General features: G+C 31.2%; 102 protein-coding genes, 1 other RNA gene and 1 pseudogene (2 of these 104 cut by a window edge). 54 read left to right on the forward strand and 50 right to left on the reverse strand.

What is annotated here, in order from left to right; genetic code table 11:
• Positions 1–428 carry the 3' portion of a bifunctional phosphoribosyl-AMP cyclohydrolase/phosphoribosyl-ATP diphosphatase HisIE gene (gene hisIE, locus J1D01_RS11985; protein ID WP_372936416.1) on the forward strand. The gene continues 172 nt to the left of window position 1, outside the view, so the window shows 428 of its 600 coding nt (coding positions 173–600); its start codon lies beyond the left edge, outside the window; it ends in the stop codon at positions 426–428.
• A gap of 46 nt (positions 429–474) precedes the next feature.
• Here the strand turns inward: hisIE and J1D01_RS11990 are convergent, their stop codons facing one another.
• Entirely contained in the window at positions 475–894 is a 420-nt protein-coding gene (locus J1D01_RS11990) for a hypothetical protein (protein WP_421150982.1), read from the reverse strand.
• Between the two features lie 98 nt (positions 895–992).
• Here J1D01_RS11990 and J1D01_RS11995 point away from each other — a divergent pair, with 98 nt between their 5' ends.
• Positions 993–1,769 carry a tRNA pseudouridine synthase A gene (locus J1D01_RS11995; protein WP_421150983.1) on the forward strand — a complete coding sequence of 259 codons (777 nt, stop codon included), beginning with the start codon at positions 993–995 and terminating at the stop codon, positions 1,767–1,769.
• Between the two features lie 31 nt (positions 1,770–1,800).
• Here J1D01_RS11995 and J1D01_RS12000 read toward each other — a convergent pair whose 3' ends face one another.
• Positions 1,801–2,340 (reverse strand): tyrosine-protein phosphatase, encoded by a 540-nt coding sequence (locus J1D01_RS12000; protein WP_421150984.1) that lies wholly within the window; start codon positions 2,338–2,340, stop codon positions 1,801–1,803.
• Positions 2,341–2,436: 96 nt separating this feature from the next.
• Between J1D01_RS12000 and J1D01_RS12005 the strand changes: the two genes are divergently transcribed.
• Positions 2,437–3,120, forward strand: coding sequence for a DUF2461 domain-containing protein (locus tag J1D01_RS12005; protein WP_421150985.1), 684 nt, complete (start codon positions 2,437–2,439; stop codon positions 3,118–3,120).
• Here J1D01_RS12005 and J1D01_RS12010 read toward each other — a convergent pair.
• Complete coding sequence (locus tag J1D01_RS12010) at positions 3,117–3,533, reverse strand: glyoxalase (protein ID WP_372936400.1); 417 nt, start codon at positions 3,531–3,533, stop codon at positions 3,117–3,119. The two genes, J1D01_RS12005 and J1D01_RS12010, sit on opposite strands and share 4 nt — an antisense overlap.
• 142 nt (positions 3,534–3,675) lie before the next feature.
• On the opposite strand from J1D01_RS12010, the gene J1D01_RS12015 reads away from it, so the two are divergent.
• The 6 genes from J1D01_RS12015 (at position 3,676) to leuB (ending at position 9,907) form a co-directional block, all read left to right on the forward strand.
• Complete coding sequence (locus J1D01_RS12015; protein WP_421150986.1) at positions 3,676–4,563, forward strand: DUF72 domain-containing protein; 888 nt, start codon at positions 3,676–3,678, stop codon at positions 4,561–4,563.
• Between the two features lie 22 nt (positions 4,564–4,585).
• The gene (locus J1D01_RS12020) at positions 4,586–4,972 is read left to right on the forward strand and encodes an acyl-CoA thioesterase (protein WP_372936396.1); all 387 of its coding nucleotides are present in this window, start codon (positions 4,586–4,588) and stop codon (positions 4,970–4,972) included.
• 223 nt (positions 4,973–5,195) lie between these two features.
• The gene (gene leuC, locus J1D01_RS12025) at positions 5,196–6,602 is read left to right on the forward strand and encodes a 3-isopropylmalate dehydratase large subunit (RefSeq protein WP_372936394.1); all 1,407 of its coding nucleotides are present in this window, start codon (positions 5,196–5,198) and stop codon (positions 6,600–6,602) included.
• Positions 6,603–6,699: 97 nt separating this feature from the next.
• A complete protein-coding gene (gene leuD, locus J1D01_RS12030) occupies positions 6,700–7,299 on the forward strand; it encodes a 3-isopropylmalate dehydratase small subunit (RefSeq protein ID WP_421150987.1) in 600 nt (199 codons plus the stop codon).
• A gap of 31 nt (positions 7,300–7,330) precedes the next feature.
• A complete protein-coding gene (locus J1D01_RS12035; RefSeq protein ID WP_372936390.1) occupies positions 7,331–8,848 on the forward strand; it encodes an alpha-isopropylmalate synthase regulatory domain-containing protein in 1,518 nt (505 codons plus the stop codon).
• 3 nt (positions 8,849–8,851) lie between these two features.
• A complete protein-coding gene (gene leuB / locus J1D01_RS12040) occupies positions 8,852–9,907 on the forward strand; it encodes a 3-isopropylmalate dehydrogenase (RefSeq protein WP_421150988.1) in 1,056 nt (351 codons plus the stop codon).
• A gap of 90 nt (positions 9,908–9,997) precedes the next feature.
• On the opposite strand, the gene J1D01_RS12045 is transcribed toward leuB, so the two are convergent.
• From J1D01_RS12045 to J1D01_RS12055, 3 genes are read right to left on the reverse strand one after another with little or no spacing between them, the layout of a single operon-like run.
• Positions 9,998–10,744, reverse strand: a complete 747-nt coding sequence (locus tag J1D01_RS12045; RefSeq protein ID WP_421150989.1) for a hypothetical protein — start codon at positions 10,742–10,744, stop codon at positions 9,998–10,000.
• A 60-nt stretch (positions 10,745–10,804) separates the two neighbouring features.
• Positions 10,805–12,058 (reverse strand): mechanosensitive ion channel family protein, encoded by a 1,254-nt coding sequence (locus J1D01_RS12050; protein ID WP_421150990.1) that lies wholly within the window; start codon positions 12,056–12,058, stop codon positions 10,805–10,807.
• 1 nt (position 12,059) lies between these two features.
• Complete coding sequence (locus J1D01_RS12055; protein WP_421150991.1) at positions 12,060–12,350, reverse strand: DUF3817 domain-containing protein; 291 nt, start codon at positions 12,348–12,350, stop codon at positions 12,060–12,062.
• 239 nt (positions 12,351–12,589) lie between these two features.
• On the opposite strand from J1D01_RS12055, the gene J1D01_RS12060 reads away from it, so the two are divergent.
• From J1D01_RS12060 to J1D01_RS12070, 3 genes are all read left to right on the forward strand, one after another.
• On the forward strand, positions 12,590–14,698 hold the full coding sequence (locus J1D01_RS12060) for an elongation factor G (protein ID WP_372936381.1): 2,109 nt from the start codon (positions 12,590–12,592) through the stop codon (positions 14,696–14,698).
• 17 nt (positions 14,699–14,715) lie between these two features.
• Complete coding sequence (locus tag J1D01_RS12065; RefSeq protein ID WP_372936379.1) at positions 14,716–15,096, forward strand: hypothetical protein; 381 nt, start codon at positions 14,716–14,718, stop codon at positions 15,094–15,096.
• Positions 15,097–15,224: 128 nt separating this feature from the next.
• Positions 15,225–15,767 (forward strand): DUF4251 domain-containing protein, encoded by a 543-nt coding sequence (locus J1D01_RS12070; protein ID WP_421150992.1) that lies wholly within the window; start codon positions 15,225–15,227, stop codon positions 15,765–15,767.
• A 17-nt stretch (positions 15,768–15,784) separates the two neighbouring features.
• On the opposite strand, the gene J1D01_RS12075 is transcribed toward J1D01_RS12070, so the two are convergent.
• Complete coding sequence (locus J1D01_RS12075) at positions 15,785–16,405, reverse strand: YqaA family protein (RefSeq protein WP_421150993.1); 621 nt, start codon at positions 16,403–16,405, stop codon at positions 15,785–15,787.
• A 203-nt stretch (positions 16,406–16,608) separates the two neighbouring features.
• The gene (locus tag J1D01_RS12080; protein WP_421150994.1) at positions 16,609–17,247 is read right to left on the reverse strand and encodes a hypothetical protein; all 639 of its coding nucleotides are present in this window, start codon (positions 17,245–17,247) and stop codon (positions 16,609–16,611) included.
• 292 nt (positions 17,248–17,539) lie between these two features.
• Here J1D01_RS12080 and J1D01_RS12085 point away from each other — a divergent pair, with 292 nt between their 5' ends.
• The 13 genes from J1D01_RS12085 (at position 17,540) to J1D01_RS12145 (ending at position 29,924) form a co-directional block, all read left to right on the forward strand.
• On the forward strand, positions 17,540–18,397 hold the full coding sequence (locus J1D01_RS12085; RefSeq protein WP_421150995.1) for an outer membrane beta-barrel protein: 858 nt from the start codon (positions 17,540–17,542) through the stop codon (positions 18,395–18,397).
• 230 nt (positions 18,398–18,627) lie between these two features.
• Positions 18,628–19,212, forward strand: a complete 585-nt coding sequence (locus tag J1D01_RS12090) for a TetR/AcrR family transcriptional regulator (protein ID WP_421150996.1) — start codon at positions 18,628–18,630, stop codon at positions 19,210–19,212.
• A gap of 1 nt (position 19,213) precedes the next feature.
• Complete coding sequence (locus tag J1D01_RS12095; protein ID WP_421150997.1) at positions 19,214–19,879, forward strand: NAD(P)H-binding protein; 666 nt, start codon at positions 19,214–19,216, stop codon at positions 19,877–19,879.
• A gap of 24 nt (positions 19,880–19,903) precedes the next feature.
• Entirely contained in the window at positions 19,904–20,902 is a 999-nt protein-coding gene (locus J1D01_RS12100; protein WP_421150998.1) for an NADP-dependent oxidoreductase, read from the forward strand.
• 12 nt (positions 20,903–20,914) lie between these two features.
• Positions 20,915–22,075: an iron-containing alcohol dehydrogenase gene (locus J1D01_RS12105; protein WP_421150999.1), complete on the forward strand. Its 1,161-nt coding sequence runs from the start codon at positions 20,915–20,917 to the stop codon at positions 22,073–22,075.
• A 134-nt stretch (positions 22,076–22,209) separates the two neighbouring features.
• Positions 22,210–22,884, forward strand: coding sequence for a type 1 glutamine amidotransferase domain-containing protein (locus tag J1D01_RS12110; protein WP_372937937.1), 675 nt, complete (start codon positions 22,210–22,212; stop codon positions 22,882–22,884).
• 367 nt (positions 22,885–23,251) lie between these two features.
• Complete coding sequence (locus J1D01_RS12115; protein WP_421151000.1) at positions 23,252–23,866, forward strand: TetR/AcrR family transcriptional regulator; 615 nt, start codon at positions 23,252–23,254, stop codon at positions 23,864–23,866.
• 1 nt (position 23,867) lies between these two features.
• Complete coding sequence (locus tag J1D01_RS12120; RefSeq protein WP_421151001.1) at positions 23,868–25,112, forward strand: TolC family protein; 1,245 nt, start codon at positions 23,868–23,870, stop codon at positions 25,110–25,112.
• Between the two features lie 10 nt (positions 25,113–25,122).
• Positions 25,123–26,010: an HlyD family secretion protein gene (locus tag J1D01_RS12125; RefSeq protein WP_421151002.1), complete on the forward strand. Its 888-nt coding sequence runs from the start codon at positions 25,123–25,125 to the stop codon at positions 26,008–26,010.
• 10 nt (positions 26,011–26,020) lie between these two features.
• Positions 26,021–26,923 carry an ABC transporter ATP-binding protein gene (locus J1D01_RS12130; protein ID WP_421151003.1) on the forward strand — a complete coding sequence of 301 codons (903 nt, stop codon included), beginning with the start codon at positions 26,021–26,023 and terminating at the stop codon, positions 26,921–26,923.
• Positions 26,923–27,651, forward strand: a complete 729-nt coding sequence (locus J1D01_RS12135; RefSeq protein WP_421151004.1) for an ABC transporter ATP-binding protein — start codon at positions 26,923–26,925, stop codon at positions 27,649–27,651. The genes J1D01_RS12130 and J1D01_RS12135 overlap by 1 nt, the downstream gene beginning before the upstream one ends.
• A gap of 45 nt (positions 27,652–27,696) precedes the next feature.
• A complete protein-coding gene (locus J1D01_RS12140; protein WP_421151005.1) occupies positions 27,697–28,803 on the forward strand; it encodes an ABC transporter permease in 1,107 nt (368 codons plus the stop codon).
• Positions 28,803–29,924: an ABC transporter permease gene (locus J1D01_RS12145; RefSeq protein ID WP_421151006.1), complete on the forward strand. Its 1,122-nt coding sequence runs from the start codon at positions 28,803–28,805 to the stop codon at positions 29,922–29,924. The genes J1D01_RS12140 and J1D01_RS12145 overlap by 1 nt, the downstream gene beginning before the upstream one ends.
• A gap of 93 nt (positions 29,925–30,017) precedes the next feature.
• Here J1D01_RS12145 and J1D01_RS12150 read toward each other — a convergent pair whose 3' ends face one another.
• A complete protein-coding gene (locus J1D01_RS12150; protein ID WP_421151007.1) occupies positions 30,018–30,527 on the reverse strand; it encodes a hypothetical protein in 510 nt (169 codons plus the stop codon).
• Positions 30,528–30,786: 259 nt separating this feature from the next.
• On the opposite strand from J1D01_RS12150, the gene J1D01_RS12155 reads away from it, so the two are divergent.
• A complete protein-coding gene (locus J1D01_RS12155) occupies positions 30,787–31,575 on the forward strand; it encodes a patatin-like phospholipase family protein (protein WP_421151008.1) in 789 nt (262 codons plus the stop codon).
• On the opposite strand, the gene J1D01_RS12160 is transcribed toward J1D01_RS12155, so the two are convergent.
• Positions 31,572–32,195 (reverse strand): hypothetical protein, encoded by a 624-nt coding sequence (locus tag J1D01_RS12160; protein ID WP_421151009.1) that lies wholly within the window; start codon positions 32,193–32,195, stop codon positions 31,572–31,574. The two genes, J1D01_RS12155 and J1D01_RS12160, sit on opposite strands and share 4 nt — an antisense overlap.
• A gap of 239 nt (positions 32,196–32,434) precedes the next feature.
• Between J1D01_RS12160 and J1D01_RS12165 the strand changes: the two genes are divergently transcribed.
• Positions 32,435–32,956, forward strand: a complete 522-nt coding sequence (locus J1D01_RS12165) for a 5' nucleotidase, NT5C type (protein WP_372938775.1) — start codon at positions 32,435–32,437, stop codon at positions 32,954–32,956.
• Between the two features lie 2 nt (positions 32,957–32,958).
• Here J1D01_RS12165 and J1D01_RS12170 read toward each other — a convergent pair whose 3' ends face one another.
• The 15 genes from J1D01_RS12170 to nfsB all read right to left on the reverse strand — a co-directional run bounded on the left by J1D01_RS12170 (position 32,959) and on the right by nfsB (position 45,347).
• Complete coding sequence (locus J1D01_RS12170) at positions 32,959–33,222, reverse strand: YgjV family protein (protein WP_372938774.1); 264 nt, start codon at positions 33,220–33,222, stop codon at positions 32,959–32,961.
• On the reverse strand, positions 33,222–33,701 hold the full coding sequence (locus tag J1D01_RS12175) for a MarR family transcriptional regulator (protein ID WP_421151010.1): 480 nt from the start codon (positions 33,699–33,701) through the stop codon (positions 33,222–33,224). Before J1D01_RS12175 ends, J1D01_RS12170 begins: the two co-directional genes overlap by 1 nt.
• Positions 33,702–33,808: 107 nt before the next feature.
• Positions 33,809–34,015 carry a hypothetical protein gene (locus J1D01_RS12180; RefSeq protein WP_421151011.1) on the reverse strand — a complete coding sequence of 69 codons (207 nt, stop codon included), beginning with the start codon at positions 34,013–34,015 and terminating at the stop codon, positions 33,809–33,811.
• 87 nt (positions 34,016–34,102) lie between these two features.
• The gene (locus J1D01_RS12185; protein WP_421151012.1) at positions 34,103–34,990 is read right to left on the reverse strand and encodes a hypothetical protein; all 888 of its coding nucleotides are present in this window, start codon (positions 34,988–34,990) and stop codon (positions 34,103–34,105) included.
• A 99-nt stretch (positions 34,991–35,089) separates the two neighbouring features.
• Positions 35,090–35,971, reverse strand: coding sequence for a helix-turn-helix domain-containing protein (locus tag J1D01_RS12190; protein ID WP_421151057.1), 882 nt, complete (start codon positions 35,969–35,971; stop codon positions 35,090–35,092).
• Between the two features lie 3 nt (positions 35,972–35,974).
• Positions 35,975–37,075 carry an MBL fold metallo-hydrolase gene (locus J1D01_RS12195; RefSeq protein WP_421151013.1) on the reverse strand — a complete coding sequence of 367 codons (1,101 nt, stop codon included), beginning with the start codon at positions 37,073–37,075 and terminating at the stop codon, positions 35,975–35,977.
• Between the two features lie 22 nt (positions 37,076–37,097).
• Complete coding sequence (locus J1D01_RS12200) at positions 37,098–38,987, reverse strand: monovalent cation:proton antiporter-2 (CPA2) family protein (RefSeq protein ID WP_421151014.1); 1,890 nt, start codon at positions 38,985–38,987, stop codon at positions 37,098–37,100.
• Positions 38,988–38,989: 2 nt separating this feature from the next.
• On the reverse strand, positions 38,990–39,583 hold the full coding sequence (locus J1D01_RS12205; RefSeq protein WP_372938599.1) for an NAD(P)H-dependent oxidoreductase: 594 nt from the start codon (positions 39,581–39,583) through the stop codon (positions 38,990–38,992).
• A 26-nt stretch (positions 39,584–39,609) separates the two neighbouring features.
• The gene (locus J1D01_RS12210; RefSeq protein WP_421151015.1) at positions 39,610–40,407 is read right to left on the reverse strand and encodes an SDR family NAD(P)-dependent oxidoreductase; all 798 of its coding nucleotides are present in this window, start codon (positions 40,405–40,407) and stop codon (positions 39,610–39,612) included.
• A 285-nt stretch (positions 40,408–40,692) separates the two neighbouring features.
• Complete coding sequence (locus tag J1D01_RS12215; RefSeq protein WP_421151016.1) at positions 40,693–41,658, reverse strand: 2OG-Fe(II) oxygenase; 966 nt, start codon at positions 41,656–41,658, stop codon at positions 40,693–40,695.
• 112 nt (positions 41,659–41,770) lie between these two features.
• Positions 41,771–42,001 carry a helix-turn-helix domain-containing protein gene (locus tag J1D01_RS12220; protein ID WP_421151017.1) on the reverse strand — a complete coding sequence of 77 codons (231 nt, stop codon included), beginning with the start codon at positions 41,999–42,001 and terminating at the stop codon, positions 41,771–41,773.
• A 119-nt stretch (positions 42,002–42,120) separates the two neighbouring features.
• Positions 42,121–42,630, reverse strand: a complete 510-nt coding sequence (locus J1D01_RS12225; protein WP_421151018.1) for an AraC family ligand binding domain-containing protein — start codon at positions 42,628–42,630, stop codon at positions 42,121–42,123.
• Positions 42,631–42,737: 107 nt separating this feature from the next.
• A complete protein-coding gene (locus J1D01_RS12230; protein WP_421151019.1) occupies positions 42,738–43,835 on the reverse strand; it encodes an L-dopachrome tautomerase-related protein in 1,098 nt (365 codons plus the stop codon).
• A 2-nt stretch (positions 43,836–43,837) separates the two neighbouring features.
• A complete protein-coding gene (locus tag J1D01_RS12235) occupies positions 43,838–44,668 on the reverse strand; it encodes a DUF4437 domain-containing protein (protein WP_421151020.1) in 831 nt (276 codons plus the stop codon).
• A 19-nt stretch (positions 44,669–44,687) separates the two neighbouring features.
• Positions 44,688–45,347: an oxygen-insensitive NAD(P)H nitroreductase gene (gene nfsB / locus J1D01_RS12240; RefSeq protein ID WP_421151021.1), complete on the reverse strand. Its 660-nt coding sequence runs from the start codon at positions 45,345–45,347 to the stop codon at positions 44,688–44,690.
• A 239-nt stretch (positions 45,348–45,586) separates the two neighbouring features.
• Here nfsB and J1D01_RS12245 point away from each other — a divergent pair, with 239 nt between their 5' ends.
• Positions 45,587–45,919, forward strand: coding sequence for a winged helix-turn-helix transcriptional regulator (locus J1D01_RS12245; RefSeq protein WP_421151022.1), 333 nt, complete (start codon positions 45,587–45,589; stop codon positions 45,917–45,919).
• Positions 45,920–46,804: 885 nt separating this feature from the next.
• On the opposite strand, the gene J1D01_RS12250 is transcribed toward J1D01_RS12245, so the two are convergent.
• The 4 genes from J1D01_RS12250 to J1D01_RS12265 form a co-directional block, all read right to left on the reverse strand.
• Positions 46,805–47,809, reverse strand: a complete 1,005-nt coding sequence (locus J1D01_RS12250) for a glycosyltransferase family 9 protein (RefSeq protein ID WP_421151023.1) — start codon at positions 47,807–47,809, stop codon at positions 46,805–46,807.
• Positions 47,810–47,935: 126 nt separating this feature from the next.
• Entirely contained in the window at positions 47,936–49,237 is a 1,302-nt protein-coding gene (locus tag J1D01_RS12255) for an MFS transporter (RefSeq protein WP_421151024.1), read from the reverse strand.
• Complete coding sequence (locus tag J1D01_RS12260; protein ID WP_421151025.1) at positions 49,230–50,090, reverse strand: DMT family transporter; 861 nt, start codon at positions 50,088–50,090, stop codon at positions 49,230–49,232. Before J1D01_RS12260 ends, J1D01_RS12255 begins: the two co-directional genes overlap by 8 nt.
• Before the next feature lie 26 nt (positions 50,091–50,116).
• Entirely contained in the window at positions 50,117–51,670 is a 1,554-nt protein-coding gene (locus J1D01_RS12265; protein WP_421151026.1) for a DEAD/DEAH box helicase, read from the reverse strand.
• 274 nt (positions 51,671–51,944) lie between these two features.
• Here J1D01_RS12265 and J1D01_RS12270 point away from each other — a divergent pair, with 274 nt between their 5' ends.
• Both J1D01_RS12270 and mgrA read left to right on the forward strand, forming a co-directional pair.
• A complete protein-coding gene (locus tag J1D01_RS12270; RefSeq protein ID WP_421151027.1) occupies positions 51,945–54,251 on the forward strand; it encodes a prolyl oligopeptidase family serine peptidase in 2,307 nt (768 codons plus the stop codon).
• Between the two features lie 102 nt (positions 54,252–54,353).
• Positions 54,354–55,367 (forward strand): L-glyceraldehyde 3-phosphate reductase, encoded by a 1,014-nt coding sequence (gene mgrA, locus J1D01_RS12275; protein WP_421151028.1) that lies wholly within the window; start codon positions 54,354–54,356, stop codon positions 55,365–55,367.
• A gap of 1 nt (position 55,368) precedes the next feature.
• Here mgrA and J1D01_RS12280 read toward each other — a convergent pair whose 3' ends face one another.
• The 3 genes from J1D01_RS12280 to J1D01_RS12290 all read right to left on the reverse strand — a co-directional run bounded on the left by J1D01_RS12280 (position 55,369) and on the right by J1D01_RS12290 (position 59,459).
• Positions 55,369–56,055: a hypothetical protein gene (locus J1D01_RS12280; protein WP_421151029.1), complete on the reverse strand. Its 687-nt coding sequence runs from the start codon at positions 56,053–56,055 to the stop codon at positions 55,369–55,371.
• A 606-nt stretch (positions 56,056–56,661) separates the two neighbouring features.
• Positions 56,662–57,537, reverse strand: a complete 876-nt coding sequence (locus J1D01_RS12285) for a sterol desaturase family protein (RefSeq protein WP_372938024.1) — start codon at positions 57,535–57,537, stop codon at positions 56,662–56,664.
• Between the two features lie 2 nt (positions 57,538–57,539).
• Positions 57,540–59,459 carry an alpha-ketoacid dehydrogenase subunit alpha/beta gene (locus tag J1D01_RS12290; RefSeq protein WP_421151058.1) on the reverse strand — a complete coding sequence of 640 codons (1,920 nt, stop codon included), beginning with the start codon at positions 59,457–59,459 and terminating at the stop codon, positions 57,540–57,542.
• Between the two features lie 217 nt (positions 59,460–59,676).
• On the opposite strand from J1D01_RS12290, the gene J1D01_RS12295 reads away from it, so the two are divergent.
• The 6 genes from J1D01_RS12295 (at position 59,677) to J1D01_RS12320 (ending at position 64,788) form a co-directional block, all read left to right on the forward strand.
• Positions 59,677–60,627, forward strand: a complete 951-nt coding sequence (locus J1D01_RS12295) for an isopenicillin N synthase family dioxygenase (RefSeq protein ID WP_372937642.1) — start codon at positions 59,677–59,679, stop codon at positions 60,625–60,627.
• A 6-nt stretch (positions 60,628–60,633) separates the two neighbouring features.
• Complete coding sequence (locus J1D01_RS12300; RefSeq protein WP_372937641.1) at positions 60,634–60,963, forward strand: translation initiation factor; 330 nt, start codon at positions 60,634–60,636, stop codon at positions 60,961–60,963.
• Positions 60,964–60,965: 2 nt separating this feature from the next.
• On the forward strand, positions 60,966–61,907 hold the full coding sequence (locus J1D01_RS12305; protein WP_421151030.1) for a DUF1835 domain-containing protein: 942 nt from the start codon (positions 60,966–60,968) through the stop codon (positions 61,905–61,907).
• Positions 61,897–62,766, forward strand: a complete 870-nt coding sequence (locus tag J1D01_RS12310; protein WP_372937639.1) for a nucleoside phosphorylase — start codon at positions 61,897–61,899, stop codon at positions 62,764–62,766. The genes J1D01_RS12305 and J1D01_RS12310 overlap by 11 nt, the downstream gene beginning before the upstream one ends.
• 11 nt (positions 62,767–62,777) lie before the next feature.
• A complete protein-coding gene (locus J1D01_RS12315) occupies positions 62,778–63,632 on the forward strand; it encodes a substrate-binding domain-containing protein (RefSeq protein WP_372937638.1) in 855 nt (284 codons plus the stop codon).
• A gap of 106 nt (positions 63,633–63,738) precedes the next feature.
• Positions 63,739–64,788: a TlpA family protein disulfide reductase gene (locus J1D01_RS12320; protein WP_372937637.1), complete on the forward strand. Its 1,050-nt coding sequence runs from the start codon at positions 63,739–63,741 to the stop codon at positions 64,786–64,788.
• A gap of 132 nt (positions 64,789–64,920) precedes the next feature.
• Here the strand turns inward: J1D01_RS12320 and J1D01_RS12325 are convergent, their stop codons facing one another.
• Positions 64,921–66,480: an NAD(P)H-hydrate dehydratase gene (locus tag J1D01_RS12325; protein WP_421151031.1), complete on the reverse strand. Its 1,560-nt coding sequence runs from the start codon at positions 66,478–66,480 to the stop codon at positions 64,921–64,923.
• Between the two features lie 343 nt (positions 66,481–66,823).
• Between J1D01_RS12325 and thrA the strand changes: the two genes are divergently transcribed.
• The 10 genes from thrA (at position 66,824) to J1D01_RS12375 (ending at position 79,232) form a co-directional block, all read left to right on the forward strand.
• Complete coding sequence (gene thrA / locus J1D01_RS12330) at positions 66,824–69,268, forward strand: bifunctional aspartate kinase/homoserine dehydrogenase I (RefSeq protein WP_421151032.1); 2,445 nt, start codon at positions 66,824–66,826, stop codon at positions 69,266–69,268.
• 69 nt (positions 69,269–69,337) lie between these two features.
• Positions 69,338–70,261, forward strand: coding sequence for a homoserine kinase (locus J1D01_RS12335; protein ID WP_421151059.1), 924 nt, complete (start codon positions 69,338–69,340; stop codon positions 70,259–70,261).
• Positions 70,262–70,264: 3 nt separating this feature from the next.
• Complete coding sequence (thrC, locus tag J1D01_RS12340) at positions 70,265–71,557, forward strand: threonine synthase (protein ID WP_421151033.1); 1,293 nt, start codon at positions 70,265–70,267, stop codon at positions 71,555–71,557.
• 232 nt (positions 71,558–71,789) lie between these two features.
• Positions 71,790–74,078, forward strand: coding sequence for a DUF1566 domain-containing protein (locus tag J1D01_RS12345; RefSeq protein ID WP_421151034.1), 2,289 nt, complete (start codon positions 71,790–71,792; stop codon positions 74,076–74,078).
• Between the two features lie 113 nt (positions 74,079–74,191).
• On the forward strand, positions 74,192–75,274 hold the full coding sequence (gene gcvT / locus J1D01_RS12350; RefSeq protein WP_421151035.1) for a glycine cleavage system aminomethyltransferase GcvT: 1,083 nt from the start codon (positions 74,192–74,194) through the stop codon (positions 75,272–75,274).
• Positions 75,274–76,188, forward strand: a complete 915-nt coding sequence (locus tag J1D01_RS12355) for a glutaminase (RefSeq protein WP_421151036.1) — start codon at positions 75,274–75,276, stop codon at positions 76,186–76,188. Before gcvT ends, J1D01_RS12355 begins: the two co-directional genes overlap by 1 nt.
• Positions 76,189–76,218: 30 nt before the next feature.
• A complete protein-coding gene (locus J1D01_RS12360) occupies positions 76,219–77,046 on the forward strand; it encodes a sugar nucleotide-binding protein (RefSeq protein ID WP_421151037.1) in 828 nt (275 codons plus the stop codon).
• Between the two features lie 58 nt (positions 77,047–77,104).
• A complete protein-coding gene (locus tag J1D01_RS12365) occupies positions 77,105–77,395 on the forward strand; it encodes a 4a-hydroxytetrahydrobiopterin dehydratase (RefSeq protein WP_421151038.1) in 291 nt (96 codons plus the stop codon).
• Positions 77,396–77,465: 70 nt separating this feature from the next.
• On the forward strand, positions 77,466–78,212 hold the full coding sequence (locus J1D01_RS12370) for a YebC/PmpR family DNA-binding transcriptional regulator (RefSeq protein ID WP_372937473.1): 747 nt from the start codon (positions 77,466–77,468) through the stop codon (positions 78,210–78,212).
• A 21-nt stretch (positions 78,213–78,233) separates the two neighbouring features.
• Positions 78,234–79,232, forward strand: coding sequence for a Gfo/Idh/MocA family protein (locus J1D01_RS12375; protein WP_421151039.1), 999 nt, complete (start codon positions 78,234–78,236; stop codon positions 79,230–79,232).
• A 209-nt stretch (positions 79,233–79,441) separates the two neighbouring features.
• On the opposite strand, the gene J1D01_RS12380 is transcribed toward J1D01_RS12375, so the two are convergent.
• The 6 genes from J1D01_RS12380 to J1D01_RS12405 form a co-directional block, all read right to left on the reverse strand.
• Positions 79,442–79,990 (reverse strand): 1-acyl-sn-glycerol-3-phosphate acyltransferase, encoded by a 549-nt coding sequence (locus tag J1D01_RS12380; RefSeq protein WP_421151040.1) that lies wholly within the window; start codon positions 79,988–79,990, stop codon positions 79,442–79,444.
• Position 79,991: 1 nt separating this feature from the next.
• Entirely contained in the window at positions 79,992–81,074 is a 1,083-nt protein-coding gene (locus tag J1D01_RS12385; protein ID WP_372938872.1) for an iron-containing alcohol dehydrogenase family protein, read from the reverse strand.
• A 105-nt stretch (positions 81,075–81,179) separates the two neighbouring features.
• Entirely contained in the window at positions 81,180–81,884 is a 705-nt protein-coding gene (locus J1D01_RS12390; RefSeq protein WP_421151041.1) for an HAD family hydrolase, read from the reverse strand.
• On the reverse strand, positions 81,875–82,603 hold the full coding sequence (gene kdsB / locus J1D01_RS12395) for a 3-deoxy-manno-octulosonate cytidylyltransferase (RefSeq protein WP_421151042.1): 729 nt from the start codon (positions 82,601–82,603) through the stop codon (positions 81,875–81,877). The genes J1D01_RS12390 and kdsB overlap by 10 nt, the downstream gene beginning before the upstream one ends.
• A gap of 48 nt (positions 82,604–82,651) precedes the next feature.
• Positions 82,652–83,218: a DUF4126 domain-containing protein gene (locus J1D01_RS12400; RefSeq protein ID WP_372935555.1), complete on the reverse strand. Its 567-nt coding sequence runs from the start codon at positions 83,216–83,218 to the stop codon at positions 82,652–82,654.
• 2 nt (positions 83,219–83,220) lie between these two features.
• Entirely contained in the window at positions 83,221–84,645 is a 1,425-nt protein-coding gene (locus tag J1D01_RS12405; protein ID WP_372935553.1) for an ATP-dependent DNA helicase, read from the reverse strand.
• A gap of 122 nt (positions 84,646–84,767) precedes the next feature.
• Between J1D01_RS12405 and J1D01_RS12410 the strand changes: the two genes are divergently transcribed.
• The 4 genes from J1D01_RS12410 to J1D01_RS12425 all read left to right on the forward strand — a co-directional run bounded on the left by J1D01_RS12410 (position 84,768) and on the right by J1D01_RS12425 (position 87,760).
• Positions 84,768–85,505, forward strand: a complete 738-nt coding sequence (locus J1D01_RS12410; protein WP_372935551.1) for a hypothetical protein — start codon at positions 84,768–84,770, stop codon at positions 85,503–85,505.
• Positions 85,489–86,310: a DUF3822 family protein gene (locus J1D01_RS12415; protein WP_421151043.1), complete on the forward strand. Its 822-nt coding sequence runs from the start codon at positions 85,489–85,491 to the stop codon at positions 86,308–86,310. The genes J1D01_RS12410 and J1D01_RS12415 overlap by 17 nt, the downstream gene beginning before the upstream one ends.
• On the forward strand, positions 86,310–86,855 hold the full coding sequence (locus J1D01_RS12420; RefSeq protein WP_421151044.1) for an RsmD family RNA methyltransferase: 546 nt from the start codon (positions 86,310–86,312) through the stop codon (positions 86,853–86,855). Before J1D01_RS12415 ends, J1D01_RS12420 begins: the two co-directional genes overlap by 1 nt.
• Before the next feature lie 161 nt (positions 86,856–87,016).
• On the forward strand, positions 87,017–87,760 hold the full coding sequence (locus tag J1D01_RS12425) for a hypothetical protein (protein ID WP_372935545.1): 744 nt from the start codon (positions 87,017–87,019) through the stop codon (positions 87,758–87,760).
• 69 nt (positions 87,761–87,829) lie between these two features.
• Here the strand turns inward: J1D01_RS12425 and rnpB are convergent.
• Positions 87,830–88,150: RNase P RNA component class A (gene rnpB, locus J1D01_RS12430), an RNA gene on the reverse strand.
• Between the two features lie 151 nt (positions 88,151–88,301).
• On the opposite strand from rnpB, the gene J1D01_RS12435 reads away from it, so the two are divergent.
• The 4 genes and pseudogenes from J1D01_RS12435 to J1D01_RS12450 all read left to right on the forward strand — a co-directional run bounded on the left by J1D01_RS12435 (position 88,302) and on the right by J1D01_RS12450 (position 93,068).
• Positions 88,302–90,047 carry a polysaccharide lyase family 7 protein gene (locus tag J1D01_RS12435; RefSeq protein WP_421151045.1) on the forward strand — a complete coding sequence of 582 codons (1,746 nt, stop codon included), beginning with the start codon at positions 88,302–88,304 and terminating at the stop codon, positions 90,045–90,047.
• Between the two features lie 159 nt (positions 90,048–90,206).
• Positions 90,207–91,926 (forward strand): annotated as a pseudogene (gene dnaX, locus J1D01_RS12440) (DNA polymerase III subunit gamma/tau).
• Complete coding sequence (locus tag J1D01_RS12445) at positions 91,919–92,500, forward strand: hypothetical protein (RefSeq protein ID WP_421151046.1); 582 nt, start codon at positions 91,919–91,921, stop codon at positions 92,498–92,500. Before dnaX ends, J1D01_RS12445 begins: the two are co-directional and overlap by 8 nt.
• Positions 92,487–93,068: a tRNA-(ms[2]io[6]A)-hydroxylase gene (locus J1D01_RS12450; RefSeq protein ID WP_421151047.1), complete on the forward strand. Its 582-nt coding sequence runs from the start codon at positions 92,487–92,489 to the stop codon at positions 93,066–93,068. The genes J1D01_RS12445 and J1D01_RS12450 overlap by 14 nt, the downstream gene beginning before the upstream one ends.
• A 2-nt stretch (positions 93,069–93,070) precedes the next feature.
• Here J1D01_RS12450 and J1D01_RS12455 read toward each other — a convergent pair whose 3' ends face one another.
• The 10 genes from J1D01_RS12455 to J1D01_RS12500 all read right to left on the reverse strand — a co-directional run.
• Positions 93,071–93,658, reverse strand: coding sequence for a porin family protein (locus tag J1D01_RS12455; RefSeq protein WP_372935535.1), 588 nt, complete (start codon positions 93,656–93,658; stop codon positions 93,071–93,073).
• 98 nt (positions 93,659–93,756) lie between these two features.
• A complete protein-coding gene (locus J1D01_RS12460; protein WP_372935533.1) occupies positions 93,757–94,662 on the reverse strand; it encodes a Ppx/GppA phosphatase family protein in 906 nt (301 codons plus the stop codon).
• A 1-nt stretch (position 94,663) separates the two neighbouring features.
• Complete coding sequence (gene ppk1 / locus J1D01_RS12465) at positions 94,664–96,727, reverse strand: polyphosphate kinase 1 (protein ID WP_421151048.1); 2,064 nt, start codon at positions 96,725–96,727, stop codon at positions 94,664–94,666.
• A gap of 201 nt (positions 96,728–96,928) precedes the next feature.
• Complete coding sequence (locus tag J1D01_RS12470; RefSeq protein ID WP_372935529.1) at positions 96,929–97,906, reverse strand: PorP/SprF family type IX secretion system membrane protein; 978 nt, start codon at positions 97,904–97,906, stop codon at positions 96,929–96,931.
• 15 nt (positions 97,907–97,921) lie between these two features.
• Entirely contained in the window at positions 97,922–108,355 is a 10,434-nt protein-coding gene (locus J1D01_RS12475; protein WP_421151049.1) for a T9SS type B sorting domain-containing protein, read from the reverse strand.
• Between the two features lie 367 nt (positions 108,356–108,722).
• Positions 108,723–111,260, reverse strand: coding sequence for a PorP/SprF family type IX secretion system membrane protein (locus J1D01_RS12480; protein ID WP_421151050.1), 2,538 nt, complete (start codon positions 111,258–111,260; stop codon positions 108,723–108,725).
• 1 nt (position 111,261) lies between these two features.
• Entirely contained in the window at positions 111,262–112,692 is a 1,431-nt protein-coding gene (locus J1D01_RS12485; protein ID WP_421151051.1) for a gliding motility-associated C-terminal domain-containing protein, read from the reverse strand.
• A gap of 42 nt (positions 112,693–112,734) precedes the next feature.
• Entirely contained in the window at positions 112,735–114,057 is a 1,323-nt protein-coding gene (locus J1D01_RS12490; RefSeq protein ID WP_421151052.1) for a hypothetical protein, read from the reverse strand.
• A 252-nt stretch (positions 114,058–114,309) separates the two neighbouring features.
• Positions 114,310–114,756 (reverse strand): hypothetical protein, encoded by a 447-nt coding sequence (locus tag J1D01_RS12495; RefSeq protein ID WP_421151053.1) that lies wholly within the window; start codon positions 114,754–114,756, stop codon positions 114,310–114,312.
• 133 nt (positions 114,757–114,889) lie between these two features.
• Positions 114,890–115,343: the 3' portion of a SixA phosphatase family protein gene (locus J1D01_RS12500; RefSeq protein WP_421151054.1), read on the reverse strand. The gene runs 38 nt beyond the window's last position; only the last 454 of its 492 coding nucleotides appear in the window; its start codon lies off the right edge, out of view; the stop codon is at positions 114,890–114,892.

Genomic DNA, 115,343 nt, shown 5'->3' on the forward strand with positions numbered 1-115,343 from the left:
AAGGCGAAGAAAGTGGTAACTTTTTACATTTAGTTGAAATTAAGAATGATTGTGATAATGATTCGCTATTAATTCAAGTTAATCCTGCAGGACCAACCTGCCACAAAGGAACAGGTAATTGTTGGGGAGAAGAAAACACCTCTAATTTTGGATTCTTTTCAACCTTAGAAAATGTTATTGCAGAACGTGTAGCAAATAAAGACACATCAAACTCTTATGTTGCAAAATTATTTTCAAAAGGCATTAATAAAGTAGCGCAAAAAGTAGGAGAGGAAGCTGTTGAAACGGTTATAGAAGCTATGGATAACAATGATGAGTTATTCATTTATGAATCGGCAGATTTATTTTTCCATTATTTAATGCTACTCCAAGCTAAAGGTTTTACTTTAAAAGATATTGAACAAGAATTAAAAGGAAGACATAAATAATCTTCCTTTTAATTCTTAATTTAAATAAAAAAAATTAATATTTATACTAAGACAACCATCCTTTTGCTTTAGATTTTCTAGCAAACCAAACAAATAAAAATGCAAATAGAATAATCATTAAAGTCATTACCATACTTGAAACATAGTTGTTTATCAAAATATATCCCATTTGAATTATTACGGCAATTAATGAAAGAATCCATAATTTTACAGACCAAGATTTTCTTAGTAATAAACCAATAGATGCCAAAGCGCCAGAAAACACAGCTATTGCGAAAGCAGCGGTAACCCAAACAGGCATGTTAGCTGCTATTTCAAGTTGTTCCTTGCTGTACATAGCTCTGTAACTCTCGGTATTATAAGCTTGTTGTAAATAGGCGTTTACACCCATACCGTTCCAAACAAGAGCTATTACACTTATAATCCAAAACCAAAATGGAGGCTTAATTGTTGTAGAATTAGACATAATATTTAGTTATTATAGTTAGTATAAGAGAATACAATGTATAAATTTTTTGTCACAATTAGTAAAAAAACTAATTTCCGCAACGGAATAAATCCCTTATGAAAAAATATTTTTACGTAATAAACATCCAATATTTAGGGTATAGGTTTCATGGTTGGCAAAAACAGCCTAATGTAAAAACCTTACATTTAATGGTTGATAGAACCTTAAACTTTATTTTAGAAGGGAGGTATTTTAAAAGTTTAATTTCAGGCAGAACTGATGCTATGGTTTCGGCTGAAAATGCTGTATTCGAGTTGTTTCTTCAGCATGAAATTAAAGATTTAGATGCTTTTTTAGAGTTGTTTAATTACAATCTTCCGCAAGATATTCGGGCTTTGGGTATTAAGAAAGTTGATGCTAAATTCAATATTATAAATCACCCAAAAACTAAAGAATATCTTTATTTATTTACCTACGGCGAAAAGTGTCATCCGTTTTGCGCACCTATAATGACAACCATTTTAGATGATTTAAATATTGAAATCATGAAACAAGGTGCAAAATTGTTTGAAGGTGAGCATTACCTAAAAGCCTATTGCTATAAACCAACCAATAAAGGTATTTACACCCGGATTATTGAAACCTGCGAGTTGGTTGAAAACACAATTTACACAGCTAATTACTTTCCTGACAAAACCTATATTTTGCGAGTTCGTGGCAAAGGCTTTATGCGAAATCAAATACGATTAATGATGGGGACTTTATTCGATTTAGGAAAAGGAAAACTAACTTTAGATGATATTAAAGCTAGCTTGAAACCCAATAATGCTATAAAAATGGATTATATAGCACCAGCATCGGGGCTCATTTTAAATAAAGTTGATTTTGAGTAATTTTTTAAAGTTAAAAAGCTTTAAAGTGTAATCAAATACCTAGTTCATTTTGAATTTTAGCAACATTTAAATCATTTAAAATATCAATTAAATTAGGATACCAATTTTCGTGGTAGCCAAACTCTGGTTTTCTAAATTCTGCAATAGCAGTAGCTTTAGGCCAATTTTCAAAAACAATTCTGTAAGCAGCAATTATAATTCCTGTTCTATCAGATCCGTGCCAACAATGAATTAGCAGAGGTTTTTCAGCTTTATTAATAATTTTAAGCACATCAAAAACTTGATTTTCAGTCATTTCTTTAGACTTTAGTTTTACATGTCCTAATTGTAATTTAGTATGTTGTGCTTTTTTGTCGTCACTCCATTTACGTCTAAAATTTAATATGGTTTTTATTCCAAGAGCTTCTATTTCTGTAAATCCTTTTCGGCTAGGTTGCTCAGAACGGTAAATATCATCAGATACTTTATAAAAGCGTTTAAAGTTTTTCGATTCTTGTTTTGTGGCTTCAATAATTTGTGCATTTAAATTAAAACAAAAAATCATCGTTAAAAATATATAAAATCTCTTCATTACATGCATTTAAAATATCTATAACAGTAAACACAATAAAGTCTCAATTTATTCGAGACTTTTTGTATTTTACAAAAGCATAAATTTAATAAAAAGATGAGCGTAACCCTTCCAAAATCAGTATTTACTTTTTTAACCAAACTAGAGGAAAATAATAATAGAGATTGGTTTAATGCCAATAAACCAGAATTTAAAACTATTGAAGGTGAAGTAAAATTATTTTACAACGCTCTTTTAGAAAATTTAAATGTTCATGATGATATAGATAAACTGAAAATTTTTAGAATTTATAGAGATGTGCGCTTTTCAAAAAATAAATTACCATACAAAACCCACTTTGGCGGTTCTTTTCATAGAACAAAACCAAGATTAAGAGGCGGTTATTATTTGCACATTCAACCTAATAATCAGAGTTTTATTGCTACCGGATTTTGGGAACCCGCAAAAGAAGATTTGTTACGAATTAGAAAAGAATTTGAAATGGACGATTCTGAAATTAGAGACATTTTAGCTGACAAAAAATTTAATAGTGTTTGGGGAAACACCTTTGTTGGAGACGAAGTAAAAATAGCCCCAAAAGGCTTTAGTAAAGAACACAAAGCCATAGATTTAATTAAGAAAAAACAATATATTTTCACTAAAAAATATACTGATAAAGAAGTTTTAGATTCAAACTTTCTAAATGAAGTCAACACTTCTTTTATAGCCATTCGCCCATTTTTTGATTATATGAGTGATGTGCTTACTACAGATTTAAACGGCGTATCACTTATAGATTAAACAGCTTCTAACAACTCTGGTTTTTCAAATAATTGAATGTTACTAAGTAGCCGTTCTTTTACAATATTCATCATGCGTTTATTTAAGGCAGAAGAGTTTTGTATGTAAAGCAAATATTCTTCAACTGTAAAAAGTCCTATTACCATACCTTTCATAGAATTACGAAGTTTCATGTCTTTTTGAATAGCATTTTCAATATAAAGTATGCGTTTTTCTAAAGATAAATCATAAAAAACAGCTTTGTGTTTCGTAATGTAATTTTTAAAAACTTCAATAAGTAAATCGTTTTGAAATTTAATAATTGGTCTTAAAACTAAATTCTGAAAACGTTCATCTTTACTCATGTTATCGTTAATAGTAGCTTTAGAAATTTCTGGTCGAACATTCTTAAGGTTAAATTGTCTGGAGTCCATATTGTAAGATTTTCACTAAAAATAATTATTACAAAAGCTTATTTGAACATTGTAATTTATTATTATCAACTAGGTTATTAACATTTGGGTTTTTATACCTTTACCCCAGTAAAGAAAAATTCACTATTAATTTTAATAAATAATGAAGTTTGGAAGTGTAAATAACCCTCAAGATATAGACTTTACGTTACCGCCAGATCACCCAGCAACTATACAGGTTTTAAATAAGGTTAAAAGCAATAATAGCAGCCTTGAAGTTTATGTAGGGTGCGCCAAGTGGAATAAAGCAGATTTAAAAGGCTTTTACCCAAGAGGTACTAAAGATGAATTAGGGTATTATTCTAAACAATTTAATTCTATTGAATTAAACGCTACTTTTTACAGAATTTTTCCAGCAGAACAATTTGCTAAATGGTATGATAAAACACCTGAAAATTTCAAATTTTTTCCAAAATTAAACCAAGAAATTAGTCATTGGAAACGTTTAAATGACACCAAAGAAGTGGTTGAACATTATTTATATAATGCTTCCAATTTAAAAGAAAAACTAGGAACTGTTTTTTTACAAATGCATAACAATTTTGCGCCTAAAGATTTTGATAGGGTAGTAACTTTTGTTGAAAATTGGCCAAAAGAAGTTCCCTTAGCAATAGAGTTTAGGCATACCAATTGGTATAATGATGAAACCGTTTCTAAAGAATTATATGAGCTTTTAGAAACTAATAATATTTCTAATATTATTGTAGATACAGCAGGCAGAAGAGATTTAATGCATATGCGCTTAACTAATCCAACCGCTTTTGTACGTTATGTTGGTGCTAATCATGATTCAGATTACACCCGTTTAGATGATTGGGTAAAGCGCTTAAAAATATGGAAAAGACAAGGTGTTAAAGAAATAAACTTTTTTATTCATCAAAACATTGAAAAAGAATCCCCGCTTTTGTCAGCTTATTTTATAAAAAAACTAAATGCTGTTTTAGGTTGTTCACTTAAAATACCAAATGAAGATAAACAAGAACTATTTTAAATTATAAAACAAACACATATATATGAAATTTCACACTAGAAAATGGGTAAAACCAGAAGATTTAAATGCTAACGGAACCTTGTTTGGAGGACGATTATTAGAATGGATAGATGAAGAAGCTGCATTATACACTATCATTCAACTTGAAAACCAAAAAGTAGTAACTAAATACATGAGTGAAATAGATTTTAAGGCTTCTGCAAAACAAGGAGATATTGTTGAAATTGGAATAAAAGTGGTTAAATTTGGAAAAGCCTCACTAGTACTAAGTAGTGAAGTTAGAAACAAAATGACACACGAAACTATTATCACTATTTCAAATATAGTAATGGTTAATTTAGGTCCTGACGGTAAAGCTAAACCACACGGAAAAACTAAAGTAGAGTATGTTGCTGATAGGCTGTATTAATTTCCTTAAATAAAAGCCTTCAAAATTCATAACCATATTTACAGTTCTATTAAAAAATTATTGATTATTTCTAATTCCATTAGCAATTTTATAAAAATATATTACTGTAAGACTTAAATTTTGTTATATACAGAATAAACACAGAGTTTTTTCTAAATTTGTCATCCTTTTGGCATATTTATACTTAGCCGAAGTACATTTTAAAAATTTAATAAAAAATTATATGAGCAAGACATTATTTGACAAGGTATGGGATTCTCATGTGGTCAGAAAAATAGAAGACGGACCAGATGTGTTTTTTATAGATCGTCATTTTATTCATGAAGTTACAAGCCCTGTCGCATTTGTAGGTTTAAAAAGCAGAGGAATTGGTGTTATGTATCCTGAAAAAACATTTGCAACAGCAGATCATAATACACCAACATGGAATCAACATTTACCAGTTGCAGATCCTTTATCTGCTAACCAGCTAGAAGCATTAGCTAATAATGCTGCTAAGTATGGTATTTCTCACTGGGGATTAGGGCACAGAAACAATGGTATTGTACATATTGTGGGGCCAGAAAATGGTATTACACTACCTGGTTCTACTATTGTTTGTGGTGATTCACATACATCAACTCATGGTGCTTTTGGTGCTATTGCCTTTGGTATTGGTACTTCAGAAGTAGAGATGGTACTATCTACCCAATGCATCATGCAGCCAAAACCAAAGAAAATGCGTATTAACGTAAATGGTAAATTAGGCTTTGGAGTAACTCCTAAAGATGTAGCATTATACATTATTTCAAAACAAACCACATCAGGAGCAACAGGATATTTTGTAGAGTACGCAGGAGATGTTTTTGAAGATATGACAATGGAAGGTCGTATGACCGTTTGTAACCTTTCTATCGAGATGGGTGCTCGTGGTGGTATGATTGCCCCAGATGAAAAAACATTTGAATACATAAAAGGAAGAAAACATACACCCAAAGGAGCAGATTGGGATAAAGCCATGGAATATTGGCAAACCTTATATACTGAAGAAGGTGCTGAGTTTGATGCTGAATTTACTTATGATGCTGCCGACATAGAACCAATGATTACTTATGGTACTAACCCAGGAATGGGAATGGGTGTTACACAATCTATCCCAAATGCAGAAGATGTTGAGGGTGGTATAGAAACCTATAAAAAATCTCTTGGTTATATGAAATTTAACGAAGGAGATGATATGATTGGGAAAAAAGTAGATTATGTTTTCTTAGGATCTTGTACTAATGGACGTATTGAAGATTTTAGAGCCTTTTGTTCAATTATTGAAGGTCGTAAAAAAGCAGAAAACATTACTGCATGGTTAGTTCCTGGTTCTCATAAAGTTGTAGACCAAATTAAAGAAGAAGGTCTAGATAAAATTTTAGAAGAAGCCGGATTTGTACTTAGAGAACCTGGTTGTTCTGCTTGTTTAGCAATGAATGATGATAAAGTACCTGCTGGTAAATTAGCCGTTTCTACATCTAACCGTAATTTTGAAGGTCGTCAAGGTCCTGGTTCAAGAACCTTATTAGCTTCACCATTAGTAGCAGCAGCAACTGCTGTAGAAGGTGTAGTAACAGACCCAAGAACATTAATTAAAGAAACTGCCTAATTAGGTAATTAACTTTTGGCTTTAGCCATTAGTAATAAAAAATAACAGTATTAAAATTTGCCTGCAGCTATAAGCTAAAGGCTAAAAGTATAAAAACATGGCTTACGATAAATTTGAAGTTTTAACAAGTACAGCTTATCCATTACCAATTGAAAATGTAGATACAGATCAAATTATTCCTGCTCGTTTCTTAAAAGCTACAGAGCGTAAAGGTTTTGGTGATAATTTTTTCCGTGATTGGAGATATGATTCTGAAGGAAATCCTATTGCAGATTTTCCTTTAAATGATGCAAAATATACAGGTTCTAAAATATTAGTAGGAGGTAAGAACTTTGGTTCTGGGTCTTCTAGAGAGCATGCTGCTTGGTCTGTGTATGATTTTGGATTACGTTGTGTAATCTCTTCATTCTTTGCAGATATTTTTAGAAATAATTGTTTAAATATTGGTGTATTACCAGTACAAGTATCACCAGAATTTGCTCAAAAATTGTTTGATGCTATTGAAGCAGACCCAAAAACAGAAATAAAAGTAGATTTACCAAACCAAACGGTTACACTATTAGCTACAGGAGAATCTGAATCTTTTGATATAAATGGTTATAAAAAGAGTAATATGCTTAATGGTTTTGATGATATAGATTATTTGCAAAACATGAAAGAAGAAATTGCATCGTTTGGAGAAACCAGACCTTTTTAAATCTAAATTCAATAATTTCATTCATTTTTAAATGAAGAAAATAGAAATAATGGACACGACATTACGCGATGGTGAACAAACCTCGAGTGTGTCGTTTTCTGCTTCTGAGAAACTTACTATTGCAAAACTTTTATTAGAAGAATTAAAAGTAGACCGCATAGAAATAGCTTCTGCCAGAGTTTCTGAAGGTGAGTTTCAAGCAGTAAAAGCTATAACTGCTTGGGCCAGAGAACATGGTTATTTAAACACTGTTGAAGTGCTATCATTTGTTGATAATGGCACCTCAATTGATTGGATGGTAAAAGCAGGAGCAAGGGTTCAAAATCTACTCACAAAAGGTTCATTAAATCATTTAACTCATCAACTTAAAAAAACTCCTAATCAACATTTTAAAGAAATAAAATCTTCTATATCGCTAGCTTCAGAGCAAGGTATTGCAACCAATGTGTATTTAGAAGATTGGAGTAATGGTATGCGTAATTCTAAAGACTACGTTTTTGAGTTTTTAGAGTTTATATCAACGCAACCCGTTAAGCGCATTATGTTGCCAGATACGTTGGGAGTATTAACCCCAAAGGAATCTTATGATTTCATTTCTGAAATAAAAGAAAAGTACCCTAATTTACATTTTGATTTTCATGCGCATAATGATTATGACCTAGGAGTCTCTAATGTTATAGAAGCTTTAAAAGCTGGTGCAGATGGTCTTCATTTAACAGTTAATGGTATGGGAGAACGCGCAGGAAATGCTCCTATGGCAAGTACTATAGCTGTTATTAATGACTTTATGCCAGAGATTAAAATTGGTGTTAATGAAAAAGTACTATATACAGTTAGTAAGTTAGTAGAAACTTTTTCTGGTATTATGATTCCTGCAAATAAACCGGTTGTTGGTGCTAATGTATTTACGCAAACCGCAGGTATTCATGCCGATGGTGACAATAAGAAGAATCTGTATTTTAGCGAATTACTTCCAGAACGTTTTGGCAGAACCAGAAAATATGCCTTAGGTAAAGCGTCTGGTAAAGCCAATATTCAAAAAAACTTGCAAGAACTAGGGCTTCAATTAAATGAAGAAGACCTTAAAAAGGTTACCCAACGTATTATTGAACTTGGCGATAAAAAACAAGTTGTTACCAGAGAAGATTTGCCATATATAATCTCTGATGTCTTAAACAGTGGGACTTACGAAGAAAAGATTAAAATTAATTCTTACGTATTAACACACTCAAAAGGTTTAAAACCTTCAACCACGGTTGCGCTTACAATTGATGGTGAATCTTTTGAAGAAAATGCACAAGGAGATGGACAATTTGATGCTTTTATGAATGCAGTAAGGTCTATCTTTAAAAAGAAAAAATTAGTGCTTCCAGATTTAATAGATTATGCAGTTAGAATCCCTCCAGGAAGCAGATCTGATGCGTTGTGTGAAACCATTATTACTTGGAAAAATAAAGAAACAGAATTTAAAACACGTGGTTTAGATTCCGATCAAACAGTATCGGCAATTAAAGCTACAGAAAAAATGTTAAATATAATTAATAACTAAATTATGAAATTAAATATTGCGCTTTTAGCTGGAGACGGAATAGGGCCAGAAGTTATAGATCAAGCGGTAAAAGTAAGTGATGCTATTGCAAAAAAATACGGACATGAAATTATCTGGAAACCAGCATTAACTGGAGCTGCTGCTATTGATGCTGTAGGAGACCCATATCCAGATGAAACTCATGAAATTTGTGCATCATCTGATGCGGTTTTATTTGGTGCTATTGGGCATCCAAAATTTGATAACGATCCATCGGCTCCTGTACGCCCAGAACAAGGTTTATTAAAAATGCGTAAAAAATTAGGCTTGTTTGCTAATGTGCGCCCAACCTTTGTGTTTCCTTCATTATTAGATAAATCGCCTTTAAAAAAGGAACGTATTGAAGGGACAGATTTAGTGTTTTTCCGTGAATTAACCTCAGGGGTTTACTTTGGTAAAAAAGGAAGAAAAGATGATGGTAATACGGCCTATGATACTAATATGTACACTAAAGAAGAGGTTACTCGCTTAGCAAAAAAGGGTTTTGAAGCTGCAATGCAACGTTCTAAAAAATTATGTTGTGTAGATAAAGCCAACGTTATGGAAACATCGCGTTTATGGAGAGAAACTGTTCAAGGTATGGAAAAAGATTACCCAGAAGTAGAAGTATCTTATGAGTTTGTTGATGCTGTTGCAATGCGTTTAGTACAATGGCCAAAAGATTATGATGTATTAATTACAGAAAACCTGTTTGGTGATGTGTTAACAGATGAAGCCTCAGTAATTTCAGGTTCTATGGGATTAATGCCATCGGCTTCTTTAGGAACTAGTATTTCTTTATTTGAGCCAATTCATGGTTCATATCCGCAAGCTACGGGTAAAAACATAGCAAACCCAATGGCTACAGTATTATCTGCTGCCATGATGTTTGAAAACTTTGGGTTAACCGAAGAAGGAAAAGCTATTAGAGATGCTGTAAATAAAGCTTTAGCAGAAGGTATAGTAACCGAAGATTTAGCTGATGGAGGTAAAGCTTATGGAACTACAGAAGTAGGAGATTGGTTAGCCGAAAACATATAAAAAAAACTAACAAATATTAAAAAAAAGACCTATCAATATTGATGGGTCTTTTTTTTGCACAAACATACACAAATATTAAACTTAAAGTTTTTATTTAACTCTGTAAGCTTTAATTAAGTTGTTAATTTTAATATCTAAATTAGTTTTAACATCATGGTAACTTGCTACGTTTATAGGGTATTTATTCAAAAAATCTGGATACACCATATACATAACTTCAGTGTTTAAATTTTGAATAACTTTAAAAACGTCTTTTAAAAGAAAATCATCGGTAGTTAATTGTTGTTCTTTCGCAATGTCTACAGGAACTAAATCACCTTGCATATAACCTTTAACAGCTTTTGTTACGTAATAGCTTCCTACATATTTAAAGTTGCCTAAAATAATTGTTTCTGGCTTAAATAAATTACGCCTTATTTTTAGCTTATTTTCGTTTTTAGTAATAACCTTACTAGGTATACGTTCGTATTTCTTTGTAGATTTTAAAATGCGTTTAGCTGTAGCTAACCTGCTTTTTACATCAGCTATGTTAATAACTTTATTTATTTCGGCTGATGACTGTCCTGATTTTTTTAGTTGAGCAATTTTTAAACTGTCATTTTGTGCTTTTTTGTAAAAGGCTAATGTTTTCTTGTAGTAGTCTGTTAAACGCTTTTTAGCAGGAATTGTAATGGTATAAGTATCTTTATCATTTAAAACTTCGTAAGCGTAAGGAGAACTTCCTTCTTTTTCTGCAATTAGAGCATTAAATTCCTTATAAAATACGAAATTTATATTTTGAGCTTTGGTATAAAAAAAGCCTAAAAGTAAGATGATGACAAAATTAAAATACTTCATATAATTCACTTAGAGTAAATTAAGTGATTTTTTCTTTAATCTTCAAAATAAATTACAGAATTATCCTATTTTTTTTGAAAAAGAAGCGCTACTTGGAAGTTCGAAAATTTCTAAATCGAAATAAGGAACAGCAGCCATAACATGGTCAAAAATATCGGCCATTATGTATTCATAATTAACCCATCGTTTATCACTGCTAAACGCATAAATTTCAATTGGTAAACCTTGTGTGGTTGGCGCTAATTGGCGTACCATAATAGTCATATCTTTATTAATAGCAGAATGGTTTTCAATGTATTCTTGTACATACTTTCTAAAAACACCAATATTGGTTAAATTTCGTCCGTTTAATAACAAGCTTTTATCAATATTATTTTCTGTATTAAAAGTTTCAATATCTTTTTGACGTTTACTCAAATATGGTTCTATAGATTGAATGCTTTTAAGCTTTTCAACATCATCAGAAGAAAGGTATTTAACACTTTCCATTTTAATATTTATGGCACGTTTAATACGTCTGCCGCCAGAATTGGTCATTCCACGCCAGTTTTTGAAAGACTCTGATATTAGAGCATATGTAGGAATTGTGGTAATGGTTTTATCCCAGTTTTGAACTTTTACAGTGGCTAAAGTAATTTCTATTACATCTCCATCGGCTCCGAACTTTTCAAAGGTTACCCAATCGCCAATGCGCACCATATCATTTATAGACACTTGTATGCTAGCAACAAAACCTAAGATGGTGTCCTTAAATATTAATATAATTACAGCAGAGGCAGCTCCTAAACCAGTTAAAAACTTTAAAAATGGTATGCCTGTTATAAGGGCTATTGCAGACATAACGCCTGCTACCCATGCAAAAATCATAAATACTTGTATATAACTAGCAATAGGTTTATCTTTTAAACTGGGTAAGGTTTGTAAATAATCTTTAATGGTATGTAATAAGCTTCTAACAATCCAAAGAGTTAAAACAATAGCAAACACTTGCAGTGCTTTTTCTACTATGTTTTCAAAGTTTGGAAAATCATAAAATACAATAGGTACAAACTCTAAAGCTAGCAATAACGGTATAATATGAGCCACATTTCTTGGTACTTTATTTGTAACCAATAAATCATCAAAATTAGATTTTGAAGCTTTTGCAAATTGGGTAAACATTTGCAATAAAATCTTTCTAATTAAAAAATCAATTAAAAACACAAGAATTATTGCTGCCAAAAATAAGATAGCCATGTTTAAATACTTAGCTGTATTTTCGGCTATGTTATTGGCTAAAAAATAATCGTAAAATAAATGTTTTACAGAATTCATATTAGTTACTTATTTTCAAATATTTCTTTTCAATAAAAAAAGTTCCAAACGGAATAATAGCTGCTAAAAGCACACCTCGAAGCTGTTTATTGTCCCAATTTAATTCTGGTTTTAACATAACAGCTAAAACAACGTATAAAATAAATAAAATTCCGTGTGGCATTCCTAATAATTTAACGTACTGTGGGTCATGTGCTAAGTACTTTATTGGTGTAGCAATAAATAATAATAAGATATATGATATCCCCTCTAAAAAAGCCACAATTCTGAAAATATTACTCAATGAAAACATGTTTTGAAATTTTTAGCAAAAATAAGGTAGTCTAAGCAATTTATAAGCGTAGTAGCTAAATTTTGTAATAACTTTAAGAGGTTAGTTTAATTTCATTCTAATAACATCTAAGTAGCTGATAATAATCATGTTTTTTTTAAAATATTGAAGTTAGCTTTATATCATCTAAAAAAACCTGTAAGAGATTCTTAAACAGAAATATAGGGGTAATTACCATTTTAAACTAAACCATAAGATATATGAAAGTATTTGATGATAAGCACATTAAAAATGTAGTTTTTGTGGGTGCGCACAATAGTGGTAAAACTACTTTGGCAGAAACTATGCTTTTTGAAGCAGGTTTAATTAATAGACGTGGTACCATTGAAGATCAAAATACCGTATCTGATTATCATGACATTGAACACGAGCGGCAGGCATCGGTGTTTGCAACGCCCATGCATACAGAGTGGCGTAATTATAAAATTAATATTATTGATACTCCTGGGTTAGATGATTTTATAGGTGAAATTATTTCATCTATTAGAATGGGAGACACGATAGCTACCGTTATTAACGGAAGAAATGGCGTAGAGGTTGGCACTGAAATTATCTGGAATTATATAGATAAATACAACAAGCCAACCTTATTTATTATAAACCAAATAGATCACCCAGACTGTAATTTTGATGATGTCTTTACCAGCATTAAAACGTTGGTTGGTAATAATGCGGTTCAAATTCAATATCCCATAAAAATTGATGGTGCATTATGCATTATAGATGTATTAAAAATGAAATGCTACAAATTTGGATTAGAAGGAGGGAAGCCCGAAAAAATTCCTATTCCAGATGGCGAAAAAGAAAAAGTTAACCATTTACACAATGAACTTGTTGAAAAGGCAGCCGAAAATGATGAAGAACTTATGGAGCTTTATTTTGATAAAGGCACGCTTAACGAAGATGAAATGCGTCAAGGTATAAAAGCAGGCATGCTTAACCACGATTTGTTCCCTGTTTTTTGTGTATCGGCATTACAAGATATGGGTAGTGGCAGGCTTATGGGATTTATAGATAATGTAGCCCCAGCAGCAGCCGATTTAAAACCCCAACAAAGTATAGAAGGAGAGGAGGTTGTTCCTAAAAAAGAAGCGCCTACATCTCTGTTTGTTTTTAAAACATTACACCAACCTAATTTAGGACAAATTACATTCTTTAAAGTAAAATCTGGCGAGGTAAACATTAATGATAAATTTACTAATTCTAGAACCAACGAAACCGAAATTATTAACCAACTTTTTATAATGGATGGTAAAAAAAGAGAGCCTGTTAATAAACTTACAGTTGGTGATATTGGTGCTACACTAAAACTTAAAGACACAGAAACAAACGATACTTTATACAGCGGAAATAAGCCTATTACCATTAAACCAATACAATATCCAGAACCTCGAATTAATAAATCGGTATCTGCAGAAAATAAAGCAGATGAAGAAAAATTGAGTGAAGCATTAAAACGTATTCATGAGCAAGACCCAACGGTGGTAATAACGTATTCTAAAGAATCTAAAGAACAATTATTAGGCTGCCAAGGCGAATTACACTTAGCTATTATAGATTGGACATTAAAAAACAATTACAATATTAAAGCCAATTACAGCAAACCAAAAATTAAGTATAGAGAAACCATACAGCGCTCTTCTACTGCAAATTACAGACACAAAAAACAATCTGGTGGCTCTGGGCAATTTGCACAAGTACACCTTAAAATAGAACCTTGGTATGAAGGTATGCCAGAACCCGAAGGTTTTAATATTAGAGGTAAAGAAGAAGTAAATTTACCTTGGGGAGGCAAACTAGTATTTTACAATTGTATTGTAGGTGGGGTTATTGATGCGCGCTACATTCCATCTGTTATGAAAGGGGTTTTAGAGGTCATGGAAGAAGGTCCGCTAACAGGCTCCTTTATTAGAGATGTACGCGTTATGGTTTACGATGGCAAAATGCATTCGGTAGACTCTAACGATATTTCCTTTAAAATAGCTGGAGCACACGCTTTTAAAGAAGCGTTTTTAAATGCAAATCCTAAGTTATTAGAGCCAACAAACGAGCTCACCGTAAAAGTTCCCGAAGATATGGTAGGAAACGTAATGACCGATTTACAAAGTAGGCGCTCCATTATTCAAGGCTTTGATAACCTAGATAATTACCAAATACTTAAATGTACCATTCCTGCTGCAGAATTGTTTGGATATTCAACAGATTTACGCTCTTTAACCCAAGGAAAAGCAACATTTAGTTCTAAATTTTCATCGTACCAACCGGTACCTAATAACATTCAAAAACAACTTGTAAAAGAAGAAGTATAATTTAACGCATAGAAATCATGATAACGAAAGCAAATTATTTAAGCGACCTAAAATTTAATTTAGAAACTTGGAAAAGAGAATTACGTTTTCATTTTAATGAAATGGACACGTTTCAAGAAAAATTAGAGGAAATAGCAAAACGAGAATTTGGTAAAAAAGCTACCGTTCCTTTAGAAAATTTCCAAAATAGAATTATGATTGAAAAAGATGCCATTTCTAAATTAAAACACCGCATAAGAAATAAAATGGCTAATATTAATAAGGCTGATTATAATGAAAATATTGATGGTAAACTTCAAAACGAACAACATACCTTAAAGGATGATATGCGCACATACATTAGAATGCATTACGATTTAAAAGAAGAGATGATGGACTTCTTTAGAGAATGGCTATAAAAACACCACGTTACCCACTAAACTATCAGAAAAGGCTGAAATATTAATTTGTTTCGGCTTTTTCATGTTTTTAACACTTTTAAAGCATTATTTTAATTAATTTTAAAGAACTCACTAAATGAAATAATATGGGAACTAGAATTTTTATAATGCTATTATTTGTAGTTTCAATAATAAGTTGCAAATCTGGAAAAATGCCTACGGCCGAAGAGCTAGAAAAGTTAAATACCATAGCAGAAATGGATACATTAACTATTGAATTTGATTCTGCCTATCCATTAAGTGCTTCAATAATCAATAATAGTAGTGTTTTGCTACCACAAGATAGTAGAGGAGGTACCATTAATTTAATAGGCAACTACAATCATTTTAAAATATTAGGAGATAGTTTATCTATTAGTTTGCCTTATTTTGGTGAAAGACAAATGGGAGGCGGCTATAATTTAGATGATGCCGGTATAAAGTTTGAAGGTAAACCTCTGGTTACTAAACATTCATATAACTCAAAAAAACATAAACAAGAGTACTATTTTGAAGTAAAAAAGGGCTCAGAAACATTTCAGATGAATCTTAGTATTTTTTCAAATTTGAATACAGATTTAAGGGTTACAAGCACCCATAGAACAGCTATTTCATACAGAGGTAACGTGCTACTAAATAAAAAAGAATAAGTTTTTAAGTTGTTTATTTACAGAACGTTAAAAATAACTAAACCATAAATAACAAAGCGTAACAACCGTAAAGAGCCAAACATAACAACACCTTTAAATTTAAAATCTATTATACCTGCTGCAATACAAGAAATTGAAAAGGGTAGTGGCAACAAAGCACCAGCAACAATTAATAAACCGCCCCATTTTTTAGAGTTTTTTAGTTGTTTTTGCATTTTATATTGCAAATAATTATGCACTCTAGGAATTCTGGTAATAGATTTTCCAATAAAATAAGACAATAATCCACCAAAATAAGATAAAAAAGCTAAAGACATTAAGTATAGCCACGGACGACTTAGTTTAGATGCCCAAGCAATAAAGAGTTCTGGAGGTATTAAACCCATAAAAGTTTCTGAAACAAAAAAGAAAATTAAAACTCCATAAACTGGTAAAGTTTCAGTAAGCTTAACTAAAGCTTCATTAATATTAAAAAATGAATTTAATATATAAATACCTGCAACAATTAAAATTAAATATGGTAAAGCCTTTAAAATACTTTTACCAACAAAACTATAGAAACCAGTATAGCTGTAATACTGATGTAGTAAGCGTAAACGCGATTTTGAAGATTTTGTTCTTTCTTTAGATGGCTTCATAACAGATTTTAAGGCGAATGCAAATATACCGCCAAATTTTAGTAATAAAAAACCATGTGCTGTTATTTAAAACTAATTTAACAAGTTAGAGGCAATAGAAGTGTTAATTAAAAATTCTATTTTACATAATATAAATTATAGTACATTTATAGCAAATTAACGGATGCTTGCATTTTACATAATTGCAGATGTAATTTCACATTTTAGACTTTGGTTATTAAACCGAAAACAACATCTGTATTATCATCGTTTTTTATATAAGCCTTGTATAAATATGTTTTATCATTTAGAATTTCAATAATCTCAACTTCTATTAGATTTCCTTCTTTATGTTTATCTTTTTTTAAAGACATTTTCATTGTCTCCAATTCATACTTGTGCTCATCTGTCCACTTTATTTTATATTTCTGTGTTCCGCCTAAACCACCTTTTTCTATTTGGCGTTTTTTGCGTCGTTTCATTATAGTTTTACTATATGCAAGATTTTCATATTTAAATTTCCCTCGATGAAAAGCTTTACACTTAACACGTTCTTCTTCTGGCAATTCATATGTTTGATACTTTGAATTCACAAAATAGTATACAGATTGCCAACATTCACCTGTCATTTTCATCGGGTAAATTAATTTACCATTTTTAAAATGTTCTAAACAACCTTGTTGCCAACCATGATTCTTATAAGTACTTTTTTCTTGGTTGATACTTATGTCATAGCGTTTACCATTATCATCTACACAATAATCTATTATTACAATTTCTACTCTATCAACGTCATCAACAAAGGTTTGAGAGTAAGAACAAAAACAATTAATTATGAATCCAAAAAATAGTAGGTTTTTCATATAGTTTAGTTTATAGCTAAAGTACTTTATAAATTTAAAACTTTGGAAACAATTAACGGTTCATTAAGCTATATTTTAGGAAACAATGTAACTAAAGAAAATCTCTCAAAACACAGAAATACCAATAAAAATAAAAACTAAACCCCTAAAATATAATCGCCTCCAATCACCTACTGTTTTAACCAAAATAATTAAGTTAAACTAAACACAAAAAATATTAAATAAAGTACCTTTGTAATTATTGTTATTTGAAGTTTAAATCTTCATTTATTATTAATCGAAATCTTAAAACATGAAGCATTCAATTATTATAGTTTTAGCGTTATTTCTAAGCACAACGTTATATGCGCAATTTCAAATTTCTGCAAGTGGTGGTTATGCTATAGGAAGCGCAGGTATGAAATTAGGGGAAACTCAAACCGCTAGCGGAACAAAAAATTCTTACGGTAGTTATGGTGAAGGTTTAAACGCTCAATTACGAGGTACTTATTTTTTTAATAATAAAATGGGTGTAGATTTGAGTGTTGGTTACTTACATGGTTCAGATCAAACGGTATCTAAAGTCAATTTAACAGGCTATGAAGTTGATGCTATTGCACGAGCTCGTGCTTTTGGAGCCGCAGCATCTCTTGTGTATAAATTTAACCCTAATGTCTATGGTCGTATAGGTGCTTTAGTAAAATTAGGTGGTAAAACCGAAGCTGTTGTATATCAAAAAGCTACGTTTTCGCAAGCTGAAGCAGATGCTATTGGTGTACCATTAGGCTCGTATTCTGAAACTAATTATGTTGAAGATTATCACGGACAATTCCCTTTAGGCTTTATTGCTGCTATTGGTTATGAATATCCGTTAAATGATAATTTTAGTCTTTTTGCAGAGGCTGAATATTACGGTATAAGTTTAAAAAGAAAAGATTCTGAAATTACAGAATTTAATACCAATGTGGTTTTACCAGATGGTACAGTTGCCGTTCAAGGTCTTTATTCTTTAGATAATTTACCAGAAGGCACCAATAGAAATACAACTTATGTAGATGAGCTACCTAGTGACAATACTGATACATCAAAAGAATTAGCGGTAAAAGTACCCTATTCATCTTTCGGAATTAATTTTGGAGTGATTTACAAATTTAAAAAAGCAAGAAGCTAGAAATGAGCACCTAGTTCTTATTAGCATAATTCTAAACTCATAAAAGCTCCTATTGTATTGATAGGAGTTTTTTATTGCAATTCGTTCTTGATTTTAGCAAACCCTTTATAGCATAAATTCTGATATCAACAGCGTACTAATGAATCTCTTAAATAATATTCTATTAAACCTTTGTTAAAAAAAAGAATGAACATTCATTTTTATATAACTTTGTATCAATAATTAATACCATGGCAAAACTTCAAAAAAGTATAGATAAACGTAACAGATTAATTAAAGCAACAATACAATTGGTTAATAACAATGGGTTTCATGCTACACCAATGAGTAAAATTGCTAAAATGGCCAACGTATCGCCTGCTACAATCTATTTGTATTTTAAAAACAAACAAGATTTAGTAAATCAAACATACATAGAAGTAAAAGCTAAATACACAGCATATGCTTTTGAAACTTATAAAAACGATATGCCTATTGAAGCTGGTTTTAAACTCATTTGGTATCGTATAGCAGATTTTAAACTTAAAGAATGTGAAAATGCTATGTTTTTGGCGCAATGTGACAATACCCCTATGATTGATGAAGCCAGTAGAAAAGAAGGTATTAAACATTTACAACCTCTACTAGACCTTTGGGCTCGTGGCAAAAAGGAAGGCATTATAAAACCATTGTCTGATTATTTATTATATGCCTATGCTATTAATCCATTATCTTTTTTAATGATTACCCAAAAACGCGGTGATTTTCAGTTAGATGAAACTCATTTAGAAGAAGCGTATCAATCTGCTTGGGGCAGTATAAAAGTATGTAAGTAAAATGAAAAAAACAGCTATAATACTAGGCGCTACAGGATTAACTGGCGGTGATTTACTTAAAAAATTAATTGAAGACAACCGGTATAGTAATATTAAATTGTTTTCACGCTCAAAAATAGAAGGTTTACCTGCTAAAGTTTCGCAATATATTGGAGATTTATTAGACTTAGAACAATTTAAGTCTCAGTTTACAGCTAATGAAGTTTACTGTTGCATAGGTACAACAAAAGCCAAAACACCAAATAAAGATACCTATAAACAAATAGATTACGGTATTCCTGTGGCAGCTGCAAAACTATCTAAAGTAAATAATATCAATACATTTTTAGTGGTTTCGGCTTTAGGTGCCAATGCAAATAGTACCGTGTTTTACAATAAAACCAAAGGTGAAATGGAACGCGATGTTCTAAAACAAAATATAAAAAACACCTTCATTTTTAGACCCTCATTAATTGGCGGACACCGTAAAGAACATCGTACACTAGAAAAAATAGGATTAGCCGTTTTTAAAGTAGTGCAACCTTTATTTATTGGAGGTCTTAAAAAATATAAAATTATCGCATCAGAAGATATTGCTCAAGCCATGATAAACGTAGCTAACAGTACTAGTGTAGCAGATGTTATTATCAATTCTAGCGCCATAAAAAAAATATCTAAAAACACTTAAATATAAACTTGAATAAAAGAAATTATGATAAAAACCATTTTATTAAATAATAGACCTATAGGAAAGCCAACAGTTTCAAATTTTGAATTTGTTACTGAAGACAAAGAACTTACAATCTCTAAAGGCGAAATACTATTAGAAACGGCTTACGTATCGGTAGATCCTTATTTAAGAGGACGCATGAGTGATGCTAAATCTTACGTCCCCCCTTTTGAGTTAAATCAACCTGTTCAATCTGGCGTGGTTGCAAAAGTAATAGCTTCAAAAAACGAAAAATTTAAAATCGGCGATTATGTTTCAGGCATGTTAAATTGGTCTACGCAACAAGTATCTAATGGTGAAGGTTTAAACAAAGTTGATGGCCATAAAGCTCCTTTAAGTACATACTTAGGTGTTTTAGGAATGACCGGACTAACCGCTTACTTGGGTTTAACGCAAATAGGAAAACCTAAAGCTGGTGAAACCATTGTAGTTTCTGGTGCTGCAGGTGCTGTTGGTAGTGTTGTTGGGCAAATTGCCAAAATATTAGGCTTACACGTTATTGGTATTGCTGGTACTGATGAAAAAGTCGAGATTCTTAAAAGTAAATTCGGTTTTGACGAAGGTATCAATTACAATACCACTAAAGATATGAAAGCTGCTATTGCAGAAGCTGCGCCAAATGGGGTAGACCTGTATTTTGATAATGTTGGCGGACCAATATCAGATGCTGTATTGTTTAATATCAATCGTTTTGCACGCATTATAATCTGTGGTGTTATTTCTGTTTATAATGAAACTGAAATACCAAAAAGTGTGAGTGTACAACCATTTTTAGTAAAAAATAGTGCCTTAATGCAAGGCTTTATTGTTTCTAATTACGCCGATAAATTCCCAGAAGCTATTCAACAATTAGCAGGTTGGTTAGCCGAAGACAAATTAACTTATACCGAAACCATTGTTGATGGTTTCGATAATATTCCCCAAGCTTTTATTGATTTATTTGAAGGTAAAAATAAAGGGAAAATGATAGTGAAAATTTAATTAAAAAAGAAAATGAACAATTTTGAATTTAAAAATCCTACCAAAATTATTTTTGGAAAGGATACCATAAAAAAAGTAAAAGACGAAATTCCAACAGACGCTAAAGTACTATTGCTTTATGGAGGCGGAAGTATTAAGAAAAATGGCATTTACAACCAAGTAAAAACTGCTTTAGCAGATGTTGATGTCACTGAGTTTGGAGGCATTCCTGCAAATCCAGAATACGCAACATTATTAGAAGCGCTTAAAGTTATTAAAGATAAAAATATAACTTATTTATTAGCTGTTGGTGGAGGCTCTGTAATTGATGGTACTAAGTTTTTATCTGCGGCAGCAGTATACAATGGCGATACGCCTTGGGATATTTTAGCTAAAAATATTAGAACTGAAAAAGGCATGCCTTTTGGAACTGTTTTAACCTTACCAGCTACAGGATCTGAAATGAATTCTGGTGCCGTAATTTCTAGAGCAGAAACGAAAGAAAAATTGGCTATGGGTGGCCCTGGTTTATTCCCTGAGTTTTCAATCTTAGACCCTCAAGTAATAAGTTCTATTCCGCAGCGTCAGCTAGCAAATGGTTTAACAGATGCTTTTACCCATGTTTTAGAGCAATACATGACCTACCCTATTGGTGCATTATTACAAGATCGTTTTGCAGAAAGCATTTTACAAACTTTAATTGAAGTAGCGCCAACAGTTTTAAAAGATCCAACCAACTACAATGCAGCATCTAACTTTATGTGGAGTTGTACTATGGCTTTAAACGGATTAATTCAAAAAGGCGTACCAACAGATTGGGCTATTCATGCAATGGGACATGAATTAACGGCTCTATTTGGTATAGATCATGCGCGTACTTTGGCAGTAATTGCACCAAGTCACTACAAATATAATTTTGAAGCAAAAAAAGAAAAACTAGCGCAATATGCAGAACGCGTTTGGAATGTTACTGAAGGAAGTACCGACGATAAAGCCTATGCTGCAATAGAAAAAACTGAAGCATTTTTCCAAGAATTAGGAATAAATACTAAACTATCGGATTATACTAAAAATTATGAAGGTACTGCCGAAAAAATAGCAAAACGATTTACAGACCGTGGATGGACAGGATTAGGTGAACATAAATCTTTATCGCCAGAAAAAGTAGAAAGTATTGTAAAAATGGCATACTAGTTTTAGTAAAGTTTATTAAAACAATGGTTAATACATAATCTGTTATTGTAATGTGTTAACCATAAAATCAAAAAAATTAAATAGCTTCTAAAGAAGATTTAAGAAGCTAAACAACATTTAAAAAATAAATTGAAATGAACGTATTATTTGTATTAACATCTCATGATAAATTAGGAGATACAGGAAAAAAAACAGGCTTTTGGGTAGAAGAGTTTGCAAGTCCTTATTACACTTTATTAGATAAAGGAGCAACAATTACTTTGGCAACACCAAAAGGCGGTGCAGCACCAATTGATCCTAGTAGTGAAGTTCCTGATGCATCTTCAGAAGCTACCAAACGTTTTAATAATGATGCTGAAACTAAAGCACTTATTGCAAACACAAAGAAGTTAGCCGATATAAATCCAGATGATTTTGATGCAGTGTTTTATCCAGGTGGTCATGGACCATTATGGGATTTAGCAAACGATAAAAACTCAATAGATTTAATTGAAACGTTTAATGTTCAAAACAAACCTATAGCTTTTGTTTGTCATGCACCAGCGGCTTTAAAAGATGTTAAAAAAGAAGATGGGACACGCTTAGTAAAAGGTAAAAAAGTAACTGGATTTTCAAATCATGAAGAAACTCAAGTTGGTTTAACTGAAGTAGTACCTATTTTGGTTGAAAATATGTTGATTGAAAATGGTGGCTTCTACTCAAACGCTGATGCTTGGCAACCTTATGCACTTGAAGATGGTAATTTAATTACAGGCCAAAACCCTGCTTCATCACAGTTAGTAGCCGAAAAATTATTAAATAAGCTATAGGATAAATCATTTAAAGGATAAAAAAAGAAACTGTCTGAAAAGCCGTTTGTTTTCTGTTTGCCAGGTTGAGCTTGTCGAAATCAATATTGTTATCTCAATATGTTAATAATTTCAATATGTTCATTTTGACAAAATATTAGACTTTTCAGACAGTCTCTTTTTATTTTACACCATATACACTTATATATAACAAACCAATTAGATTAATTTTCGCAATATATCACACTTACCTTTTTGTTTTAAATTTTATAAAGTACACTTCACTCCATTTTGAGTAGTTATTATTGATAAAAAATGACCTCTCATTTCTTTTATTAAAATTTTAATATTAAATTTGTTAACCAAATGGTTAAACTGTTTAGTTAATATGACGAAAATAAAAGATAAAAACACTGAAGAACAAATACTTACGGCGGCAAAAGAAGTGTTTCAAACCAAAGGAATGGATGGGGCACGTATGCAAGAAATAGCAGATAAAGCGGGTATTAACAAAGCCATGCTTCATTATTACTATAGAAGTAAGCAGATGCTATTTGAAGCCGTATTTAAAAATGCCTTTTCCTTATTAGCGCCTCAATTAAATGCTATTTTAAATGATGACTCTACTATTGAAGACAAGATTAGAAACTTTACTTCAAATTATATCTCGTTCATTATTAAACATCCTTATTTGCCAAATTTCATCATTCAAGAGCTAAATAGAAATCAAGATTTTGTACTAAAACTAAAAGGCAATAAAGGTTTTCCAAACCTAGAAAAGTTTAAAAAACAAGTAGATGAAGAGGTTAGTAAAGGGATTATAAAACCTATAAGTGGTGAGCAATTATTCATTAATATTTTAGCGCTTAATGTTTTTCCGTTTGTAGGCAAACCTTTAGTAATGGCATTAGCCAATGTAAGCAATGAAACTTACCAACAGCTTATGGAAGACCGAAAAACGCAAGTAGCCAATTTTATTATCAATTCAATAAAGCACATATAAAATGAAATTCTTATTATTCATTTTTATTAGCATAGTAACCTGTTCTAGTTATGCCCAAACAGCTATCACACTAGAGGAATGTTACAACTTGGTAACTAAAAACTACCCTTTAGCTAAACAAACGCAACTATTAGAAAATCAGTATCAATTAGATGCAGAAGCCATTGCAGCTACAAAACTACCACAGTTAAATCTTGATGCGCAAGCAACCTATCAATCAGATGTTATTGAAATTCCAATTTCATCTGTAGACCCTTTAAACAAAGACCAATATCGAGCTACATTATCGGCAAATCAACTAATTTATAATGGTGGATTAACAAATGCTTCATTACACCTAAAATCTGCTCAACTTAAAACAAAACAAAAACAGATTGAGGTGAGTTTGTACCAATTAAAACAACAAATAAACCAACTGTATTTCTCTATTTTATTAGCTCAGGAGTCAGAATTGTTACTAAAAGCCAAACAATCGCAATTAGAAGCAAAACTAAAAGAAGTGGTTTCTGGTATTAAATATGGCGTTATTCTACCAGCTTCTGATAATGTTTTAAAAGCTGAATTATTAAAAATAAGTCAACAATTTATTGAATTAAAAAGTAATAAAAAAGCTCTCATTGAAACGCTTTCAAGCTTAATAAATAAACCGTTACCCTCTTCCACCCTATTTCAAAATCCTAGCATTGAAACACAATTGCAAGATGATTTAAACAGACCTGAATTAGAATTATTTCAGCTTAAAAAAGAAGAGATTGCACAATCTGAAACATTAATTTCTAAACAAAATGCGCCACAGCTATCAGGTTTTGCAACTGGTGGATATGGTAATCCAGGGTTGAATATGTTAGATAATTCCTTTCAAACATTTTATACCGTTGGGGTTAAATTAAATTGGAATGTCTTTGATTGGAACTCAAAGAAAAAGCAGCGTCAATCTTTAGCCATTAATAAAGAAATTGTAGATACCGAAACAGAAACTTTTAAGCTTAATACCAAGATAGAACTTAACAAACAACAAGAGGAGATAGAAAAAATACAAGCAATTATAACGTCAGACAAAGCCATAATTAATCTTAGAAAAGAAGTGTTACAAACCGCCGATTCGCAACTTAAAAATGGCGTAATTACGTCTTCAGATTACATAACAGAACTCACCAATTTATACGAAGATGAAAATACGTTGGTTAGACATAAAATAGAATTACAACTCGCTAAAGCAAATTATAATATTATTAAAGGCCAATAACTATTTAGAAATGAAAAATCACATATATATACTAGAAATGGCGCTATTAGCTATTACTCTGTTTTCTTGCGGAAATGGTAACGATAAAGCAGATGGATATGGCAATTTTGAAGCCACAGAAATTACAATTTCAGCCGAAAATAACGGAAAACTAATGCAGTTTAATATTAATGAAGGTGATATACTTAAAAAGAACCAGTTTATAGGTTACATTGACACTATTCCATTGGCTTTACAATGCGAACAACTACAAGTATCTAAAGCTGTAATTAGCTCAAAATCTAAAGGTGTATTGTCTCAGATTTCTGTATTAAAATCAAAATTAAAAACAGCTAATACCAATAAATCTAGAGTAGAAAATTTAATAAAAGATAATGCTGGAACGCAAAAGCAATTAGATGATGTTGAGGGTGAAATAGATGTAATTAAAAACCAGATTAGAAGCGTAGAAATTCAAAATGCCCCTGTGGTTAATGAATTGAAATCTATAGACGTTAAACTCAAACAGATTGATGACCAAATTCAAAAGAGTAAAATTATTAATCCTATAAACGGAACAGTTTTAACCAAATATGCCGAACCAAATGAAATTACTGCTTTTGGAAAACCACTTTATAAAATAGCCAATTTAAACATCATGCAACTACGTGTGTATATTAGTGAAACCCAATTAACTAATATAAAAATAGGTCAAGAAGTTACCGTAAAAGTTGATGATGTAGACACTATGAAATCTTATGATGGTATAATTAGTTGGATAGCTTCAGAAGCAGAATTTACACCAAAAATTATTCAAACTAAAGAAGAACGCGTTGCTTTAGTTTATGCTGTAAAAATAGATGTTAAAAACGATGGTAGCCTAAAAATTGGTATGCCGGCAGAATTGTGGCTAAACTAAATACACCTTAATGAGTATTTCTGTAAAACATATTAGTAAATCTTACAAAAGTGTAAATGCCTTACAAGACATCTCTTTTGAAGTTAAAAAAGGTGAACTCTTTGGGCTTATTGGTCCTGATGGCGCAGGAAAAACTACGCTGTTTAGAATATTAACTACACTATTATTTTCAGATAGAGGTACAGCAACTGTTGCTGGTTATAATGTGGTTTCAGAATACAAAAAAATAAGAAGCAGTGTTGGTTATATGCCTGGTAAATTTTCACTCTATCAAGATTTGACGGTTGAAGAAAACTTAAACTTTTTTGCCACCATTTTTGGAACCACTATTGAAGAAAATTACAATTTAATAAAAGACATTTATGTTCAAATAGAACCTTTTAAAGACCGTAGAGCAGGAAAGTTATCAGGTGGTATGAAACAAAAACTCGCCTTAAGTTGTGCTTTAATTCATAAACCTAAAGTACTTTTTTTAGACGAGCCTACCACTGGAGTTGATCCCGTATCTCGTAAAGAATTTTGGGACATGCTTAAACGTTTACAACAAAAAGAAATTACTATTTTGGTTTCAACACCTTATATGGATGAAGCGGCATTATGTGATAAAATAGCACTCATTCAAGACGGGAAAATTTTGGAAATAGATACACCAGAAGCCATTGTTAAGTACCATCAAAAACCTATTTATAATGTTAGTGCTAATAATATGTATCAACTCATCAATAGTTTAAATGAATATAAACACAAACATAGTGTGTACCCTTTTGGTGAGTTTGTTCATTATACAGATAGTAGAACTGATTTTAATCCAAAAGAATTACAACTGTATTTAGAAAGCAAAAACTTATCTAACATACATATAAAAAAAACCAAAGCCACTATTGAAGATACCTTTATGGAATTAGCAAAATAATGAACAGCAACAACGTTATACAAGTAAAAAAATTAACCAAAATGTTTGGTGACTTTACAGCAGTAAATGCCATAACCTTTGAGGTTAAAAAAGGTGAAATTTTTGGTTTTTTAGGAGCTAATGGAGCAGGAAAAACCACTGCCATGAAAATGCTAATAGGTATTTCTAATCCAACTTCTGGTAAAGCTAATGTAGCTGGATTTGATGTGTATTCTAATGCAGAAGACATCAAGAAGAATATTGGCTACATGAGTCAGAAATTTGCTTTATATGACGATTTAACGGTGAGAGAAAATATTGTTTTTTTTGGAGGTATTTATGGATTGTCTAGAAAGTTAATTAAGGAAAAATCAGATGTTTTAATTGAAGAATTAAGTTTACAAAGTGTTTCTAATAAATTGGTTGGAGCTTTACCTTTAGGATGGAAACAGAAACTATCCTTTTCGGTGTCCTTAATTCATAATCCTAAAATTGTGTTTTTAGACGAACCTACTGGAGGCGTAGATCCAATAACCAGACGTCAGTTTTGGGAATTAATATATAAAGCTGCTAACCAAGGAACAACCGTTTTTGTAACCACACATTACATGGATGAGGCCGAGTATTGTGACCGTGTTTCTATCATGGTAAACGGAAAAATTGAAGCCCTAGATACACCAAAAAAATTGAAAGCAAAGTTTAATGTAGATAATATGAACGATGTGTTTTTAAAACTAGCTCGTGGATGAAAAAATCTGCACAAATCTGCTCTAGATCTGCGGAAATAAAAAGAAATGAAAAGATTCATAGGTTTTATAAAAAAAGAGTACTACCATATTTTTAGAGATAGACGTTCGTTGTTTATTCTCTTTGGTATGCCTATTGCCCAAATTTTACTCTTTGGCTTCGCTATTACTAATGAAATCAACAATGTGGATATTGCTATTTTAGACCATTCTAAAGACGCAACTACAACAGAAATCATCAATAAAATTTCAGCATCAAAGTATTTTTGTGTTAAGCAAATCATTGAAAAAGAAGCTGATATTGAAAAGGTATTTCAAAAAGGTCATATAAAGGCTGTTTTAAATTTTGAAAAAGATTTTAGTAAAAACCTCATTAAAGAATACAACGCAACGGTTCAAATTATAACCGATGCTACAGATCCAAATACTGCAAACACCATAAGCAATTACATTAATGCTATTTTACAAAACTATCAAAAGAATTTAAATAAAGATGTTACAATAGTTTACCAAATCACTCCAGAAACACGTATGGTTTATAATCCAGAATTAAAAAGTGTGTATATGTTTGTACCTGGGGTAATGACTATTATTTTGATGTTGGTTTCTGCAATGATGACCTCAATTTCTATTACAAGAGAAAAAGAATTAGGTACTATGGAAATTCTATTGGTATCGCCTTTAAAACCTATTCAAGTAATTATAGGCAAAGTGTTTCCTTATATTTTTCTGTCAATTATCAATGCAATAGTAATTGTAATATTGGGTATTTTTATTTTTAAAATGCCGGTTCAAGGGAGTTTGTTTTTATTAGCACTAGAGAGTATTTTGTTTATTATTACAGCATTAGCATTAGGAATTTTAATCTCAACAGTTTCTGCAACTCAACAAACAGCTATGATGATTTCGTTAATGGGGCTCATGCTTCCGGTGATATTATTGTCTGGATTTATTTTTCCTATTTCCAGTATGCCTATACCACTACAAATTATAAGCAACATCATTCCTGCAAAATGGTTTATCATCATTATTAAAGGCATTATGTTAAAAGGTGTTGGCATGCAATTTATATGGAAAGAAACCTTGATTTTATTGTGTATGACTGTGTTTTTTATTGCTTTAAGTGTGAAGAAATATAAAATTAGACTGGAATAATGAAAACCATTTTATACATCATACAAAAAGAATTTAAGCAAATCTTTAGAAATAAAGGAATGCTGCCTATTATTTTTGTTATGCCGTTATTGCAACTTATAATTTTATCTAATGCAGCCACTTTTGAAGTAAAAAATATCAAATTTGGTTATATTGATAACGACCATACATCAACATCAAGAGCATTGGTAGAAAAATTTAATGCCTCAACATATTTTAATGTTTTAAACAATTTTTCTTCGGAAGCCATAGCAAGTTCAGCTATGTTAAATGGAGAAGTTGATGTAGTATTAGAAATACCTTTATATTTTGAACGCAATCTACAAAAAGACAAATACAATAGTTTAGGCGCAACCATTAATGCCATAGACGGTGCAACAGCTGGTGTAATAAACGTTTATGTTTCACAAATTATTCAACAGTTTAATCAACATTTAAAAGTAGACTTATTTCAAATTTCAGATAAACAAGTACAGGCTTCAAATATAAACACCATTCCACTATTTTGGTATAATAAAACACTAAACTATAAAACCTATATGGTTCCTGGAATATTGGTTTTATTAGTAACCATGATTACCTTGTTTTTATCAGGAATGAATATTGTTAGAGAAAAAGAAATTGGCACCTTAGAGCAAATTAATGTAACTCCAATTAAAAAAAGCCAGTTTATCATTGGTAAACTCTTTCCGTTTTGGGTAATTGGTATGGGCTTGTTAACTATAGGCTTAACCATAGCTAAACTCATTTTTAATGTGCCAATGCTTGGTAGTTTACCATTAATGTATGTTTACACTTCTATCTATATTCTGGTAGTATTAGGTATTGGTTTGTTTATCTCAAATTTTACTGAAACCCAACAGCAGGCCATGTTTATTTCTTGGTTTTTTACCGTAATATTTATTTTAATGAGCGGTTTATTTACACCTATTGAAAGCATGCCTAAGTGGGCTCAAATAATTACCGAATTCAATCCAATAAAATACTTTGTAGAAGTGATGCGCATGGTAATGCTAAAAGGCTCTGGACTTATGGATATTTTTCCTCAATTACTAAAAACATTGTTATATGCTTTAATAATGAATGGTTTAGCTGTTTGGAGTTATAAAAAAACAACGTGATTTTATAATTTTTTAAGAGTTATTTGCTACTCTCCTACTCCTATAACAGTAATATTTGAAATAATTATAGAGATATAACTATAGTGATAAAAATTAGTATGGAGGCCTTATTGGTTTAAAGCTATTTTTGTTTAAAATCATTCTGGTATTAATTTGTCGCATCCAGTTTTGAAATCCTAAAAGCCAATTTTTAATTTGTTTTGCTTTATCTAAATTTTCTTTAGATGAAAAAAAGCAACCATCTTGTTTTTCAATCCAAACCGAAACTAAAACCCCTGTTAAGCTACTATTTGGTGCAAATCTAGTGTGTAAGTTAACATTTTGATTGTTTAAGATAGGAAATTTAATATTTTTAACTGTAGTGTCTATAACACCTTTGTAAACTGAATTAAGATATGTTAAACCATTTAAATTGGTAATGTAATTTTGCCATTCTGCCATCACAAAATCCTGATTATAACCAATAATATTTATAGTAAAACTACTAAGGTTTTTGGTATTTGGAATAGGTCCTTCTAATACCTCATAAAAATTTTGTCCAAATCCATTTACTAAACTAAAAAACAATAACATTTTAAAAACAATCAATTTTTTAATCTTCATAATCTTGTACATTTATCAGTTCAAAAAATATTTTTAATTTGAATAGTTTAATAGTTTCTTTCAAAAAAAATACCAAGTCAAACTTTTAACTAATTATGAATAAAAAAAAATAGGTAGCTGTGTCATCATGACATTGATAACTAATATTTTAATGTCATATTAACATTTAACAAGTTGAATGTTACGATTGTATTAAAATTAAAAAAACATTGAAATAAAAACAACTTCTTATTTTTTTTTTGAATAATTTTATAAACCTATGAATTTAAGTTCAATATTATCTGGAAAAAAAGTTGGTTTAGTATTATCTGGTGGCGGTGTAAAAGGTGTTGCACACGTTGGTATTATTAAAGCATTATTAGAGCGAGATATACACCCAGATATTGTTTCGGGTGCAAGTGCTGGCGCTATTGTTGGCGCACTTTATGCTAATGGCACTAGCCCATCAGATATGGTTTCTTTTTTTAAAGATACCCCTTTATTTAAATACAGTCATTTTACTATATATAAACCAGGGCTTTTTGATACAGATAAATACTTTACATCTTTTAAAAAATATTTTCCTGTAAATGAATTTGAAGGCTTAAAAAAGCAATTATATGTAGTTGCTACCAACTTACAAACCGGACAGTCTCATTTTTTTCATAAAGGAGAATTATTAAAAAAAGTATTGGCCTCGGCTGCTCTACCTCCTGTTTTTAGTCCGGTTAATATTGATGGAGAACTTTATGCAGATGGGGGTATTATGAATAATTTTCCTATTGAACCATTAATTGATACATCTAATTTTATAATTGGCGCATATACAACAGCTTTTAAAGAAGTTGAAAAAGGAATGCTTAAGAATTCATTGCAATTATCTCAAAGAGCAAACTTATTAATGCTGCATGCTAATGTTAAAAGTAAATTACACATTCCAAATCTTCTTTTTATGCCAGATAACCTAGATTCTATTGGAGTTTTAGATAAAAGTGGTATTGAAAAATCTTATAATATTGGATATGATTACGCTTCAAAATTACTTGATAATGCGTTTAAGAATTGTTAGTAAGACTCTATTTCTTTACCAAGAACAATATCTCTGGTAGCAACCCATAAACCTTCTTTTTTATCAAGTTTCAGTATTCTTTGTGGGTCTACTTCTTCTACTTTTGTTCTACATTTATCTGTTAATAAAGGGTCGTCATCAAAAAGGAAGGTTTCAATTTTATATTCTGGCTTATTAGGTTCTTTAACTATAGGGTAAATTTGCTTTAACTCTTTACCATAAATATAACTACCAGGAACAAACGTATAAAGCGTGTATTTACCATTTTCATCGGTTCTTACCCAACCTCTATGGTACACGTAACGCTTTTTGTTTTCTCTTTTTAATTCAAAATTTCCATTTTCATCAGTTTGATGCACAAATAGTAATACATTTTTTGCTGGTGTAACACCATCGCTTTCATAAATAGTTCCAGTAATTTTAAGTTTGTTTTTCTTTGAAGCAAAATCTGGAATTGTATCAACACTATTTAAGTTTTTTTCATCAAAATCGTAAATAGGACTACGTTTTTTATAATCTTGAGGAATATCTGATAAAACATCAGAAGTTTCTTGAGCAACTACTGTAAAACAGCTTGCTATAAAAACAAAACAGCTTAGGGATTTTATTAAAAATTTCATAGATTAAAAAATTAATTAATCTAAAATTAGAATATTAAATAGTTCTTCAATAAAAAATCTTGTGAAGTTTAAAAATTTACGATGAATAGTTAGACGGTAATTATGAAAATCAAAATTCATCGATAAATTGACATCTTTACTAATTATTAAAGCATTAAAATAAAATTATAAAACCGTTAAATATGCATAATAGCTTTTGTGAAAAAGAAAAAATAACGTAATTAGTTTAAAAATTTTTTATGATAATATTTGTTGATATGGACGATGTACTTGCCGATACTTATGGCAAGCACATAGAATTATATAATAAAGAACACCAACAAGAACTTTCGCTAGCTCATATAGAGTCTGGTGAGGTTTGGCAAAACGTACCAGAAATACATCAAGAAAGCATCTTACAACACGCACATAAAAAAGGCTTTTTTAGAGATTTAAAGCCTATTAAAGATGCAGTTCAGGTTATGGAAGCGCTATACAATAAACATGAGGTTTATATTGCAACTGCAGCCACACAATTCCCTGATTCTTTAAAAGAAAAAAGTGATTGGTTAGACCAATATATGCCTTTTATTACTTGGGAACATCGTATTATGTGTGGTCATAAATTCATCTTAAGAGGTGATTTATTAATTGATGATCGCGCCTACAATCTTGAAAAGTTTGAAGGTGATACTCTGCTCTTTAATTCACCACATAATGTTGGTGAAACAAGATACACCAGAGTTTTTAGTTGGTTAGAAATTGCTGAACGCTTGTTGTAAATTTAACAAGACGAACATTTAGAATTTGGCCCAAAGTTTTTTGGGTCTTTATTTTGTTTTAACTTTCGTAAATGATGAATATGAATCACACAAAAAATAGCACCAGAAATAATTAAGGGACCAGAATGTAAAAACACACCATAAATAACATAAAAGAAACTTGAAATTAAATGCCAAAGTCTAAAACCAGACATGTCCTTTTTTGTTACAGCAAAAAATCCTGCTGCAATTGCAAGGTATCCTAAAGTTTCAGCAAGAATATTCATCACTTTTCTAATTTTAATAATACACGTTGTTTATAATCTAATTGGTTTACTTTTTCTTCAATTTTGGTTAATTCGTCTAGCAAATTAGGGCTATCGGCTAAAAGATCTTCTACCACTTCTGTACCTGCTGCCCAATAGGCTTCAAACGTTTTTATATGTTTATGGGCTTTATTGGTTAACGATAGCACTTGCTTTCGTTTATCATCTTTATCTGCATACGAATGGATATAACCACGTTTTTTCATCTTCTTAACAATCTTAATTACTGCTGGATGCGAAAATTGTAAAGTATCTGCCATTTCAGTTATGGTTAATTCGTTGTGCTCTTGTAATAGCCTAAATATTAAATTCCAGTTTGGATCTATATCTAAACCTTCAGATTTATATAAGTCTTTAGTACTGTATAATAAGGTATCACTTAAGCGTTTTAACCTACTTGTAATGCCTTCATACTCTAATGCTATTAAAAAATCCTTCATAATTACGTAACTAGTTACGCAAATATAACAAAAACAATGTAACTAGTTACATTGTTTTGTGTGATTTTAACAAATTAGACTGATATAAAATCAATCTAATATAAAAGCTATTCAAGCGTTTTAGAGCTTTTAAATGCTTTCAACTCTTTTTCCAAGGCTTCTGCTTTGGCTTTAAATTTTTCCATTGCTTTTTTCATCTGCCCTATTTTTTTAAAGGCCTCTTCATCTTGTACTGCTGTAAAAGATTCTACACCATCTTTTGCTTTATATTTTGCTTTAGCGCCACAGGTTGGGCATGTTCTTACATCTGACATGTTTCTTATTTTTTTAAGTTAAAATACAATGAAAAGACTACCTAAAACGATAGCCTTTTCTACTATTAATCAATAAAAACTTCTTATTTAATTATTAGGAAAATTAAACTTGCCATTGGTGTTTTTTCTATCGGCTTCAAGTAGAATAGTTTCTATAACGTCCCAATGTTCAACAATTTTACCATCTTCTACTCTAAACAAATCATAGTAAGATGTTGGTTTGCCTGCAAAACGACCTTCGCTAATAGTTAACACAAAATTTCCTTGACCTAATACTTTGTGAACCGTATCAAATTCCATATGAATACCTTGTTTAGCCATAGTTTCTAACGCTTGACCTAAAACTGATAAACCATCGGCAATATTTGGATTGTGTTGTATGTAATTGTCTCCATTAAAGTAACCTTGAAGCTTTTCCATTTTACCATTTATTAAAACGTCATTTACAAAGTTTGATACCAAAGTTTTGTTGGCTTCGGTTTTATCTAAATCGGTAATGGTTGTTGTACCATCTATTTGCGTATGACCACTTGGGTTTGCTGGTTGTTTTTCAATTAAATTATCCCAGTGTTCTACAATCAAACCATTTTCAAACCTAAAAACATCAAAGCCTATTTTTGGTCCAAAAAAATCATAATCTGTTTGTGTAAATACGTAATTGCCATCTTCAAAAGCTCGAACGGTATTTACTTTAAATCCACCTTCTGGTGCATTTTGTAATACAGTGCCAAATCCTGCTAAACCATCGGCTACAGCTAAATTATGCTGAATGTATTTTTCTGGATTAATGTAGCTTACTGGTGTTTTATCTCCAGTTTCCATACTTTTTAAAAGTGCTACAACTTTGTCTTTGTTTGATACTTTAACTTGTGTTTCCATAGTGTTTTCTTCTTGTTGTGTGTTATGATTTTGTTTCTCTGATTTACAAGACACTATTGCTAATACGAGCATTAGTGCGGTTCCTAAATGTTTCATTTTGGTTGCTATTTAAATTACATCACAAAACTATTACGGAACAATGCTTGTATTAAGATGAATTTCAGAATAAAAATGGTAAATATCGAACCACGAAAGCTAGATGTATTCTTTTTTGAATGAATTTGGGGTAAATCCAGTATGCTTTTTAAAATACTTTACAAAGTTAGTTGGCTCTTCAAAACCTAAATTATAAGCCAATTCGGTACTTTTTATATCTGAATTAACAAGTAAGCGTTTGGCTTCTAAAACCAAAAACTGATCTATAAATTGTTTGGCTGTAACACCAACAGTAGATTTACAAATGGTATTAAGATGTTTGTAAGTGATGTTTAGTTTATCAGCATAAAAATCTGCATTTCTACTCGATTTGTAATGCGCTTCTAATAATGATTTGAATTGCAAAAACGTTTCAAGTTTATCAGTTTGTTTTAGATGAAAGGTTTGGTATTGCTTTAAGCGTTCTAACTTCGAAAATATGATAGAATGCAACGATTTGTATGTATTTTCTTGATTGTAATCTTCCTTAGAATTGGTGTATTCTTCATAAAATAAATCGAAGTAACTTAAGACATTTGAATCTTCTGGTACTTGAATTATTGGCGAAAATAAATGTGCATTAAACAGTCTTTCAATTTCATTTTTGGGTAGAGTATTAATTTGTTTTTGAAGATACAAATCTGTAAACAACAAGATATATCCTTTCAACCCTTTGGTAAATTGAAACGCATTAATTTGTCCTTTTGAAATATGAATAATGGTATTTTTTTTTACTGGATGCCAAACAAAATCTACCAGTTGCTTAGTTTCACCTTCGGTATAATAGACAATCATATTAAAGGCAACTTGATGTGCTTTTTCAGGATGATGGTCTTTAGCAAGATCTTTTCGAGCCACTAAATCTTCAATAGTAAGAATTTCTATACCAGAATTGTTTGGCTTTTTGGCATTAAACTCAATATTTGGAATATCTTTTTGCATCAATTATTTCCACCAAATTTTAGCGGTATAAGTGCTATCTTTAGCATATATTTCTTCACCAATTTTTGGTGTTACCACAGTTAAGTTTTTTGTTTTTGCTGTTGCTGTAAAACGCTCTATGGGATCTGTCCAAGTATGCATTGCAAGTTTAAATGCGCCCCAATGTATAGGCATTACTTTTTTTGCTTTTACATCAATTCCGGCTTTTACGGTTTCTTCAGGAAACATATGAATTTCCGGCCACATTTCGTTGTACTGACCACATTCTATCATTGCAAAATCAAAAGGACCGTATTTCTCACCTATTTTTTTAAAATGATTGGCATAGCCACTATCACCACTAAAGAAAATATTATCATTTTTAGATTGAATTACCCACGACGACCATAGTGTTTTTGCTCTATCAGTTAACCCTCGACCAGAAAAGTGTTGCGCTGGTGTGCAGACAAATTTTAAATCGTTAAACGTGGTTTCTTGCCACCAGTCAAGTTCTGTAATTTTATTTTTATCAACTTTCCATTCAAGCAAATGTGCACCAACACCAAGTGGCATATAAAAATGACCTACTTTATTTTTTAATGCCTTTATCGATTCGTAATCTAAATGATCGTAATGATCGTGTGAAATTAGTACTGCATCAATTTTTGGTAATTGTTCTATGGTAATTGGTAATTCTTTATTAAAACGTTTACCACCTAACATTGGATGTGGCGCAGGAACATTGCCTAACATTGGGTCTATTAAAATGGTTTTTCCTTCGGTTTGTAGTAAAAATGTAGAATGGCCAAACCAAACTAAGCGCGTATCACCTTTGTAATTTACAATGTTTAACGAATCGATTTTTGCTAAAGGTAAATCATGATCTGGCTTTGTATTTGGTTGACTTTTAAAAAATCCCATTAAGGCTTTGCTCATATCTTTAAAGCTCATGTCTAGCTTAATATCGTTAGTGTTTTTAAATGTTCCATCTTTATAGTTCTGAGACTTTTTATATTCTGCCAAAGCTTCACCTGAAGCTTTTCCACCAAATTGCGGATTGAATTGTATGAATAATACTGCTATCAACGCGATTGCAGCTATAATTATTACGATGCTTAACACCATTCGTTTTAAAATTTTTAAAAGTTTACGCTTCACTTGATTTTCCTAATTGTTTTCTAATATGCTCACTATCCCAATGATTATCGTAGGCAACAATGCCACGTTTAAAATCATTTTCTAGTAATTTTTCTTGCTGTTCTATTTCTTTTCTTGCCATAAACACATAGTCTTCGTCGCGTTTAGGTTCAGCAGCCAATCGTCTTAAACTGGCTTCATCATACTTTATAAAATTCTGTACTTGACGATTCAATGTGTATTTTCTAAAGCCTAATTTATGCAGTGCATCACTCGCTAAAGCTAAAGACGTATCTAAAGTTTCACGGTAAATATTAGTTACATCAAGATTCAATAACTCATAAGCATCGTAACGGTTTTTAGTACGAACCAACATCTCAACGTGCGGATATTTTTCTTTTACAATTTTACTAATGGCTTTGGCTACAGAAACTTTGTTTGTGGCACAAATCAACAAATTAGCGTCTGCAATACCTGCAGATTCTAACAAATCTTCTCTAGTAGCATCACCATAATATACTTCAAATCCCATTTTGCGAAGAAAGTCCACACGGTTAGAATCAAAATCTAAAATGGTGGCCTCAACACCATGAGAACGCAAAAATCGGCCAACTGTACTTCCAAAATGTCCGAAACCTACCAAGATAACTTTTTGCGATTTTGCAATATGGTCCATTGGTCGTTTTATGGATTCTTTAGTACCAACTTTCGGAAGAATTAATCGCTCGTTTACCACAGCTAAAATTGGTGTTAAAGACATGGAAACTGCGGTAACTACCAACATCATATCCATTTGTTCTTGCTCCAAAATATTAAGCTGAAAGGCGAACGACAGCAAAACAAAAGCGAATTCACCAACCTGAGCTAAACTAAAAGTTAACAATACATTTTGATCGAGTTTTAATTTGAAAATACGCCCAGTAATGAATAGTACCAATGCCTTTATAGCAATAATAGCTATTAAAATACCACCAATTGTTAACGGACTATTGGCGATAACTACAAAATTAATAGAGGCACCAACCGCCATAAAAAAGAGTCCGAGTAGTAGGTTTTTAAAAGGTTCTAGCGTACTTTCTAACTCGTGTTTAAATTCACTTGTTGATAATACCACACCACCCAAAAAGGCACCTAATGCTGGACTTAAACCCACAAATTCCATTAAGTATGAAATTCCGAATACAATTAAAAACGCAGCTGCAATCAATAATTCTCTAACACCTGTTTTTGCTACTTTTCTAAGCATTGGCACCACAACAAATCGTCCCGCTAATACTATTAGAACCACCGAAAGTATAATTGCCAAAGTTTGTAAACCTATAGGTAAACTTTCTATTAAAGTTTCTGTTGAATGTGTATCTGTACTACTTGCTTGTTCATCAGAATTACTTAATAATGGTAATGCACCAATCATAAATATCACAATGATATCCTGAAACAATAAGATTGAAAAAGAACTTGAACCAAACGTCGTGTTCATTAAGCCTTTTTCTTTAATGGTTTGCAACGCAATTGCTGTAGATGATAGCGCTACAGCCATACCTATGGCTAATGCTACTTGCCATTGATATCCTAAAAATGCGAATAAAATATACGTTAAACCAATGGTTAATGCGACTTGAATTCCTCCCATACCAAGTATGAATTTTCGCATGTTCCAGAAATTTTTGGGTTCAATTTCCAATCCGATTAAAAACAGCATGACTACCACGCCAAATTCTGCAAAATGCAAAATATCTTCCCCTTCTTCCCCTATAAATCCTAATACATAAGGCCCAATAAGTACACCAGCCAACAAATAACCAATTACCGAACTTAAGCCCAATCGTTTTGCTATTGAAACACAAATAATGGCACCAGCAAGAAAAACAATGGCATCAAATAATAAACTTCCAGACATAATTAAGCGTTTAAAATTTCTAAATCATTAAGAAAAAAGCAATTCGATAATTGCGTTGCGTTAAAATCGCCTTGAAGCAAATCAATTAACTGTTCGTATTGGTTGGTGTAATTCAGTAAATCTTCATCTGATAAATGATGTGTTCCCATGACGGCAAAAGGTGGTAAAAAGTTCATGCCGCATAATTTTGCAGTTTGTTCAAAAGGTCTTAAAAATTCATTTATTGTATACGTATTATAACCCTCAGTACAATATACTTCTCGCGATCCACCAGTAGTTATTACGTTAAAAACAGTTTTATTATGCAGCACTTTTCCGTTTGGTCCATACGCCCAATTAAACTCTAAAACTAAATCCTTCCATTGCTTTAAAATAGCGGGACTACTGTACCAATACAACGGATGATGCCAAATAACAATGTCGTGCTGAAGCAGTAACTCTTGTTCACGTTGCACATTGATATGAAAGTTAGGATACTGCTCGTACAAATCGTGAAACGTTACGTGAGCCTTATCTTTTAAGCGTTCTATTAAAGCAGCATTTACTCTAGATTTTTCAAATTTTGGATGTGCAAAAAGAATGAGTACTTTTTTCATTGGCTATTTTGGTTGGTTTTTAAACTTTAACTGCTTATAATGGTTTCTGTTAAAGTTAGTAATAATTTAATTTTATTCTCGTCGTAAGCATCTGGATGTGCATTGTTGTAACTTCCTCTATCGTTGTCAAAATATGTGCCTGTTTGGTTTTTATGACGTTCTGACACTGCCAAGTCATAAAGAATATCCACACCCTTCTCTGCAGGCGACCAATGTTGACCATAGGCTTCGTTAGCCATTTTTGTGTTTAATAACGAACCAGGATTTACAGCTATCGTTACTATATTTGAATGCTTGTTAGCAAAGTTGAACGACCACATAGTTAACGCCAATTTACTCTGTGCATAGCTTTCGCTATCATTTACAGTAGCTCCTCCAGTTAAAACCCCTTTTTGAACCGTAGATTGTGCTGCAGAACTTAAATTGATAATTCTGGTTTCTGAACCTTTTTCTAAAATAGGAATAATATTCTCTGTTAAAACAAAAGGCGCCAAATAATTCACTGCCATTCTAATATCTAAACCGTCTTTAGTCTTGCTTGATGTGGTTTTGTAAATACCTGCGTTATTTATGAGAATATCTAGTTTTTTAACGTCATTTATAATTTGTTTTGCCATTTTTTTTACAGCATTGATATCTGAAAAATCAGCTACAAAACCTTTGATGTTTTTATTGTTTGAAGTGTCTTTTAGTTCTTCAATGACTGTATTTAATTTGGCTTCACTTCTACCGTGTATATATATTTCGTGACCTTCTTTGGCTAATTTTAAAGCAGTAAGTTTTCCAATGCCGTCGGTACTGCCTGTTATTAATATGGTTTTCATTTTTTTCATTTTTTTCATTTTTTTATATCGATTCGAGTACTTTCAAAAACTTTTAAGACCTTTCGACTGCGCTCAAGGTGACATTTCGTTTATTTTTAATCTCTTAGTATTTTAAGAATTGTCAATTCGAGTGAATTTCACGATTGAAATGAATGAAATTTGTACTTCGACTGCGCTCAACAGAACTATCGAGAATATCATTCAAAAAGTTCTCGATACAATCCCGATAAAAATCGGGATTACTCGAACTGACGTTCCTAATTCATTTGTAATGTATTCTAATTTTTAAAAAGGTGCAATGGTATCTTTTGGTCCATCAGGTAAACTCCAGCGTTGTCTTGCTGTAACGCTTTCTAGTGCAACATCTTTAATACTACTGCTACTACTGATGTTTCCGTAACTACTTGTGCTTCCACGTGGTATTTGCATACGGTCACCATACAACCAAACTACCAAATTACTACGTTGCCCACTTTCAATTGGATGTGTGGCGTGTGGCACATTACCTCTGTGGATAATGGCTTTACCAGGTTCAAACTTGGTTTGTACCGTTTTACCTGAAGCTTTATCATAGAAATCGACTATAGAACCTGTGAATTCTTCTTCAGGTAAATTAATATTAATGTTCAACGTTGCTGACGAAGCATCGGTATGTGCGTGTAAATCTTTGTCCTTATCTGGATTGTACTGTATTGAAAACCCGAAAGTTTGATTATCATAACCGTAAGTTCCTAATAAAAGTCGAGAAATCGGACGCATATAATGGTCCATAATAGCATTATAAAATGCTTGAAAACTTGGTGCAGCTAAATGCCCTTCAGAACGCGAATCTAACATCATTCCGTAACGATTTAATTGTATGCCGTATGGTGCTCGTTTAGGTATTTGTGAATTAACTACATCCTCTAAATACTTACGAAAATCGGCTAAACGTTCTAAATCAAAAAACTGTGTTTCGTAAACACCTGGAATTATTTCTTTCCATAAATCAGCTACAGCAGTTTCTTTTTCTGGGTTTTCCCAAGCGTCGCTAATAGCTTTTCGTAATTTTGGATCTAATAATGATTCGTCTGGAAGTAATAAATTGTCTTTGTTTTCTAATTCCCATTCTGCCCAAGCTGCCTCTAATAATTTGCGGTTATCATTCCAAAATTTTGAAACAGATGAATCGCGTCTTAATGATAATTCTCTTGATGGCACTTCTAAAGCAAGTGCTTGTTCTAGTGCTTTTGTATTTGTTATTGTTTTCATAATAAATTTTTTATTGTTTCTTATTTACACTACAAAGGTATTCCAGACAAGAAGCTATTTTTTGGTAGAAAACAATGTGGTATTGGTAAAAAATAAGGTTTTTGGTAAAACACTAAGCTAAACCAGCTTTATAAGTACTTAAACTGATGCCTTTATAGGTTTTAAAGGTTTTGTTTAAATGGCTAGAATCGGTAAAACCAAGTTCTAAAGCGATTTCAGAATCTTGCGCGTCTGTGTATTTTAATCTGGTTTCTACCAATTTTAATTTGTAGTTTATGATGTACTTTTTAAGAGAAACATCAGTATGTTTTTTAAAATATTCACTAATGTAATTATCTGCCATAAAAAATTCATTTGCTAAACTTTTAGTAGTTAAAAGCTCAGGATTATAAATATTGGAATGGATGTAATTAATGATTTGCTGAATTTTTGAAGATTTAATTGTTTTTACTTCAGAAGTATTTAGGAATTGAATGTTACGGCAATTAAATGAAGTATTACAGATAATGAATTTTGAATGATAAAAATATCGTGGGTTTGAGTGTTTAGGTATTCTGTAGCCACCATATTTACTAAAGATACCAAGTGCGACCTGTCTGATGCTGTTTCAAAGTGCATTTCGCGTAACTCGTGACTTTCGCTATTTAAAATTTCTTCAATCTTACGAAACCAATCGTTAATTGGTAATTCTTGGTTTTGTGAGTTGGTATTTCTAAAGAAACTCTTCAAAAATTTAATAGCAATACTACTTGTTGCAGTTTCGGCCTCAACAATATAAATATCATCAGGAATGAATACAAAAACACTATTTGGTGTATAGTTAACTGTTTTCCCGTTTATTTTAATTCGTCCACTACCCTTTTCAAAATATAAAATCTCAAAAAAACGAATGTTAGTATATTCACAAAACGAAAAAAACGTTTGGTCTTTGTATTGTTGAATAACAATGTTTTCGAGTATTGTTCGTGCCATAATGGTTCGTAATTTAACATTTTGAGAATGAAAAAGCCACAGAGAATGTATTTAACATTTGGTGGCTTTTTCTGCTATTAACCAATCAATCAAACTAAACTTAAAATCTATCTATAAGGAACACCATTTACAATAGGTTTAAACCTAAAAATGTAAAACGGTGTAGATGATTTATCTTTTCCATTGTTAAAAACAGCACCATTATTAACCTGTGCTGCAGAAACGTACATATAACCGTCTACGTGATTGTAACTTACACCATCTGGCCAAACCATATTTTTATGTTTTGCAATGGTTTTTACACTTTTATCTTTTGCAGAAACCACTGCTACACTTTGAGTTTCAAGCGCTGTTAGATAAATGTTTCCATCCATATCAATACTCATTCCTCCATTGTTAGGTTTTTTAGAATAGGTTTCAATTTTAGTGTCTAAATCGGCATCAGTATAAGCTTCATTTACTAAATCTGAAGTTTTAATTCTGTAGATTTTTGTTCCGTTTAACGGACCGTAATAAATATATTCAAAATCTTTATCGGCAGTAATTCCGTCATTGCCAACCAACAAATCGTTTCCGTTTACTGCCAGGTGTTTACCATTAATAACTGTTGGTGTGTTTTCTGGTTTGGTAGTTCGCGTTCCTTCAAGAATACGACGGGTTTTTCCGGTTTTCATATTTACAATTATAAAAGCCGCTTTGCTTCCGTCGCCACCATTACCAATACCTTCATCTGCAATTATAAAATAACCATTTTTGGTATCAACAACCATATCATTTGGCTGTGCAATTTTTGGAACTGAAGATATTGGCAAGTAATAAATACGCTCTAATTCGTCGGTTTTTGTATTCCAACCAACGATTTTTGGCGTTACGTTGTTGCGTTGTGCCATATCTAGCATCCAAATAATGCCGTTTTCATCATTTCGAATTCCCAACACATTACTTAAATAATTATCGTCGGTATCGCGTGGTGTATTCCACGCTTTATTTGGAAATGGCTTACTTTTTTTAGTTTTAGCATCCATAATCATCACACGATTTTCTGGTGCAAAAAATGGATGGTGACTGTATACTAAATCGCCATTATTGGTAAATGTAATATTAACAACTGCTTGATTTGTTGTTGCAAATACTTCTACTTCTTGAGCTTGGGTATTTAATTGAAATAAACTAAAACAAACAAGTATGTTTTTGATGAATTTCATTGCTATTTTATTTTGAATTTACCATTAGAACGAATGTAAATAACTGTTTCAACATCAGTTTTTAAACGTGGTGAAGCTTTTTCTTCTGCACCAAAATAAGAACCTGGTTCCAACATATTTTCATCTTCTTTTTTAGAAAATTGATGAGTTACTTTACCAGAAACAACCACAGCTCTAAAATTTGGACTTAAGTTTTTAATTTTACCCTTGAAACCAGCTGGTAATTTTAAAAGAGTAGCACGAAGTTCATTCTTTTCGTGGTTTCCCCATAAAAAAGCAGTTTCAACATTACTTTTTTCTGAAACCCATTCAATATCATTAGCGTTTAACCAAACTAAATTGGTTTTATCAACGTTCACTGGTTTTTCGCCATTATCAAACGCTTCCGATGTTGGTTTCACTAAATATGGTCCTTCTTGAATATCTAAAAACGCCATATTATCTTCAGCATCTGCAGCTGTAATATGTGCTTCGCCAGCAGGTTGTTGCCAATACGAACCGGCTGGCAACCATTGTTTTTCGGCATTTTCATCGTCATTATGTAACAATCCTTTAATTACTACACCACGATAGGTTATGTTGTGAATATGTGGTGGCGATGAAAATCCTTTTTTAAATTTCACTAAAAAACCTGCAGGCTCATTTTTTGTACGGTCGCCCCAAAGTTTTCCAGCAGCTGGACTTTTATCGCCTCTCAACGGATTTAGCCAGCCCCATTCTACATTGTCTGTAGTAACAACTTCGTTTTTAGATTTTGCTGAATCTGTAGTTGGTGTTTGGGCTAATACTTCAGTCGCAACCAATAACAGAACAGCTATTATAATATTTTTCATCACTATGGTTTAATATGATTTATATTTCAGTGAAAATTTCACTTTCTGGCAATCTAGATTTTGGTGTTTTATCTGTTGAATTAAAGTCAGATTCTGCTCTATATCCAATAGAAACGGCAACTAAAGCTGTGAAGCCTTTTTCTCTTAACCCGAATTCTTCATCTAATGCTTTTACATCAATACCTTCCATTGGTGTAGCATCTATACCCAAACTTGCTACTCCTAGTAAAAAGCTTCCAATATTAAGATAAACTTGCTTTTCCATCCAATGTTGTAAGTCTTTTAAATCATATTTATGAATATCTGCAAATGTTTTAACAGCACCTATAAATCCGTTTTTTATGTCTTCATTTGGGAATCGTCCATTTTTATCATCTACATCTGCAATGTGTTTGTAATAATCTTCATCTGCATCTGTTTTTGCACAAAAAAGCACAACAGCTGAAGCATTAGTTACTTTAGGTTCGTTAAAATGAAAAAAGCCTTGTGTACCTTTTGCTATACGTTCTTTACCTTCTTTAGTTTCAGCAATAATAAAATGCCAAGGTTGTAAGTTTACGCTTGACGCGCTCATTCTTAACAAGCTTTTTACTTGATCCATATCTTCCTTAGATATTTTTTTAGTTGGATCAAATTCTTTAGTAGTGTATCTCCAATTTAATGTTTCTTTTAAACTCATTTTTAATTGATTTTTATTATGGTTTTAATTTATACTATCAAAAGTATAGTTGCAAAAGTATTGGTAGTTTACATTCTGTGCAATAACGGTCATAAATGATAGTATAAAATTTAATGGTTATAACATCTGATAATACCAGTAATAATAGGTGTTTATACAAAATGTTAAATAAACTATAAAAAGTATAGTTGTGTAATTAATGATAGTATGATACCTTTGTATAAGTTAAAATTAAGTTTATGTATAAATTTAAAGGTAAAGAATACCCTTGTTGTGCCAGTTTAACAATGGGACTTATTGGGGGGAAATGGAAAACTGTAATCATATTTCATCTTATTGATAAGACATTACGGTACAATGAGCTTAGAAAAGAAATGCCTACAGTAACTGAGCGTACGTTAAGTTTACAGCTTAAAAATTTAGAAGAAGATGGTATTATAAAACGTAAAGTTTATACTTCTAGGCCACCATTAAAAGTAGAATACTCTTTAACAGATTTTGGAAAGACGTTAATTCCAGTAGTGCAAGCTATTGCAGATTGGGGTGTTTATGCTGTAAGTAAAGAAATTTAAAATTGAATAGAATATAAAATATACGTATCTTTAATTTAATTTTAGATTATATTCTAATGCGAATAATAAATCATATAAAACAATTAAAAAGCAGTTTGAATATTTTCGACCTGCTTTTTTTTGTGTTCTTATTTATTTCTGTCATTGTTAGTATAATTTCTATAAAAAGAGATTTAGTGTATGTTATGCCTCTTACAATAGTATGTGTTTGTTTAAGCTATATTTACCAAAAGAAAAATAATTCTAGCTTTGTTTACATTTTTGGATTATTAGCTCTAATAGTTTCGGATGTATTAGCTTCTCTAAATTTTCAAACTTATTTTATTTATATAACCATATTTACAACCATTTACCTTATTTGTAGTATATATGCTATACGAGGTTATGTAACTAAAGAAAAGTTAAAATCTGTATTATCTCTAACAACCTTTTTAACCGCAGGTTTATTAGGTTATATTATCTATACGCTGATTGATTTGCTATTTTCTGTTTTACCAGATAATACTATGTTTTTAGTTTTTATAGCTACTTTATGCCTAATTGTTTTACTTATTACAATAGCTTATATTTATTTTGGTTACAATTACAAGACTGGTACCATGTTATTGACATCGGGTTTGTTTTGTTTTTTTCAAGTAAGCCTGAGTATTATTAATGAGTTTCTTCATTATAATAAAACATTTGTAACCATAATCATGATATGTCACACACTTGCGGTTTATTTACTTAAATCTTTTTTAGTTTCAACTAAGCCTATAAAAAAAGAGGAAATTAGAAAAAAGTTTATATAAGTATTAAAAAAATTACAGCTCTCGTTTCTTAAAATCATTATAATTGTTTTCATTACCCATTTTATAAGGTAACTAAAAGGCAAAATATAGAAAGTTAAGCTAAAATTTTATGAATAGCCTTAAACCAATCGTCAATATTAGTGTTATTAGTATTTAAAGCAAAACTTCCATTGCCGTAGGGTTTATATTTATTTTCATTGGTTACAGAAAAGAAGCCTACCGTTGGAACTAACGAAGCACTTGCTAAATGCATAACACCGTTATCTGCAGCAATAAAAATAGCTGTATTGCGTAAAACACTACCCATTTCTCTAATATCTTTACTATAAAAATGTGGCGCTTTAAAGTTAATTTTTGAAATATTTTCAATAGGAAGCATCTCTATTATGTTATAATGGGGATATTCCTGTTTTAATCGGTTATAAAAGGTTTCCCACCATATTTCAGGATAACACTTATTGCCTGTTGCATTGGTATAAATGCATATAGTTTTTTTATTGTTTTTAATTAAATTATCTAATATTATTTTACCGTTTTCAATTTCAGCATCAGTAAGTTTTATATCTAATAGCGGCAATTTGTTTTGAGAAGTACTAACACCTAATTTCTCTAAAAAATACCGTAAATTATAAATGGGATACTTTGAAATATGCTCATAATCAGCATATTTATTTTCAATTTCAGGTGTTGATTCTCCAAATAATTTAAACGGTGCCTTAGCTGATTGAGTTAATAATCTTCCTGAAGAAGAATTTTTATCGCCATTAATTACTAAATCGTATTTTTTATTTTTAACAGAGAACCAGCTTTTAGCATATTTAAACAAGTTATTAAAAGGTTTTCTAGGTAGTTTAATAATTTTATTAACTCTTTTATAGTTTTGAAAAACAGGATGCGCTACGCCTCCTTTCACAAATAAATCTACCGTACAATTTGGAAAAGTGTTTAAAACCTCTTGAACTATAGGCGTTAAAAGAAGTTGATTACCTAAACGATGATTAGGTCTAATAATTAATACATTTTTAATGTCTTCAATTTTTAAATCTCCCTTTTTAGGTTCAGAATATGAACTGCCAACGCGTTTTGTTATGCTGCCCATTAATTTTCTTCTGATTTTATTGATTCTGGTCTTAAAAGTCATAGTTTATTTCTTGTAAAAAAGATGGCTAAAAGTACAAATATAGTAGCGGGTAATCAAACATACTGGTGTTGAAATAATCTATAATTATTGAGGGTTTTTAAACTTAATAAAACCAATAAATAGTATTATTAAATATGCTATAGTTATATAGCTCATAAAGCTATAAGAACCCAAAGTAGTGTAGCAATAACTAAAAATAGTAGGTGCTATGGCACTGGCAATTACCAAAAAACTCATGGATTTACCTGTTATAGCGCCTAAATGTTTTCTTCCAAAGTACCTTGGCCATGTAACGGCATTTACCACTGCAAACAACCCACCTAAAACTCCTAAACCACTAATTAAAAGGTATATACCCATAGATTTTGATAATAATAACAAGCCAATGGATGCTAAAAACCCACTAAAAATCATGATTAGGACATAGATGTTATGTTTAATGTAGTCGCTTAAAATGTTAGCTATAGTAGAAATAATAATAGCAATAATTGAAATAGGTACAAAAATGGCAATAGCTTGTGATTTTTCAAACCCCTGACTTTCAAAAATAGATACTACATGAAAGGTAAAACCGGTGATAAAAAAGCTATTAAAAGCTAGAATTAAACCAATAATCCAAAAAGCTCTTGTTTTTTTTGCTTCGGTAAGTGTAAAATCTTTTACAGTACTTACAATGTTTGTTTTAGAATTATTAACACTGTGTCCATCGGGTTTTAAATTAAAATCTTCTGGTTTATCTCTATAAAATTGAATAATAAAAAAACTAAACACTACCAATACCAAAGCTAGAATTTGCCAACTTTTTTCCCAACCATAATTTTCAATTAAATAATTAAAAACTAATGGAGACATAGAAAACCCTAAAGAAACTCCTATACTACTTATTGAATTGACCTTTCCCCTGTTTTTATCAAACCAAAGCATAATCATGTTTCTAGAAGACATAGTAATTACTCCTTGCCCGCTAAATCTTATTAAAAAGAATAAAATAGTTATTACTAGAAATGGTACTACCCAAGATTTGGTATTTAAAAGCTCTGAAAAAACACTACTTATTTTAGCTGAAAATGAGCATAAAAGTAATGAAACACTTAAAAGTAATGCAGCAAAAAATGCTACATAACGTGCTCCAAATTTATCAAACCACTTCCCTGCTCTACTTATAAAAAAAGAACTCAAAAAAGTACCAAACATATAAGCGTTACTAAACTCATTTCTAGTAAGCCCCAAAGCATCTTTAACAGGGTCTGTAAAAACAGATACTCCTACGGTTTGCCCTGGAATGCTGGCTAACACCCCTAAACTACCAAAAAAAAGTACAATATAACCGTAAAATACTGGTGACTTTGCAGGATTTACAATAGAAAATTTATTAGGATTACTCATTATTTAGTTTTTTTGATCGTTCCTTAAAACGAGCGTTTAATACCAATCCAATAATTATTAATCCAATACCTAAAATGCTCCAAAACGAATAAACTTCGGCAAATATAAATACTCCAAAAAGTACTGTGAAAATAGTTTCAAGATATTTTAAAGGAGCTATTTGACTGGTTGATACTGCTGTTTGAAAGGCTTTAGTCATATAAATTTGTCCAAAATAACCAAATATACCTAAGCCAAGTAGCATAGGCCACTCTATACCTACAGGATTTACCCAATTTTTAATAGAAAGCACACCGCCAACCAAAACAGAAATAATCATAAAATAGTTTACAACTACAACGGGGTGTTCACTTTTTCCTATTTTACTTAAAACTACATAAACTAATCCGCTAAATATTGCAGAACAAATAATAAGTAAAAGACCATAGGTGTCTATATTTGTATCTAAGCCTTTTAAAATAACAACCCCACTAAAAGCCATGGTAAAAAACAACCACTGAATGGGTTTTACCTTTTCTTTTAAAAAGAAAATTGCAAAAACAGCAGCAAATATAGGTGCTAAATACCGTAAGGAAACTGCTGTACCTATAGGTAAATATTTTGTTGACATAAAAAATAAAGTCATAGAAGTTACTCCTACCAAACCTCTAATAATCAATAACTTTTTATTATTTCCTAAAATGGATATGTTATATTTTAATAGAATAGAAGTTGTAATAACTAACGTAGAGATAGACCTAAAAAAAACTATTTGATAAGCACTAATATGAACTAAATCTTTTACAATACTATTCATGCATGCAAATGATAATGTACTTATCAGCATGAATTTTAAAGCTTTTTTTATATCCAAAATTTAAGTTTTAGCCAGTGATAACTTTAATCTTCTGGAGGATATCCATGAATTTCCTCAAAGACTTTATCAAAATTTGTACGTAAGTAAGAATTTAACTTTTTTCGATACTCACCTTTTAACCACTCAACAAAATTAAAAGTACTTTTACTTATACATTTTGTGTAACGCCCTATTCTAAAATCTATATCATCACCCAACTTTTTAGCTAAAGCAAGCGCATCATAAACATCTTCACTGTTTTCAATACAAATTTTAGCATGTTGAGCAATAGAGCGCTCTAAAACAACTTTAGAAGACTCTCCTGCTCTAATAGAATCTACGTAGGTTTTTTGAATATCAAAATAAACTTCTTCAGAATTACCAAACTCAGCTCTTAAATCGTCTGGCATTTCATATCTGAAATTGCTTTCTAATTCTTCATCACTTAATAAAGCATCTAAGTAATAATTTGGAGATTTGAAAATACGTTGCCAATCTAAATTATCTCCCCAAGGGCCAAATCTGTGAAAATTGTTACCTAAATCAATTACTTGGAAGTTTTTTTTATTTTCTAAAACACGAGAGCCTCTACCAATCATTTGATAGTAAAGTGTTAAAGATTTAGTTGCTCTATTAAGAATAATACTTTCTACAGTAGGTTCATCAAAACCAGTGGTTAATATGCTTACCGAGGTTAAAATAGCATCTGGTGTTTCTTTAAACCATTTTAAAATATGGGCTCTTTCTTTTTTAGAGTGTGTATTATCTAAGTGTGCAATAGGGTAACCTGCTCTTCTAAAGGTATCATAAACATGTAAAGAAGTATTAATACCATTATTAAATATTAAGGTTTTCTTTCCTTTTGACCGTTCTTCATAGGCTCTTAAAAGCTTTGAGAGCATGTTGTCATCGGTATATAAATCTTCTGATGATTTTACCGTGTAATCTCCGTTAGCTCCAACAACTAAAGACGTTAATCCCACATTATAACTAAACATTTCGGCTCTAGCTAAAAATCCGTTTTCAATTAAGGATTCTATACTTTCTCCAACAATTAATTCATCATAATTATCGGTCATTGGTAATTCAATACTAGAACTTAGTGGTGTAGCTGTAACTCCTAAAATAAATGACTGACTAAAAAATTTAAATAGCTTTGTAAAGGAATTATAATGAGCTTCATCAATAATAACAAGTCCAATATCAGAAATATCTAATTTATTATCATTTAACCGGTTATTTAAGGTTTCAACCATTGCTACAAAGCAGCTATAATCTGCTTGATCACTTAAATCTGCCTTACTATCTACCACCTTATTTATTACACCAAATTCTGTAAGCATTTTTGAAGTTTGCTTACACAACTCAATACGGTGTGTCATTACTAAAACCTTTTTTTTATGGGTTTTTAGATATTGCCTAACTATTTCAGAGAAAATAACTGTTTTTCCTCCCCCTGTTGGCAATTGATATAATAAGTGATAGTCTGGAGGAGACTCATCAAAACTTTTAAAAATTTTATCAATGGCCCCTTTTTGGTAGCTATAAAGGTCTTTACCTGTTTTTCTTTCTTCTAATTCAATTTGTGATACGGACATGCAAACAATTTTGACGCCTGCAAAAATAACACCTTAATGCGTTTATACCGAATGTTTACAGCAAAAAATATAAAAGATTATTAACGGTTAGTAAAATTTATAGATATAATTGTATAATCCTAAGCTAATTTGTAAACAATATAAGACCATTATAAAAAGAGGAATTATTACTAAATTGAATTAATTTTTAAGTAAATTCTGTAACAAAATTTACTATTTTACATCTAACCAATAACAACTTTATTTTAAACTCAATTAATTGAAATTAATAAATATGAAACGTATTACATTAAAATTAACTATTCTTGCTGTTTTATTTTTATCTATGGCAACACAAGTAAACGCACAAGACATTACAGGTTCTTGGAAAGGAAAACTATCTGTGCAAGGAACAGAGATTCCTTTAGTTTTTGATATTGCAACCACTAATGATGGTTTTACTTCTACTATGGATAGTCCATCTCAAGGAGCTACCGGAATCCCTATGGATGAAACAACCTTTGTAAATGACACACTAACCATTAAATTTACTAAAGCAGGTATCAAGTATGTAGCCACTTTAAAACAAAGCAATTTAAGTGGTACTTTTTATCAAAGTGGTATGGAATTTCCTTTAACACTTACTAAAACAGAGAAAACACTTCCTGGAGACACATCGTTACCTACTTCAGATGAAGAATTAGAAAAATTAGCAAATTGGAATCCTACCAACTACAAATACTCTGTTGAAGATTATTTTGCAAGACCCAAAGCTAGATCTTTTAATTTATCTCCCAACGGAAGTTACATGTCTTACAGAGAAAAAGATGAAAATGCCAAAAACCATGTTTATGTAAAAAACTTAAAAACTGGAGAAGTTAAAAGAGTTATTGAAGAAAAGGAAGAATTAATTAGAGGTTTTGGATGGGCAAATGAAAACAGATTGGTATATGTAATGGATAAAGGCGGAAATGAAGATTATCATTTGTTTGCTGTAAATGTTGATGGCTCAAACCAAAAAGAATTAACTCCTTTTGATGGTGTAAAAGTTAATATTCTTAACGGTTTAAAAGAAGATAAAAATCATATGATTATTTCAATGAACCAAAACAATCCGCAAATATTTGAACCCTATAAAATAAACATTGTAACAGGAGAACTTAAGCAACTATATAAAAATGAAGATGCTGCAAACCCCATAAACAGTTATATTTTTGATAAAGATGGAAACCTACGTGGCTTTGTTAAAATGAGAGATGGTGTTAATATGGATTTTTATTATACAGTTGATGGCGAAAATTATGAACTAAAAAAGAAGTTAAACTGGAAAGATAATTTTAGTATTGCTTCTTTTAATTATGCTTCAAACAATCCGCATGAAGCTTACGTTGTATCTAATTTAGAAACAGATAAAACACAGATTTTTTTATATGATCTAAAAGAAGATAAAGTTATTAAAAAACTGTTTTCTCATGACGAATATGATGTTTCAGGCCTAAGTTTATCAAGGCATAGAGGCTATGAATTAGATTATTTTTCCTATGAAGGAGAAAAGAAAGTTATTGTACCTGTTAGTGATTACGCAAAAAAGCTTCACAAAAAATTAAATAATAAATTCCCAGGTTACAACATTTCAGTAGCCGATGTTACTGATGATGAAAGCAAATATTTATTTTTTATTCAAAGTGATAAATTATATGGTACCTACTACTCTTATGATCCTGTAAAAGATGAATTTCAATTACTATATAATTTAATGCCAAATCTTAATGAAAGTGATATGGCCGAAATGCGTCCTATTACTTTTAAAAGTAGAGACGGCTTAACTTTACACGGGTATATAACCTTACCAAAAGAAGCTTTAAACGGAGAAAAAGTACCACTTATTGTTAATCCACATGGTGGACCACAAGGAATTAGAGATTCTTGGGGATTCAATCCAGAAGCACAGTTATTTGCTAGTAGAGGGTATGCTACTTTACAGGTAAATTTTAGAATTTCAGGAGGATATGGTAGAGCGTTTTTAGAATCTGGGTTTAAACAAATAGGAAGAAAAGCCATGGATGATGTAGAAGATGGAATTCAATATGTAATAGACCAAGGTTGGGTAGATAAAGACAATATTGCCATTTATGGAGCAAGTCATGGCGGTTATGCAGTATTACGTGGTTTAACTAAAACCCCAGATTTATATGCCTGTGGAGTTGATTATGTTGGCGTGTCTAATGTTTTCACTTTCATGAAAACTATACCTCCTTATTGGAAACCCTATTTAAAAATAATTAAAGAAATTTGGTATGATGAAGATGTGCCAGAAGAAAAAACCATTATGAAAGAAGTGTCTCCTGCATTTCAAATTGATAAAATTAAAAAACCACTTTTTGTAGCACAAGGAGCCAATGACCCTAGAGTTAATATTGATGAATCTGACCAAATTGTTAAAGCACTTAGAGCTAAAGGATTTGATGTACCTTATATGGTTAAATATGATGAAGGTCATGGGTTTGCTAAAGAAGAAAACAGCATAGCTTTATACAAAGCAATGATGGGATTTTTTGCAAAACATTTAAATAAAAAAATAGAACACCCACTAAAAGACTAATTTTTTATAATTTAAATTATTAAAATAAGCCTTTAGAGTAAAAATTCTAAAGGCTTATTTTTTTGTTTAAAATTAATACATTAGTACCCTAAATTTTAAGTTATGCAAATCAACGATAAATCTGGTGTAACAGAATACAAAGCATCACAAAACAGATATAATAGTATGAAATACAACCGTACAGGTAAAAGTGGTGTATTATTACCTGCTATTTCATTAGGTTTATGGCATAATTTCGGTTTTATAGATAACCTTCAAAATGGTAGAGATATCATCCGTTGCGCCTTCAATTTAGGCATTACTCATTTTGATTTGGCTAACAATTATGGTCCACCATATGGTTCTGCAGAAGAAAATTTCGGAACTATTTTTAAACAAGATTTTAAAAGTTATAGAGATGAATTATTTATAGCTACAAAAGCTGGTTTTGATATGTGGCCGGGGCCTTATGGCAACTGGGGCTCAAGAAAATACTTAATTGCTAGTTTAGACCAAAGTTTAAAACGAATGGGATTAGATTATGTTGATGTTTTTTATCATCACAGACCAGACCCAGAAACACCTTTAGAAGAAACAATGGGGGCTTTGGCAGATATTGTTCGTCAAGGTAAAGCTTTGTATGTAGGCATTTCTAATTACCAGCCTAAAGAAACTCAAGAAGCAGCTATTATTCTTAAAAATTTAAATGTACCTTTTATATTGCATCAGGCTAGATACTCTATGTTTGACCGTTGGGTTGAAAACGGACTTTTAGATACTCTTGATAAGAATGGTGTTGGCTGTATTGCTTTTTCGCCATTGGCACAAGGCATGTTAACAGATAAGTATTTAAAAGGTGTACCAGAGGGTTCTAGAGCATCAAAAAACATGTCTTATTTAAATAGTGATACTGTAAACAGCAATCTTGAAAAAATTATAAAATTAAATGCTATTGCACAGAAACGAGATCAAAAGTTATCACAAATGGCAATTGCTTGGATTTTGAGACAACCTCAAGTATCATCTGTACTTTTAGGAGCGAGTTCTCCAAATCAATTAAAAGAGAATTTAAAAGCTTTAGATAATTTAGAATTTTCTACAGAAGATCTTAATTTAATTGATAAAATAGTAAGCTAAATTATTCTTTAATTACGTGCACGGTTCCTTTAACATTAACAGATAAAGCCCAAAGATCTGAAGCTACTATGTTATTATTATCATCAATTATTCTAAAATGCGCTGTGTTTGGAAGTGCATAACCTTCGTTTATAGCTAAAAATTCAATAACATTAATACCTTCTTTTAATTCAATTTTAAAACCTTTAAAAGCATTGGTTAATGATACTCTATATTCTATAATTTCATCATTTACAGACACTCTAACTAAATCGCCATCTTCTAAACCATAATCTCTATATAAAACACGTACATGTTTAGATTTGGTGCGGTGGTTTCCAAAAAACACATCTACTTTACTTCCTTTTGTACCTAAACCTTCAGATTGTTTTATACTATTTTCATGTTTTTTTAATCTATCAATATATAATTCTCCTGGATTACCAAATTCTTCTTGATCAAACATAGAGAATTCTTTTTTGGGCATTTTTAAGCTTGGTGTTTCTTTTGGGGTGCTTAACCCGCTTAAATTGCCACTAAAAAGGGGTTTTGAAGGTGTAGTTGGAGAGGCATCTAAAGAGTCATTTTCATTTTCTTCAGCTTGTATTAATACCGTTTTTTTCTTTGAATCAATTTGAGCTAACATTGACATTGAAAAAACTAATACAATAAAAATTGATAAATATGTTTTTAAATGTTTTGGTTTCATAATAATGATAATCTATCATCAATAACGTTTCAAAGATATTTTTTTCTCTTAAAAACTAATAAATATTTGTATTCATTTAACACAAAAACCATTCCTAAGCATATTTTAAACGTTACTTCTACCCTATTTATGGTTTAAAATTGTTAAAATTTGTTAAATCACTACTTTGTAATACATAGTACTGTAACAAATTTAATTTATGGTCGTCTATTTGGTATAATCAATTAAAAAACAAATAATTATGAGAACTTTAAACAACAATCAAATTTCAGGAACTTTAAGTAAAACTAAAAGTAATCATTGGAACAGTAAAAGACGTTACAGATAAGTAGCGTCTTTTTAAACCATCATCAGTCAAACAATTAAACAATTAAACAATCAAAATGCGAACAGTTATTAAGATATCAAACCATTTAAATAGCCTTACCCAAGAAAACCTATTACCTTCCAGAAGATATATTAACTTTAAATATTCTAATGACACACTATGGAAAGGTTCTAAGCGATATGCGCACTAGTTTATAATTCATTTATAAAGGATATATTAAAGACCCTTATAGAAGCTATCTCTTCTATACTTTCTGAAGCTGAAACAAAATAAAAGATTTAGTCTTTCTTTCTAAAACCATAAAAAAGTTGTCTTAAAAAGCTTTTAGGCATCTTATAATCATCAGAATACCCTAATTTAATTTTACCACTATTTTCTGGTATATAATTAGTTTTAAAAATGTAATCCCACAGGCTGAGACTAATGCCAAAATTAACACCATGTTTATGCGATTTAGGTAACGTATAAGCATGGTGATATAAATGCATTACTGGATTGTTAAATATATATTTTAACGGCCCATAAGTTAATTTTATGTTAGCATGGTTTAAATGCCCTATAGAAATTGCTACAAAGTGAATAATAAATGCTTGTTGGGGTTCAAAACCACCAATTAGCATTACGGCAAATACTTTTAATGGTTTGTATAGCACATTCTCCATCCAATGGTAACGTAAATGAGCTGCAAACCCCATTTCTTTAACAGAATGGTGTACTTTATGAAATCGCCAAAGAAATTCAAATCTATGTAACATTACATGTGTAAACCACTGCACAAAATCTAAAATTAAAAAGAAAACAAGCAACTCTAAAAAAACAGGTAGTGATGAGAGGTCTATTAATTGAAAAGATGCCATTGTAAGGCCTATTTTGGTAAATAATATTTCTAAAACACTATAAACCCCACTTATAATAATGGTAAAAATGAAAAAATTAAAGAACATATAAAATGCATCTAACCAAAAGTCTTTTCTAAAAATAGCTTGTTCCTCGCGCCAAGGAAATGCAATTTCAAGCAACCAAACAGCTATTGAAATAACAATTAATCCCCAAAAGAAATTATTGTACCAAGGCACATTAAAAATTATTGAATTCCATGTCCAATTCACAGAATTAAAAAATGCTTCTATAAAAGCTTCAAAGTATATATTCATTTTTAATATGCTAAAAGTAATTTTAACTCAGTTTCAAATCTATCTTTTGGTAGAAATTGGTTTTCAAGAGCTTTTGCAAAAGGAACGGGAGTATCTAAACTAGCTACCCTCTTAACTGGTGCATCTAAAAACTCAAAACAATGCTCATTAATTAAGGCCGATATATCACTAGCTATTCCACCAAACAAAGTGTCTTCTTGTAAAATAATGGCTTTTCCTGTTTTTTTAACAGACTTATAAATAGTTTCTGTATCTAAAGGTTGAAGAGTTCTTAAATCTACAACATCGGCTGAAATATTGGGATTATTCTCCAAAGTTTCTAAAGCCCAATGTATGGCTGCTCCATATGAAATTATGGTGATTTCATTTCCTTCTTTCAAAAGAGAAGCTTTACCAAAAGGCAATGTATAATAATCTGTTGGTACCTCTTGACGTGTACTCCTGTAAAGTGCTTTGTGTTCAAAAAACAATACAGGATTGGGGTCGTTAATGGCTGTTGCCAACAATCCTTTAGCATCATACGGAAATGCAGGATAAACCACTTTTAAACCTGGGGTTTTTGTAAACCAAGCTTCATTGGATTGTGAATGAAACGGACCCGCACCAACTCCACCACCACAAGGCATTCGTAAAACTACATCGGCATTTTGTGCCCATCTATAATAAGATTTGGCCAAATAGTTAACTACTGGATTAAAACCAGAACTTACAAAATCTGCAAACTGTAACTCAACTATAGCTTTCATTCCTGCTATTGATAACCCCATAGCTGTTTCAATTATTGCAGACTCACATATGGGTGTGTTTCTTACCCTTTCTTTTCCAAATTGATTAACAAAACCTTCGGTGATTTTAAAAACACCACCATATTCTGCTATATCCTGCCCCATAATAATTAAATTACTATGGCGCTCCATACTTTGTTTTAAGCCTTCTGATATAGCATCAATAAATCTAATATTACAGGTTTTTAATTCACTTTTAACCTCTTGATATTTAAATGATTTAAAAATATTATTTAACTCATTAGTTAAGGTTATATTAATAGTATCTTCATTTAATGCAATCACTAAATGTTTGTTAATTTCATGAGTAATATTAGTCTTTAATTTCACATCAATCTCTTCATTTAAAACACCCTTTTCTTTTAAAAATTTTTCATAATTTTCTATAGGATCTCTTTTACCCCAAGCATCTAGTAAATCTTGAGGAACATATTTGGTACCACTAGCCTCTTCATGTCCGCGCACTCTAAAAGTTTTAAATTCTATTAAAATTGGTCGTGGTTTTTTACGAATACTTTCTGCTACTTCAGATATAGTTTTATAAACTTCAATAACATTATTACCATCAATAATGTGAGATTCCATTCCATAACCTATGCCTCTATCTGCAATATCCTTACAATTATACTGTTGGTTAGTGGGTGTAGAAAGTCCATAACCATTATTTTCAACGCAAAATAGTACAGGAAGTTGCCAAACAGAAGCTACATTTAAAGCTTCATGAAAATCGCCTTCGCTTGTACCTCCTTCACCAGTAAAAACAGCAGTAACCTGATTTTTGGTTTTCAACTTACTGGCAAGAGCAATACCATCAGCCACACCTAGTTGCGGGCCCAAATGCGAAATCATGCCTACAATTTTATATTGTTGAGTTCCAAAATGAAAAGACCTATCTCTACCATTAGTAAATCCAGATGCCTTTCCCTGCCATTGCGCAAATAATCTGTATAAAGGAATGCCTCTGGTTGTAAAAACCCCTAAGTTTCTATGCATTGGCAAAATATATTCATCATCATTTAACGCCAAAGTAACACCTACTGAAATAGCTTCTTGACCAATACCAGAAAACCATTTGCTTATTTTTCCTTGCCTAAGTAATACTAACATCTTTTCCTCAATTAATCTAGATTTTAACATGTTTTTGTATAAATAAATCAACACATCTTTGTCTAGATTATAAGTATTAAACTCTAAAGCTTTTAAAGAAAAATTGTTATTCATGTTTAGTTATGGTGTTATTACCAAATATACCATAAAAAGTAAACTTCCTTTTAGTAGTAAGTCAAAATAAATAGCCTTAAAACTTTGCTATGTTTTTGTACATTTGTAATACTCACATATAAAAATATACTTAATGAATACCATACCTAGTGTTAATCTGGAAGATTTTATTTCAGACAACCCAAAAAGAAAACAGAGTTTTGTAGATGCTATTGGGAAAGCCTATGAAGAAATAGGGTTTGTAGCTTTAAAAGGTCATTTTTTAGATGATGCTTTGGTAGATAAATTATATAGCGAAGTAAAAAACTTTTTCAATTTACCGTTAGAAACTAAACAGAAATATGAAATTCCAGGTATTGGGGGGCAACGTGGTTATGTTTCTTTTGGAAAAGAAAGCGCTAAAGGTAAAAAAGAAGGTGATTTAAAAGAGTTTTGGCATTTTGGGCAATACGTTGAAAATAATGAAAAACTAAAAAAAGAATACCCAGAGAATGTAATTGTAGAAGAACTACCTGAGTTCAATGAGGTTGGTAAAGAAGCCTATAAAATGCTTGAAAAAACAGCAAAATACGTTTTAAGAGCTTTAGCATTACACCTTAAGTTAGAAGAAACCTATTTTGATGAATATATTTACAATGGAAATTCTATTTTAAGACCCATTCATTATCCGCCAATTACTCAAGAACCTAAAGAAGCCGTAAGAGCAGCAGCTCATGGAGATATAAATTTAATTACGCTTTTAATGGGAGCCCAAGGTAAAGGCTTACAAGTTCAAAACCATAAAGGCGAATGGATAGATGCCATAGCACAACCCGATGAATTAATGATAAATGTTGGAGATATGCTATCAAGGCACACTAACAACAAATTAAAATCTACTATTCATCGTGTTGTAAATCCGCCAAAAGAGCTTTGGGGTACCTCAAGATATTCTATTCCATTTTTTATGCATCCTATTAGTGACATGAAATTAAATGTGTTAGAAGGTTGTGTTGATGAAAACAATCCAAAACAGTTTGAAGACATTACAGCAGGAGAGTTTTTAACTCAAAGACTTATTGAATTAGGCTTAATTAAAAAGTAATAGTTAATGGATTTACAAGATCAGCTTAAAAATTTATTTCCAGACCATGTTTCTGAAAATATTTCAGAAGAAAATGAAGAAGATGATAATCTCTGGATTCAAGACGATCCAATTATTTGTAAATATGAAAAACGTAAAGGAAAGCCAATTACCATTTTAGAAGGCTATACCGGTGCTACAGAAGACTTCAAGCTCTTAGCTAAAGATTTAAAAAAGAAATTAAGTGTTGGTGGTAGTTTTAAAGATGATAAAATTATTATCCAAGGAGATTATCGAGATAAAATAATGAGTCTTCTTAAAGATAAAGGCTTTAAGGTAAAACGCGTTGGTGGTTAACTATGAAAAAGAGTCAACTACATATTACCAATGGTAGTAACTTAACAAATTATCTTAATGATTCAGGTTACAAAGGAAATATTATTACTTGGCATGAAATGCTTTGTGAAGGTCCTACCCATGTTAATATTTTATCTGATGAGTTTTTTAAAGCCAGAACAAATTTTTTTAGTGAAACATATAATGTTTATTTAGATGTAAATGCTTTTAAAACAGAAATAAAAAAACTAGATTATCTTGATGCTTTTTCAGAAATAATTCTTTGGTTTGAGTACGATTTATTCTGCCACATCAATCTCATTGCTGTTATAAGTCTTATTAAGCAAAAACATATTAACCTACCTCTTTATTTAGTTTGTAGTGGTTTTATTGAAGGTAGTAAAAGCTTAAAAGGATTATCTGAATTAAGCTCAAAACAATTAACAAATCATTACTTAAACAGAGTTAGACTAAACGAAGACGATATTGAATTAGCCGAAACACTTTGGCAAATATATAATGGTAAAGATCATAGTTTATTTAAACCATTTATTGTTAAAAGTTCCTCTTTTGATTATTTAAGCAACTGTTTAAAAGCACATTTAAAACGATTTCCAGATAGCAAAAGCGGACTAAGTTCTTTAGAGAAAAACATTCTAGAAATAATAGATAAAAACACCGTTAAATCTAAACATCACTTGTTAGGTTACGCACTTAATTATCAAGGATATTACGGGTTTAGCGATATGCAATTAGGTAGAATTATAGACCAATTATCTATATTTTATATAGAAGACAAAAATAGTATTAAACTAAACAGAAAAGGATACGAAGCCTTATTAGAACAACATAATTTTTCTGCTGAAATAAATGATAAAACCATTTTTGGAGGTGTAAAAAAATTAGATTTTCAGTTCAATACAAAAGAAAACAAACTGGTAAAAACCATAATAAATGCCCATTAAAGAATCTGAACTCATTTTAAATCCAGACGGGAGTGTCTATCATTTAAACCTAAAACCCGAAAATATAGCCAACACTATTATATTTGTTGGAGATCAAAACCGAGTAGATAAAATTTCAAAACATTTTGATTCCGTTGAGTTTAAAACTCAAAAGCGAGAGTTTAAAACACATACAGGGTATTATAAAGGCAAACATATTTCTGTAATATCAACAGGCATAGGTCCTGATAATATAGATATAGTTTTAAATGAACTGGATGCACTAGTTAATATTAATTTAGAAACTAGACAACCAAAAGAGAAACTCACAAGTCTTAATATAATTAGAGTTGGTACTTCAGGTTCACTTCAAAAAGAAATCCCTGTAGATGCTTTTGTTTTAAGTCAATACGGACTAGACTTAAATGGTATGCTACACTACTATCAAATAGAAACCATAAAAAACTCAGACATCGAAGAAGCCTTCATTAAACAAACAAATTGGGATGCTAATAAAGCAAAACCCATTGTAGTTAAAAATAGCAGTACTCTTGAAAAAAGATTGGAAAGTGATAAAACTCACAAAGGAATGACGGCTACCGCAGGCGGTTTTTATGGTCCGCAAGGGCGTGTACTAAGACTGCCTGTACATGACCCTGAGCTAAATCATAACATGGATACCTTTAACTACAACGGTCTCAAAATTACTAACCTTGAAATGGAAACATCTGCTATTTTTGGTTTATCAAAATTATTGGGTCATCATGCCGTTTCTCTTAATGCCATAATTGCAAACAGAGCAACAGGTAATTTTAGTGAAAATCCAGCTAAAGCAGTTGAAGAACTCATTATTTATACACTAAACAAAATTGCAGAATAGATAAAATTTATATGAAGAATGTAAATATAGGTGGTGTACCAGAACACTTCAATTTAGCTTGGTATTTAACCTTAAAAAATGGAGAATATAAAGACCAAGGTATCAACCTAAGATGGCATGATTATTACGGAGGTACTGGTGCTATGTGTAAAGCTTTAAGAGAAAAAGACATTGATATTGCCGTTATTCTAACCGAAGGCATCATAAAAGATATTATTGCAGGTAACCCTAGTAAAATAGTACAAACATTTGTTAAATCGCCATTAATATGGGGTATACACGTAGCTGCAAACTCAAAATATAATTCTATTGAAAATTTAAAAGGAACCAAAGCCGCCATTAGTAGATATGGATCTGGTTCTCATTTAATGGCTTACATAAATGCCAAAAACAATAATTGGAATTTAGAAAAAGATTTAAATTTTAAAGTTATTAAAAACTTAGAAGGTGCGGTAGAAGGTTTAACAAATGGTACTGCCGATTATTTTATGTGGGAAAAATTCACCACAAAACCTTTTGTAGATAACGGTATATTTAGAAACGTTGGTAATTGCCCTACTCCATGGCCTTGTTTTGTAATTGCTGTTAGAGAAGATTTTATTGAAAATGAAAAAGAAGCTCTAAAAACTATTCTTGATATTATAAACAATACAACTAAAGATTTTAAACATATACCAAGCATAGATAAAACCATAGCTAATAGATATGAACAAAAACTTGAAGATGTACAAGAATGGTTAAACCTAACAGAGTGGTCTCAAAACCTAATGGATGAGGAGACTATCAATATGGTTCAAAAAGAGCTTTTTTCTCTTAATATTATCCCAAAAAAAGTTGACTACAAAAAGCTAGTTTATAAATTGTAAAAAAATACTTTTTGGCTCAACTAACACAACTAAATGTTAATAATAATAAAAAAATACAGGTATAAAAATAGCAAATCATTACTTTTGGAAAAATTAAAACATATAAATGAAAAATTTACTTTTTTTACTCTTTGCAATAGCACTTGTTTCATGTAAACAAGAACCTAAAGATTACGTCACACTTTCTGGAAAAATAACAAATAAAAACAGTGACTCTTTAGTAGTAAGATCTAGAGGTTACTCAAAAACAATTAAAGTTAATGAAGATGGTACTTTTAAAGATACCTTAAAAATTAAAGCCGGTATTTTTAACCTATTTGATGGTACAGAATCTACCAATCTATTCCTTGAAAATGATGCCAACATTTACTTAACACTAGACACAAAAGAATTTGATGAAACTATAACCTACACCGGAAAGGGATCGGAAACCAGTAATTATTTAGCTAAAAAAGCTCTTTTACAAGAAAAACTACTAACTCCTGATTTGTTAGATTTAGAAGAAGAAACTTTTAAAGTAAAAGTTGCAGACGCAAAAAAAAGTTTTATTGAATTATTAGAAAGTTCAAAAAAAATAGATTCTACAGTTTTTGCAAAAGAATTATCTAGTTTTAATAAATTAGAAGAAGGTCTTTTAAATGTATATAAGCAGCAAAAAGCCATGTCTAATCAGTTTGCAGATTTTGTTGGTAAACCCTCTCCTACTTTTGAGAACTATCAAAATTATAAGGGTGGCACCACATCTTTAAGTGATTTAAAAGGAAAGTATGTATATGTTGATATTTGGGCTACTTGGTGTGGACCATGCAAAAGAGAAATTCCATTTTTACAAGAAATTGAAAAAAAGTATCATAACAAAAATATTGAGTTTGTAAGCATTTCTGTTGATAATGGTAGAGGTTATAAAGGAGAAACTCCCGAAGCAAAAAAAGCAGCATCTGTTGAAGGGTGGAAAAAAATGATTGCAGAAAAAAACATGAGTGGTATTCAATTATTAGCTGATAAGGATTGGAAATCAGATTTTGTTCAAGGATATCAAATAAGAGGTATTCCTAGATTTATTTTAATTGACCCTGATGGTAATGTAGTAGATGCCAATGCACCAAGACCATCAAGCCCAAAACTTATTGAGCTTTTTGATAAGTTAAAAATTTAAAAATATTTTTAAATAAAAAAAGCCTCTTTAAGAGGCTTTTTTTATTTAATGTATCTAAATTCCTATTTACTTTACTGCAATAACTTTTGCATTAGTAACTGCACTAAAAACATCCTAATATTAGAGTAAAACTTATTTTTCTTTTTCTTCACTACTTGTTTCGGGTGCTTGTTGCTGTTCAGGTTGTTTAAATAAATCTATATAAGCTTCACCTAAATAATCAATAACATGGCTAGCTATTAAGCTTTCATACCCATAATCTCCAACAGCTATATCTGCCGATTTTCCGTGTAAATACACACCAAAAATAGAAGCCACTAACGGGTTATATCCTTGAGAAATTAGCCCTGTTATTACTCCCATTAAAACATCACCACTACCTGCAGTTGATAATCCTGGATTTCCTGTAGTATTTATATAAAGTTTATCTTCTAAAACAGTAATAGTATTAGCGCCTTTAATAACAACAATTACCTTGTTCTTCTTTGAAAAAGCTTTTACTTTATCTAACTTATCAAAGTCGTTTTTCCAAGCTCCTATTAAACGTTCAAGTTCTTTAGGGTGTGGTGTTAAAACTGTATTTTCTGGTAATAATTTTAATAAATCTTTATTTTTAGAAAGCATATTAATACCATCGGCGTCAATTACTAAAGGAGCTTTGTTTTCTTTTAAAAACATTTCAAAAGCCTTTGCTGTTTTTTCATTAGTCCCTACTCCTATTCCTATTCCCACAACAGTTGGCTCTATTTCAAATTCAATATTAGTAATTATTTCTTCATCAGCATCAGTGATTACCATAGCTTCAGGAAAAGCAGATTGCATAATATTGTATCCGCATTTAGGAATAAAAACCGATACTAATCCTGCTCCAGCAGATAATGTTGCTTTAGTAGCTAATGTTACTGCGCCTATTTTTCCGTAGCTTCCGCCAATTATTAAACTATGCCCAAATTGTCCTTTATGTGAAAATTTATTTCTAGGAATATAATTAGGTAAAACTTCAAACTTACCTATAAGTTCTACATCTGTAACTGTAGTGTGTAAAAACTCTTGATCTAAACCAATGTCTAATACTTCCCATTGCGCTGTGTATTTAGCTGTTTCTGGTAAAAAGAATACTAATTTAGGAGAAGCAAAACTTAGTGTAAATCCTGCCCAAACAACATCATCTTCATGTTCAGGAACTGAATCTGTTCGTAAACCAGAAGGAATATCAACCGAAAGTGTAAAAGCTTTGGTATTTCTAAAGTGTTTAAAAAGGTTTTTAACCCAATCTACCACAGGACGATTTAATCCTATACCAAAAATGGCGTCTACAATAATATCATCTGGATGAATTTGAGGGAAATCTTCTTCACTTGTCATCAAAATAGGCCATTCTTTAGTAACATTTTTAATTCTATCGTAATTAATTAAAAAGTCTTTTGAACGCTTATCACTGTAATTAACCACATAAGTTTTAACATTGTATCCGTGCAGAATTAAATGTCTTGCCAACACTAAACCATCTCCCCCATTATTTCCTATACCACAAAACACATGAATGGGTACTTGTGCTCCTTGCATGCGCATGTGTATCCAATTAAAAATTTGGGTAGCTGCACGTTCCATTAAATCTGTTGAAGTTATGTTTTGTCGTTCAGCGGTTAATTTATCGCCTTCATAAATCTGTTCTCTAGAGAATATTTTCATTAATTAATAAATTATTGATTTTCTAATTGTTTTATAAATACGTTGAATTTCTTAAAAGAATATTGATTCTATTTAAGAATTTTACAAAAAAAAAGTTTTAGTTTTTTTATTAGGCTAAATGTAATACTTTTGGGTTGTATTATCATAGCATCTATGAATCATTTAGACCAAAATATAAGATTTACTTTCGCTTCTTTTACCAAAGGAACAACTTCTTTTATTGGTACTACTACAACAACTACCCTTTGGGGTTGTTAATTATATATACTTCAGGCTATATTTGTGGTTTTAATAATAATCACAATTCAAAAAATATTTTTTCAATTATCAATTCATTAAAAAAATGAAAGTTTTAAAATTTGGAGGAACATCTGTAGGTTCTTCAAAAAATATAAATAACGTTATAAATATTTTAGAAGATTATTCTAAAAATGATTCTGTAATCTGTGTAGTTTCTGCTGTTGGAGGTATTACAGACAAATTACTTTTAGCTGGAAAACTAGCTAAAAATAAAGATTCTGAATATTCTAAAGTTTTCACAACAATAAAAGAAATTCATTTAAACATAATAAATGAGTTAATACCAAGCAATAACAACAATATTATAGCTTTTGTTGAAGAAAATTTAAAGGCGTTAAAAAGTTTACTAGAAGGTATTTATTTAATCAATGAATTATCTCCAAAAACCTCTGATAAATTAGTGAGTTTTGGAGAGTTACTATCTTCTTTCATCATTGCTGAAGCTATGAAAAGTAGGGGTTTATCAGCAGAACGCAAAAATTCTCAAGAACTTGTTATAACCAATTCTAATTTTACAAAAGCAGAAGTAAACTATAGTATAACTAATGAAAACATTCAAGATTATTTTAAATCTGCTTCACAAAAAATTACCATTTTACCTGGTTTTGTAGCAAATTCAACACTTGGAGAACAAACAACTTTGGGGCGTGGTGGCTCAGATTTTACTGCTGCTATTGTTGCTGCAGCATTAAAAGTTGAACAGTTAGAGATCTGGACAGATGTAAGCGGCATGTTTACTACCAATCCTAAAATTGTAAAGCACGCATATCCTATACAAGAAATTTCATATCAAGAAGCTATGGAGTTGTCTCACTTTGGGGCTAAGGTATTATACCCTCCTACCGTGCAACCTGTTTTAGATTTAGAAATTCCTATTTACATTAAAAACACTTTAGAGCCTAAAGCTGCTGGAACTAAAATCTCCAATGATGCTATAAATTCTAATAAGCCAGTAAAAGGTATTAGTAATATTGGAAATATTTCTTTGTTAACATTAGAAGGAAGTGGAATGGTTGGTATTCCTGGTTTTTCAAAACGGTTATTTGAAACACTTTCTCAGGAAAAAATAAACATTATTTTAATTACTCAAGCCTCTTCAGAACACTCTATTTGTTTAGGTATTGACACTAAAGACGCTAAAGCTGCTAAAGAGGCTATAGATGCTGCTTTTGAAAATGAAATTGCTCTGCATAAAATTAATCCTATTATTATTGAAGATAAGCTCTCTATTGTTGCTCTTGTAGGTGATAATATGAAAAGTCATCAAGGTATTAGTGGTAAACTATTTAGTGCTTTAGGTAAAAACAATGTAAATGTTAGAGCTATTGCTCAAGGCGCTTCAGAAAAAAATATTTCGGTAGTTATTGCAGAAAGCGATGTAAAAAAAGCTTTAAATGTATTACATGAACAATTTTTTGAGTCTAAAACCAAACAACTTAATGTATTTATTACAGGCGTTGGAAATGTAGGAGAACGTTTAGTTGAGCAAATAAAGCAACAACGCAAATACTTAAAAGAAAACCTTAAAATAAATTTAAGAGTTATAGGTTTATCTAACTCAAGAAAAATGGTTTTTGATGAACATGGTTTAAATTTAAACGATTGGAAAGCGCTTTTAGCTAATGGCGAACAAGCATCTTTACAAGGATTTTTTGAGAAAACTAAAACTTTTAATTTACGCAATAGCATCTTTGTTGATGTTACTGCAAACAAAGATATTGCAGACCTTTACGCACAATATTTAAGAGAAAGTATTTCTATTGTGGCATGTAATAAAATAGCATGTTCAAGTGACTTTGCTAATTACAAAGAATTGAAGAGATTATCACTTAAATACAATGCTCCTTTCTTATTTGAAACCAACGTTGGCGCAGGTTTACCTGTAATTGACACATTAAATAATCTTGTGGCTTCTGGAGATAAAATTAAATCTATTCAAGCTGTTTTAAGTGGAAGTTTAAACTTTGTATTTAATAATTTTAACGATACTACTAAGTTTTATGACATTGTAAAACAAGCTGCCGCAGAAGGTTATACAGAACCAGATCCAAGAATAGATTTAAGTGGTGTAGATGTGGCTAGAAAGATATTAATTTTAGCAAGAGAAAGTGGTGTTGAAATGAATTTAGAAGATATTAAAAATGATTCTTTCCTTTCTGAAGCAGGATTAAAGAGTGATACGGTTGATGATTTCTATCAAACTTTAATTGATGACGAAGACCACTACCAGAGTTTGTATGCTTCAGCAAAAGCTAATAATTGCCAACTTAAATACGTAGCAAAATTTGATAATGGAAACGCAAGTGTAAGCTTACAAGAAATTCCTGTAGGCCACCCATTTTATAATTTAGAAGGAAGCGATAATATTGTAATGTTTTATACAGAACGTTACCCTAAACAACCTATGATTATTAAAGGTGCAGGTGCTGGAGCAGATGTAACAGCCTCTGGATTATTTGCAGATATCATAAGGTTAGGAAGTGAATAAAACATGGAATTGCATAAAGAAGGTTCTTGTTTTTGCTCTAGTGCAGCAGAGAACTATTTAATAGAAAAGATGAACGAAATAAAAATATTTTCACCAGCTACAGTTGCAAATGTTTCTTGCGGATTTGATGTTATGGGCTTTTGTTTAGACAACGTTGGTGATGAAATGGTTATAAGAAAAGTAGAAAAGAAAGGTATTTATATTACCAAAATAGAAGGTTTTGATTTGCCTTATGAAGCTGAAAAAAATGTTTCAGGGGTATCTGCTCTAGCCATGTATAATGCTATAGATGTTGATTTTGGATTTGAAATTGAAATCTACAAAAAAATTAAACCTGGCAGTGGTATTGGTAGTAGTGCTGCTAGTGCTGTTGGTAGTGTATTTGGAATGAATGAACTTTTGGGCAGGCCTTTTAATAAAATACAATTAACAGAATTTGCTATTAAAGGAGAAGCTTTAGCAAGTAAATGCGAACATGCCGATAATCTGGCTCCTGCCATGTTTGGTGGGTTTGCCTTAGTAAAAAGTGTGTCTCCTTTAGAAATATTAGAAATTCCATCGCCAAAAGATTTGTACGCAACTATCATTCATCCTCAAATTGAAATAAAAACATCAGAATCTAGAGCACTTTTACCTAAAGAAGTTGCCTTACAAGATGCTATTACACAATGGGCTAATTTTGGAAGTTTAATTCATGGGTTGCATACAAATAATTACCAAGTGATTAAAAACGCTTTACATGATGTTATTGTAGAACCTCATAGAAGCAAGCTAATTCCATACTTTACAGAAGTAAAAAAAGCAGCCATTAAAGCTGGTGCGTTAGGCTCAGGAATCTCTGGTTCTGGTCCTTCAATTTTTTCTTTAAGTAAAGGAGAAGAAACTGCTCTAAATGTAAAAAAAGCAATAAAAAAAATATATACTGAAACAGGTATAGATTTTGACTTGCACGTTTCAAAAATAAATACAGAAGGAATTAAAATTTTGAATTAAAAAATGAATTATTACTCTTTAAATAAACAAGCTCCAAATTCAACTTTTAAAAATGCAGTGGTAAAAGGATTAGCACCAGATAAAGGTCTATACTTCCCTGAAAATATTACATCGTTAAGTCCAGATTTTTTTAAGAACATAGATAACTTATCTAATACAGAAATAGCTTTTGAAGCTATAAAACAATTTGTTTCTCCAGAAATTCCAGAAGACGTTTTAAAAACTATTGTTGAAGAAACATTATCTTTTGATTTTCCTGTGGTTCAGTTAAATGATAGCATTTCAACATTAGAATTATTTCATGGTCCTACTATGGCATTTAAAGATGTTGGTGCTCGGTTTATGGCGCGTTGTTTAGGCTATTTTAATAAAGATAATAACAACGAAGTCACTGTTTTAGTAGCCACATCTGGAGATACTGGCGGTGCCGTAGCCAATGGTTTTTTAGGCGTTAAAGGCGTTAATGTGGTTATTCTTTACCCTAGCGGAAAAGTAAGTGATATTCAAGAAAAACAATTAACTACCTTAGGACAAAATATTAAAGCATTAGAAGTTAATGGTACTTTTGATGATTGTCAAGCCATGGTTAAAACGGCATTTTTAGATGAAGAATTAACTAATAACATGCAGTTAACTTCAGCTAACTCAATAAACGTAGCAAGATGGTTGCCTCAATTATTCTACTTTATGTTTGCCTACAAACAACTTCATAAAAAACATGATAACATAGTGTTTTCTGTACCAAGTGGAAATTTCGGTAATATTTGTGCTGGTATGATGGCACAACAGTTAGGGTTACCTATAAAACATTTTGTTGCTTCTAATAACGTAAACAATGTTGTAACTCGCTATTTGCAATCGCAATTATATGAGCCAAAACCATCTATTCAAACCATTAGTAATGCTATGGATGTTGGAGCACCTAGCAACTTTATTCGCATCCAAGAGATTTATAAAAATAAGTTTGATACTTTAAAGACAAATCTTTCTTCTTATAGCTTCACCGATGATGAAACTAAAGAAGCCATGTTAGAAATGTACAACAAATACAATTATGTAGCAGACCCGCATGGTGCTGTTGGTTATTTAGGAAGTAAGGCTTATCTAAAAGAAAATCCTAATGCTCATTGTGTATTTTTAGAAACTGCACACCCTACTAAGTTTATAGATGTGGTAGAAGAAGTTATCAAAGAAAAACAATCGCTACCTAAACAAATACAAAGTGTTATGGGTAAAGAAAAAGAATCTACAGTTATTAGTACTTACAATGATTTAAAAAGATTTTTATTAAATTAATTTTACATCAAAAAAAGTTTTAAAAAGCCATAGATTATCTATGGCTTTTTTATTTTTAAACATCCAAAATTTATAGTTAGTTTTAGTGTATTTTCAACTAAATTTTGATGTGAAAACTCTATTACAAAACCAATTTTAATCTTAATAATATCCCTTATTAAATTTAAACAATTTATGTATAATCAATTAAACTTTTAAGACAATCAAGTGTCATAGAAACAAATTATGCAATATGAAAGTACACGTTCTCTTAACATTTTTATTTCTATACACTCAGGTATTCTCTCAAAATAATAATGAACATTTAACAGCAATTATAATTGGCTCTGGATCGCCAAAATATAATACAGAACGCTCTGGTCCATCGGTATTAATATCCTATAAAAACACTCAAATTTTAGTAGATATGGGCAATGGCACACAGGCCAATTTGAACAAATTAGGTCTGAAAATTAAAAATATTGATGGATTACTTTTTACACATCATCACTTTGACCATAATGAGGAGTTTATTCCTATTTTTATAAAATCACTTCTTGGTGGTAATCAAATAACTATTGCTGGACCAGAACAAACTACTTCTATAGTTAACAATATTCTAGAAATCTATAAAGAAGACATTGCATACAGATTATCAAAAACTAAAAGGAATCTAAATGATGCTACCTCTAATTTTACTACAAAAAATTTAAAAGGAAACACCACATTATATATTGGTGATATTAAAATTACGTGTACTCCTGTAAAACATACTATTGCCACACTAGCCTATCGTTTTGATGTAGGTAATGAATCCATTGTAATTTCAGGTGATTTAACTTATTCAGAGTCTCTACCAATTTTAGCTAAAAATGCAGATTATTTGATAATGGACTCTGGTGGAGCTATTAAATTAGGATCTAAAAAGATTAACAATATAAACATCAGAAAAACAAAAGAAAAAGCCCATGTTAATTTAGCAGAAAGCTCACAAATGGCTAGAGAAGCAAATGTTAAAAATTTAGTTTTAACACACTTCAATTTCACTAATGTAGATGAAACAGCCACTAGCGCAGAATTAAGAAAGAATTATTCTGGAACAATTATATATGGAAAAGATTTAATGGTCTTACCACTTAAACAAAATAAAGCTAAAAAACAGAACACAAATTTAAAACTTAGCTATCCAATTGTTGATACAGGAGTTATAGACTACTATTCTAATACAACAAAAATCTCCAAACCCACTGTAGGAGAGTCTTTTTACGGACAAGATGCCAACTATAAGGGCAATCAACCTTCTTACACTAATAATGGAGATGGCACCATAACAGATAATGTTACAGGTTTAATGTGGGAACAAGATATGGGAGCAAAAATGACACTTGAGGAGGCCAAATTAAAAGCTAAAAACTCCAAATTGGGAGAGTACACAGATTGGAGGTTACCAACCATTAAAGAACTATATTCACTCATACAATTTACAGGAAAAGTAAAAGGTGCCACAGCTATTAAAATGTTTATTGATACAAACTATTTTAATCAACCTTTAGGAAATAGCAAAAAAGGAGAACGAGAAATTGATGCACAAACATGGTCTTCAACTGTTTATGTTGGAAAAACTATGAGAAATGATGAAACTATTTTTGGTGTTAATTTTGTTGATGGTAGAATAAAAGGCTATCCTAAATACAAACCCAGATCAGGTAATGAAAATAAAATGTATTTCCGTTTAGTACGTGGAAATAAAAATTATGGAAAAAACAATTTTATAGACAATGGTGATGGCACTATAAGCGACTATGCCACTGGTTTAATGTGGCAAAAAGTCGATAATGGCATTGGTAAAGATTGGGAAGAAGCCTTAAATTATGCTGAAAATTTAGAACTTGCTGGGTATTCCAATTGGCGTTTGCCTAATGCCAAAGAATTACAAAGTATTGTAGATTATACACGCTCTCCACAAACCACCAATTCTCCTGCAATACATCCTGTTTTTCAATCTACCACAATCAAAGACCCTAATGGAAATAACCAGTATCCGTATTACTGGACAAGCACAACCCATTTAGATGGTAAAAACCCATACTCAGGTGCTGTTTATATTGCTTTTGGTGAAGCACAAGGACAAATGAACGGTAGATTAATGGATGTTCATGGTGCTGGCGCGCAAAGAAGCGACCCCAAAAGCGGAAATAAAACAGATTACCCACAATTTTTCGGACCACAAGGAGATGTTAGATATGTTTATAATTACGTTAGAGCTGTTAGAAATATTTCTGATAATATTAATAATAACCAAATACAACAAAATAATTATCAAACAAAATCTAGCAAATTGAGCCTTCAAGAAAACAAGGAAAGAGTTAATAAAAATACACCTCCTTCTTTTGAAAAAATGTTACAAAAAATGGACACTAACAATGATGGTAAAATATCTAAATCAGAAGTCAGAGGGAAATTAAAGCAAAACTTTGATAAAAGAGACATCAATAAAGACGGCTATATCACAGAAAATGAATTAACTAGAAAAAACCAATAATAATTAGGATACTAAAACTTTATAGCATTTAAATCTTTACACCTTTAGCATAACCTTTATCTGTAATTTTTCAATAAATTTGCTTCGCTTAAAAATAATTAATAGCAATTTTTATGAAAAATACAGCCTTAACTGAAACACACAAAGCTTTAGGTGCTAAAATGGTGCCTTTTGCTGGATTTAATATGCCTGTACAATACCAAGGCATAAATATTGAACACGATACTGTTAGAAATGCTGTTGGTGTGTTTGATGTATCTCATATGGGCGAGTTTTTAATTGAAGGTGAAACAGCCTTAGATTTAATTCAAAAAGTAAGTAGTAATGATGCTAGTAAACTAACCATAGGTAAAGCTCAATATAGCTGTATGCCAAATGAGACTGGTGGAATAGTTGATGATTTAATTATTTACAGAATAAAAGAAAACACCTATTTACTAGTTGTTAATGCTAGTAATATTGAAAAAGATTGGAATTGGATTTCCTCTAAAAACAACGTTGGGGCTACCATGCGAAATTTAAGTGATGATTATTCATTACTTGCTATTCAAGGTCCAAAAGCAGTTGAAGCTATGCAGAATTTAACTAGTCATAATTTATCAGCTATTAAATTCTATAATTTTATAGTAGGCGATTTTGCAAGTATTGAAAATGTTATAATTTCTGCTACAGGTTATACAGGCAGTGGCGGTTTTGAAATTTATTGTAAAAACAGTGAGGTTAAACAAATCTGGGATAAGGTTTTTGAAGCAGGTGCTGATTTTGGAATTAAACCCATTGGATTGGCTGCTCGAGATACTTTACGTCTAGAAATGGGCTATTGCCTTTACGGAAATGATATTGATGACACCACCTCTCCTATTGAAGCTGGTTTAGGATGGATTACCAAATTCACCAAAGCATTTACAAATTCTGAAGCTTTAGAAGATGAAAAACGTCGTGGACCAGAACGCAAACTTATTGCCTTTGAGTTAAATGAACGTGGTATTCCTAGAAATGGATATGATATTGTTGATGGCAACGGTAATAAAATAGGTAATGTTACGTCTGGCACCATGTCTCCCAGTCTTGGTATAGGCATTGGCTTAGGTTATGTGCCTGTAATATTTTCAGAAATAGGTAGTAAAATTAATATTCAAATTCGCAAAAAAGCTATTCCTGCAACCGTAGTAAAATTGCCTTTTTATAAAAGCTAATGCCAGATTTTCAATCTATATTACGCACCATTTACAACAGTGCTACTAGTCAAATTGAAAAAGGAAGAGTAGCTACCTACATACCAGAATTAGCAAAAATTGACATTAACAATTTTGGTATTTGCTTAAAAATTGTTGGTGGAGAAAGTTTTGGAGTTGGTAGTTTTAATACGCCATTTTCAATTCAAAGTATCTCTAAAGTTTTAGCTCTAGCAAAAGCTATAGAACTAGTTGGAGAATCTATATGGAAACGTATAGATGTAGAACCTTCTGGACACCCATTTAACCAATTAGCACTTCTTGAAGTAGAAAATGGCATTCCTAGAAATCCGTTTATAAATTCTGGCGCCATTGTTATTGCAGATATACTGCTTTCAAATTTAAAAGATCCTAAAACCGATTTTTTAAATTTTGTTAGAGATTTATGTGGCGTAGATGATATAAATTATAACAAATCTGTGGCACTTTCAGAAAAACACACTGGATTTAAAAATTATGCTGCAGCCAATCTTTTAAAATCATTCAACAATCTTGAAAATGATGTAGAAGATGTTTTAGATTTCTATTTCCATCAATGTTCGTTAGAGATGACATGCAGCCAACTATCAAACACTTTCTACTTTTTAGCCAATGATGGTTACTGCTTAAAAAATAAACTTCGCCTAACACGTTCTCAAGTAAAACGCATTAATGCTTTAATGCTAACTTGTGGCTTTTATGATGAAGCTGGCGAGTTTGCTTTTGAAGTTGGTTTACCAGGAAAAAGTGGTGTTGGTGGTGGTATTGTTGCCTTGTTACCAAATAATTTTATTTTAACCACTTGGGCACCAGGTTTAAATAAAAAAGGAAATTCACTATTAGGTATGACCGCTTTAGAGCAGTTTACAACCAATACTAAACTTTCTATTTTTTAGTTTTTATATTCAGAAATTTGTTGATTGTTAATGAAGAATGAAAAGCACAGAATATTAATACTTGGAGCTAGCGGATTTTTAGGAAATGCTATTTATAAAGAACTCTGTGCCTATTTCAACACCTACGGAACTTACCGTACACCCAATAAGCACTACGAAAAAAACCACCATTTTTTTGAGTTTAATTTTGAAGAAGATGATATTTATGAAATCCTAGATATTGTTAAACCAACCATTATAGTTTCTGCGCTTAGAGGCGATTTTTCTAAACAAGTTCTATTACATAAACACTTAATAGAATATATGCGTTCTATAAAAATAAAACTTATCTTTTTATCATCTGCCAATGTTTTTGATGCTTATAGCAAATATCCAAGTTATGAAGAAGATAAAACTTTAAGCAATAGTGTTTATGGGCATTTTAAAATAAAAATAGAAAATATGCTACTTCGCTTACCCAAAAAACAAGTAGCCATTTTACGCTTACCAATGGTTTTTGGGGTACAATCTCCTAGATTACAAGAAATTATTCAAAATATAAAAGAAAATGAACCTGTAGAAGTTTTTCCAAACTTAGTAATGAATGTTACTAATGATGATAAACTTACACAACAAATACACTATATAATTAATAGAAATAAATCTGGAATTTTCCATTTAGGAAGTACAGATTTGGTGCATCATGACGATTTTATTAAAGAAATGGTAGAAACTCTTTGCATACCAAACGCTATTTATAAACACGTTTACACAACAAATGACGAGCGTTACTTAGCTGTTTTACCCAAAATAAACACACTCCCAAAGCATTTAAAAATTATAAGTGCAGATATTATAGAAGAGTTAAAAATAAATTGATTTAAAGCATATTATTCATTAATTTTAATTGCTTTATTAATCCTTAATTAACATCATAATGAGTAAATTATCAGAACAGGATATTGAAAAAAAATTGTTACACTTTCCAGATTGGGAATATTTTGATAACGCAATTCATGCCGAATTTGAATTTGAAAACTTTAAAGACTGTTTTAGTGCCATGAGCAGAATTGCTTTTGAGTGTGAAGCACTAAACCATCATCCTAACTGGAGTAATAACTACAACGTGCTAACCATATCACTTTCTACACATGATGCTGGTGGTGTAACAAATAAAGATTTCAAATTAGCAGAAGCTATTGAAACTATTGTAGAACCGGTAGAATAATTTATTTTTGTCAAAATTAAAATTAACACAGTAATTTCGCTTACGCGGAAATAAAAAATACAAATTAATTATGGGAAGAGCTTTTGAATTTAGAAAAGCAAGAAAATTAAAACGTTGGTCGGCAATGAGTAAAGCCTTTACTCGTATTGGTAAAGATATTGTAATGGCAGTAAAAGAAGGTGGTCCAGACCCCAACAGTAATTCCCGCTTAAGAGCCGTTATACAGAATGCCAAATCTGTAAACATGCCTAAAGACAATATTGAGCGTGCCATAAAACGAGCTACAGATAAAAGTCAAGGCGATTATAAAGAAGTAATTTTTGAAGGTTATGCACCTCACGGAATAGCTGTATTAGTAGAAACTGCTACCGATAATAATACACGTACTGTAGCCAATGTTCGCAGCTATTTTAATAAATGCGATGGTAGTTTAGGAACTTCGGGTTCTGTAGTTTTTATGTTTGACCACACCTGTAATTTTAAAATAAAAGGTGATAATTTAGATTTAGAAGAATTAGAACTAGAGCTTATAGATTTTGGTGTTGAAGAAATTTTTGAAGACACCGACGAAGATGCAGATGGTAACGAAGTTACTAGCGTTATGGTTTACGCTCCATTTGAAAGTTTTGGTAAAATTCAATCATACTTAGAAGAAAATAATATTGAAATACTCTCATCTGGATTTGAGCGTATACCACAAGTAACTAAACAACTTAATGCTGAACAAGCTGCAGATGTAGAAAAACTTTTAGAAAAGCTAGAAGAAGATGATGATGTACAAAACGTATATCATACCATGCAAGAACTTACAGATTAAACATAAATCAATTTAAAATATATGAACCCCAACTTAAAGTCAGCTACAAAAACAATTAAATGGGGTATTATAGGTTGTGGTAATGTTACCGAAGTTAAAAGTGGCCCTCCATATAAGCAAACTAAAGGGTTTGAGTTGGTAGCTGTTATGAGGCGTAATGAGGAAAAAGCTAAAGATTACGCTAAAAGACATCAAGTAAAAAAATACTACACTAACGCCAATGACTTAATTAATGATGATGAAATTGATGCTGTTTATATTGCTACCCCACCAGATAGCCATAAAGAATATGCTTTAAAAGTTGCAAACGCAGGTAAAATTTGTTGTATTGAAAAACCAATGACTTCATGTTTCCGTGATAGTTTAGCAATATACGAAACCTTTAAAGAAAAAAATGTTCCTCTTTTTGTGGCTTATTACAGGCGTTCATTACCTAGATTTTTAAAAGTAAAAGAATGGATAGATGCTGGTACTATTGGAGAAGTTAGACATATTAGTTGGATTCAAACCAAACCTGCTAGTGAGTTAGACAAATCTAAAGCATACAATTGGAGAACAGACGCTAAAATAGCCCCTGGTGGTTATTTTGATGATTTAGCAAGTCATGGTTTAGATTTATTCAATTTTTTATTAGGTAATATTAAAGAAGTTCATGGTTTTAGTACTAACCAACAAGATATTTATAGTGCCAAAGATGCTTTTACTGCAAGCTGGATTCATAAAAACGGTATTACCGGTTCTGGAACATGGAATTTTGGAGCCTCTAGCCATTTAGACTCAGTAACAATTTTTGGAAGCACAGGAAAAATTGAATTTGCTGTATTTCATGAAAAGCCTATTGTTTTAACAAGTCAATCTAAAAATGAAAGCGTTTTTATTGAAAACCCAAAACATATTCAACAACCACATGTAGAAGGCATGAGAGATGAATTAGTTTTTAAAAAGTTTAAACACCCCTCAACGGGTGAAACTGGTCTACATGCTAATTGGGTAATGGATAAAATTTTAGGTAGCCTATAATTCTTCTTGTAGATATTTATTCTAAAAAATTAATTATCTAATAAAAAATTAAAAATAAAAGCTATTTCTTTTGAAATAGCTTTTTGCTTTAAGTGTATTAGTTGATGTTTCTTTTTAGTGACAATAAATTGTTTACTTTATGTTTCATTCACTAGCACATTTAATATATTTTCAAATTTTATGCCAAAAATTAAATTACTCAAATAGCTTTAAGAATATTTAGGTATTTTCCCTTTTACTCCCTTAAAAAAGTTACGAATAAACCTAAAATCTACCTCAGTATTATTAGTTGGATAAAATGGTTCTGAAATTTTATTTTGCTTATTTTCAAAATCTAACGTAAACATTATTATTGGCACTTGCGCTTCTTTAGCAATATAATAAAATCCCGTTCGCCATTTTTCAACTTTTTCTCTTGTACCTTCAGGAGACATAGCCAACCTAAATTCATCTTTTTCTTTAAATATTCGTGCAATTTCTTGAACTTGATTTTTATTTGAAGTTCTATTAACTGGTGCACCACCAAGTGCTCTAAAAAACCATCCAAAAGGAAAAGCGAACAAACTTTTTTTACCAATAAAATTTGTTTTTACTCCTAAAACAGAGCGCAAAAGAACACCTATATAGAAATCGTGCCAACTAGTGTGAGGAGCAGCTATAATAACTGCTTTTTTAATTTGGTCTTTAGAAAGTGTTGTATTACCAACAACTTTCCAACCAAGAATTTTATAGTAGATAAATTTAGCTAACCATTGCATATTACATTTTTTGGTATAGCTCTTTTAGCTTTTTTCTTGTTATTTTTTTCTGCCAATTTTTCCCTAAAGCATTTTCCCAAAGTGGCACAAGATCTAGCGCTATATCTATCATTGCATCTAATTGGTCGTCACTTAAATTGGCGCAAATACCTTTAGGTAAAGAAATATTGTGTTTAATTTTCATTTCCTTAAAAAGCTTCACTCCTTCTGGATAAAACTCTTCTAAGTGGTCAAAAACAATACAATTACCAATTCCGTGTTTAACACCCAATAAATAAGACAAGCCATAGCTCATTGCATGAGCAACTCCTACTTGAGAATAGGCTATACTCATACCACCGTGCCATGAGGCCATCATTAGTTTTTCTTGAATTTCAATTTTTGATAATTTATCATCTAAAAATACTTCTTTACATAGCGTTAATGAAATATCTCCATAGCTTTGGCTAAAAGCGTTTAAATACGTTCCGTTTAAAGACTCTATACAATGAATGTAGCAATCCATTCCGGTATAAAACCATTGGTCTGTAGGAACATTTTTTGTGAGTTCTGAATCTAAAACAACCTGGTCAAAAGGCGTGAAATCTGAATTAATACCAAGCTTTTTTCTTGGTCCTGTTAATACGGTAGTTCTAGAAACTTCGGCTCCTGTACCAGAAATAGTTGGAATACCTACGTGATAAACTGCAGGGTTTTTAACTAAATCCCAACCTTGATAATCTTTAGCTTCACCATCATTGGTTAGCATTATGGCTACTGCTTTAGCTAAATCTAACAGAGTGCCCCCTCCTATTCCTATAACTCCAGAGGGTCTTTCTTTAGAGCTAAGAATAATTTCTTCAACTAAATCATCAACTTGTTCTGTTTTAGGTTCTTCTTCTGCTGATATATAAATAATTTTATCATCATAAGCTAATGGTATTCTTGAAGTTAACCATGTATCTGCCTTAAAAACATCATCTACTAAAAATATAAATGGAGCATTTATACTTAAGCGTTTTGGGGCTAAAATATCGCTTAACTGATTGAAACTACCTCTGCCAAAAATAACTCTTGGCACCATGGGAAAGTTTTTATAACTCATTTATTTTGATTTTCTTTTTCAAAATGTAAAAATAAAACTATTTTAATTTTTACAGGTTTAAATACTGTTGAAATTTCTTCAGAATATATACTTATATTCTATTTTTTAATTTAATATTTTTAATAATTCTCTTAAAGAAGTTATCGTTTTATATGATTTTCCGTTAGTTTCTTTTTCACTAACTTCTTCATGTGCCCAAGTGGTATGAAAAGGAACATGTATAGCGTGGGCTTTTATATTTACTATAGGTAATACATCAGACCTTAGAGAATTTCCTATCATTAAAAACTGTGAAGGTTCTACATCTAAATGACTTAACAACTTAGAGTAATTGGCTTCTTTTTTATCGCTTAAAACTTCTATATGATGAAAATAATTTGTTAATCCAGATTTTTCTAGTTTTCGCTCTTGATCCAATAAATCGCCTTTAGTTGCCAAAATTAAACGGTATTTTTTTGATAGCTCTTTTAACACATCTTCTACTCCATCTAACAATTCTACTGGCTTATTAAGCATATTTTTACCTATGTTTAATATTTTTTCAATAGTTTTATTTGAAATATTGTTGTTTGAAAGTTCTAAAGCAGATTCTACCATTGACAAAACAAAGGCTTTAACACCATAGCCATAAAGATTTAGATTATTCATTTCCATTTTAAATAACTCTTGGTCTATTTTATTTGGTGTTTCATATTCTGAAAGCAACTTACAAAATGCTTCTTCTGCTTCTCTAAAGTAGGTTTCGTTTACCCAAAGGGTATCATCGGCATCAAATCCAATAACTTTTATGTTTTTATAATTTATTTCCATGCTTTTTTTGCGCGTTCTAAATCTTCTGGAGTATCAATTTCTATGCCTTGTACATTGGTTTCTACCATTTTTATTCTTTTTCCGTATTCTAAGTACCTTAGCTGTTCTAATTTTTCTGAGGCTTCTAAAGTTAGCATGGGGAGTTTATAAAAATCCATTAACGCTTCTTTTCTAAAAGCATAAACCCCTTTGTGTTTATAGTATTTAACATTTACATGTTTATCTCTTGGATATGGAATTGGGCTTCTGGAAAAGTATAAAGCAAAATCAAAAGTATCTATAATTACTTTTACAGTATTAGGGTTGTTTATTTCGGCTTCATCTGTAATATGTACCATTAACGATGCTAAATCAATTACTCTATCATTATCATTTTTAAAAACATGAATTAGTTTAGATAATGATTCTTTATCTGTAAAGGGTTCGTCTCCTTGTACATTAATAACGATGTCAACATCCATATTTTCTACAGCTTCAGCAATTCTATCACTACCAGAGTGATGTTCTTTTTTACTCATTATAGCTTTACCACCGTTATTTATAATTTCGTTATAAATAATATCACTATCTGTTACTACAAAAACATCATCAAACAAGTTGGTATTTACAGTTGCTTGATAGGTTCTTAAAATTACAGATTTCCCATTAAGATCTTGCATGAGCTTCCCTGGAAATCGAGTTGCACTGTAACGTGCAGGAATCATTGAAATTATTTTCATAAGCTAATTAATCTACATTGCTTCAAAAATAGGATATTTTTTAAAGGTTCAGCCTTTAGCTCTTTTAAACTTTTTATATAATTTAAAAATTATAAATAGAATTATTACAACTAATATAATGGCTAGAATGGGCATAAAAATAGATACCACAGACATTACTACAGATGTCCCTGTTTCTAAAGTTGAAATTACAGGGTTTGCTACACCAGCTGTGGTAGCTGTAGACGCTAATCTTGTGGTGCCCGATGTTCCTGCTATGGCTGCTGCGGTACCACCACCTGCAATAATAGCCAAAGACCAAGTTATTACAGGGTCTAAGTCTGCAACAGTAGAAAGCATTACTATAGTACCCGCAATACCTGCCAAAGGCACCGCTATACTATCTAATAAATTGTCTATATATGGTATAAAGTATGCTACAATTTCTACTAAAGTGGCAACTCCTAAGGTTATTAAAGCTGTTGTACTACCAATCCATTGCCAAGACTCATTTAGATGCCAAACATCAAAATATGCTGCTAAACTAAGTGCAAATAAAGGTAAAAACACTCTAAACCCTACAGAGGCTGCAAGCCCAATTCCTAAACATAAACTAATAATGGTTTCTGGTGTCATATTTATAGTTCTTCAAAAAAATCATCTTTAAAACCAATAAGATACAATTTTTCTTTGGCTCTGGTTACAGCTGTATACAGCCAACGCAAATATTCTTTATCTATACCATTAGGTAAATATGGCTGTTCTACAAATACGGTATGCCACTGTCCTCCTTGAGATTTATGACAAGTTATAGCATATGAAAACTTTACCTGTAGTGCATTAAAGTGTTTACTTGCTTTTATTTTTAAAAACTTCCGGTAATTACTTTCGTTTTCGAAATCTTTAGCTACTTCTTGGTATAACCTGTTAGAATCTTCATAAGACAACGAAGGGGTTTCTGCGTTAATTGTATCTAAAAGTAATACGGTTTCAAAAGGTCTCATTCTGGGGTAGTCTACCATTCTTATTTTAACTGTTGCAAACCTAAAGCCATAGAGGTCTTCAATTTTAAAAATTTCTAAAACTTCAATAATATCACCATTGGCAATAAAACCAGCTTCGGTAGTTGGTTTAATCCAGAAATAATTGTTTTTAACTACCATTAAATAATCACCAGCAGATAATTCGTTTTCATTAAAAAGGATTCTACTTCTTATTTGTTGATTGTATAAATTAGCGCGTTTGTTACTTCTTACAATAATGGCGGTTTCTTCATTACCTAAATTACTATACGCATCATTTATTGCATCCATAATGTCATGCCCATCAATAAGCCTTACAATGTCTTTAAACCCTTTTAAATCAAATTTAAAATAATCAAACACTTCATTTGATAAAGCTTCGCGCAGCACCGTAGCATTCATTAAGATACCAGAATCTTGCTCTTGTCTTACCACTTCGTCTAATTCCATTTTACTAACTTCTTTGTTGTAATTTAAGCTCAACGTATTTTCATTTAACGCCGGACTTAAATCTAATCTTACAGGAGGCAATTGAGCGGTATCTCCAATTAAGAGTAATTTACATTGGTGACCAGAATATACGTATTGCATTAAATCATCTAACAAAGAACCGTTTTCAAAAAGTTTAGAATCTCCAGGAGTATCAGGAATCATAGACGCTTCATCTACAATAAAGAGCGTATTTTTATGCTTATTTGGCTGTAGTACAAATTTAACGCCTCCCCCCTTTTCTTTTTTAGGGAAATAAATTTTTTTATGAATTGTAAACGCCTCCTTTTTAGAATAATTTGAAATTACTTTAGCAGCCCTACCTGTAGGCGCCATTAAAACAGCGCTTTTTTTGGCTTTCCATAAATGAGTAACAATTGTACCTATAATTGTAGTCTTTCCTGTTCCGGCATAACCTTTTAAAATATATAAGGCATTTGGTGATTTACTAAAAATAAAGTTAGATAATTGCTGTAATACAATATCTTGTTTTAAGGTAGGTTGAAACGGAAACTGCTGTTTTATAAGCGAATAAAATTCTGAACTTGTCATTAAAAAATAAATTATTCAAATATAGAATGATTTTTATTGAATTGGTGTTTTAACCATTAAAAAAAAATTGTAGATTTGCGAAAGACCTTTGATAACTTTTTAATTAAAATAACAATATAACAATGTTAAAATTTATTCTTATTGCTGTTGGTGTAGTACTATTAACTATTGTATTGGTTAAATTAGTAGACAAATTTGTACCAGTAAAACTAAAGCCTTTTTTAAGCATATTACTTTGGGTATTGATAGGATACCTTGGCTACCAAACTTACCAATCTATTTATGAACCAATTAAATTTAATAAGATTAAGAAGAAGCGTTATGCTCAAGTAATAGAAAGTTTAATAGATATAAGAGATGCACAACTAGCACATAAAACAGTTACAGGTAAATTTGCTCAAAATTTTGATGGATTAATCAAGTTTGTTGATACAGCAAAATTTACTATAACACAACAAAGAGATTCTACTGTTAAAGATGTTGAAATGACCAAAAGATATGGTGTTGATATGACTAAGGAAATTGTTATTATTGATACTTTAGGTTTTGCTCCTGTTAAAGACTCTTTATTTAAAAATTCTGATAGGTACAAAACTATGATGAATGTACCGGTAGGTAAACCAGGTGAAAAATTTAAAATGGAAGCTGGGTTTATAGAGCAAAATGGTTTAAACATACCTGTATTTGAAGCATCTGTTAAAAAAGATGTTATTTTATACGATTTAGATAAAGATTTATTAGTGCAAGAAAACCAAGTAGTTTCTGTAGATGGTGTTAACGGTGATGCCTTAAAAGTAGGATCAATGGAAGAGGTTAAAACTAATGGGAACTGGCCTAAAACATATGGCGATAACGAATAGTAATATAAATAAACTAACTAATAAACAATTGTCCATTCAACTTAGTTTGAATGGACTTTCTTTTTGTATTCTACAAAAAGACACTAATACTATTTCTACTTTAAAAACTATTGACTTTAATAGAAAACTAAACCCCATAGAACTTTTAGATGAATTAAAAGGGCTATTCAACACAGAGCCACCCTTACATGACAACTTTGATAATATTTGCATAATACACGATAATGAGTTATCTACACTAGTACCCAAACCTCTATTTAACGAAGATGCTTTAGCAGATTATTTAAAATTCAACTCTAAAATTCTAAAGTCTGATTACATTACTTATGATAATGTTTTGCTAAGCGATAGTGTTTGTGTTTATATACCTTATATAAACATTAATAACTATTTAATTGATAAATTTGGGGCATTTACTTTTAAGCATATTTCAACCGTATTAATTGAATCTATTCTTCAATTAGAAAAAAATGCAGAAGTAACAAAAGTTTATGTAAATGTTAGCGCTAGCCACCTTGAAATAATAGTTGTTGAAAAGGCTAAATTAATATTCTACAATACCTTTGAGTATATTACTAAAGAAGATTTTATTTATTATATTTTATATACTGCCGAACAGTTAAATCTTAATCCAGAAGTTTTTAATTTAGTATTTATAGGTGATATTAATAAAGATGATGAGTTTTATAAAATTACCTATAGGTATGTGAGACATATAACTTTTGGAAACAGAAATGATACTTTTAAATTTATAGAAAACACAAAAACAAATTATTCAAACTTTGCTTTAATTAAAAGTTTTTAATGCGTATAATATCAGGAACATACAAAAGGCGTAAAATTGTTGCACCAAAAAACCTTCCGGTTCGCCCAACAACAGATATGGCAAAAGAATCGTTATTCAATATCTTAAATAATTCATATTATTTTGAAGATATTTCTGTGCTAGATTTATTTGCTGGTACTGGTAATATTAGCTACGAATTTGCATCAAGAGGAACAACAAATATTATTAGTGTTGATGAAAATTTTAATTGCATTAAGTTTATAAATAAAACTGCAGAAGCCTTTGAAATGCCTATACAAACCATAAAAAGTGATGTGTTTAAATTTTTAGAAAAAGCTAAAATTCAATCTGATATTATTTTTGCAGACCCTCCTTATAACTTTACAACAGAACAATTTTTAGCTATATCAGATCTTATATTCAATAATAATTTATTACTTGATAATGGTGTGCTAATTATTGAACATTCTAAGCATACAGATTTATCAAATCATATTTATTTTGATTATTCAAAAAGTTATGGCGGAAATACCTTTAGCTTCTTTAAATTTACTAAAAAATAGCCTCTTTTATATATAATTCCCTTTTTTTTCAGTATCTTACAAACCTCCTTAAGAGTCCCAGACTCTATTTAGTACTTCTCTCAAATTAGAAAAGCAGCTGTTTTTCTTGTCATGTTTATGGGCTTAAAAATTGTATTACTAACTTTTAAACCATAAATAAAATGAAAACTATTAAATTACCTTTTGTATTAGCAATTCTTCTCTCGTTAAATGTAACTTTTCTATCTGCTCAACAAGCTTTTCAAATTCATCAAGATAATGTAAAACCATCAAAAGCTTCCGAATATGAGAAAATTGCAAAAGAATTTAATGAGGCTAGTATAGAATACAATTTACAAACCTCATGGGTAACTGCCATGAGAGATGACTTTACCTATTATTACATTTCCCCTATTGAAAATTTTGCTGAATTAGATAAAAATCCTTTTGAAGATATGGCCAAAGCCATGGGAGATAAATTTGGAGAAATGTTTGAAAACTTTGATAAATGCTATGATTCTCACGGAACTTACCTCTTGTACAAAGTAGATGAACTAAGTTACAAGGCTCCTGAAGGTACTGATGTGTCAGATCAAAACTATCGTAAATGGATTTTAATGTACTATAAACCTAAAAACGGATCTAAAATAAAAGAAGGCTTGAAAGCGGTAAAAGACATGTTTATTTCTAAAGAATCAAAAGAATATTACAATGTTTATCAAAGTGGTTTTGGCACTATGGAAAACTATTATTTAATTTCTGTACCTGCGAAAGATGAAGTTGAAGGTGTCCAAAGAGCCAAAGCAAATCAAGACGTTTTAGGCCCCGATAGATATGAAACTTTTAATAAAGTTATAAAATATGTAGAAAAAATGGAAGAATATTCTGGCTGGATAAGACCTGATTTAAGTTATTCACCTAAATAAATACAACCTACCTTAACCAACCTATTTTAACCATAAACCCTTCTTGTAATTAAGAAGGGTTTATTAGTTTTTAAAAGTAAATCTGTAAGCCGAATTCTGTACTTCTTTTAGCAAAAACACTAAAAAAAGCCCTTATCATTTATCTAAGAGTATTGTTACCAATACACTTTAGCTGTCTACCCTCCAACATTGGACGCGCAACCCTTAAACGTTGGTATACATGACATTGCACCATATAGAGTTTACCTGATTTCACTACAGCATTACCTGTACATACTTTCTGTTGCACTTTTCCTAGTTTTACAACCGGTGGCCATTAACCACTATATTGCGCTACGGTGTTCGGACTTTCCTCTACTATAAAATAGCAGCGATAAGGCAATCTACTTCTGCAAAATTAAGTAAACTAATTTTTTTTAATCATAAAAACATCTGTTATTTATTTAAATATTAATTTATTTCTTTAATTCATTTTTTTTTACTTTATTTGGTTAACCAAATTGGATAACCAATTTTAAAAAGACAATTCAACTAAAATATAATGAGAAAACCTACTCAAGCTCAATGGCATTTATATGTTTGTTTTATAATGCTAATTGGGTGTATTATGCCATCTATGGCACAACTAGTTCCTTCTGATTTGATGGATAATTGTAACCAATGGAAAATAACATACCCAACAGGAGAAGAAGATAAAACTTTATGTGGTGAACCTAATAACGAATTCTTTTACGTAAATGGTACTGGTAATGCTATTGTTTTTCGTGCTCCCATAAGAAGTGACAATGGCACTACCCCAAATTCTAGTAACATTCGTTCTGAACTAAGAGAAAGAGTCTCTGATGGTAGCGTTGATATATATTGGACAACCGAAGGCACTCATATGGTTTATGTTAAACAAGCTATTACTAATTTACCAATTAATAAACCTCATTTGGTAGCAACACAAATTCATGGAAATAAAGATGATGGTATTGATGATGCCATGGTATTAAGGTTAGAAAACTCACACCTATTTTTATCATTTAATGGAGGCAATTTAAGGAGCGATGTAACTATTAAAACAAATTATGCATTAGGAACCATTCATGAAGTTATTTTTCTAATAAAAAATGGTAAGCACTATTGTTATTATTCTGAAGATGGAAATTTATTAAATGCCTATAACAATAACAATGCCGATACTTATTTAGTTAAAGATGGTACTAATGATTATGTTTTAGACTTAAATTATGATGATTCTTACTTTAAAATAGGTAATTACACCCAAAGTAATCCTGTTGAAGAAGGAGACGATACAGATGACCCAAACAATTATGGCGAAGTTTTGGTATATGATTTCTTTGTAAACCATGACGATGTAAGTGTCACCGGGGTAACGTTATCTCCTGAGAATGTCGATGTATTAGTTGGAAACACACAACAATTAACTGCATCAATAAGTCCTGCAACAGCAACTAACCTTGGTGTAACTTATCATAGCAACAATAACAGTGTAGCAAGTGTAAATTCAAACGGATTAGTTACAGGAATAGCAGAAGGTTCTGCAATTATAACCGTAACAACTGATGATGGCAATTATATTGATACTTGTGTAGTAAATGTAATAGCAGAAGCCACAACCCCAAACTTAGCACTAAACAAACCAATTACAGGAACTGGTGTTCATGATGATGTACACGAAGTGTCCAACCTAGTTGATGGTTCTACTAACACAAGATGGTCTGTTTCTGGATTCCCTCAAACCGCTACAATAGATTTAGGTGCTATTTATAATGTAGGTAGAACCGAGTTAGTTTGTTATAATAATAGAGACTATCAATTTACTGTATCTATCTCAAACACAGAGAATGGCACATATACTCAAATAGTAAACAGATCTAATAACACTACCCCCGGAAGTAGCACAAACCCTATAGTTGATACCTTTGAGGGCGTAAACGGACGTTTTATTAAACTAACAATTCTAGGAGCCGAAACCTATACGGGTTCTTGGAGCAGTTTAATGGAATTTAGAGTATTTGAAACTGAAAGTTTATCTATCAATGAAATAAACAATACATCTGAAGTAAAACTTTGGCCTAATCCAGCAACAAACCAAGTTAACATAGAGTTTAATAATATTTTTCATACTTTAAAAGTTTATGATTATATAGGTAAATTGGTTGTAAATCAACCTATTAAAAACAATTTGGTTGATACCTCTAATTTAAAGTCTGGTCTTTATATTTTTCAACTATCAGGCAATAATAGTACCGTTTCTAAAACTATTATCATTAAAAAGTAAGTGTTGATTATATATTACAGAGGTAGGTATAAAACTCTCACGCCTACCTCTTTTATTTAGTTGTTAATAACTCCTGTTAAATTCTGACTTCAAAATTCAATTTTTTTAATTGAATTTTTAACTTTGTTATATTCATATTAGCATTTAAATTCAGTTAAATTGGAACACTTTGTAGTATCTGCAAGAAAATACAGACCACAGTCCTTTAAAGATGTTGTTGGCCAACAGGCTATTACAAATACCCTCTTAAATGCTATTGAAAATAATCATTTAGCACAAGCACTACTTTTTACAGGACCTAGAGGTGTAGGCAAAACTACTTGTGCTCGTATTCTTGCCAAAATGATTAATAGTGAAGGAAATGAAACTGAAGAAGACTTTGCTTTTAATATTTTTGAGTTAGATGCAGCTTCAAACAACTCGGTTGATGATATTAGAAATTTAACAGATCAAGTTAGAATTCCACCTCAAGTTGGTAAATATAAAGTGTATATTATTGATGAGGTACACATGCTTTCTCAAGCCGCTTTTAATGCGTTTCTTAAAACATTAGAAGAACCACCAAAACATTGCATTTTTATTTTGGCAACTACTGAAAAACATAAAATAATACCAACTATTTTATCGCGCTGTCAAATTTTCGATTTTAAACGTATTACAGTAAAAGATGCTAAAGAGTATTTAAAACATATAGCCAAAGAGCAAAATATTGAAGCTGAAGATGATGCACTGCATATTATAGCTCAAAAAGCAGATGGTGCTATGCGTGATGCACTTTCTATATTTGATAGAGTTGTGAGTTTTTCTGGTAAAAACCTAACTAGAAAAGCCGTTACAGAAAATTTAAATGTGCTTGATTATGAAACTTATTTTAAAAGCACCGATTTAATTTTAGAAAATAAAATACCAGAATTACTTCTACTTTTTAACAATACCCTTTCTAAAGGTTTTGATGGGCATCATTATATTTCTGGTTTAGCATCGCACTTTAGAGATTTACTTGTTAGTAAAACCGAAAACACCATAAAACTTTTAGAAGTTGGTGAAGAAACTAAACAAAAGTATTTAGAACAATCTAGAAAAGCCAGTAGGGAATTTTTAATAAAAGGAATCGATTTGGCTAATGATTGTGATCTCAAATATAAAAATAGTAAAAACCAGCGACTTCTGGTTGAACTTTGTTTAATGCAACTTGCCTCTATCACTTTTGATGGAGAAAAAAAAAAATAGCAAACATTACATAATTCCCGCATCTTATTTTAAAAATAAGGGCATAACTCCAATTCCAGTATCGGTTCCTAAGCAATTAAACACTGATAAAGAGAAAGAAGAATCAATTAACGAAAATGATATTAACAATAATCCTGTTAAATCATTTCAAGTAAAAGAACCACCAAAAATTGTATTAAAACAAGAAAAAAAACGTACTTCTGGTCTGTCTTTAAAAAGCTTAAAAGCAAAAAAAGAACATCAAATAAAACAAATGAATGTTGTTATTGATGAAGAAGATTTGCCAAAAGAACCCTTTACAGAACAAGAGCTAATAAAAGTATGGAATACATATATTGATACTTTGCAAAGTCAAGGAAAACGTAATTTAGCTTCTATATTATCAATAGACACTCCAAAAGTAAAAGACACTATAATACATTTAGAGTTTCCTAACTCTACAAATAAAGTAGAAGTAGAGCGCAATCAGTATGATTTGTTGGCCTTTGTAAGAAAATCGTTAAATAATTTTGACATCAATTTATCTATCACGGTTAATGAGGTCTTAGAAAAACAATATGCCTATACACCTATTGAAAAATATGAAAAGCTAAAAGAAAAAAACCCAAATATTGAGCTTTTAAAGAAAACATTTAATCTAGATGTATAAAGCGTTATATAAGATAATCCTGTTATTAATTTTACCAATAATCATTACTTTTTGTAGTTGTGAAAGCAGACAATCTAAAAATGATTTATTGCAAGAGTCTATTTCTAAATACAAAAACGATTTTAAATTAATTGAAGTTAAGAATTATTACCCCAAAACCTACAATGAGATTATTACAGATACCATTTTAAGTAATGGATACACTGTAAAAATTAAAACATTTACAGACATGAACAACGCTGTTTCTGTTGTGTCTAAAACATCTACTATATGCCAAACAGACTACTATAGACAGGTTACATCAGAAGTAGTTGTATTTAAAAACAATAAATTAATTTTCAATAAAAGCTTTAATAGCAACTTTTTAAAGCAACATATTTTTGAAAATAAAAACTCAAATAATTTTATAAATAATTACGTTTATGTTGATGAAGCAGTTTCACTAAATTCAAATAAATTAGTTTTAATTGCTTCTCAAATTTCACCAAAAAGCAATACAAAAGACATTTATAAAATTGAAATTGACGAAACAGGATTATTTACATTGAATAAGTTAAATTATGCTAGGACTTAAATTACCAACAGACCCAAGATGGGTTAACATAGTTGAAAAAAATATTGAAGAAATTTTAACAGACCATGCCTTTTGTGAGCAAAAAGCAACTAGTACCGCTATATCTTTAATTGTTAGTTTTCCTGAATACACAGAATTAGTTCAAGAAATGGTAGCACTTGTAAAAGAAGAAATAAGTCATTTTAAAATGGTACATGACAAAATTCTTGAACGCGGTTGGGTTTTAGGTAGAGACCGAAAAGATGATTATGTTATTAAATTAGTTAAATTTTTTCCTAAAGGAGGTAGCAGGACTACTCAACTGGTTCACAGATTACTTTACGCGGCTTTAATTGAAGCTAGAAGTTGCGAACGGTTTAGATTACTTTCTGAAGAACTAGAAGACAAAGAACTTGCTGAATTTTATAGAAAACTTATGGTGAGCGAAGCCAATCATTACACCATGTTTTTAGGTTTTGCTAGAAAATATGGTAATAAAAAAGAAGTTGACACCAAATGGCAACAACTTCTTGAATATGAAGCAAAAATTATGTCAGATTTAGGAAAAAAGGAAACCGTACACGGTTAATTTTAAAATTTATAACCTATTCCTATTTGAATATTGCTGTTCTTAGCAGTAACATCTAAAGCTTCATCAAATATATTTGTAATTCCGTAAGTATATCTTGCATCTGCAAACAGCATGTGGTTTATTTTAAATTCAATGCCGCCAACAGCAGAATAAGCCATATTTTTTACACCATCTTCATATTTATGAACTTTTAATCCCGCTTGAGGACCTATAGCTAAATGAAACTTTTCACTTAACCTAACTCTTAATAAAATAGGCATTTGAATATAATCTAAATGTAATTTTTCATCATTAGCTCCTTCAGCAGAAAACTGTAGTTCTGGAACTAAAGACAGTATTCTTGATAAGCCTATATTGGCAAATGCACCAAAATACACACTGTTTCTGTGTTTATTTTCAAGAAATGGTGTTTCATCAAAAGCTAGATTTGAAATATTGAAACCACCTCTTACACCATATTTTATTCCTTTAGAAACAAAATTGTTAGTATTAGTAGAATCGGTAGTGGTTTGTGCTAAATTTTCTTCTTGCGAAAATCCATAAACAGAAAACACAAGTAATACTGCAGATAGTAATATTTTTTTCATAAATAATAAATTTGGGTCTATAATTTATAGCAATTATATACCACGAATATATGTTTTATAATTAAATTCCTATATTTTACAAGGTAAAATGCAAAATTTTACTGTGTATTACTTGAAACGGTATTGTAATATATGCTTTTTATGATGCCATCTGATAGTCCTATTTTAGGAACATAAATGTGTTTTGAGTTACTCCATTTCATAGCAAAAAGATAAATTCTCATAGCTGGAATTATAACATCTGCTCTATCTTGATTAAGTTCTAGTTCTGTAATACGTTCTTCATAAGAGTATGTTTGAAGTGTATTATAATAAGATGTCATGTAAAAATACGAAAGCGGTTTTCCTATTTTTTTACCAGAAATTTTAAATATTTTATTAATGTTACCTCCAGAACCTATAACATTTATTTTGTGATAATCTGCTGTGTTAATTTTAATCCAATTTTCTAACTCTTGCCAAGTTTCATTTTTAACCATATCATTTAACAAACGAACAGTACCTATTTTAAATGATTTAGAAACAACAGGTTTCCCTTGGTAAAAAACTGTAAACTCTGTACTACCACCACCAACATCAACATATAAGTATGTTTTAGTTGTATCAATATATTTATTTAGGTCTGTTGCAGCAATTATAGCAGCTTCTTCTTCTCCATTTATAACATCAATGCTTATACCTGCTTCTTTTAAAACTTTTTCTACAACTTCTTTTCCGTTAGTAGATTCTCTCATAGCAGAAGTTGCACAAGCTTTATATTTTACTACTTTGTGAGATTTCATTAAAAGTTTAAAAGCTAACATGGTATCTACAATACGCTGTGTATTTTCTTTTGAAATTCTTTTTTTAACAAAAACATCGGCTCCTAGCCTAATGGGAACCCTAACTAAAGAATTTTTTTTAAATCTTACGGGTTTGCCTTTTTCTTCTATTATATTAGAAATTAATAATCTTACAGCATTTGAACCTATATCAATTGCTGCATATTTTTTTATTGAAAGCATATTAATTTTTAAGCTTTTCTAAATAATAATCATAAATAGCAACTTGAGATCTTACTTTTGGATTATTATTGGTTCTATATTCATTTTCTTTTGAAGTGTTGATAAGTCTAGCCTTCACATTATCACTCCAACAAATATTAAAAGTATCTATAACTTCTTGTTTTACATCGGGGTCATAAATTGGGCAACTTACTTCTACCCTATTATGTATGTTTCTAGTCATCCAATCTGCAGAAGAAATATAAACTTTAACATTATCTCCCTTTCCAAACATATATATTCTTGGGTGTTCTAAAAATTTATCAACTATACTTATTACTCTAATATTTTCGCTCATGCCTTTAATACCGGGAATTAAACAACAAATGCCACGAATTATCATATCTATTTTTACACCGGCATTACTAGCTTCATACAGCTTATCTACCATTGCATAGTTTGATAAACTATTCATTTTAACCCTTATGTATCCTTCATTTCCTTTTTTACATTCTTTTATTTGTTCATCAATTAATTTGAAAAACTTTTTTTCGGTATAATGAGGAGACACTATTAAGTGTTTATAGGTATAAACTCTATAATTTGTTTCAAAGAAGTTAAATATTTTATTTACTTCTTTTAATATAGGTTGATTATAAGTGAATAATGTATAATCTGTATAAATTTTAGCTGTAGACTCATTAAAATTACCTGTACTTATAAAGCCATAACGTTTAAGTTTTTTTCCTTCTTCGCGCTCTATTACGCACATTTTACTATGAACTTTAAGCCCTGGCACACCAAAGTGAAGGTTAACACCTTCTTTTTTCATTTGTTCAGCATAATAAATATTAGCTTCTTCATCAAACCTAGCTCTAAGTTCTATAGATACTGTTACGGCTTTACCATTAATGGCTGCGTTTATTAAAGCACTAGCAACATGCGATATTTCGGCTAGTCTATAAATGGTTATTTTAATGGTTTTAACTTTGGGGTCTAGAGCTGCTTCACGCAAAAATTTAATTATGTAAGTAAATGTATGATACGGTGCGTGTACCATATAGTCTTTTTCTGCAATAGCTTTAAAAAGGCTAGATTTTAAACTTAATCCTTTTACTTCTAAAGGTTTAATTTTTTCATACATTAAATCTGTTCTTCCTAAACTAGGAAAACTCATGTAATCTCGCTTATTATGATAACGCCCGCCGGGTATAACACTATCTGTATTATCAATACCCATTTGATTCATTAAGTACTCTAATGTATCTTGATCTATGGTTTTATCATAAACAAAACGAACTGGATCTCCTATTTCTCTGTGCTTAACACTATCAGATAGTTTTTCTATAAAGCTTTTACTTAAATCACTTTCAAAATCTAACTCTGCATCTCTAGTAATTTTAATCATGTGAGCCGAAATAGACTCGTAATCAAAAATGCTAAAAATATCACTTAAGCAGTATCTTAAAAGATCATCATACATTATAATGTAATTATGACCATTTTGTTTTGGCAAAACAATAAAGCGCTCTACACCTTTTGGTATTTCAATTAAACCAAATTGTTTAGTTCCGTCTTTCATCTGCATTTTCACAGTTAAATAGGCGGCACTATCTTTAAGGTTAGGGAGTTTAACTAAATCATTTAAAATAATGGTAACTAATGCAGAACTTACATTTTGGAAAAAGTAATTTTTAATAAAATCATGTTGATTGCTATCAACCTGAGTTTCATCAATTATATAAATATGTTCTTTCTTTAGTTCTTTATCTACTTCTTCTAAAATTCTAATACTTTCAGCCTGTTGTTTTATTACTATTTGAGTAATAATATCTAATAACTCTTTTGCTTTAATACCTCCAAGCTGATTTTTACCACCTTTACCAACCTCAACAATTCGTTTTACAGTAGCATATCTTACCTTAAAAAACTCATCTAAATTGTTAGAGAAAATACCTAAAAAACGTAACCGTTCAATTAAAGGTACTTTTTCATCAGAAGCTTCTTGTAAAACACGAGCATTAAATTGTAGCCAACTTATCTCTCTATTTATGTAAGTATCGTTGATAGTTTCAGTATCAATCATAGTATTAGGATTAGTTATCCTAACAAATATATTCTATTTAGATTGAAAAATAAATTGACTTACTTTAAATTTAATTAAAATTATATATAATTTTTTTAGGCATTACAGCTTCTTAGTTGGTGTTAACTAAACGTTATAAGCCCTTGCACCAATAAGTGCTCGGGCTATTATTAACGTTTCTATACTGTATTTAATACATTATTAATGGTGTACTGGGTCTTGTGTACAAGGACAATTGCTTATACCCTGTAAAAAGTCTATACCAATAGTTACAACATGAGTACCAGAGTTGTAGGCAGATAAATCGTTTGCTGTGATTTGATATGCATAGCCAAAATAAAACAATGATTTTTTAAACCCTACCATAGGACCTACATTTAATGGCTTAAAAAATTGATCATTTAAAAAACGATATGATATACCTGCCCAATAGTAATCTTCATTTCTATTGTATTTTCTAAATTTAAAGTTCACATCGGTGGCAGAACGTTTATCACTTGTATACATTTGATAAAAGACTGAAGGTTCAAACTCTAAACCACTTTTTTTAGGGCCTCTAAAGGTGTATCCAGAGTAAACCTGATAATTTAAAAGCAAGTTAGGTTCAAAAACCCTTTCAAATGAATCTAAATCTTTATCCAAAAGGTTATTTAAATTTAAACTTATAAAGAACCCTTTCATTCTAAACAAGGCACCAATATCAAAATTATGGTTGGTTGTTCTTCTATCATCTGTTACAAAAGGGTCTAATGAAGGGTTTTCATAAGTTGTATTAAAGTTGTCAATATCTATTCTAAAATTATTTATATTATACGAAATACCTAAAGACAAATACATTTTGGCATAATAGTCTAATATTAAATGGTGCGCAAACGAAAATTTAGCTCCTGTTTGTATAGTGTTACCATTTCTATCATTGTATAAAGATAACCCCACACCACTTCTATCTGCAATTCTTACATCTCCATAAAATGATTGGTTATCAGGAGCATCTTTTATACCAACCCACTGTGTTAAACCATTAGCTCTTAATTTTACATTATCACCTATACCTGCATAAGTTGGAGACACTACAAAATTATTGTCTGCTAAATATTGGGTAAATACAGGTAAGTTAAGCTCTTGTCCGTAGCTATATGTTACCAGTAAGAATGTTACGTATGTAAATAGTTTTCGCATTTTATTATATTTTAACTACCTGTATAAAGTAAAGTGACCTACAAAACTTCTCTTATCTCTCTCATCATTTAAGTTTACAATATACCAGTAATCTCCAGTTGGTAATTCTTTTCCGTTATAGGTACCATCCCATTTTTCATTTACACGAAGCGTAGCAACTTTACGTCCGTATCTATCAAAAATATCAAAGGTTAAATCTTTATATTGAGATGTACAACCAGGACCCCATGTGTCTAAATTTCCATCGCCATTAGGGGTGAAATAATTGGTTATACAAACATCTACAAACTCAAAGTATCTTGATGCGGTAGCTACACATCCATTACTATCTGTAACAGATACTGTATACTCACCAGATTCGTAAATAACAAATGTTCCTGTATCTCCATAAGGTTCAAAATCAACTTCATTTACACGTTGAATAGCATACTCATAATCACCAGAACCACCACTAGCCTGTGCTATAATTTCATTTATACCACCATCACTTAGTGCTATTTCTAAAGGATCATATTGATTAACATCAAAATAAACTATTTGTTCACAACCGTTTGTATGTCTTACTGTAATAGATTGATTTAATCCAGCAGGAACATCAATAAACATATTGTTGCTTTGGAAATTAATACCATCTAGAGAATAATCTACTTCAGCAGGGTCTACACTAGAATCAACTGTAACAGTTACCGCATTACTTGTTGCGTCTGCTACATCTGTACAATACTCTACAGTTACTTGAGGATCTAATAGTACAGACTCTGGGAAAGTTATATTCCATTCAGACTCACAACCTTCGGCATCAACAATATAAACAATATGGTCTCCGCCGCTTAATCCTGTAAAATCAAATATTGTCTGAGTTGCTGCTCCTGTTGTATAGGTTCCGTTTATATCATCTAAGGCAACACTATAAGGTAATGTACCTCCAGAAATATCAATACTAAACTCGCCATTCATATCACCAGCACACATTTCTGGTAAAATAGAATTAGGAACTATAGTAAGAGTTACTGGTGTTGGCTCATTAACAATAAAATCGAACAACACATAACAACCTAATTCATCTTGAGCAATAGCTTGGTAATTTCCAGGAGCTAAATCTTCAAAAATAGGCTCATCAAAAAATTGATTCATTTGAGGTGAAATAGCATATTTTATGATTCCTGTACCTCCTGTAGCAATAATCTCTAAAATACCATTGTTCTCTCCGTAACAAGTAACATCAGAAACTGTATAGTTTACTTGAAGAGGTAAACTAGGTTCTGTAATGCTAACTGACACTGAAGTAGCAACACAATCATTACTTTCTACCATAACCTGATAATCTCCTGCAGGTAATTCTGTAAACACTCCTGGGGTGTTTTGGGTAACTGGAGTTATATCATTTCCAGACGTATCTTGAAGCGTGTAAACATAGTTACCTAAGCCTCCTTCAGCAACTGCAACAATAACACCTGTAGTATCACCAGCACAATTAATTGTTGCATTTTCAACATCTAAATTAACTTTTAAATCAGGTATAGGTTCTACAGTAATTTCATTAGACACGTAAGCGTTACAACCATTAGTATCTCTAACATAATAAGCATACGTTCCATCTACAACAGGTATAGTTACAGATGATGAGAACGATCCTAACACTGTTGAGAAAGAAGCATCGGTACTATATTCATAAGAACCAGAACCTCCTGTAGCACTTAAAATAAGTTCTGCATCTGTAGTACAAGTTAATGGATCTGACTTAACCAAAGTGGCCTGAACTTCATTAGGTTCTGTAATTACTATATCTGCAGAAGTAGTACTACAATTATAACCATCTGTTACAGTTACATTATAAGTACCTGCAATTAATCCATCGAATACAGGTGAGGTTTGTGGACCAGATGAAGTTACTGTTGGTGAAACCATATTTAATGTATAAGTATAGTTACTTCCTTGTCCGCCACTAGCATTTGCAGTTATTTGTCCATTAGAATCTCCAAAACAAGTCAACGACACCACATCTGGGTTTAGTGTTACCGAAATTGGTGGTGGATCTAATAAACTCACGTTAGTGGTTGCTATACAACCTTTATAATCTCTTACACTTACCACATAATCTCCTGCCGATAAATTTGTAAAATAATACTGATCACTAAAAGCAGTTATTATAGTTCCACTTGTAAGCTCTAATTGGTATTCGTATCCACCAGGCCAACCACCAGTAGCACTTGCAGTAATAGACCCGTCATTATAACCACTTACACAAGTAATTTCAGTATGAGTTTCTGTTATATCCAATGCTGCTGTTGGAGCTGTGATAGTAAAGTTTTTGGTTACCGTACAGAATGGTGCATTGGTTAATTCTGCAGTTATACTATAGGTTCCTTGCGCTAATCCTGAAATTGTTGTTGGACCAGCATTTGGTACTACACCTGTAGTTACAGTATTTCCTAAATTATCATACACGATATAACTAAATGGTCCTGCTTCATCGGTAGGTATAGGTGATCTATCTATAAACGTAACATCAACACTTCCATCATTATCATTAAAACAGGTTACATCTACAACTGAGTCTATATTAAGATCAAAAGTATTAGGTTCATTAACATAGTGTACAGTTTGAAGCGAACAATTGGTATCTAAATTGGTTACCGAAATTGAATAATTACCTATTGGTAAGCCAGTAAATATACCTGTTGTATTGGTTTGGCTATAAACAGTTCCTGTTGCACCGGTAGCATCAATATCTTCAACTATAAATTCTAAATTAGTTGGCGTTGGACCAGTAGTTGTTACTGATACAGTTATATCTTCGTCATTATTACAAGTTATGGCAGTATCTACCGTAACATCTAAGCTTTCTAAAGATGTAAAAGGTGTAATAGTTTCGGTTGTAGTTCCTACACAGCCATTATCATCATATACATTTATAGTATAAGTACCTCCTGATAAATCAGCTTCAGTATAAGTAGTTTGCGAACCAGACTGAACAATTGTACCTCCTTTTATAAATTCATAAATTGTATAGTTACCAGATCCGCCACTTACACTAGTTACACTTATAGAAGCATAATTTGGTGCATTTACACCAGCAGAACAAGCATATTCAACAACTGATGTTGCGTCTATTGATACTACGTTTGGCTCATTAATTGTAACAGTTTCTGTAGCAGTACAATTTCTACCAGAAGTTACCTGTACCGTATAAGTACCCGCGCTTAGACCTGAGAAAATATTTGAAGTTTGAGGAGCTACCGTTATAGGTGCAATTATTTCATAAGTATAAATAGGGTTGTCATTACTTGTTGGTAAATTAACGGTAATACTTCCATCACTACTTCCATTACAACTTACATCGGTTGCTACAGGAGTAAATACTACCGGTGTTGGTGCATCTAATGTTACATCAACATCAGCAAAACACGATGTATTGGTATCATTAACTCTAACTGTATAAGTACCAGCAGCAAGTCCTGTAAATGTATTTGACACTTGAGCAACAGCTGTTACTGGTCCTGCTATAATTTCATAGGTAAAACTACCTGTTCCTCCTACCGCAGTTACAGAAATTTGACCATCATTATTTAAACAGCTTGGTAAGACATCTACTGAAGGTGTTATACCTAAAGGCTTTTCAATAGTAACAGATACCATATTTCCACAACCATTAGCATCCTGAACTTCTACAGTGTGTGTTCCTGATGATAAGTTACTTATAGTAAATGGGAAGGTTGCCGTTTGGAACGCTCCACCATCAACACTTAAACTATATGGAGTAATTCCTGCTGTGGTTAAAGTAACATCAATTTCAAAATTACCCTCTGTAGCAGTACATTGGTTACTTACTGCAGCCGCAATTACTGGTGTTGGGTCATTATTTAATATTTGAGCTGATGTAGTTTTAATACATCCATAAGCATCCATTACATGTACATAGTAGGTACCAGCATTTACATTAAACGTACTAGCCGAATTCCATAAAGCATCTGAAGGTAATGGTTGAGTTGATGTAGTTGTAATTTGATACAAATATGGTGGTGTACCATCTGTAGCTATGGCCGAAATTACTCCCGAATTAGGGTTACAATTAGCATTTTTATCTACAGATGCTGTAATCCCTAAATCGATAGCAGACTCTGTAATATTAAAAGGTGTTTGTGTAACAACACTACAACCTTCATTTGTGGCTCCTACATCTTCTGTTACCAAAATAATATAGTTTCCAAAAGGTAGTAATCCTGCGTTGGTTATCGACAACGTTCCGTTAGCAGGCACAACACCCGAACCAGAAACACCAGCACTTGCTAAAGACTGTGAGTCTAATATATCATAAGTTATATTAGTATTTACTGGGTAAGTACTAGTTATATCAAAACTTACCTCTCCATCAGCACTTCCCTTACAAGTAATGTTTTTAGGCACTACCGAATCTACAGTTAAGGTAGAGTTGGTTGGTACTGGAGTAGAGGCTGTCTCGTAATAATAACAACCAGTAAGAGAATCATAAACAATAAAGGTATATGTTACCCCTGGTATCAAATCTGTAAATGTTGTATGCTCTGGAGAATCTTCGGGTTGCCACGCAGGGTCAGTAGCAGAATAAGTCATCCCGGGGCCAGTATAAATAGCAAAGTAATAAGGGCCAGAGCCTGCCAACGGTGTACCTATACTTACCTCTACCGTTCCTCCAGAAGCACAATCGGCTGTTGCAACTGTATTAATAACTAAATCATCTGGTGGTGATGCTACTAAAATATTTTGCTCTAATAATGAACAACCATTAGCATCTGTAATAATAATTTCATACAAACCAAAATTTACTACTTCAAAAATCTTTGTACTACCATCTTGATTGGTTATCATATTATTATAGCCATTAACACCTGTTACATGATACGTGTAATTTGGTGTGCCACCACTAACACTATTAATAATTATTCTACCTAAAGACACCCCTCCTGCAGCACAAGTAATTGGGTCTACATCATAATCTAAAACTATAGGAGTTGGTTCTGAAATTGTTATGGTTTCAGTATCTGTACACGATTTAGCATCGGTTAAAGTAACAGTATAATCTCCTGCAGGTAAACTTGTGGTTTGAGTACCATAATCTGTTCCTGTAGTATTATTGTAAACGTTTATTGTAAACGGTGGTGTACCCACACTAGTATCTATATTAACCTGAATAGCAGCATCACTACCACCATTACATAATATAGATTGGGTTTCTACAACCGAAGTAATATCTGGGTAACTAATAGGGTTTACTGTAGTTACGGTTGATAAAGCTGTACAAGCTTGAGCATCTGTTATGCGGAATTGGTACGTGCCATCATTAGATGTGGTGTAAGTAAAAGGCGTACCTGTACTTCCTAATGAAGTAAATGTAACTCCTCCATCATCAGACACCTCATAGGTATAAGGCGGGTAGCCTCCTGATATTGTTCCTGTAATTTCAGCATCTGATGAAGCTGTACAATCTAGATCTTTTGTTAAAACAGTACTTACCAGTAACTGTTCTGCTATAACTTCTGTTGGAAGTGTAAATGTACAACCATTAGCATCTCTAACTGTTATATCATAGTTTCCAGGAGTTAAATTAGCAAAAATATTATTTGACACAAATGGACTACCATTTAAACTATACTCATAGGGTGCCAAACCTCCACTAGCCAATACTTCAAGTGTTGCTCCATTAACTGTATCATAACATTTATCTGATGATGTTTGAATAGTAGCTGTTGGATTTGTTGGATTTGTTATACTAATGGATGTTGAAACAGCTGTACATCCACTAGCATCTGTAACTCTTATCACATAATTACCTGTTGATACATTAGTTAAAACACCATTTGATGGGAAACTTGCAATTAAATTTAATGTAGTTCCATCTAATAACTCATAAGAATAATTTGGTGTTCCTCCAGTAGCTGTAGCTTCAATAATTGCACCATCTGAACAAGTTGCTGGTGTTACAGATGTATTCACCTCTAAGAGCGAAGGTGCTGTTATATTTTGTGTGAAACTAAAATCACAACCTACAGAAGTAGTATCATAACGTACTTGAACGTTATAAGTACCAACTCCTAAACCAGTAATAGTATATGGAGACGTTGTTAATGTTGTCCAATTAACACCTCCATCTATTGAATATTGATAACCGTTTGTTGTATCGAAATTTTGAGCTGAAATTTCAATAGTTCCATCGGCGCTACCATCACAAGTTACATCACTATAACTTAAAATATCTGCTGTAAAAGCGTTTCCAGAATTTATTACAAAAGGAAATTCTACTTCTGTTGTACAAACTTTTGGCAATTGATAAACTTTTATATCATCAATAGCAACATCATTACCACTTGTTTGTTGTACGTTTGATCTAACAATAAACTTTAAAGTAGTGTTAGATCCTGGATCTAAAGTCATAGGGGTTTTTGGATAAACTTCCCATTGTTCAGATTTTGGTATTGCTCCAGTGTCAAATGAAGATATTTCTGTACCAGAAGCATCAACTAAAGCCACTGTTAAATTAGGATCGTACTGATTACTACTCGAGTTAAGCAAGTTAAAGGCATAGAACTCAAAATTAATGGGTTGATTGGGTATAATATCATTAATTTCTTTCTCATATAAAATTTCGGTAGCAGGAATTGTAGAACCAATATTTACAACCAAAAACCTTCCATCTGGTGTTGCTGGAGTAGTTGCAGGTGTGTGATCTCCTGGATCTATCCAAGTACCAAACGGTTTTACAATATGTGCTGTTACAGAATAGTCTCCATCATTAATACTAATACTTCCTCTACATTTTGTTGCTTCAACTTGACGCTCAAAACAATAATACGTTGGATTTATACCTGGTGATGATGTATCTTCTCCATAACCAAACGTTTCATATAATAAGTTACTATAAGTAGGTACGGTTGATAAAGTATACTCTACTTTAATAGTATGATCACCGTCTGGCACATTTAAAAAGGTAGTAGGATCTGACGTATTAGGGTTTTCTACACCATCTAAATAATATCTATAAGTAAATGAACCTGTTCCAGAATTATTAACAGTAACCGTAGTATTTGCTGTACCATCACAATTATATTCTGGATCATCTATAGAAATTGTTGGTTCCACTGGTTCTGGATCTAAAATAATTTCGGGCATAGCATAAATACATCCATTAGCATCCCTTATATACAAGGTATAAGTACCTGGCATTACATCAGCTTCATTGGTTGTTACCCAAGTTGCTTGATTATCAAAACTATATTCATAAGGAGGAGTACCTCCTTGCGGATTGGTAATTCTAACGCTTCCTTCTCCTGAAGGACCACAACCTGCTAATTGTGACACACCACTTGAAGCTGTTACAGCTGCATCTGGTTGTGTTATGGTTATATCTTGAGTAGTACTGAAACATTCAACACCATTTAAAGAATATTTTATTCCTACAGTGTAAACACCTACATCTAAATTTGAAAACGTTGGTGAAGTACTATATGAAGTGCCTCCGTCTATAGTATATTCAATGGAATAACCATTACCATTAGTGACATTAAATTGAATTTCACCAGTGTTTGAATTATAACATAAAATATCTGATGAGCTAATAGTAAATGTGGGGGCTTCTATTTCCTCTACTGTAATTGATGTTTCAGCAGAACAGTTGTTAGAATCTACAACTGTTATATTATAGGTTCCTGCTGTAGATACATCTACAATAGGTGTGCTTTGAAATGCTGTAGTGCTATTAATAAAGTAATAGTAAGGTGCTGTTCCTCCTACAGGGTATATAGTGATTTCTCCATCCTCACAAGTTAATGGTGTGGTAAGAGCTGCCGTTACCTCTAATAAAGGTGGTTCTATAATCTCTATACTATTTGTATAAGTACAACCATCTTCTGTAGAAACTTCAACTGTATAGGTTCCTGGGTTTAAATTTTCAAACGTATAATTATTATCTGTAACTGGCCCTACATTATTAACAAGTGTAGCGCCTTCATAAATTGAAAAGAAATATTGTGGTTCAACATCATTAGCTGCTAAAACAATACTTCCTAAATCTCCATAACATAAGGGTTGTAAAACAGTTGTTGATACTGTAAAATTTCGTTCTCTTATTTGAACATCTGGCACTTCAAAAACACATGGGTTTGGTGATACTCCAATTTGTCTCACATAAACTGAATAAATACCTGCTGTTGTTACCTCAAAAGTATTACTAGTTTGATAATTTACACCATCAATACTATACTCATAACCACTTGGTACTCCACCTACAACAATTTCGCCTGGTGTTGTACAAATAATATCTTTAGAAGTTGCCGTAGGCTCTAACAGGTTTTCATAAACATTAAAATAGTATTGATTAAAACAGCCTCCTGTATAATTTAAAGTTAATCGGTACTGTCCAACGGTATCTATAGTATAATCAGGTCCAGTTGCTACTTGAATCCATGAACAAGCAGGATCCTCGTTAGCACAATCTTGATTTATTACTGCAGAACAGCTAGTTTCATCTAATCGTTCCCAAATCATTGATGAGGTATCTGTAATTCCTGTTTCTATAGCTCTAACATCATTATCGCCACATAAGAAGAAATTTGGTAATTCTTTCCCATCATTAGGACAAGTAACCACTTGGTCTGCAAATGGAATTACAGGATTAGGAACTCCAGCTCCGTAAGTTATAACATCAAAAACTTGATCTATAGACTGACAAGGTGCTGTGGCTGTATTATGCACATAATACGTGCCAACTCCAGTAACTGTAATAGATTGTGTGTTTCCTATAACGGGCGTTCCTGTTGGACTTGTAGACCATGTATATGAATCATAATTATCGCCAGCAGTTAATACTACACTATCACCACATAAAATGACTTCTTCTCTAAATTCACAATCAATATCTGCTAAAAAATTAGTAGCACCAGGACTTATTAAACACCCTGTATTAGTATTAAAACTTGGGTCATCTGAAATTGTAAAAGTTGGGTTTAAAGTACCATTATATGTAGCATAAGCCTGATTGTTAATTATATTATCACAAGCATCATTTAACAAACTACAAGTTTGTACTACCGATACTTTAAATCTAATTTCTTGAACTGGATCATTTACTTCTACAACAGAATTATCTACTTCAAAAACAATTTCTCTTGTTGTAGGGTCATAACTCTGTACTGAAACTCCTGGTGGTAAACTAACTATATCTGAAGGGTAATTAAAAACAATATTTATAGGTAGAATATCTCTTATTGTTAAATTGGTGGCATTATCATTACCTGTATTTTGAAAACCAATTACATAATTTAGTTCATCGCCTAAACTAACTAGTTCTCCACTAATATCATTACCCGATGTATCTTCTACAATTTTTGTGAGTACAATATTAGGTTCTATTATATCAACAGCAAGTGCGAAAAAATATGGGAAAAAAGTATCTCCACTAGTTTCTAGGCGAACGGTAGCTGATGTAGAACCATTGGGTATAACATTATTTGATGGGTTTGGCACCTGCATAACACCTGTATCAAACCCTAAAGTGTTTGTACTATTAGGATTTCTGTTAGTAACTGGGGTAGCATCTAACTGCGTTACAGAACTATTGAAAAAATTATTTGCTGGCCTATCTGATGTAGAAAGATTATAACCATTAAGCAGTAACTGATCTCCAATAATACGCTTATCTCCTTCTAGTGTAGCAAACGCAAAATTTGCTCTAACTGGAGTTGGAGATGGAACCGTTCTAAATCCAGAAACAGGAATATCTAAAGTTGGATTTCCTCCGGGTACACTAATAGCACTAAAACCATCAAAACTAGTTATTGATTTACCTGGTAAAGTTGGGTCTTCATAAACTATAAACAAAGACCAACCAGCCGAATGTCCTGTTCCGTTATATGGTTTATATTTACTTGTTCTACCTTCGGCACTAGAAACATTGGCAACCGTATAAGTTCCTAAATTACTAGTTAAACTAGTTACAATACTAGTTACATCTGCATAACAAGCGTAAGGATAGCTATCACCACCATCAACAGATGAGCCATTAGCATTATATATTACAGTTCCTACAATATCGTGATAACCTCCTGTAGGTCCTTTAAGTTTTACATTGGTAATTGGTTCATCTCCTGGGTTAACAGCACTCCAGTATAAGCCTGCATGCACTATGTTGTAACAACTTGGATTTTCTATTTCTAAATCTGCACTTGAAGAACTAAAAGTAGAAGAATCTCCGTCAATATCAATATAACGCATATTCTCATCATGATTATATGCATTATTATCATTAAATGCGTTATTGCTTGGTCCAAGGATATTGTTTCCTATTAAAACAATATCTCCTTTTAAATCTTGATTAAATCTTGGTGAGAAGGGAACAAAGTTTTGTGCAAACAATTGCGTACCCAACAACAAAAGTATAACAACAATGTTATAAGTTACATAAGTAGTTTTTTTCATGGGCGGTTATTTTAGTATCTAATTTTAGGGGCATTAAAAAAGATATTTTTAGCTATTGCTTAAACCAAATCTAAAATTGTAAGCATATTATTTCAAATTATATATTTAACCTTTAAAATATACTTTTAAACGATGTAAATATCGTAAATTTTTTCCTAACAAAGAAGACGTTTTCCATATTTTTATGCATTTCATCGATAAATAATGTTTATTAATCATTTTTTACACACAAAAATGCAAGATTTATATTACATATTCATTTCTTAACCCTTATTATAATAGAAAATCAGAATTATTGTATTTGAAATAAAAAAATCCAATAACACTAGTTATTGAATTTTTAAAATGGTTAATTAATATAACTGTATTAATTTTCTATTTTAACAATAGACATTTTAGCATTATAGGGTTCATTTCCTTTTGATTGTAATAAGCGTTGTGCTTCCTCGATGTTATCAAATTTACTATAATAAATAAAGTATTTATTGGTATTTACATCAAAGAAAAACTCAATATCTTTTCTACCCATTGATACAACTTTTGTTAAAAATTCATTACGCTTAGCTTCATTTTCATGTATAGCTATAACCATATAATATCCGCTTTCTGCATTTGTTACATTTTTAACAATTTGAATATTGTTACTTGGTTCATCACCAAAATCAAAGTCATCTTCTGTTAACACTAAATTAGATGGCTGTGTAAACTTTTTAATTGAAGCTAGAGAAGCACTATCTTTCTTATATCTATCTTGTTGATTATCATAAGCTGCACGTTTAATTCTACGTTTTCTTTCATAATCTGTAGCTACTTTAATTGTTTCTAAAGAACTTTCTAAATCTGCTTTAGCTTTCATTGCTTGTAATTGTTGCGCTTTTAATTTTTCTATAGCTTTAGAATATTTGATATTTAATGCATCATTATCATCTTTAACTTTACGTTTTCTGGTAATATACACCGCTTCTAATTCTTCAATTTTTATTCTTTGCTCTTCAATTACTTTTTCTAATTGATCTTTTAAAGCTTCTATTTCTGCATTTTCTGCTGTTACACTTTTAAATGGTTTAGGTTCTACATAAATACCTTGTTCACTTAAGTCATTTTCTTGTTTTAAATCGTCTAAATCTTTTTGTTTAATAGCAACTTTTTCTGTTAATCTATCTATTAATTCAGATTGTTGTTTTTTAGATTCTTTAGCAGACTCATTTAATTTATTTATTGAATTAATTGTTTCTTGATCTAAATCTGATGTGATTTCAATTAAATTTTCTTCGTTAGCTTTTCTTTCTGCCTCAAGTTTTGCAGCTGCCTCTGCTTCTGCCTTCAATCTAGCTTCCTCCCTAGCTTTAGCTTCGGCTGCTAATCTTTGAGCTTCTTGTTCTGCTTTAATTCTATCTGCTTCTTCTTTTGCTTTTCTCTCAGCTTCAAGTTTTGCAGCTGCCTCTGCTTCTGCCTTCAATCTAGCTTCCTCCCTAGCTTTAGCTTCGGCTGCTAATCTTTGAGCTTCTTGTTCTGCTTTAATTCTATCTGCTTCTTCTTTCGATTTTCTCTCAGCTTCAAGTTTTGCAGCTGCCTCTGCTTCTGCCTTTAATCTAGCTTCCTCCCTAGCTTTAGCTTCGGCTGCTAGTCTTTGAGCTTCTTGTTCTGCTTTAATTCTATCTGCTTCTTCTTTTGCTTTTCTCTCAGCTTCAAGTTTTGCAGCTGCTTCTGCTTTAATTTTTTCTTCTTCTACGTTTTTACTTGTTGCTACAACATCTTCTGTTACTTCTTCATTATTGATTTGTTCTTCTTTTCTTAAACGTTCTGCTTCTTGACGTGCTAGACGTTTTTCTTCTAAAGCTTTCTTTCTTTGTGCTATTTCTTCTGCTTTCAATCGTGCAGCTTCTTCTCTATTTACTTTTGGTTTTGAGCTAGAAGAACGATTTGCTATGGTTCGTTTTCTACTTTTTGGTGTAAAGACTGACTTTTCATCATCATCTCCGTTATATAAATATCTGTTGTTGTTTTTAAATCTATAGGCAATGGTAAATTCATGCGAATTACCAAAATCTGATAACTCACCAACAGATTGCTCATAATTATATTCTACTGCAATTTGTTCTGTAATATTAATTCCAACTCCTGCAGACGCGCCGTATAATGTGTTATAACCTACTTGCCCCCATATACCTTTTGGTATTGATAACATAGCAAGACCAGAAAGAACGGTGGTTTCTTTTTTAAATTCTGAACGGATTAAAGTTGAAAATTTACTTTCATCAAAAAAACCACGACTATCCATATAACCTGTATACATAATATGAGCTTGATAACTTTGTTCTGGATTGTCTTCTATTATTTTTGAAGAACTTAAGTTATATGACACTAAGTTATTAACTGAAAAACCGAAATCAAAAAAAGCGGTGCCATAGTTAATACCTGGATTTACTGTTAATAGTGTATTTTTAGGAATATTTTGAAGTGCAGGATCTTGGAAATTAGTTACAACATTACCTTCGTTTATACTGCTTTGATAAGCTCCTATATTTAGCCCAAAAGTTAAGTTACTATCTCTATCTAAAACTGCGTTATAGGCAAAATTTAACATCCCACCAAATACAGTTTGCACTCCATAATTTTGTTGAAATAAACCAATACCGGCTCCTATGTTTTCTTTAAATCTTCCTGAGTAACTAAATAAATATGCTTGTGGAGCATCTTCAAACTGTACCCACTGTCTTTTATTTGTAAAACTAATGTATTTATTCTGTTCTCTAACAAAACTAAATGTTGGATTTACAGCATATTTATTAAACTTTAAAGAATTTCTTATAGGTAAATCTATAGCAACAACCCCATTGTTTTGTGAGTGAGAGGTTTGCGCTAAGCATAAAAACAAAATCAGGTATAGTAGATTTTTATTCATGTCATTTGATCACCGTAATTGATCCTTTACGTGTTTGGTTATTTGGGGTTGTTATTATGTAATAGTAAACTGGGTTTACATCTTTAAAGCTTAAATTTTCTGGCCAATTATTTTGATAATCATTAGTATTAAGCACTATTTTACCTTGTGAACTCACAATCATAACTTGAGTATCTGTACCACTTGTATATTCTTTAGGAATAATCCAAGTATCATTAATACCGTCTCCATTAGGACTTATTAAATTTGGTATTTGAGCTACGTCTGGAAATTGTTCTGTAACACTAAATGCAAATTCTTTAGTTGATGAACAGCTTACATTTTGAGTAATTACTACACTGTAATTACCAGATTCTGAAATTTCATAACTATTTGATGTAGCACCTGATATTAATGCCCCATCTCTAAACCACTCATAAGTAGGGCTTATTGCTGTTGAAGTAACTGTAGCTACTATGGTTTCTCCTTCTTCTAAATCGTTTACATCGTCTACATCTATACTACTTGTAAAGCCGCTATTTTCTAAATCTATTGAAGCCGTAGCACTACAATCTCCTAAATTTACAATAACAGAATATGTGCCGCTTTCATTAGTTTCATACATTTGGTCTGTAGCGTCATTAATAGGCTCACCATCTTTAAACCATTGGTAACTATCTCCTTTTATTGCACTTAAAACCGTTGGTCCATTTTCATGACAATAAGGATTTCCTAAAGAAGAGTTTATAGTAACGTTTGTTTCACTAGATGTAGCTTCACTTACCGTAACTCTATTAGAAAATGAATTTGAAGTACAAGATCCATAATTGGTTTCAACAAAGTATGTACCTGCTTCTGTAACTTCTAAACTTTCACCTGTAGCTACAAAAACCGAAGTTGTTTCGCTAGTTTCTTTATACCAATTAAAAGACAGTGATGGATATTGTAATGGGGAATCGTTCATTTCGCCTCCAGGATTATCAATTGTTAATAAATAGCTATCACCTGCACAAAAAACAGCGGTTTCTATTAAATTATTAATGGTAAAAGGAGAATCTTGTATTTTATAATAAGCAGGAAAAGCATCAGACCCACTACTAGTTCCTTCGGGAGATGTACTTTTTATTCTAATTTTATAAGCTTCACCAGCTGTATCGGTTGGTAACGAAAAATTTAATGTTGCAGGAGAAGTTGTTATACTTCCTGCAGCAGATGTATAAATGGTAGTGGGATTTGAAAAATCTCCTGTTTCATCAGAAAGTTCTATAATGAATTGGGTTGAACTAGTTAAACTAGATTCTGGAGAAAATGAAAATGTTACATTATAACTGTTAAACGAAGCACTAGCACAGGCTTGAGTATAACCTAAATTAGGTTTACTAATAACAAATTGTGCTTGGGCTTTAACAGTTAGTGAACAAATAAAAACCGCTATAAGTATAATTTTTTTCATTAGATAACTTTCTGTTTATACTCATATTATAATATACAGTGATTAGTCACCATTTACATCTGAATCAAGATTTGTTGCAATTATTTTATTAATTCTCAACCTGTAGTCTGGTCTTCTCTTATTTTGAATATCAATAAAAGTTTCTACATTGGTACTTTTAGAATACACGTTAAAAAATGCAGCATTACCATACCAATTTTCTAAGTCATCATTATTGCTATTATTATTAACATAAATATTACCCTTGCAGTTATTAAAATACATGTTTGTAAACCTAATTTTCTCAAGGTTTTCTTGATTTATACGAATTCTATCATCTAATATAACAGCAGGGTTAAACCCAGAAATTACACTTTTATTCATATCTAAAAAGGTTTCTTGCCCAACATAAACAGCTTCACTAACCAATCCTTTTTCTATATCACTATCTAGGGTTTCACTATCATTAAGAAATGTTAAATTTTCGGCAACAACATGAGTTCCATTTTTAGAAAAGTCAACTTCCTGTCTATTATCATACGATAAAACCTTTAGACAACGAGAACCTTCACTACTAGATATATATGGAGATCTTACTGCTAAAGAATTTTTTAAATAACCTTGAGCCCCATAATTGAACACAAAATCATTACTACTTGTTCTATAAGAAACGGCTTTATTAATAGTAACCTCACCTCCTAAAACTTCAAAGGCATCACCTGCACAGTAGCTAACCATTATATTTTCTAATACCGTTTCTGACCCCACTCCTGCTAATAGTAAACCATTAAGGTAACCTGCTCCCTTAATTCTTTTACCAGCATACTCTATTCTAACATATTTTAATACACCAGAATTACTTATAGTGTCATTACCACCATAATTCACATTGGCGTAATTTGAAGCATCTAAATTATCATGTAAATTAGCAACAGAACCATTCCCGAATTTATTTAAAGGCGCACTGCCCAACAAAACAATTCCTCCCCAGTCTCCTGCACGTTTTAAGCTTTTATTAGAAGAAAACACAATAGGATCTGTTTCTGTGCCTTCAGCTATTATTTTTGCTCCTTTAGATACTGTGAGAGATGCTTTTGAATTATAATCTGCTAAAACAACAGTTCCAGGCTCTATAGTTAGTGTTGCATTATTTGTAACAAAAACACTACCTACCAGTAAATAGGTATCTCTTTTAGAAAGCCTTGTATCTTTAGTTATATTACCAGAAATAATTTGAGTTGGCTCTCTATAGCTTTGTTGCTTAGGGTTAAATTCTGTCCAATTATCTAACCAATTGGTATTACCAACTATTCCTTTTTCTTGTTGTGCAAAAATATTGGCACATAACAAAAACAACACATAGGTTAATTTAGTAAAATTTTTCATAATCACTCGTTTATGATTTTGTAGAAATGGGGATTCCTAATTATTTGTTCAAACATACAATAAAATCTACGAAATACCAAATTAATCGACAAAATACATTTTATTTATGCTAATTATTATTAAAAAAGTACTTGAAAAAGGCTTTATTTACTGATGTTTATTTAATTTTACCTATATAAAATAAGGAGCAATATAAAACCACTCCTTTTATTGTAATAATTTTCTATAAAAATAGTAGCATTTTATTTAAACTTAATGAAACTCACTATATTCATGTAAAGATTTTAATGTTGATTCATAAAAGAGAATAGCAGATACTAAATTATCTGTATCTGAATACGGAAGAATAGCTTCCTGAAATTCTCTATTTTTACCTAAAAATTCGGCTGTCGCTTCAAATTTTTCATCAAGAATCTTTCTATTATCATTATTGTTAGGTATTCCTAAGGTAGACATTGTAACACCTGGTTTTGTTGCAAAGGCAATGTATGGTAATAATTGAACCAAACTTTCAATTCTTTCAATGTACAAACCGAGCAACTCGCCTTTTTGTTTTCTATCTAACTCCTCTTTACTATGATATTTTTTTATAGCTACTTTATCGCTAATAATACTTTTAGGAGGATTCTTTTTTTGAGCAAATCCAACTCCGGTTATAAAGAAAAAGCCAAAACAAAGTAGGATTAATTTAGTTTTCATTTTAATTAAGATTTGAGATTTAGACCGCTAATTTATACATTTTATCGTTAAAAACAAGCGTTTTATCGATTTTTTTTAATGTTTTTTTAATAATGAAACTTGTGATATAACTAAATAACTATAATTAAGGTATTTATTGGCTTTTTAAATGTCTTGGAAATACTTTTAAAGTTGTTTTTCCTTTTTTTAAATCTGGCCATGTTTTTATATCAAATTCAATAACTACCACTCCACTAGTTGGTACATTGTCTATATATTCACTTCCATAAGTATTTACAAAATTTGTTAAGGCATGATTATGACCAAAAATCATTAAGTTATTAATTGAAGCTTTGTTACTTTTAATTACTTGTAATAAATCACTACCTTCAAAATCATACAAATTATGATTAAACTCTAAAATATTTTGATGAATATTTAAATTTTCTAAAAAAATATTAGCAGTCAGTTTGGTTCTTAAAGCATCACTAGACAAAACTTTATCTATTTTTTTTATTTTACCTTTTAAAAAATGCGAAACAATAAGAGCATCATTAACTCCTCTTTTTTTTAAGGGCCTCTCATGATCTATAACGTTGTATTCCCAT

The sequence above is a fragment of the Seonamhaeicola sp. NFXS20 genome, assembly GCF_049132085.1.
In the GTDB taxonomy this organism is placed as follows: domain Bacteria; phylum Bacteroidota; class Bacteroidia; order Flavobacteriales; family Flavobacteriaceae; genus Seonamhaeicola.

What these genes read in the sequence shown, in the direction of transcription:
- J1D01_RS11990 (WP_421150982.1), bottom strand. Translation starts at nt 894, where the DNA reads ATGTCTAATTCTACAACAATTAAGCCTCCATTTTGGTTTTGGATTATA.
- J1D01_RS11995 (WP_421150983.1), top strand. Translation starts at nt 993, where the DNA reads ATGAAAAAATATTTTTACGTAATAAACATCCAATATTTAGGGTATAGG.
- J1D01_RS12000 (WP_421150984.1), bottom strand. Translation starts at nt 2,340, where the DNA reads ATGAAGAGATTTTATATATTTTTAACGATGATTTTTTGTTTTAATTTA.
- J1D01_RS12005 (WP_421150985.1), top strand. Translation starts at nt 2,437, where the DNA reads ATGAGCGTAACCCTTCCAAAATCAGTATTTACTTTTTTAACCAAACTA.
- J1D01_RS12010 (WP_372936400.1), bottom strand. Translation starts at nt 3,533, where the DNA reads ATGGACTCCAGACAATTTAACCTTAAGAATGTTCGACCAGAAATTTCT.
- J1D01_RS12015 (WP_421150986.1), top strand. Translation starts at nt 3,676, where the DNA reads ATGAAGTTTGGAAGTGTAAATAACCCTCAAGATATAGACTTTACGTTA.
- J1D01_RS12020 (WP_372936396.1), top strand. Translation starts at nt 4,586, where the DNA reads ATGAAATTTCACACTAGAAAATGGGTAAAACCAGAAGATTTAAATGCT.
- leuC (WP_372936394.1), top strand. Translation starts at nt 5,196, where the DNA reads ATGAGCAAGACATTATTTGACAAGGTATGGGATTCTCATGTGGTCAGA.
- leuD (WP_421150987.1), top strand. Translation starts at nt 6,700, where the DNA reads ATGGCTTACGATAAATTTGAAGTTTTAACAAGTACAGCTTATCCATTA.
- J1D01_RS12035 (WP_372936390.1), top strand. Translation starts at nt 7,331, where the DNA reads ATGAAGAAAATAGAAATAATGGACACGACATTACGCGATGGTGAACAA.
- leuB (WP_421150988.1), top strand. Translation starts at nt 8,852, where the DNA reads ATGAAATTAAATATTGCGCTTTTAGCTGGAGACGGAATAGGGCCAGAA.
- J1D01_RS12045 (WP_421150989.1), bottom strand. Translation starts at nt 10,744, where the DNA reads ATGAAGTATTTTAATTTTGTCATCATCTTACTTTTAGGCTTTTTTTAT.
- J1D01_RS12050 (WP_421150990.1), bottom strand. Translation starts at nt 12,058, where the DNA reads ATGAATTCTGTAAAACATTTATTTTACGATTATTTTTTAGCCAATAAC.
- J1D01_RS12055 (WP_421150991.1), bottom strand. Translation starts at nt 12,350, where the DNA reads ATGTTTTCATTGAGTAATATTTTCAGAATTGTGGCTTTTTTAGAGGGG.
- J1D01_RS12060 (WP_372936381.1), top strand. Translation starts at nt 12,590, where the DNA reads ATGAAAGTATTTGATGATAAGCACATTAAAAATGTAGTTTTTGTGGGT.
- J1D01_RS12065 (WP_372936379.1), top strand. Translation starts at nt 14,716, where the DNA reads ATGATAACGAAAGCAAATTATTTAAGCGACCTAAAATTTAATTTAGAA.
- J1D01_RS12070 (WP_421150992.1), top strand. Translation starts at nt 15,225, where the DNA reads ATGGGAACTAGAATTTTTATAATGCTATTATTTGTAGTTTCAATAATA.
- J1D01_RS12075 (WP_421150993.1), bottom strand. Translation starts at nt 16,405, where the DNA reads ATGAAGCCATCTAAAGAAAGAACAAAATCTTCAAAATCGCGTTTACGC.
- J1D01_RS12080 (WP_421150994.1), bottom strand. Translation starts at nt 17,247, where the DNA reads ATGAAAAACCTACTATTTTTTGGATTCATAATTAATTGTTTTTGTTCT.
- J1D01_RS12085 (WP_421150995.1), top strand. Translation starts at nt 17,540, where the DNA reads ATGAAGCATTCAATTATTATAGTTTTAGCGTTATTTCTAAGCACAACG.
- J1D01_RS12090 (WP_421150996.1), top strand. Translation starts at nt 18,628, where the DNA reads ATGGCAAAACTTCAAAAAAGTATAGATAAACGTAACAGATTAATTAAA.
- J1D01_RS12095 (WP_421150997.1), top strand. Translation starts at nt 19,214, where the DNA reads ATGAAAAAAACAGCTATAATACTAGGCGCTACAGGATTAACTGGCGGT.
- J1D01_RS12100 (WP_421150998.1), top strand. Translation starts at nt 19,904, where the DNA reads ATGATAAAAACCATTTTATTAAATAATAGACCTATAGGAAAGCCAACA.
- J1D01_RS12105 (WP_421150999.1), top strand. Translation starts at nt 20,915, where the DNA reads ATGAACAATTTTGAATTTAAAAATCCTACCAAAATTATTTTTGGAAAG.
- J1D01_RS12110 (WP_372937937.1), top strand. Translation starts at nt 22,210, where the DNA reads ATGAACGTATTATTTGTATTAACATCTCATGATAAATTAGGAGATACA.
- J1D01_RS12115 (WP_421151000.1), top strand. Translation starts at nt 23,252, where the DNA reads ATGACGAAAATAAAAGATAAAAACACTGAAGAACAAATACTTACGGCG.
- J1D01_RS12120 (WP_421151001.1), top strand. Translation starts at nt 23,868, where the DNA reads ATGAAATTCTTATTATTCATTTTTATTAGCATAGTAACCTGTTCTAGT.
- J1D01_RS12125 (WP_421151002.1), top strand. Translation starts at nt 25,123, where the DNA reads ATGAAAAATCACATATATATACTAGAAATGGCGCTATTAGCTATTACT.
- J1D01_RS12130 (WP_421151003.1), top strand. Translation starts at nt 26,021, where the DNA reads ATGAGTATTTCTGTAAAACATATTAGTAAATCTTACAAAAGTGTAAAT.
- J1D01_RS12135 (WP_421151004.1), top strand. Translation starts at nt 26,923, where the DNA reads ATGAACAGCAACAACGTTATACAAGTAAAAAAATTAACCAAAATGTTT.
- J1D01_RS12140 (WP_421151005.1), top strand. Translation starts at nt 27,697, where the DNA reads ATGAAAAGATTCATAGGTTTTATAAAAAAAGAGTACTACCATATTTTT.
- J1D01_RS12145 (WP_421151006.1), top strand. Translation starts at nt 28,803, where the DNA reads ATGAAAACCATTTTATACATCATACAAAAAGAATTTAAGCAAATCTTT.
- J1D01_RS12150 (WP_421151007.1), bottom strand. Translation starts at nt 30,527, where the DNA reads ATGAAGATTAAAAAATTGATTGTTTTTAAAATGTTATTGTTTTTTAGT.
- J1D01_RS12155 (WP_421151008.1), top strand. Translation starts at nt 30,787, where the DNA reads ATGAATTTAAGTTCAATATTATCTGGAAAAAAAGTTGGTTTAGTATTA.
- J1D01_RS12160 (WP_421151009.1), bottom strand. Translation starts at nt 32,195, where the DNA reads ATGAAATTTTTAATAAAATCCCTAAGCTGTTTTGTTTTTATAGCAAGC.
- J1D01_RS12165 (WP_372938775.1), top strand. Translation starts at nt 32,435, where the DNA reads ATGATAATATTTGTTGATATGGACGATGTACTTGCCGATACTTATGGC.
- J1D01_RS12170 (WP_372938774.1), bottom strand. Translation starts at nt 33,222, where the DNA reads ATGAATATTCTTGCTGAAACTTTAGGATACCTTGCAATTGCAGCAGGA.
- J1D01_RS12175 (WP_421151010.1), bottom strand. Translation starts at nt 33,701, where the DNA reads ATGAAGGATTTTTTAATAGCATTAGAGTATGAAGGCATTACAAGTAGG.
- J1D01_RS12180 (WP_421151011.1), bottom strand. Translation starts at nt 34,015, where the DNA reads ATGTCAGATGTAAGAACATGCCCAACCTGTGGCGCTAAAGCAAAATAT.
- J1D01_RS12185 (WP_421151012.1), bottom strand. Translation starts at nt 34,990, where the DNA reads ATGAAACATTTAGGAACCGCACTAATGCTCGTATTAGCAATAGTGTCT.
- J1D01_RS12190 (WP_421151057.1), bottom strand. Translation starts at nt 35,971, where the DNA reads ATGCAAAAAGATATTCCAAATATTGAGTTTAATGCCAAAAAGCCAAAC.
- J1D01_RS12195 (WP_421151013.1), bottom strand. Translation starts at nt 37,075, where the DNA reads ATGGTGTTAAGCATCGTAATAATTATAGCTGCAATCGCGTTGATAGCA.
- J1D01_RS12200 (WP_421151014.1), bottom strand. Translation starts at nt 38,987, where the DNA reads ATGTCTGGAAGTTTATTATTTGATGCCATTGTTTTTCTTGCTGGTGCC.
- J1D01_RS12205 (WP_372938599.1), bottom strand. Translation starts at nt 39,583, where the DNA reads ATGAAAAAAGTACTCATTCTTTTTGCACATCCAAAATTTGAAAAATCT.
- J1D01_RS12210 (WP_421151015.1), bottom strand. Translation starts at nt 40,407, where the DNA reads ATGAAAACCATATTAATAACAGGCAGTACCGACGGCATTGGAAAACTT.
- J1D01_RS12215 (WP_421151016.1), bottom strand. Translation starts at nt 41,658, where the DNA reads ATGAAAACAATAACAAATACAAAAGCACTAGAACAAGCACTTGCTTTA.
- J1D01_RS12220 (WP_421151017.1), bottom strand. Translation starts at nt 42,001, where the DNA reads ATGGCAGATAATTACATTAGTGAATATTTTAAAAAACATACTGATGTT.
- J1D01_RS12225 (WP_421151018.1), bottom strand. Translation starts at nt 42,630, where the DNA reads ATGGCACGAACAATACTCGAAAACATTGTTATTCAACAATACAAAGAC.
- J1D01_RS12230 (WP_421151019.1), bottom strand. Translation starts at nt 43,835, where the DNA reads ATGAAATTCATCAAAAACATACTTGTTTGTTTTAGTTTATTTCAATTA.
- J1D01_RS12235 (WP_421151020.1), bottom strand. Translation starts at nt 44,668, where the DNA reads ATGAAAAATATTATAATAGCTGTTCTGTTATTGGTTGCGACTGAAGTA.
- nfsB (WP_421151021.1), bottom strand. Translation starts at nt 45,347, where the DNA reads ATGAGTTTAAAAGAAACATTAAATTGGAGATACACTACTAAAGAATTT.
- J1D01_RS12245 (WP_421151022.1), top strand. Translation starts at nt 45,587, where the DNA reads ATGTATAAATTTAAAGGTAAAGAATACCCTTGTTGTGCCAGTTTAACA.
- J1D01_RS12250 (WP_421151023.1), bottom strand. Translation starts at nt 47,809, where the DNA reads ATGGGCAGCATAACAAAACGCGTTGGCAGTTCATATTCTGAACCTAAA.
- J1D01_RS12255 (WP_421151024.1), bottom strand. Translation starts at nt 49,237, where the DNA reads ATGAGTAATCCTAATAAATTTTCTATTGTAAATCCTGCAAAGTCACCA.
- J1D01_RS12265 (WP_421151026.1), bottom strand. Translation starts at nt 51,670, where the DNA reads ATGTCCGTATCACAAATTGAATTAGAAGAAAGAAAAACAGGTAAAGAC.
- J1D01_RS12270 (WP_421151027.1), top strand. Translation starts at nt 51,945, where the DNA reads ATGAAACGTATTACATTAAAATTAACTATTCTTGCTGTTTTATTTTTA.
- mgrA (WP_421151028.1), top strand. Translation starts at nt 54,354, where the DNA reads ATGCAAATCAACGATAAATCTGGTGTAACAGAATACAAAGCATCACAA.
- J1D01_RS12280 (WP_421151029.1), bottom strand. Translation starts at nt 56,055, where the DNA reads ATGAAACCAAAACATTTAAAAACATATTTATCAATTTTTATTGTATTA.
- J1D01_RS12285 (WP_372938024.1), bottom strand. Translation starts at nt 57,537, where the DNA reads ATGAATATATACTTTGAAGCTTTTATAGAAGCATTTTTTAATTCTGTG.
- J1D01_RS12290 (WP_421151058.1), bottom strand. Translation starts at nt 59,459, where the DNA reads ATGTTAAAATCTAGATTAATTGAGGAAAAGATGTTAGTATTACTTAGG.
- J1D01_RS12295 (WP_372937642.1), top strand. Translation starts at nt 59,677, where the DNA reads ATGAATACCATACCTAGTGTTAATCTGGAAGATTTTATTTCAGACAAC.
- J1D01_RS12300 (WP_372937641.1), top strand. Translation starts at nt 60,634, where the DNA reads ATGGATTTACAAGATCAGCTTAAAAATTTATTTCCAGACCATGTTTCT.
- J1D01_RS12305 (WP_421151030.1), top strand. Translation starts at nt 60,966, where the DNA reads ATGAAAAAGAGTCAACTACATATTACCAATGGTAGTAACTTAACAAAT.
- J1D01_RS12310 (WP_372937639.1), top strand. Translation starts at nt 61,897, where the DNA reads ATGCCCATTAAAGAATCTGAACTCATTTTAAATCCAGACGGGAGTGTC.
- J1D01_RS12315 (WP_372937638.1), top strand. Translation starts at nt 62,778, where the DNA reads ATGAAGAATGTAAATATAGGTGGTGTACCAGAACACTTCAATTTAGCT.
- J1D01_RS12320 (WP_372937637.1), top strand. Translation starts at nt 63,739, where the DNA reads ATGAAAAATTTACTTTTTTTACTCTTTGCAATAGCACTTGTTTCATGT.
- J1D01_RS12325 (WP_421151031.1), bottom strand. Translation starts at nt 66,480, where the DNA reads ATGAAAATATTCTCTAGAGAACAGATTTATGAAGGCGATAAATTAACC.
- thrA (WP_421151032.1), top strand. Translation starts at nt 66,824, where the DNA reads ATGAAAGTTTTAAAATTTGGAGGAACATCTGTAGGTTCTTCAAAAAAT.
- J1D01_RS12335 (WP_421151059.1), top strand. Translation starts at nt 69,338, where the DNA reads ATGAACGAAATAAAAATATTTTCACCAGCTACAGTTGCAAATGTTTCT.
- thrC (WP_421151033.1), top strand. Translation starts at nt 70,265, where the DNA reads ATGAATTATTACTCTTTAAATAAACAAGCTCCAAATTCAACTTTTAAA.
- J1D01_RS12345 (WP_421151034.1), top strand. Translation starts at nt 71,790, where the DNA reads ATGAAAGTACACGTTCTCTTAACATTTTTATTTCTATACACTCAGGTA.
- gcvT (WP_421151035.1), top strand. Translation starts at nt 74,192, where the DNA reads ATGAAAAATACAGCCTTAACTGAAACACACAAAGCTTTAGGTGCTAAA.
- J1D01_RS12355 (WP_421151036.1), top strand. Translation starts at nt 75,274, where the DNA reads ATGCCAGATTTTCAATCTATATTACGCACCATTTACAACAGTGCTACT.
- J1D01_RS12360 (WP_421151037.1), top strand. Translation starts at nt 76,219, where the DNA reads ATGAAGAATGAAAAGCACAGAATATTAATACTTGGAGCTAGCGGATTT.
- J1D01_RS12365 (WP_421151038.1), top strand. Translation starts at nt 77,105, where the DNA reads ATGAGTAAATTATCAGAACAGGATATTGAAAAAAAATTGTTACACTTT.
- J1D01_RS12370 (WP_372937473.1), top strand. Translation starts at nt 77,466, where the DNA reads ATGGGAAGAGCTTTTGAATTTAGAAAAGCAAGAAAATTAAAACGTTGG.
- J1D01_RS12375 (WP_421151039.1), top strand. Translation starts at nt 78,234, where the DNA reads ATGAACCCCAACTTAAAGTCAGCTACAAAAACAATTAAATGGGGTATT.
- J1D01_RS12380 (WP_421151040.1), bottom strand. Translation starts at nt 79,990, where the DNA reads ATGCAATGGTTAGCTAAATTTATCTACTATAAAATTCTTGGTTGGAAA.
- J1D01_RS12385 (WP_372938872.1), bottom strand. Translation starts at nt 81,074, where the DNA reads ATGAGTTATAAAAACTTTCCCATGGTGCCAAGAGTTATTTTTGGCAGA.
- J1D01_RS12390 (WP_421151041.1), bottom strand. Translation starts at nt 81,884, where the DNA reads ATGGAAATAAATTATAAAAACATAAAAGTTATTGGATTTGATGCCGAT.
- kdsB (WP_421151042.1), bottom strand. Translation starts at nt 82,603, where the DNA reads ATGAAAATAATTTCAATGATTCCTGCACGTTACAGTGCAACTCGATTT.
- J1D01_RS12400 (WP_372935555.1), bottom strand. Translation starts at nt 83,218, where the DNA reads ATGACACCAGAAACCATTATTAGTTTATGTTTAGGAATTGGGCTTGCA.
- J1D01_RS12405 (WP_372935553.1), bottom strand. Translation starts at nt 84,645, where the DNA reads ATGACAAGTTCAGAATTTTATTCGCTTATAAAACAGCAGTTTCCGTTT.
- J1D01_RS12410 (WP_372935551.1), top strand. Translation starts at nt 84,768, where the DNA reads ATGTTAAAATTTATTCTTATTGCTGTTGGTGTAGTACTATTAACTATT.
- J1D01_RS12415 (WP_421151043.1), top strand. Translation starts at nt 85,489, where the DNA reads ATGGCGATAACGAATAGTAATATAAATAAACTAACTAATAAACAATTG.
- J1D01_RS12420 (WP_421151044.1), top strand. Translation starts at nt 86,310, where the DNA reads ATGCGTATAATATCAGGAACATACAAAAGGCGTAAAATTGTTGCACCA.
- J1D01_RS12425 (WP_372935545.1), top strand. Translation starts at nt 87,017, where the DNA reads ATGAAAACTATTAAATTACCTTTTGTATTAGCAATTCTTCTCTCGTTA.
- J1D01_RS12435 (WP_421151045.1), top strand. Translation starts at nt 88,302, where the DNA reads ATGAGAAAACCTACTCAAGCTCAATGGCATTTATATGTTTGTTTTATA.
- J1D01_RS12445 (WP_421151046.1), top strand. Translation starts at nt 91,919, where the DNA reads ATGTATAAAGCGTTATATAAGATAATCCTGTTATTAATTTTACCAATA.
- J1D01_RS12450 (WP_421151047.1), top strand. Translation starts at nt 92,487, where the DNA reads ATGCTAGGACTTAAATTACCAACAGACCCAAGATGGGTTAACATAGTT.
- J1D01_RS12455 (WP_372935535.1), bottom strand. Translation starts at nt 93,658, where the DNA reads ATGAAAAAAATATTACTATCTGCAGTATTACTTGTGTTTTCTGTTTAT.
- J1D01_RS12460 (WP_372935533.1), bottom strand. Translation starts at nt 94,662, where the DNA reads ATGCTTTCAATAAAAAAATATGCAGCAATTGATATAGGTTCAAATGCT.
- ppk1 (WP_421151048.1), bottom strand. Translation starts at nt 96,727, where the DNA reads ATGATTGATACTGAAACTATCAACGATACTTACATAAATAGAGAGATA.
- J1D01_RS12470 (WP_372935529.1), bottom strand. Translation starts at nt 97,906, where the DNA reads ATGCGAAAACTATTTACATACGTAACATTCTTACTGGTAACATATAGC.
- J1D01_RS12475 (WP_421151049.1), bottom strand. Translation starts at nt 108,355, where the DNA reads ATGAAAAAAACTACTTATGTAACTTATAACATTGTTGTTATACTTTTG.
- J1D01_RS12480 (WP_421151050.1), bottom strand. Translation starts at nt 111,260, where the DNA reads ATGAATAAAAATCTACTATACCTGATTTTGTTTTTATGCTTAGCGCAA.
- J1D01_RS12485 (WP_421151051.1), bottom strand. Translation starts at nt 112,692, where the DNA reads ATGAAAAAAATTATACTTATAGCGGTTTTTATTTGTTCACTAACTGTT.
- J1D01_RS12490 (WP_421151052.1), bottom strand. Translation starts at nt 114,057, where the DNA reads ATGAAAAATTTTACTAAATTAACCTATGTGTTGTTTTTGTTATGTGCC.
- J1D01_RS12495 (WP_421151053.1), bottom strand. Translation starts at nt 114,756, where the DNA reads ATGAAAACTAAATTAATCCTACTTTGTTTTGGCTTTTTCTTTATAACC.